Origin of the sequence: Bartonella sp. AP4SXKL (genome assembly GCF_042195845.1) — a bacterium.
Taxonomy (GTDB): domain Bacteria; phylum Pseudomonadota; class Alphaproteobacteria; order Rhizobiales; family Rhizobiaceae; genus Bartonella.
In genome coordinates, this window is sequence record NZ_JBHIPA010000004.1 from 1 (window position 1) to 115,343 (window position 115,343).

The 115,343-nt window shown below is 39.0% G+C and carries 86 protein-coding genes and 5 pseudogenes; 56 read left to right on the top strand and 35 right to left on the bottom strand.

Annotation, left to right across the window (positions count from 1 at the left end):
• The 7 genes from ACFIMI_RS03170 to ACFIMI_RS03200 form a co-directional block, all read right to left on the bottom strand.
• On the bottom strand, positions 1-217 hold a 217-nt coding region (locus tag ACFIMI_RS03170), incomplete at its 3' end, for a TrbC/VirB2 family protein (protein ID WP_375613154.1).
• A 109-nt stretch (positions 218-326) separates the two neighbouring features.
• Positions 327-641: a VirB2 family type IV secretion system major pilin TrwL gene (trwL, locus tag ACFIMI_RS03175; protein ID WP_375613155.1), complete on the bottom strand. Its 315-nt coding sequence runs from the start codon at positions 639-641 to the stop codon at positions 327-329.
• Positions 642-786: 145 nt separating this feature from the next.
• On the bottom strand, positions 787-1,104 hold the full coding sequence (gene trwL / locus ACFIMI_RS03180) for a VirB2 family type IV secretion system major pilin TrwL (protein ID WP_375613156.1): 318 nt from the start codon (positions 1,102-1,104) through the stop codon (positions 787-789).
• Positions 1,105-1,241: 137 nt separating this feature from the next.
• Positions 1,242-1,559 (bottom strand): VirB2 family type IV secretion system major pilin TrwL, encoded by a 318-nt coding sequence (gene trwL, locus ACFIMI_RS03185; protein ID WP_375613157.1) that lies wholly within the window; start codon positions 1,557-1,559, stop codon positions 1,242-1,244.
• Positions 1,522-1,821 (bottom strand): KorA family transcriptional regulator, encoded by a 300-nt coding sequence (gene korA / locus ACFIMI_RS03190; protein ID WP_375613158.1) that lies wholly within the window; start codon positions 1,819-1,821, stop codon positions 1,522-1,524. The genes trwL (ACFIMI_RS03185) and korA overlap by 38 nt, the downstream gene beginning before the upstream one ends.
• 117 nt (positions 1,822-1,938) lie before the next feature.
• Positions 1,939-2,568, bottom strand: coding sequence for a TrwN protein (locus ACFIMI_RS03195; protein ID WP_375613159.1), 630 nt, complete (start codon positions 2,566-2,568; stop codon positions 1,939-1,941).
• A complete protein-coding gene (locus ACFIMI_RS03200) occupies positions 2,568-3,182 on the bottom strand; it encodes a hypothetical protein (RefSeq protein ID WP_375692235.1) in 615 nt (204 codons plus the stop codon). Before ACFIMI_RS03200 ends, ACFIMI_RS03195 begins: the two co-directional genes overlap by 1 nt.
• Before the next feature lie 128 nt (positions 3,183-3,310).
• Here ACFIMI_RS03200 and ACFIMI_RS03205 point away from each other — a divergent pair, with 128 nt between their 5' ends.
• Positions 3,311-3,598 carry an H-NS family nucleoid-associated regulatory protein gene (locus tag ACFIMI_RS03205; protein WP_015857007.1) on the top strand — a complete coding sequence of 96 codons (288 nt, stop codon included), beginning with the start codon at positions 3,311-3,313 and terminating at the stop codon, positions 3,596-3,598.
• Between the two features lie 1,578 nt (positions 3,599-5,176).
• Here the strand turns inward: ACFIMI_RS03205 and ACFIMI_RS03210 are convergent.
• Complete coding sequence (locus ACFIMI_RS03210; protein WP_375681261.1) at positions 5,177-6,454, bottom strand: ubiquinone biosynthesis hydroxylase; 1,278 nt, start codon at positions 6,452-6,454, stop codon at positions 5,177-5,179.
• A gap of 733 nt (positions 6,455-7,187) precedes the next feature.
• Here ACFIMI_RS03210 and ACFIMI_RS03215 point away from each other — a divergent pair.
• From ACFIMI_RS03215 to ACFIMI_RS03250, 8 genes and pseudogenes are all read left to right on the top strand, one after another.
• Positions 7,188-9,629 carry a DNA translocase FtsK 4TM domain-containing protein gene (locus ACFIMI_RS03215; protein WP_375638247.1) on the top strand — a complete coding sequence of 814 codons (2,442 nt, stop codon included), beginning with the start codon at positions 7,188-7,190 and terminating at the stop codon, positions 9,627-9,629.
• 721 nt (positions 9,630-10,350) lie between these two features.
• Positions 10,351-10,611, top strand: a pseudogene (locus tag ACFIMI_RS03220) (DNA translocase FtsK); the annotation flags it as partial.
• A gap of 121 nt (positions 10,612-10,732) precedes the next feature.
• Positions 10,733-11,341, top strand: coding sequence for an outer membrane lipoprotein carrier protein LolA (locus ACFIMI_RS03225; protein ID WP_375645572.1), 609 nt, complete (start codon positions 10,733-10,735; stop codon positions 11,339-11,341).
• A 33-nt stretch (positions 11,342-11,374) separates the two neighbouring features.
• Positions 11,375-12,190 (top strand): exodeoxyribonuclease III, encoded by an 816-nt coding sequence (locus ACFIMI_RS03230; RefSeq protein ID WP_375682657.1) that lies wholly within the window; start codon positions 11,375-11,377, stop codon positions 12,188-12,190.
• A 61-nt stretch (positions 12,191-12,251) separates the two neighbouring features.
• Positions 12,252-13,733: an efflux transporter outer membrane subunit gene (locus tag ACFIMI_RS03235; RefSeq protein WP_375638249.1), complete on the top strand. Its 1,482-nt coding sequence runs from the start codon at positions 12,252-12,254 to the stop codon at positions 13,731-13,733.
• Positions 13,730-14,956 (top strand): efflux RND transporter periplasmic adaptor subunit, encoded by a 1,227-nt coding sequence (locus ACFIMI_RS03240; protein ID WP_375638250.1) that lies wholly within the window; start codon positions 13,730-13,732, stop codon positions 14,954-14,956. Before ACFIMI_RS03235 ends, ACFIMI_RS03240 begins: the two co-directional genes overlap by 4 nt.
• A gap of 3 nt (positions 14,957-14,959) precedes the next feature.
• Positions 14,960-16,948 (top strand): MacB family efflux pump subunit, encoded by a 1,989-nt coding sequence (locus ACFIMI_RS03245; protein WP_375692236.1) that lies wholly within the window; start codon positions 14,960-14,962, stop codon positions 16,946-16,948.
• A 2,097-nt stretch (positions 16,949-19,045) separates the two neighbouring features.
• The gene (locus ACFIMI_RS03250) at positions 19,046-24,001 is read left to right on the top strand and encodes a DEAD/DEAH box helicase (protein ID WP_375692237.1); all 4,956 of its coding nucleotides are present in this window, start codon (positions 19,046-19,048) and stop codon (positions 23,999-24,001) included.
• Positions 24,002-25,370: 1,369 nt separating this feature from the next.
• Here ACFIMI_RS03250 and ACFIMI_RS03255 read toward each other — a convergent pair.
• The 5 genes from ACFIMI_RS03255 to ACFIMI_RS03275 form a co-directional block, all read right to left on the bottom strand.
• Positions 25,371-26,039, bottom strand: a complete 669-nt coding sequence (locus ACFIMI_RS03255; RefSeq protein ID WP_375632077.1) for a YdcF family protein — start codon at positions 26,037-26,039, stop codon at positions 25,371-25,373.
• Positions 26,040-26,043: 4 nt separating this feature from the next.
• Positions 26,044-26,997: a cell division protein FtsX gene (locus ACFIMI_RS03260; protein WP_375611715.1), complete on the bottom strand. Its 954-nt coding sequence runs from the start codon at positions 26,995-26,997 to the stop codon at positions 26,044-26,046.
• Positions 26,990-27,649: a cell division ATP-binding protein FtsE gene (gene ftsE, locus ACFIMI_RS03265; protein WP_273723097.1), complete on the bottom strand. Its 660-nt coding sequence runs from the start codon at positions 27,647-27,649 to the stop codon at positions 26,990-26,992. Before ftsE ends, ACFIMI_RS03260 begins: the two co-directional genes overlap by 8 nt.
• A gap of 536 nt (positions 27,650-28,185) precedes the next feature.
• Positions 28,186-30,129, bottom strand: coding sequence for an acetate--CoA ligase (acs, locus tag ACFIMI_RS03270; protein ID WP_375674783.1), 1,944 nt, complete (start codon positions 30,127-30,129; stop codon positions 28,186-28,188).
• 1,783 nt (positions 30,130-31,912) lie between these two features.
• Positions 31,913-32,602, bottom strand: coding sequence for a YggS family pyridoxal phosphate-dependent enzyme (locus ACFIMI_RS03275; protein WP_375671752.1), 690 nt, complete (start codon positions 32,600-32,602; stop codon positions 31,913-31,915).
• A 165-nt stretch (positions 32,603-32,767) separates the two neighbouring features.
• Between ACFIMI_RS03275 and leuS the strand changes: the two genes are divergently transcribed.
• Positions 32,768-35,410, top strand: a complete 2,643-nt coding sequence (gene leuS, locus ACFIMI_RS03280; RefSeq protein WP_375638313.1) for a leucine--tRNA ligase — start codon at positions 32,768-32,770, stop codon at positions 35,408-35,410.
• Positions 35,397-36,005 (top strand): LPS assembly lipoprotein LptE, encoded by a 609-nt coding sequence (gene lptE / locus ACFIMI_RS03285; RefSeq protein ID WP_375628707.1) that lies wholly within the window; start codon positions 35,397-35,399, stop codon positions 36,003-36,005. The genes leuS and lptE overlap by 14 nt, the downstream gene beginning before the upstream one ends.
• Here the strand turns inward: lptE and fsa are convergent.
• Positions 36,002-36,655 carry a fructose-6-phosphate aldolase gene (gene fsa, locus ACFIMI_RS03290; protein WP_375668291.1) on the bottom strand — a complete coding sequence of 218 codons (654 nt, stop codon included), beginning with the start codon at positions 36,653-36,655 and terminating at the stop codon, positions 36,002-36,004. The genes lptE and fsa overlap by 4 nt on opposite strands.
• 1,149 nt (positions 36,656-37,804) lie before the next feature.
• Here fsa and ACFIMI_RS03295 point away from each other — a divergent pair.
• The 8 genes from ACFIMI_RS03295 (at position 37,805) to ACFIMI_RS03330 (ending at position 48,929) form a co-directional block, all read left to right on the top strand.
• Positions 37,805-40,000, top strand: a complete 2,196-nt coding sequence (locus ACFIMI_RS03295; protein ID WP_375688989.1) for a primosomal protein N' — start codon at positions 37,805-37,807, stop codon at positions 39,998-40,000.
• A gap of 1,020 nt (positions 40,001-41,020) precedes the next feature.
• Positions 41,021-41,602: an ATP synthase F1 subunit delta gene (gene atpH / locus ACFIMI_RS03300; RefSeq protein WP_375671756.1), complete on the top strand. Its 582-nt coding sequence runs from the start codon at positions 41,021-41,023 to the stop codon at positions 41,600-41,602.
• On the top strand, positions 41,602-43,137 hold the full coding sequence (gene atpA / locus ACFIMI_RS03305; protein WP_375611722.1) for a F0F1 ATP synthase subunit alpha: 1,536 nt from the start codon (positions 41,602-41,604) through the stop codon (positions 43,135-43,137). Before atpH ends, atpA begins: the two co-directional genes overlap by 1 nt.
• A 20-nt stretch (positions 43,138-43,157) precedes the next feature.
• Positions 43,158-44,069, top strand: a complete 912-nt coding sequence (locus tag ACFIMI_RS03310) for a F0F1 ATP synthase subunit gamma (protein ID WP_375692238.1) — start codon at positions 43,158-43,160, stop codon at positions 44,067-44,069.
• A gap of 19 nt (positions 44,070-44,088) precedes the next feature.
• Positions 44,089-45,714: a F0F1 ATP synthase subunit beta gene (atpD, locus tag ACFIMI_RS03315; protein WP_375613176.1), complete on the top strand. Its 1,626-nt coding sequence runs from the start codon at positions 44,089-44,091 to the stop codon at positions 45,712-45,714.
• Between the two features lie 108 nt (positions 45,715-45,822).
• Positions 45,823-46,239, top strand: a complete 417-nt coding sequence (atpC, locus tag ACFIMI_RS03320) for an ATP synthase F1 subunit epsilon (RefSeq protein ID WP_375611725.1) — start codon at positions 45,823-45,825, stop codon at positions 46,237-46,239.
• 23 nt (positions 46,240-46,262) lie between these two features.
• Complete coding sequence (locus ACFIMI_RS03325; RefSeq protein ID WP_375638260.1) at positions 46,263-47,891, top strand: MFS transporter; 1,629 nt, start codon at positions 46,263-46,265, stop codon at positions 47,889-47,891.
• A 30-nt stretch (positions 47,892-47,921) separates the two neighbouring features.
• A complete protein-coding gene (locus ACFIMI_RS03330; protein WP_375611727.1) occupies positions 47,922-48,929 on the top strand; it encodes an HlyD family secretion protein in 1,008 nt (335 codons plus the stop codon).
• A 470-nt stretch (positions 48,930-49,399) separates the two neighbouring features.
• On the opposite strand, the gene ACFIMI_RS03335 is transcribed toward ACFIMI_RS03330, so the two are convergent.
• Complete coding sequence (locus tag ACFIMI_RS03335) at positions 49,400-49,684, bottom strand: hypothetical protein (RefSeq protein ID WP_375611728.1); 285 nt, start codon at positions 49,682-49,684, stop codon at positions 49,400-49,402.
• Between the two features lie 850 nt (positions 49,685-50,534).
• Here ACFIMI_RS03335 and ispG point away from each other — a divergent pair.
• The 3 genes from ispG (at position 50,535) to ACFIMI_RS03350 (ending at position 54,832) form a co-directional block, all read left to right on the top strand.
• Entirely contained in the window at positions 50,535-51,776 is a 1,242-nt protein-coding gene (gene ispG, locus ACFIMI_RS03340) for a flavodoxin-dependent (E)-4-hydroxy-3-methylbut-2-enyl-diphosphate synthase (protein WP_375692239.1), read from the top strand.
• Between the two features lie 502 nt (positions 51,777-52,278).
• Positions 52,279-53,430 (top strand): MFS transporter, encoded by a 1,152-nt coding sequence (locus ACFIMI_RS03345; protein WP_375621014.1) that lies wholly within the window; start codon positions 52,279-52,281, stop codon positions 53,428-53,430.
• Between the two features lie 1,078 nt (positions 53,431-54,508).
• Positions 54,509-54,832, top strand: a complete 324-nt coding sequence (locus tag ACFIMI_RS03350) for a hypothetical protein (RefSeq protein ID WP_375611730.1) — start codon at positions 54,509-54,511, stop codon at positions 54,830-54,832.
• Positions 54,833-56,507: 1,675 nt separating this feature from the next.
• On the opposite strand, the gene ACFIMI_RS03355 is transcribed toward ACFIMI_RS03350, so the two are convergent.
• Positions 56,508-57,410, bottom strand: a complete 903-nt coding sequence (locus tag ACFIMI_RS03355) for a polyprenyl synthetase family protein (protein ID WP_375613181.1) — start codon at positions 57,408-57,410, stop codon at positions 56,508-56,510.
• 425 nt (positions 57,411-57,835) lie between these two features.
• On the opposite strand from ACFIMI_RS03355, the gene rpmF reads away from it, so the two are divergent.
• The 5 genes from rpmF (at position 57,836) to ACFIMI_RS03380 (ending at position 59,976) form a co-directional block, all read left to right on the top strand.
• Positions 57,836-58,015, top strand: a complete 180-nt coding sequence (gene rpmF / locus ACFIMI_RS03360; protein ID WP_005774555.1) for a 50S ribosomal protein L32 — start codon at positions 57,836-57,838, stop codon at positions 58,013-58,015.
• A gap of 301 nt (positions 58,016-58,316) precedes the next feature.
• Positions 58,317-58,511 carry a hypothetical protein gene (locus ACFIMI_RS03365; RefSeq protein WP_375686009.1) on the top strand — a complete coding sequence of 65 codons (195 nt, stop codon included), beginning with the start codon at positions 58,317-58,319 and terminating at the stop codon, positions 58,509-58,511.
• Between the two features lie 692 nt (positions 58,512-59,203).
• Positions 59,204-59,506 (top strand): integrase arm-type DNA-binding domain-containing protein, encoded by a 303-nt coding sequence (locus ACFIMI_RS03370; RefSeq protein WP_375692240.1) that lies wholly within the window; start codon positions 59,204-59,206, stop codon positions 59,504-59,506.
• A 60-nt stretch (positions 59,507-59,566) separates the two neighbouring features.
• Positions 59,567-59,680, top strand: a complete 114-nt coding sequence (locus tag ACFIMI_RS03375) for a hypothetical protein (RefSeq protein WP_375645726.1) — start codon at positions 59,567-59,569, stop codon at positions 59,678-59,680.
• A 71-nt stretch (positions 59,681-59,751) separates the two neighbouring features.
• Complete coding sequence (locus tag ACFIMI_RS03380; RefSeq protein ID WP_375645589.1) at positions 59,752-59,976, top strand: hypothetical protein; 225 nt, start codon at positions 59,752-59,754, stop codon at positions 59,974-59,976.
• Between the two features lie 855 nt (positions 59,977-60,831).
• On the opposite strand, the gene ACFIMI_RS03385 is transcribed toward ACFIMI_RS03380, so the two are convergent.
• The 3 genes from ACFIMI_RS03385 to ACFIMI_RS03395 all read right to left on the bottom strand — a co-directional run bounded on the left by ACFIMI_RS03385 (position 60,832) and on the right by ACFIMI_RS03395 (position 63,663).
• A complete protein-coding gene (locus ACFIMI_RS03385) occupies positions 60,832-61,416 on the bottom strand; it encodes a CarD family transcriptional regulator (protein WP_273790499.1) in 585 nt (194 codons plus the stop codon).
• A gap of 303 nt (positions 61,417-61,719) precedes the next feature.
• Positions 61,720-62,061 (bottom strand): ferredoxin FdxA, encoded by a 342-nt coding sequence (fdxA, locus tag ACFIMI_RS03390; RefSeq protein WP_015856977.1) that lies wholly within the window; start codon positions 62,059-62,061, stop codon positions 61,720-61,722.
• A 21-nt stretch (positions 62,062-62,082) separates the two neighbouring features.
• The gene (locus ACFIMI_RS03395) at positions 62,083-63,663 is read right to left on the bottom strand and encodes a hypothetical protein (RefSeq protein WP_375613182.1); all 1,581 of its coding nucleotides are present in this window, start codon (positions 63,661-63,663) and stop codon (positions 62,083-62,085) included.
• A gap of 576 nt (positions 63,664-64,239) precedes the next feature.
• Between ACFIMI_RS03395 and ACFIMI_RS03400 the strand changes: the two genes are divergently transcribed.
• Positions 64,240-65,151 carry an RNA polymerase factor sigma-32 gene (locus ACFIMI_RS03400; RefSeq protein ID WP_015856975.1) on the top strand — a complete coding sequence of 304 codons (912 nt, stop codon included), beginning with the start codon at positions 64,240-64,242 and terminating at the stop codon, positions 65,149-65,151.
• 308 nt (positions 65,152-65,459) lie between these two features.
• Here ACFIMI_RS03400 and ACFIMI_RS03405 read toward each other — a convergent pair whose 3' ends face one another.
• Positions 65,460-67,037, bottom strand: coding sequence for a M48 family metalloprotease (locus ACFIMI_RS03405; RefSeq protein WP_375674804.1), 1,578 nt, complete (start codon positions 67,035-67,037; stop codon positions 65,460-65,462).
• Between the two features lie 147 nt (positions 67,038-67,184).
• Here ACFIMI_RS03405 and ACFIMI_RS03410 point away from each other — a divergent pair, with 147 nt between their 5' ends.
• The 4 genes and pseudogenes from ACFIMI_RS03410 (at position 67,185) to rimJ (ending at position 71,304) form a co-directional block, all read left to right on the top strand.
• A complete protein-coding gene (locus tag ACFIMI_RS03410) occupies positions 67,185-67,820 on the top strand; it encodes a thiamine diphosphokinase (protein ID WP_375692241.1) in 636 nt (211 codons plus the stop codon).
• A gap of 100 nt (positions 67,821-67,920) precedes the next feature.
• Complete coding sequence (locus tag ACFIMI_RS03415; protein WP_375692242.1) at positions 67,921-68,307, top strand: hypothetical protein; 387 nt, start codon at positions 67,921-67,923, stop codon at positions 68,305-68,307.
• Positions 68,307-70,169 (top strand): ABC-F family ATP-binding cassette domain-containing protein, encoded by a 1,863-nt coding sequence (locus tag ACFIMI_RS03420; RefSeq protein WP_375629752.1) that lies wholly within the window; start codon positions 68,307-68,309, stop codon positions 70,167-70,169. Before ACFIMI_RS03415 ends, ACFIMI_RS03420 begins: the two co-directional genes overlap by 1 nt.
• A 571-nt stretch (positions 70,170-70,740) precedes the next feature.
• Positions 70,741-71,304, top strand: a pseudogene (gene rimJ, locus ACFIMI_RS03425) (ribosomal protein S5-alanine N-acetyltransferase).
• Between the two features lie 538 nt (positions 71,305-71,842).
• On the opposite strand, the gene ACFIMI_RS03430 reads toward rimJ, so the two are convergent.
• Positions 71,843-72,103, bottom strand: coding sequence for a DUF2312 domain-containing protein (locus tag ACFIMI_RS03430; protein WP_005774567.1), 261 nt, complete (start codon positions 72,101-72,103; stop codon positions 71,843-71,845).
• A gap of 262 nt (positions 72,104-72,365) precedes the next feature.
• Between ACFIMI_RS03430 and ACFIMI_RS03435 the strand changes: the two genes are divergently transcribed.
• The gene (locus tag ACFIMI_RS03435; protein WP_273790491.1) at positions 72,366-72,854 is read left to right on the top strand and encodes a DUF1036 domain-containing protein; all 489 of its coding nucleotides are present in this window, start codon (positions 72,366-72,368) and stop codon (positions 72,852-72,854) included.
• A complete protein-coding gene (pyk, locus tag ACFIMI_RS03440) occupies positions 72,851-74,287 on the top strand; it encodes a pyruvate kinase (RefSeq protein ID WP_375613187.1) in 1,437 nt (478 codons plus the stop codon). Before ACFIMI_RS03435 ends, pyk begins: the two co-directional genes overlap by 4 nt.
• Positions 74,288-75,767: 1,480 nt before the next feature.
• On the opposite strand, the gene ACFIMI_RS03445 is transcribed toward pyk, so the two are convergent.
• Both ACFIMI_RS03445 and ACFIMI_RS03450 read right to left on the bottom strand, forming a co-directional pair.
• A complete protein-coding gene (locus tag ACFIMI_RS03445; protein ID WP_375613188.1) occupies positions 75,768-76,157 on the bottom strand; it encodes a cell division protein ZapA in 390 nt (129 codons plus the stop codon).
• A 12-nt stretch (positions 76,158-76,169) separates the two neighbouring features.
• Positions 76,170-76,445, bottom strand: a complete 276-nt coding sequence (locus ACFIMI_RS03450) for a DUF4164 domain-containing protein (protein ID WP_005774573.1) — start codon at positions 76,443-76,445, stop codon at positions 76,170-76,172.
• Between the two features lie 334 nt (positions 76,446-76,779).
• Here ACFIMI_RS03450 and tkt point away from each other — a divergent pair, with 334 nt between their 5' ends.
• The 6 genes from tkt to ACFIMI_RS03480 all read left to right on the top strand — a co-directional run bounded on the left by tkt (position 76,780) and on the right by ACFIMI_RS03480 (position 84,716).
• A complete protein-coding gene (tkt, locus tag ACFIMI_RS03455) occupies positions 76,780-78,786 on the top strand; it encodes a transketolase (RefSeq protein ID WP_375638265.1) in 2,007 nt (668 codons plus the stop codon).
• 203 nt (positions 78,787-78,989) lie between these two features.
• Positions 78,990-79,997 carry a type I glyceraldehyde-3-phosphate dehydrogenase gene (gene gap, locus ACFIMI_RS03460; protein WP_375611739.1) on the top strand — a complete coding sequence of 336 codons (1,008 nt, stop codon included), beginning with the start codon at positions 78,990-78,992 and terminating at the stop codon, positions 79,995-79,997.
• Between the two features lie 515 nt (positions 79,998-80,512).
• Positions 80,513-81,706, top strand: a complete 1,194-nt coding sequence (locus ACFIMI_RS03465) for a phosphoglycerate kinase (protein ID WP_375692254.1) — start codon at positions 80,513-80,515, stop codon at positions 81,704-81,706.
• A gap of 109 nt (positions 81,707-81,815) precedes the next feature.
• Complete coding sequence (locus tag ACFIMI_RS03470; RefSeq protein WP_375632062.1) at positions 81,816-82,847, top strand: class I fructose-bisphosphate aldolase; 1,032 nt, start codon at positions 81,816-81,818, stop codon at positions 82,845-82,847.
• Positions 82,848-83,509: 662 nt separating this feature from the next.
• Positions 83,510-83,947: a hypothetical protein gene (locus ACFIMI_RS03475; RefSeq protein WP_375611741.1), complete on the top strand. Its 438-nt coding sequence runs from the start codon at positions 83,510-83,512 to the stop codon at positions 83,945-83,947.
• A 613-nt stretch (positions 83,948-84,560) separates the two neighbouring features.
• Positions 84,561-84,716: a hypothetical protein gene (locus ACFIMI_RS03480; RefSeq protein WP_375613193.1), complete on the top strand. Its 156-nt coding sequence runs from the start codon at positions 84,561-84,563 to the stop codon at positions 84,714-84,716.
• Between the two features lie 1,190 nt (positions 84,717-85,906).
• On the opposite strand, the gene ACFIMI_RS03485 is transcribed toward ACFIMI_RS03480, so the two are convergent.
• Positions 85,907-87,697 (bottom strand): ABC transporter transmembrane domain-containing protein, encoded by a 1,791-nt coding sequence (locus ACFIMI_RS03485; RefSeq protein WP_375686015.1) that lies wholly within the window; start codon positions 87,695-87,697, stop codon positions 85,907-85,909.
• Between the two features lie 187 nt (positions 87,698-87,884).
• Here ACFIMI_RS03485 and rpmE point away from each other — a divergent pair, with 187 nt between their 5' ends.
• The 3 genes and pseudogenes from rpmE to ACFIMI_RS03500 all read left to right on the top strand — a co-directional run bounded on the left by rpmE (position 87,885) and on the right by ACFIMI_RS03500 (position 91,152).
• Complete coding sequence (rpmE, locus tag ACFIMI_RS03490; RefSeq protein ID WP_005774581.1) at positions 87,885-88,106, top strand: 50S ribosomal protein L31; 222 nt, start codon at positions 87,885-87,887, stop codon at positions 88,104-88,106.
• Between the two features lie 682 nt (positions 88,107-88,788).
• Positions 88,789-89,035, top strand: a pseudogene (locus ACFIMI_RS03495) (ABC transporter); the annotation flags it as partial.
• 851 nt (positions 89,036-89,886) lie between these two features.
• On the top strand, positions 89,887-91,152 hold the full coding sequence (locus tag ACFIMI_RS03500) for a hypothetical protein (RefSeq protein ID WP_375692243.1): 1,266 nt from the start codon (positions 89,887-89,889) through the stop codon (positions 91,150-91,152).
• 519 nt (positions 91,153-91,671) lie between these two features.
• On the opposite strand, the pseudogene ACFIMI_RS03505 reads toward ACFIMI_RS03500, so the two are convergent.
• The 9 genes and pseudogenes from ACFIMI_RS03505 to ACFIMI_RS03545 all read right to left on the bottom strand — a co-directional run.
• Positions 91,672-92,334, bottom strand: a pseudogene (locus tag ACFIMI_RS03505) (inositol monophosphatase family protein); the annotation flags it as partial.
• 6 nt (positions 92,335-92,340) lie between these two features.
• A complete protein-coding gene (locus ACFIMI_RS03510) occupies positions 92,341-93,132 on the bottom strand; it encodes an inositol monophosphatase family protein (RefSeq protein WP_375656474.1) in 792 nt (263 codons plus the stop codon).
• Positions 93,133-93,143: 11 nt separating this feature from the next.
• Complete coding sequence (gene efp / locus ACFIMI_RS03515; protein ID WP_015856958.1) at positions 93,144-93,719, bottom strand: elongation factor P; 576 nt, start codon at positions 93,717-93,719, stop codon at positions 93,144-93,146.
• A 489-nt stretch (positions 93,720-94,208) separates the two neighbouring features.
• Positions 94,209-94,559, bottom strand: a pseudogene (locus ACFIMI_RS03520) (helix-turn-helix domain-containing protein).
• Positions 94,560-94,898: 339 nt separating this feature from the next.
• Positions 94,899-95,297: a hypothetical protein gene (locus tag ACFIMI_RS03525; protein ID WP_375620998.1), complete on the bottom strand. Its 399-nt coding sequence runs from the start codon at positions 95,295-95,297 to the stop codon at positions 94,899-94,901.
• A gap of 632 nt (positions 95,298-95,929) precedes the next feature.
• Positions 95,930-96,298: a helix-turn-helix domain-containing protein gene (locus tag ACFIMI_RS03530; RefSeq protein ID WP_273790479.1), complete on the bottom strand. Its 369-nt coding sequence runs from the start codon at positions 96,296-96,298 to the stop codon at positions 95,930-95,932.
• Positions 96,299-96,903: 605 nt separating this feature from the next.
• Positions 96,904-97,947 (bottom strand): tetratricopeptide repeat protein, encoded by a 1,044-nt coding sequence (locus tag ACFIMI_RS03535; RefSeq protein WP_375692244.1) that lies wholly within the window; start codon positions 97,945-97,947, stop codon positions 96,904-96,906.
• Positions 97,948-98,311: 364 nt separating this feature from the next.
• A complete protein-coding gene (locus tag ACFIMI_RS03540; protein WP_375692255.1) occupies positions 98,312-98,713 on the bottom strand; it encodes a helix-turn-helix domain-containing protein in 402 nt (133 codons plus the stop codon).
• Positions 98,714-99,053: 340 nt separating this feature from the next.
• Positions 99,054-99,419 (bottom strand): helix-turn-helix domain-containing protein, encoded by a 366-nt coding sequence (locus tag ACFIMI_RS03545; RefSeq protein ID WP_375668273.1) that lies wholly within the window; start codon positions 99,417-99,419, stop codon positions 99,054-99,056.
• Positions 99,420-99,917: 498 nt separating this feature from the next.
• Here ACFIMI_RS03545 and ACFIMI_RS03550 point away from each other — a divergent pair, with 498 nt between their 5' ends.
• Both ACFIMI_RS03550 and ACFIMI_RS03555 read left to right on the top strand, forming a co-directional pair.
• Positions 99,918-100,106 (top strand): antitoxin, encoded by a 189-nt coding sequence (locus tag ACFIMI_RS03550; RefSeq protein ID WP_375652452.1) that lies wholly within the window; start codon positions 99,918-99,920, stop codon positions 100,104-100,106.
• A gap of 58 nt (positions 100,107-100,164) precedes the next feature.
• Positions 100,165-100,392: a type II toxin-antitoxin system RelE/ParE family toxin gene (locus ACFIMI_RS03555; protein ID WP_375652484.1), complete on the top strand. Its 228-nt coding sequence runs from the start codon at positions 100,165-100,167 to the stop codon at positions 100,390-100,392.
• A 269-nt stretch (positions 100,393-100,661) separates the two neighbouring features.
• On the opposite strand, the gene ACFIMI_RS03560 is transcribed toward ACFIMI_RS03555, so the two are convergent.
• Together ACFIMI_RS03560 and ACFIMI_RS03565 are read right to left on the bottom strand one after the other, a co-directional pair.
• Complete coding sequence (locus tag ACFIMI_RS03560; protein WP_375692245.1) at positions 100,662-101,399, bottom strand: TIR domain-containing protein; 738 nt, start codon at positions 101,397-101,399, stop codon at positions 100,662-100,664.
• 311 nt (positions 101,400-101,710) lie between these two features.
• Positions 101,711-102,373 carry a thiamine phosphate synthase gene (locus ACFIMI_RS03565; RefSeq protein ID WP_375692246.1) on the bottom strand — a complete coding sequence of 221 codons (663 nt, stop codon included), beginning with the start codon at positions 102,371-102,373 and terminating at the stop codon, positions 101,711-101,713.
• Between the two features lie 365 nt (positions 102,374-102,738).
• On the opposite strand from ACFIMI_RS03565, the gene ACFIMI_RS03570 reads away from it, so the two are divergent.
• From ACFIMI_RS03570 to tolB, 11 genes are all read left to right on the top strand, one after another.
• On the top strand, positions 102,739-103,881 hold the full coding sequence (locus ACFIMI_RS03570) for an OpgC family protein (protein ID WP_375692247.1): 1,143 nt from the start codon (positions 102,739-102,741) through the stop codon (positions 103,879-103,881).
• Between the two features lie 180 nt (positions 103,882-104,061).
• Positions 104,062-104,580: a DUF1465 family protein gene (locus ACFIMI_RS03575; protein WP_375652444.1), complete on the top strand. Its 519-nt coding sequence runs from the start codon at positions 104,062-104,064 to the stop codon at positions 104,578-104,580.
• Between the two features lie 16 nt (positions 104,581-104,596).
• Entirely contained in the window at positions 104,597-104,743 is a 147-nt protein-coding gene (locus ACFIMI_RS03580) for a hypothetical protein (protein ID WP_375692248.1), read from the top strand.
• Positions 104,744-106,175: 1,432 nt separating this feature from the next.
• On the top strand, positions 106,176-106,691 hold the full coding sequence (gene ruvC / locus ACFIMI_RS03585) for a crossover junction endodeoxyribonuclease RuvC (RefSeq protein WP_375613206.1): 516 nt from the start codon (positions 106,176-106,178) through the stop codon (positions 106,689-106,691).
• A gap of 13 nt (positions 106,692-106,704) precedes the next feature.
• Positions 106,705-107,319: a Holliday junction branch migration protein RuvA gene (gene ruvA / locus ACFIMI_RS03590; RefSeq protein ID WP_375611757.1), complete on the top strand. Its 615-nt coding sequence runs from the start codon at positions 106,705-106,707 to the stop codon at positions 107,317-107,319.
• 13 nt (positions 107,320-107,332) lie between these two features.
• Positions 107,333-108,427: a Holliday junction branch migration DNA helicase RuvB gene (gene ruvB, locus ACFIMI_RS03595; protein ID WP_375613207.1), complete on the top strand. Its 1,095-nt coding sequence runs from the start codon at positions 107,333-107,335 to the stop codon at positions 108,425-108,427.
• A gap of 211 nt (positions 108,428-108,638) precedes the next feature.
• A complete protein-coding gene (ybgC, locus tag ACFIMI_RS03600) occupies positions 108,639-109,079 on the top strand; it encodes a tol-pal system-associated acyl-CoA thioesterase (RefSeq protein WP_375611759.1) in 441 nt (146 codons plus the stop codon).
• Positions 109,080-110,814: 1,735 nt separating this feature from the next.
• Positions 110,815-111,528 (top strand): protein TolQ, encoded by a 714-nt coding sequence (gene tolQ / locus ACFIMI_RS03605; RefSeq protein ID WP_375606538.1) that lies wholly within the window; start codon positions 110,815-110,817, stop codon positions 111,526-111,528.
• Positions 111,529-111,543: 15 nt separating this feature from the next.
• Complete coding sequence (tolR, locus tag ACFIMI_RS03610; RefSeq protein ID WP_375692249.1) at positions 111,544-111,996, top strand: protein TolR; 453 nt, start codon at positions 111,544-111,546, stop codon at positions 111,994-111,996.
• 107 nt (positions 111,997-112,103) lie between these two features.
• A complete protein-coding gene (locus tag ACFIMI_RS03615; RefSeq protein WP_375692250.1) occupies positions 112,104-113,348 on the top strand; it encodes a cell envelope biogenesis protein TolA in 1,245 nt (414 codons plus the stop codon).
• Between the two features lie 38 nt (positions 113,349-113,386).
• Complete coding sequence (tolB, locus tag ACFIMI_RS03620) at positions 113,387-114,712, top strand: Tol-Pal system beta propeller repeat protein TolB (RefSeq protein ID WP_375681985.1); 1,326 nt, start codon at positions 113,387-113,389, stop codon at positions 114,710-114,712.
• The last annotated feature ends 631 nt before the right edge of the window (positions 114,713-115,343 follow it).

Genomic DNA, 115,343 nt, shown 5'->3' on the forward strand with positions numbered 1-115,343 from the left:
CTGCATAACCAATTGCTAAGCACAAAAGTATCACGGCAGCAGCAATGGGGATAATCGTTTTTAAGTCTGTTTGGAGTGCAGTTAAAGCTTTGTTTGCAGGCTCTAAAACTACTGCTTGGGCTAACACAGGATTAGCGATAAAAAATACAGCTGAAACTGCAAAGTTTTTAATAGTTTTATTATGAATTATTCTTTGAAGGATATTTAATTGTTTCATATTTTTATCTCAATTTATATCACATTGGTATGAGTAATCTCTTTTCTTCAATATGTTTTTTATTGAATACAATGAAAATACTGAAATCTAAATTTTCTTTCATGAAAATTTATGCAGTTTTAAATAATAAACCGGCAAGTTCAGCTGCTGAACCAGCGATAACGACACCAATTGCCCACCGTACGAATGTATCTTTTTCGATGTAGCGCCCTGCATAACCAATTGCTAAGCACAAAAGTATCACGGCAGCAGCAATGGGGATAATCGTTTTTAAGTCTGTTTGGAGTCCCTCTAAAGCAGTTTTTGCATTTGTTAATTTTGCTTGAGCATACGCAGAATTGCTCATAAAAAATACAGTTAAAGCTGCAGAGGCTTTAGTAGCTTTATTCCAAATTATTGTTTGAAGAATTTTTGATTGTTTCATATTGTTCAACCTTATCAAATTGTATTTGGCGCAAGTAGTTTTTCCATGAAATAGGGATAATTTCATTGAATTGATGTGGAATAAAAGTATTAAAGTCTAAAATTCTTTTTTCATGAAAGAAATACTTCGTGTTTAATAGGATTTATCAGGTGTTTTTAAATAACAAATTAGCAAGCTCAGCTGCTGAACCAGCGATAACGACACCAATTGCCCACCGTACAAATGTATCTTTTCCGATATAGCGCCCTGCATAACCAATTGCTAAGCACAAAAGTATAACGGCAGCAGCAATGGGGATAATATCTTTCAAGTCTTTTTGGAGCGCTTTTAAAGCGTTGTCTGCAGGAGTTAAAACTACTGCTTGGGCTAACACAGGATTGGCCATAAAAAATACAGTTAAAGCTGCAGAGGCTTTAGTAGTTTTATTCCAAATTATTGTTTGAAGAGTTTTTAATTGTTTCATATTGCTTATTCCAATTTAGATTACAGTTAGTATAAATAAACTCTTTTTTCGATATAGTTTTTATTGTGCTAAATAAAAATACAGAAATCTAAGTTTCTTATTTCATGAAAGAAACATTTTATGTTTAAATAGATTTATCAGTTGGATTTAAATAATAAATTGGCAAGTTCAGCTGCTGAACCAGCGATAACAACACCGATTGCCCACCGTACAAATGTGTCTTTTCCGATGTAGCGCCCTGCATAACCAATTGCTAAGCACAAAAGTATCACGGCAGCAGCAATGGGGATAATCGTTTTTAAATCTGTTTGGAGTCCCTCTAAAGCTTTTTTTGCAGGAGCTAAACCCGCTGTTTGGGCGGATACAGGATTGGTCATAAAAAATACAGTTAAAGCTGCAGAAAACGCAGCAATTTTATTACGAGCTGTTGTGTGAAGAATATTTAATTGTTTCATGTTCTTTATCCTGATTAAGATTAAAACTCCCACAAATGACCCCTCTTTCATGAAGAAACTTAAAGAGATATTTTGGATCAGCCCAAGTTCTTAGTTTTCCTCTTTGTGTAAGTAATGTATATTTATTTGGCTTTCCGGTAATTGGATCATCAGAAATAAATGTGAAATACCATTCTCTTTCTGAAAGCATCACGACTGTAATCTCACGTGCTGCTTTTTGACTAAATGCCATATCAACGCTGTTTTGTTCTATCATTTTCATTATCGTTGCCCTCAATTAGAAGAGATTTTGTTCAATCTTACTAATTAGAGCTTTAACATTTTCTTATCTACCTTTCATTATAATATCCTATCAAAATTCTAGGTTTTCGTGAAAATATCAGTCATCACTCAGTGATCTTCTCGATGAAGAAAAATCTTCAGCTGAAAAAGCATCTCTGGCGCTACTTTCTTTATGTGTAAATGCATCTTCTTCTCCTTTTGAAGAGAGAGAAAGAGAATCTACTTTAGTTGTCTGTTCTGGTTCTTCTTTTTTAAGCTTTACAGGCTCCTGCAAGTCTTCATTTCCTCGTACAGCAGCTTTTACTCCAATATATGAAGTAACTTTTTGCATACGGGTGTGGCTTGAGTTTTCTGTATTGTAAAAATTCAGCACAGACTGCAAAGTCGCTTTTTCAAAGACGCACTTTGATGTTGTTTGTTCATAGCAGTAAGTTAAAGCGCTTTGTGCAGCTGTAAGATTTCTGCAAAAATCAAATGCATCAAAAAGAGAAAACAATTTCACATTTCCAACACCAATTTGCCCTAAAATTATGTTAAAATTATGTTCACTCTGTTCAGCTGTTGCGATTGTTTCCTTAAGCTGAGATGATTGATAGAAGAAGTTATCTTTATCATCTGTTACATAGACATTGTCCCGCGCTTCTTGTTTGGCGATAACTGAAAATGCTATGGGGGGCGTATTGGATATGTATGCAGCAGCAAAAAATGTGAAATCTGGAACAATCATTAGCAATACACCTTATTACGAAGAATTTTATTAATACAAATGCTAATTCTGTGTTGTGCTTTTTCTCGTTGTCTTTTGATTTTATAAATTTGCAGAATGAGATTGTTTAGCTTAGAATATTCCTTGTGATTATTGCTTTGTTCTCTTCTAAGAAGATTTCTAATATATGCAAATATCCAACCAACAAGATAAAAGTGTTGAATAAAATAGAGCATATTACGCCAACCAATATTATTCGAATCACGAAGAAAGGCGCTGCTTTTAAAAAATAATAATCTTTGATACTGTATTGAAGCTGCTTGTTTTATATAATCCTCTAGTTGCAAAAATCTTTTCAAAAAAAATTTATACGAAGTAAAAAGCCGTTGTGTATGAGGGGAGGTTTTCTTGTCATAATGAACTACACTATCATTATACAGAGAGGGCTTGTTCTTTGTTGCGTATTGCCATAACTTATAGAGTGACGATTTATATTTACTTTTGACTACTGATTCATAAGATTCAGAGAGGTGTGATGGCGCTTGAGCACTGCATTTAGTAGTTTCAGCAATTGAACTGAAAAAAGATGCAGTGGTGGTAACTGATATACCAATAAACAGCTCTTTGTGGTCCAAAGCACATCTCCGTCAAAGTGATATATGTATCGTAATTTTAATTTCGATAATAAATAGACAGAAATTGTCTATAATTGTGTTTAAAATATGGCAAGAAAAGATTCTTTTTTGCAAGGGGAGTAATTAAGGTGAATGATCTCAAAAATATGAATTTTGATGAGCTACAAGAGATGCGTACACAAATCGATGTGGAATTAAAAAAACGGCAAGCAAAGGAAAAGCAAAATGCGCGACGAAAAATTCTTGAAATTGCTAATGCCCATGGAATTGATATCGCTGATCTTGTGAGCAAAGAGCGCCATTATAGAAATCCCAATAACCAATGGGAATTATGGAATGGGCGTGGACGTAGACCTAAGTGGATTAAAGAGTGGTTGGAGAATGGGTATACACTTGATGAACTCGAAGTAACGTAACACGTGTGCGATCTTTACAAGATAAGGGAATACCAAGGAATGTAAATGCAAGAAGTATGCTCTTTTGGGTAATTTAATTGTATAAATATACTGAACGAATATATTAAAGTATTGAGTTACCAAATACAATGATAGGGAGCGTGAACAATTTATTTAAATGCAAAAGGTCTTGTTGTCATAATCTGGCAAGCATAATGATGATGCCAGATTGGAATATTGTAATTGCTTTTGGCATGTGAGAGAGGGGGGATATTTTACTTCTTTTTATCGTTTCATTAACGTTGCTCTTTTTAGTCTATGTAAATAAAGAGTTTTATTGATTATTTACAAAAATGGTCGAAATGAGAATAATTTATTGCATAGGGATTTTAACTCAATATGTAAAATGATAATTTTATCAATTAATATGTTAATAAATTAGTATACTTATATTTTTGAAATACTGTTCTGTAGAACAAGCCTGATGTTATAGATTTTGTTTGGGCTTTTTTCTGTAAGATTATATATGAGGCATTTACTTTATTTATCGTTAGTTGAGATGAGTGAGTGTGTAGAAAATGGAAAATTTCTATGGCTGTTATGGGGTTTATAGAATTTATGACATATTTCTGAGCGTTTGTGATTAAAATTCATTTATGAGCGTTTATGAATAATGAATAAAGAGTGTATTTGAAAATAAAAGGATTGGATCATTTCTATTGCGGTTTATCTTCTTTTATGGTGTGAAATAGGGGGGGTATGCAGGTTTACAATTGTGTGTGATGGTATAGAGTGCGGAATACTTTGTTATATATCGGAATATTTTTTCTAAAATTGTGTGGTATTCCACAATAAGTTAAAGGGTTTGTCTGAGAAACAGAATGCGCCAAACGGAATGCATTTGTGTTTCCAATTTACGCGCTTTTTTAAAAGAAAAATTTTTCAATGCAACTAAGCTTATTTTATGGCGCTTCTCGTGAATAGTATAACGTAAAAGCCCCTATGATCATATAAAATTCATTGTACACCACCATTTTTACTTCAATAAAAAGTATAAGCCGGCGTCCTTATACACTTTACTCGCCTCCAATATTGCTAAAGTCCTTAGTTCTTGAGAGAGGGAGGCTTTTGTCGCTTTGTTTAATTGTTTTTATTTATACGACACTTTCGCTTGTGATGTGCAAGCGAATGATTTTGATTGCTTCAACATGAGAGAGATTTGAAATAAGGGTATTTTATGATCTTTAGATTTCTCACTCAATATGAGAACAATGAACTTATTATTATAAATAAAAGTGTTGTGTGCTAAAAAGTCTTGTTTATTTTATTATGCCGTGAAATGGCTTCTTTTAAGGTGTGGTGATATAAAGCAACAACCTCTCTGAGATATTAAACGTTTTTTCAGTGTATGGTGAATATTCTTAGAATGTAGCTTGCTTGTCGAGTTTAATGTTAAGTGAAATATGGGAGGAGGAAGTCAAGAAAAAATTACTCGACAGGAATCCGGTTTGTAAACAGATTGGATGAGATAGGAATTTTTTGTTCTTTGAAGGAGGAAGGCAAAGGTTGTAAAAAAAGTGAAATAGTATGAATTTTTGCTTAAAGTGGGAAGCCGCGTAGAAGACGTGGGGCATTTGGAGAGAGTCCGGCAGCTTCTTGAATGAAGTATTTTTTTATTTTTGGTGCTTGATTAATGATTCCAAGGCCGGTATCGCGGAGCATCCGTAAAAGAAGGCTATCATTAGAAAAGAGTTTATTAAGCCAATCATTGCTTAAAGCCATACGGACAATTTCAAAACGTCTCCAGCTTTGATAGCGCTCTAAAGCCGTGAGGGAGCCAATGTCAAGACCTAGTCGTGCTGTTTCAATAATCACTTCAGCCAGCGCAGCGCTATCGCGTAATCCTAAATTGAGTCCTTGTCCTGCAATGGGGTGGATGGTATGGGCGGCATCGCCAGCGAGAGCAAAACGTGGTTTAACGCATTGACGTGTTAAAGAAAGACTCAAAGGAAAAGCTTGACGTTCGCCATCCCAAGAGAGTTTGCCTAATCGATGGCCAATGCGTCTTTCGAGTTCTGTTTCAAAAATAAGTGCATCAGCTTTGAGATAATATTGCGCAGTTTTATGATCTTCATTCCACACAATGGCGGATCGGTTGCCTTTGAGAGGGAGAAGAGCAAAAGGACCGGCAGGTAAAAAATGTTGAATTGCTTGACCATTATGGGGTTTTTCATGTTCAACTGTGCAGATGATTGCTGTTTGTTTATAGGGATGAGAAAAGTTTTTAAGATCTGCTTTTTGGCGTAATTTCGAATGGGCTCCATCAGCTGCAATAAGCAATTTTGTTTGCCAAACCTCTTCATTATTTAAAGTGACGGTTGTATGTTGGTCTTCTTGATGAAAATCAATGACACGGGTGTTTGTAATAACAGGGATATTGAGATCTTTGACACGTTTTTTTAAAGTGTTGATGAGTTCTCTATGCTCTACCATAGCAGCAAAGGGCTCGCCGGGATTAATGTCGCCTTCAAAGGTTAAAAGAGTGGGTTTGACAGGATCATTTGTGCTTGTATCTGTGATGATCATTGAATGAATGGGTTGCGCATAGGGTTTTATAGATTCCCAACATTGTAATTGTTTTAACATACGAATAGAAGCAGCAGCAAGGGCAATGGTTCGTATGTTAGAAGCAGGGGTATCTCCTTGTGGAGCAGCATCAACGATTTTTATTTTCAGATTAGGGGCTGTTTGCTTGAGTGCTATCGCTAGGGTTAAACCGACAGCTGCCCCCCCTGCAATGAGCAGATCACATTGTTTAGTTTTATGAGATTTAATTTTTTTATTGGGTTGTACGTTTTTATTGCGATTAGAACACACAATACTTCTTCCATTGTTTATAGTTTGCTTTCTTTTAAAAAGAATATCTTTTTACATTGCTAAAATATCTTAACCTTTACTTTTCTCTCTGCTTTACAAAAACGAGGTTTCTTTTTAGCGCCAATCTGATGACAGATTGGTTTTTCAGAGTTTTTCTGCTTAATCATTTATGTGATTCATCTTACAGATTTATCGGATAAGCTTTTTTAAATATCTTCTTCAATTCTTTTTACACTTGGTTGATAAAAAAGAAAACTAAAAATAAACAAAGATGGTTGTGTATTTTTTTAGTTGTGTGAGTTGCTTCAGTATGCTTGTCCTGAAAGGGGCCATTTCGTTAGTATGATAGATAAAAATTGTGGTCATTCGTGATGGTTAAAACAGTATTCATATTTTGCCGTTATCATGGTGTAGCGTAAAAAATATTATTTGTTTAGGAAGGTGCTTATAGCACCCATGTAACACTTTACACATGAGGTGTTTTTTGGTTGATCGTGTGGATAAATATTCAGGGAGGGCTTTTTGTGCGCCTTATGAACGATTGTCTCTTAGGGTGGTGGGTATATGAATGATATGAAGTGATTAGAAGGTAGAACGCGCTAGATAAGAAGTCGGATTGTTTACAGGCGATTTGTTTACAAATCGGCACAGAGTTTAAGCTTCATTCTTTTTTAAGAGAGAGAGGGAGTTATAACTCTTTAAAATATGAAAGTTTTGTATTTGGAATTGATAGATGCACCGAAGTTCTTCTCCTTATGATTCATTAGAAGTGCGAAATTCTCAAGGTTCGCGTCTTATTGAGATGTTTTTACGTCAGATAGGAGTATTTATTGGGCTTGGGCTTTTGGGCTTTATTATTTTTTGTGTGTTTGCTTTGGCGACGTGGAATGTTGCGGACCCATCTTTAACCCATGCAAGTACAAATGAGGTTACAAACCTTATGGGGTGGATGGGGGCAATTTTTTCAGATTTTATTATGCAGTTTTTTGGCTTGGCAAGTCTTTCTGTTTTGTTGCCACCGTTATTTTGGTCTTTTCTCTTGTTGGCGCAAAAGAATATCTACAATTTGACTTTGCGCTTTTTTTTATGGGTGCTATCAACGATTTGTTTTTTAATTGCTTTTGCTCTTATGTCACCTATTGCTTCTTTTACTTATTGGCCATTGCCAATGGGATTGGGAGGGGTTTTAGGAGATAAAGTTTTAAGTGTTGCTTCTTCAGTCTTTCCTCTTTTTCTTTCTCCTCCTTACACGGTGTTTTTCAGTGTTGTTTTTATTCTTTTAGGTTTTTTCACCGCTGCTTTTGCTGGTAATGTAATATGGCGGCGTCGAACAAAGAAAAGAAAAGAAAAAAGCATTCCAAAAGACGAAATCGTTAATCCAGTCTTTGAGTTGGAAGAAGATACGGAATATGCCGCAGAGGAGGATCGTGAAAATCATGGTTTTTTTGCGACAACTTGTGGCGCTCTTTTGCATCTTTTTTATTTTTTACAAGCGCGTTTTTTTCGTTTATTCTGTTTCAAAAGGCGTTTTCAGAGTAAAGGGCAAGGAAAGCCATTTGATCGGATTGAGCCAACTTTTTTAGGTGAAAAAGTAAAGTGTGAGGAAAATCAAAATAAAGCCTATGTTTCTCCTGTTAAAAATCGAAAGTCTTTAACAGCTTCTTCAAAGGGTGGTTTTGTTCTTCCTCTTGTAGATTATCTTTCGGTTCCACCACCGTCTGTTAAGGATGCAAAACTTTCTCCTGCTGTTTTAAGAGCAAATTCTCAGGAGCTTGAAGGGGTTTTGTTAGATTTTGGAGTCAAAGGAAAAATTATAGATGCTTGTCCTGGACCGGTGGTAACTTTGTACGAATTTGAACCGGCTGCAGGCATTAAGTCCTCCCGTATCATTGGTTTGGCAGATGATATTGCACGCTCGATGCGTGCGATTTCGGCGCGTGTTGCGGTGGTTCCAGGACGTAATGTTATTGGAATAGAATTGCCTAATGCAAAGCGTGAGATGGTTTATTTACGAGAAATGTTGCAGGCGCAAGAATTTATTGACAGCAAAGCAAAGCTAGGACTTGCTTTGGGTAAGACAATCGGGGGGGAAGCTGTTGTTGCAGATTTAGCAAAAATGCCCCATCTTTTGGTTGCTGGTACAACAGGATCGGGAAAGTCTGTTGCTATCAATACAATGATTTTATCATTGCTTTATCGTATGACACCTGAACAATGTCGTCTCATTATGGTGGACCCGAAAATGCTTGAGCTTTCGGTTTATGATGGCATTCCCCATTTATTAACACCCGTGGTGACGGATCCTAAAAAAGCCGTGATTGCTTTAAAGTGGGCTGTTCGTGAAATGGAAGAACGCTATAGTAAAATGTCAAAACTAGGCGTTCGTAATATTGATGGGTTTAATGCACGTCTTAGGGAAGCTGCAAGTCAGGGAGAGACAATGGTTCGGACAATTCAAGTTGGATTTGATCGTGAGACTGGTGAGCCTCTTTATGAAACGGAAACACTTGATTTTAGTCCTATGCCCTATATTGTTGTCATTATTGATGAAATGGCTGATTTGATGATGGTTGCTGGTAAAGATATTGAAGGAGCGGTTCAACGTTTAGCACAAATGGCACGTGCTGCCGGTATCCATGTAATTATGGCGACACAGCGTCCTTCTGTCGATGTTATTACTGGGACGATCAAAGCCAATTTTCCTACACGTATTTCTTTTTCTGTGAGTTCAAAAATTGATAGTCGAACAATTTTAGGCGAACAGGGGGCCGAGCAATTATTGGGACAAGGAGATATGCTCTTTATGATGGGAGGAGGACGTATTCAGCGTGTGCATGGGCCTTTTGTTGCGGATGATGAAGTGGAGCAGGTTGTTGCGCATCTCAAAGCGCAAGCACGACCGGATTATTTAGAAACAATTACGCAAGAAGTTGAAGAGGATGGTGCTGATGTTTCTTTGTCTTCTCCTTCAGAAGATGATCCCTATAGTCAAGCTGTTGCTATTGTGCTTCGTGATCGTAAGGCTTCGACCTCTTATATTCAACGCCGTTTAGGCATTGGTTATAACCGCGCTGCGACATTGATTGAGAGGATGGAAGAAGAAGGTATTATTAGTCCAGCAAATCACGCAGGGAAACGAGAAATTTTAGTGCCTGCTGAAGAAGAGCGCTTTTGAAAAATCTTTATAGTTGTTTTTTATAATACCTTGTAAAACAAGTGTTTATCCTATTGTATCGTAGAAAGTCTGCATTTTCATATACCAGCTCTCAATTTGCGATAGCTCTTTGGTACTTGAGACTCCTTATAAGGGGATTCTTTATCTTATATAACTTTTATCCATACACCAACCTTGTTTGTAACGTGCAAGCAAATGATTTGAATTGATTCAATATGAGAGAGTATGTGATGAGAGAATCTTATTGTCTTTGGCGTTATGATTTAAGTTAAAAAGATAAATTATTATAAATCAATATCTTGGTATAAAATAATGTTATTGCGAGTATAGGGGTGTAAAAGCATGTAAGACTTGATATTTTAGTGTCTTTTTAAGTGCGTTCTAAATATTTAGGGCAAGGCTGATCTGTCGAGTCTTAATATAAATGAATTATATGGGGTGGGAAGCTAAGTGAAATTTGCTAAACTCCAAACTGTTTACAGAGTGGTTCGGATGAAGATTTTTATTCTTTTGGGTGGGAAGGAAGTCAAAAAAGCATTTTTGACACTTAAAAGAGCTTTCAGGTTCGCGAGTAATATGTTTAGTCCTTAATCCATTATGTATTGACTATAATTTATGTTGCTTCATAGATTAGGGGTGGGAAAGAATATATTATGCGTTTAGAAAATCAGCAGAAAATCAGGAAAATTTGATGATTTCGGAAACTTAAACGCAGACTGGTTATTTGGAAACGATACCGCAAGAAATAAAAAAGGATGTTTCTTTAGCTTTTTCTTTAGTAGATGATTCCTATTGTCAAGCTGTTGCTATTATGCTTCGTGATCGTAAGGCTTCAACTTCTTATATTCAATGTTGTTTAGGCATTGGTTATAATCGTGCCGCCACATTGATCGAAAGGATGGAAGAAGAAGGCACCATTAGTCCAGCTAATGATATGGGTAAGCGAAAAGTTTTGGAGACTGTCGAAGAAGAATACTTTTAAAAATCTTTTGATATTTTTTTCAAACAATATCTTTATCTTATAAAGAAGGGTATTTATTCGTCGTTGATCACTTAAGTTATGAATTATAAAGTCAATTAAGTATTGCTTGGGAGCATTTTTTATGAAAACGTCTTTTTTACTGCAAAGAAGAGTCTTTGGGTTGGTGGGAATTATTATCTTTTGGTGTTTAACTGTTCCTGTTTTTTCGCAAGCATCTAATAAAGTGATAAAGGCGCAAAATGTTGTGAATCACTTTGCGGCAATCAAAACAATGACAGGTGATTTTATTCAGTTTAGTCCAAAGGGAAAAATGTCTCAGGGGACATTTTATTTAGAGCGTCCAGGGAAAATTCGTTTCATTTACAAAAAAATGCCTTTACAGATTATTTCAGATGGCCAATTTGTGGGTATTAACAATCGGGCTTTGAATACTTGGAACTTTTCACAACTTTCGCAAACGCCAATGAAATTTTTGTTGGATGATAAAATTGATGTATCTTCTGGGCGCTTGTTCGCATTTCGCGAAGATCCAGGGGCTGTAACGATTGTTCTGCGTGATAAAACGATTGGGGCAGGGCAAATAAGGATGGTTTTTGATTCTAAAGGCTCTGCTTTGCGACAGTGGACAATTGTTGACCAACAAAATTTGGAAACTACTGTGCAGATTATGAATGTGCGGACAGACGTCCGGTTCGCTAATGGGATGTTTGCACTTCCTTCGAATAAATGAAGAAAGAGTGTTACGTCATTGGGATTAAAACAAATGTTCTTTCGTATTGCGACTTGGAATATTAATTCTATTCGTTTGCGTCTTGCACAGGTTTTTCAGTATTTGGAACTCTTTTCCACAGATGTTTTGTGTCTACAGGAAACAAAATGTCCAGATGCTTTATTTCCAGTGGAGGCTTTTGAAGCAGCGGGTTATAAGCATATCGCATTGAGTGGACAAAAATCTTATAACGGGGTGGCTATTGTTTCTCGTTTGCCTTTTAAAAAGGTAGAAAAGCGTTTTTTTTGCCAAAACCAAGATTGCCGTTATATCTCAGTTATTGTGGAAGCCCATGGGAGAAGCTTGCGGATTCATAATTTTTATGTTCCTGCTGGGGGAGATATCCCTGATGCTGATGTGAATGAAAAGTTTCGTCATAAGCTTGATTTTTTAGAAGAAATGTCCTCCATTCGTGCGGATCAAGGCGATGGTCTTTCTTCTCTTTTGGTGGGAGATTTAAATATTGCTCCTTTGGCAGAGGATGTTTGGTCTCATCAGCAATTGTTGAAGGTTGTAAGCCATACTCCCATTGAAACCGAGCGTTTACAGGATTTGTGTTGTCAAGGTGGATGGGTTGATCTGATGCGGTTGCATATTCCTGTTCCTACCAAGCTTTACACATGGTGGAGTTATCGTGCTCGCGATTGGGCATTTACTGATTATGGGCGGCGGCTTGACCATGTTTGGTCTTCTCAAGATTTAGCCCCTTTTGTTGTAGATCTTTCGATTTTTCGTGATGCGCGCGGATGGGAACGTCCTTCAGATCATATTCCTGTGCAAACTGTATTTGATTTTTCACGTCAAGTTTGAAATAAGAGGTAAATAAAGTATTAATATTAAATAATGATTCTGAAAGAATGCGGGAGACTGGATGTATATCAGAAATCTCAAATGGGGCGCTTCTCGTGGATTATTTTTTAGTGTCTTGTTGTGTTTGCTTTTGTCAGGATGTATGGTTGGTCCTAATTACCAGAAAACATCTTTTCGTGTTCCAGCAGTTTGGGGAGAAAAATCTGCACAGACTGCACGGCAGCCCGTTGCGCTTGCCGGATGGTGGCGGCATTTGAATGATCCTGTTCTAGATGCGTTAATGGATTACGCGATTTCTGGAAATAATAATGTTGCTGTTGCCAAAGCTCGGGTACGTGAGGCGCGTGCGGGTTTAGGACAGGTTGTGGGAACTCTTTTGCCAAATGTGTCCAATTCAATTTCAGGAACCCGTAGTCGTTCTGGACAGTCTGATGCATTGTTAAACCAGTATAGTAGTGGTTTTGATGCAAGCTGGGAGCTTGATTTTTTTGGTGGGCATAAACGTGCGGTTGAAGCAGCGCGTTATGGCCTTGATGCGGCTGTGGAAGATATGCGCGCTACCATGGTGACATTACTAGGAGATGTGGCAACAAATTATGTGCAAATGCGTGGCTGGCAACAAAAGTTGTTTATTGTGCGGCAAATTGCTGTATCACAACGTAAAACTTATGAACTGATGCGCGCTAGATTAACAGCTGGTGATGTTTCTGAGCTTGATGTTTCAAATGCGCAAGCACAAATGGCAAATACAGAAGCAGATATATCACAGATGGAAGCGAATTTAGCAATGAGCGTTCATCGCCTTTCTGTCTTAACTGGTCGTGTGCCTACGGCATTGAAGGATCTTTTACAAAAAAATGCTAAGCATGCAAAGATTCCACAACCACGCTGGCCGATACCAGCAGGAATTCCAGCCGATATTTTGTTAACACGTCCAGATTTGCGACGGGCAGAGCGTCAATATGCGCAAGCGACAGCACGGATTGGTCAACGTGAAGCAGATCGTTATCCATCACTTACTTTAACAGGTAATATTTCGACAGCAGCAACGGCAATTGATCAATTATGGAAAAATTCAACGATTGGCTGGTCTTTTGGACCTGGTCTTCGTTTTCCTCTTTTTAATGGAGGTCAGGTCGAGGCTTCTATTGCGGTAGCGCGCGCGCAGCGTGATCAAGCTTTTATTACTTATCGAGCTGCTGTGTTGGAAGCTTTAGAAGATGTAGAAAATGCGCTTGTAAGATTAACGAAGGAACATCAACGCTTAGAAAAGCTAATCGTTGCGAATAAAGCTTCTCTTCATTCCTTAAAACTTTCACGGAACCTTTTTGAGAATGGAAATACTAGTTTTCTTGAATTGTTAAATGCTGATCGCTCTTATTATTCTGCACAAATGGCGCTTAAAGATAGCCGTGTTTCTTTGGTTACGCAATATATCACGTTGATGAAAGCATTGGGGGGGGGCTGGGATGGCGTTGTTGATGTATCGCGTCCAGAAGTCGTTGATAATGCACCTCGTTCGCGTGCAAAGGTAGGGAAATGAAAAAAAACTTACTCAAAAATTTCATTACAAAACACAAAAAACTTTCCTTCTTTTTAACTGCTATATTTCTCATTCTCTTGTTGTTATGGTTACGTTCTGTTTTTTTTGGAACATCTACTCCAACTTATATAACAGCGGTGGTGAAACGTGGGGATATTGAGGAAAGTGTTTTAGCTTCTGGTCTTGTACGTCCTTACCGGTTGGTGGCTGTTGGTGCGCGAGCAACAGGGCGTGTGGTGTCAATGCATGTTTCCCCTGGGAGTGTTGTGAAAGAAGGCGATCTCTTGGCAGAAATTGATCCTACAGATCAGGAAAATGATTTAAAAAGAAAAAAAGCAGCATTATCGCATTATTATGCGAGTTTGATAGAACAAGAAGCCTATCTTTCTCTTGCACAGAAAAATTTAGAGCGTCAGAAAAAAATGATTGAAACACGTGCGGTTTCACGTGCGAACCTCGATGAGGCTACGACACAGGTGAAAATACGCGAGGCGCAAATTGAACAACTTCGTCAGCAGATTGTGCAAGCACAAATTGATGTGGAGAGTGCAGAGGTTAATTTAGGTTATACACGCATCACTGCCCCTTCAGCGGGAACGGTTTTGGCAACAGTTGTGGAAGAAGGGCAGAATGTGAATGCGGTTCAGTCGGCGCCAACGATTGTTATTTTGGGTGATTTATCAAAGATGACGATCAAGGCGCAAATCTCAGAAGCAGATGTTCTTAAAGTCCGAGCTGGACAACCACTTTATTTTACAGTTCTAGGTAATTCACAGCGTCGTTATGAAGGCGTTTTAGAAAAAGTAGAGCCGGCTCCTGAAGCAATTCGTGCTGATGTGAGTATTAATCCTGGTATGGTGAGTGGTTCTAGTGCTTTAATATCATCGGCTATCTATTACAATGGAATTCTACATGTTGATAATGCGGACAATTTTTTGCGAACCTATATGACTGCTCAAGTTCATATTATCTTAGGGCGCGCGCAGAATGTCTTGTTGGTTCCAAGTGATGCTTTACGCGATGAGACAAGAGAGCGTAAAGCATGGGTTTCTGTTTTGGTGGGGGAAAATAAGGTGGTTACTAAACAGGTGAGCGTTGGGTTGAATAATAAGGTTATGGCAGAGATTGTTTCAGGACTTAACGAGGGTGATGTCGTCGTCACTAGTTCGTCTGATGGAGTGATGCCAGAGTCTTCTCACATGCACAGCGAAGACGAGAGTTAAAGCATGAGCACAAATCAAGCAGATGCTGTCTTCGTCTTGGAAAATATTGTGCGCAAATTTCCTGCGGGCGAAGCGTTTGTTACCGTTTTGAAAAACATCAATCTTACCATTAAACGTGGTGAAATGGTGGCAATTGTAGGTGCTTCCGGTTCAGGTAAATCGACCTTGATGAATATTTTAGGCTGTCTTGATCGTCCAACTTCTGGTCGTTATTGGATCTCTGGTAAAGAAACAGCTTCCCTTTCTGCGGATGAATTGTCGGCTTTGCGACGTAATCATTTTGGTTTTATTTTTCAGCGTTACCATTTGTTGAATGAATTGACAGCTCTTGGTAATGTTGAAATTCCGGCTATTTATGCGGGATGTGCCGTGGAAGCAAGGAAACAGCGGGCACAGGATCTTTTAACGCGTTTGGGCATGGGTGATCGGATAAATCATCGTCCAAATCAGCTTTCTGGTGGTCAGCAACAACGTGTTTCTATTGCTCGGGCGCTCATGAATAATGCGGAGGTCATTCTTGCAGATGAACCAACTGGTGCATTGGACAAAAAGAGTGGGCAAGAAGTATTGCATATTTTGGATGAACTTCATCAAGAGGGGCGTACCATTATCATTGTAACCCATGATATGCAGGTGGCTGAAAGAGCAGAGCGTATTATCGAAATCAGTGATGGGGAAATTATTGCTGATAAGCAGTCAAGGGTTGCAAAAACAAAAGTTGGTGGAAAATCTCTTCAGGAACAACAAAATCTAAAAGGCCAACAAAAACTGGGCTTTTTTCGTTCTTTTGTTGAGCGATTCCGTGAGGCGTTTGTGATGGCTCTGTTGGCAATGAATGCACATCGCATGCGGACTTTTCTAACAATGCTTGGGGTGATTATCGGTATTGGGGCGATTATTGCTATGGTGGCTTTAGGGAATGGTACACGAGAGAAAATTCTGGAAAATTTTAAAAGTTTGGGTACTAATACATTAACCATTTTTCCTGGTAAAAGTTTTTCTGATCCACAAGCAGAAAAAATAACCAGTTTGGTTGAAGCTGATGCAGAAGCCTTGTCTGGATTACCTTATGTTTCTGGTGTGACACCACAGATTTCAGCAAGCTCGAAAGTGCGTTTTGGTGCAGTTGAAGTCAATGCCATTATTGCGGGGGTGGGAGAACAATTTTTTCAGACACAGGGGCTCAAAGTTTTCAAAGGACAGTTTTTTGATCAAAAAAGTGTCCATGATCGGGCGGTTGATCTCGTGATCGAGAAAGAAGCATTGTCTGTTCTTTTCCCCCATAGCCATGAAAGCCCCCTTGGAAAGGTGGTGAATGTGGGTAATGTTCCTGCGCGTATTATTGGTGTTGTTGATTCGCAAAATAATGCAAGTGGAGATACATCAAATACTTTACAGCTTTATTTACCCTATACAACAGTGCAGACGCGTTTTCTTGGTACAACAGAAGTTCGTGCAATTATTGTTAGGATTGCTGATGATATTGATTCATATTTAGCGGAGACCATGATAAAACGTTTTCTCATTATGCGGCATGGCGGGGAGGATTTTTTCATTAGAAATTCTGAATTTTTCCGTGAACGTGTTATGGAGAGTACAAATATTTTAACACTTTTAATTTCTTCAATTGCAGCTATTTCCCTGGTTGTGGGGGGTATAGGGGTGATGAATATTATGTTGGTCACTGTTTCTGAGCGGATCAATGAAATCGGCGTGCGTATGGCAGTTGGTGCACGGCAAAGTGATATTTTACAGCAATTTCTCATTGAAGCGATTTTGGTTTGTGTGATTGGTGGTGGTTTGGGAATCTTGCTTGGACTTTCTATAGGTGGCTTGTTTCTTCTGTTTAAGGCACCTATTCATTTGGTTTATACACTTGAATCGATCATTATGTCTCTTACTTTTTCAACCCTCATAGGAATATGTTTTGGCTTTTCTCCAGCGCGGCAAGCTTCACGGCTTGACCCTGTTGTCGCTCTTTCACGCGATTAAGCTTTATCAATTGGGGCATGTTTGTTCGTGATGCTTTCCACTTGGATGAAGCATTTATGAAGCGAAACATGAATGGAAAAAGTTTAGCATTATTTGCTGCTCTATTTTAGAAAACGCTTTGTTCATTAAGTGGAGCGTACCACTAGAGGTGAACGTTTTATAGGGCACCCCATCATGTGAGATATGGTAGGCATATAAGCCTTCTTGAGGCATTAAATGTTTTGAGAATGCATGATGAATATTTTAAATCTTTCTTGTCGAGTCTTATGGAAGTAAATCCTATTAAGGAGAAATTAAATAGAACCCGTTAGAATGAGATTGCTTGCAGACTGAATTTTGTTAAAAATTCTCGTCTTCTGAGATGTGAAGAGGAGGACAAGTGAAATATACTGCGCGGCGATTCTTAAGATTTAACCTAAAAAGAGGCGGGGGAAGTGAATAGTATATCTGCTAACAAACAAAAGAACAAAAAAGAAGGTTGATACCAAAAACAGCTTAAACCTCCGTTCTTCCAAAAAATGAACTGGTATCGAGATAGTTGAGCAGTTTAAGAGGTTTCGTTTAGTCTTTTTAAGATTTTCGGAAAAGAGGTTATGAGGATTTCTCACTTTTAGTTTTGCAGAAGTTGGTGCAAATTATAGGTGTTTAGGTTTATGCAAATAAATTATGATCGTGCTCAAGTTTTAAAATGTGACCTAAGACACAGCCATTTTCTGTTCCTTTATGCGAGTAACTTAGCTTTCTTTAGAATATTTTGTTTAAGGCATCGCTTTTTTCTGCCTTATCTCATGATTTTGGAGCTGAAGGATAAACAAGCCATTTGAGTTTCTAGGGTAAGGATGCCGTCAGATACTCGGTAGGGGGCGTGATCTTAAGAACTAATACCGTGAGATGCGGGTTTGATTTCATGAGTTTGGTGAGGAAGACAAAAAGTTTGAGAGGCGGATAGCTTCTTATTTTGAATGATGTATGAATGAAAGGGGCTTTCATTCATTGAAAAAGAATAAGCTCATATTCAGCAGATGTGAGATGAAGTAAGAGAACATCGTAATACCAAGCTGCAGTTATGTTGCTAAAGAACATAATGGCCGCTAGTGATGAGCACTGGTATGTCTAGTTGGTATGGTATTCTTCCTCCTGCTACAAGTCCGATACAGAGCGCCATTGTGTTGCACATTGACACTCTTGTTTTAAAGAAAGATTTCTCAAGGTATCCAAGCCTATTTTGCGACGCTGTTCATGGTAAATCTATTGAGCACCTCCATCTTTACGCTTATGAAGTAATAAGCTGGGCACCATCATTATATTTGCCAGCTCGTGGGTGTTGCGATAGACCTTGCATTAAGGCGGCGGTTCATAAGAGCCATTTTTAGTCATTTCTTGTACAGTTTTTCTCCACACACTCATCCCGCTTGTGATGTGCAAGCGGGTGGTTTTGATTGATTCAAGATAAACAGATTTGAAATGAGAAAATCTTACGTTATTCAGAGTTCTAATTTAATATGAATGACGCTATATTATCATTATAAATCAATATATTGTACAGATAAAAAAGAATTCTAAAACCACCCGCTATAAAGTATAAGAAGCAAATAATTAGTCTACGAAAGAACAAAAGACAAAGAAATATTTCAAAAATCAATATTTTGAATATCACGACTAATATTTTGCGTATTATAGTGAAATTATATGCATGATCGTTCGTAAAATGCGCTGTTTTGTGTGTGGAGTTTCTTCCTTGGTGTCTTGTGTGTTCGCAGGTGTCGTATCCATTTCCCCCCTCTCATTCTTAAGCTAAATCCTAAAATTATTGTGCACTTTATTTTGTATTCTTACAAAAGGCAAAAAATATTTTCAAAATCATCACGCCTTACCGTTTATTTCCATAGGGATATAGACATCAGTAAATGCATCATATGATTTGGGGGATACTCAAAAGGATCAAAAGATTTTCTCTTGTTGGTTTAATTAAACATAGAAGAAATGTTTTAAAATCAAGCAATTTTAAGCTTTTTTTAAGTTTTTTGGGTAGAACAAGAGGCATTGACGAATTGGTTTAGATTCGATAGTTGAAGGTATTTTTCATTGGGGGGAAGCATGACGCTGCAATCGCTTTTACAGAGCTATCGTGATCAAGCGCGTACCGAACGAGATAAAGGAACGTATTTTGAGCGTTTTGCTCTTGCTTATCTGACACATGATCCTCTTCAGTTTGGGTGTTATGAAAAAGTTCAAACCTTTAAAGATTGGGCGCATGAAAATGGTTGGGATGGTCGGGATACTGGTATTGATCTTGTGGCAAAGATGCGTGATGAAGAGGGGTTTGCAGCAATCCAATGTAAATTTTATGATGCAGCATATCGAATTAGAAAAGCAGATATTGATAGTTTTATTTCGGCATCAGGAAAAGCTCCGTTCAAGCGGCGTGTTATTATAGATAGTACTGAACGTGCTTGGAGTGATAACGCTGAAATAATGATACGGGGGCAAGATATTCCTGTTATACGGATTAATCTTTCCGATATACAACAAAGTCCGATCCGTTGGGAAATTTTTGCAGCCCAGGGCAAAGTTGTTTTGGAGGATAAAAAGAAGCTGCGTCCACATCAGCTGGAGGCATTGCGTGATGTGCGTGCTGGGCTTGCTCAAGCAGATCGGGGTAAGCTCATTATGGCTTGTGGGACTGGTAAGACATTTACCAGTCTTAAAATTGCTGAGGATTTGGCAGGTGAAGGCAAGTTTGTTTTGTTTCTTGTTCCTTCTTTGGCGCTGATGTCACAGACGGTGCGTGAATGGACAACGGATGCAGGAATTGGATTGAGATCCTTTGCTGTCTGTTCTGATACACAAGTGGGAAAGCGTCGTAAAAATAGTGATGATGTTGCTGAAATTGATGTGTTTGATCTTGCTTTTCCGGCGACAACTAATGCGGCTAAACTTGCAGATCAGGTGGGGAAGAGTGTTGCAGATAAGATGACCGTTGTGTTTGCAACCTATCAATCCATTCAGGTGATTGCTGATGCTCAGAAAAACTATGGTTTGCCAACATTTGATCTTATCATTTGTGATGAAGCGCACCGTACAACAGGGGCAACGCTGGTGGGAGAGGATGAATCCAATTTTGTTAAGGTGCATTCCAATGATGTTATTCGCGCCAAGAAGCGCCTTTATATGACAGCGACACCACGTATTTTTGGTGATAACGCAAAAAGTCGCGCGAATGAAGTTAATGCTGTTCTTGCTTCGATGGATGATGAAAAGCTTTTTGGTAAAACACTTTTTTATCGGGGTTTTTCATGGGCAGTACAAAATGATCTTTTAACAGATTATAAGGTTATTGTCTTAGCAATGGACGAAAAATTGGTCAGTTCCGCTGTTCAGAAGCGCCTTAGTGATAGCGATTCTGAGCTTATTCTTGATGATGCAACGAAGATTATTGGCTGTTATAAGGCTTTGACAAAACAAAATATGAAGGCTGATGTTGGTACGGATTCATATCCTATGCATCGTGCTTTAGCGTTTTGTAAAACTATTCAAAGTTCTAAACTCGTTCGTGATGAGTTTTCTGCGGTTGTTAGAGAATATCTTGATTATACGAAAGAGGATACAGAAAATGAACATTTTCTGAAGTGTGAAATTGAGCATGTTGATGGCACTTTCAATGCAAAGGATCGTGGTGCATTACTTGATTGGCTGAAAGCTGATAGTGGGGATGATATTTGTCGTATTTTAACCAATGCAAGGTGTTTGTCTGAGGGGGTGGATGTTCCGGCTCTTGATGCGATCATGTTTTTAAATCCACGCAAGAGCCAGATTGATGTTGTGCAAGCGGTTGGGCGGGTGATGCGTCGCTCTGAGGGTAAAAAGATGGGATATGTCATTTTGCCAATTGGTATTCCTCTTGATACTCCAGCGGAACAGGCTTTGAACAACAATGATAAATATCGGGTTATCTGGCAAATTTTAAATGCTTTGCGTGCACATGATGATCGTTTTGATGCAACGATTAATAAGGCATCCCTCGGGCAAGATATTAGCAATGTGATTGAGATTATTGGTGTCACACAGAGCACTGAATTAAAGGCTATTACGGCTATTGTAGACAATCTTCCACTACGCGCACAACCAGCACGATTGGGTATTGGTACAGCGGAGCGTGATGTCCTTTTTACAGATGAACAAGGGGAGCTTGCTTTCCCTGTGGATGAGATTTCGCGTGCCATCATGGCAAAGATTGTCAAAAAGTGTGGGACACGAGATTATTGGGAGGATTGGGCGAGCAATATTGCGGAAATTGCTAAGAATCATATCACGCGCTTAACAGGCATTCTGGCAGAGCCAAATACTGAGGCGCGTCAAGCCTTTGACAGGTTTGTGGCAGAACTGCGTGATGACTTAAATGATGCTGTTACAGAAGCTGATGCGATTGAGATGTTGGCACAGCATATTATCACGCGTCCTGTCTTTCAGGTGTTGTTTGAAGGCTATCAGTTCACACGTGAGAATCCTGTCTCGCGTGCTATGCAGCGTATGCTTGATGTGCTTGATGAGGCAAATCTTGATAAGGAATCCAAAGATCTGGAAAAATTTTACGCAAGTGTAAAATTACGAGCCAGTGGCATTACGGATCCAAAAGCAAAACAGAGGTTGATTGTAGAGCTTTATGATAAGTTTTTTCGTTATGCTTTTCCACGCACTGTAGAAAAATTAGGCATTGTTTATACCCCCGTCGAGGTTGTGGATTTTATTTTGCACTCTGTCAATGATGTATTAGAGCAAGAATTTGGGCAAACGCTTGGCTCATCGGGTGTGCACATCATGGATCCCTTTACTGGAACGGGGACTTTTATCACACGGCTTTTACAATCGGGTTTGATAAAACCAGAGGAGATGAAACACAAATTTTGTCGTGAAATTCATGCCAATGAAATCGTGCTTTTAGCCTATTATATTGCAGCCATTAATATTGAGACGACCTATCATGGTCTGATGGGGGGCGATTATGTTCCGTTTGAGGGAATTTGTTTGACCGATACATTCCAGCTTTATGAGCAAGAAAAAGACCTGATCAGTGATTTGCTGGTGGATAACAGTACACGTCGGGCGCACCAGAAGGAACTGGATATTCGTGTTATTGTTGGCAACCCCCCTTATTCTTCTGGACAAAAAAGTGAAAACGACAATGCGCAGAATATTGGCTATCCTAAATTGGATCGTCGCATTCGTGAAACTTATGCTGCTCAATCCAAAGCAAGCAATGTTAATGGACTTTATGACAGTTATATTCGTGCCATTCGTTGGGCAAGTGATCGCATAAAAGACTGTGGTGTTATTGGTTTTGTGACAAATTCAGGTTTTATCAATGGATATTCTACGAGTGGATTACGAAAAGAATTGAATGAAGAATTTTCGAGCATTTATGTTTTCAATTTGCGTGGTGATATTCGCAAAAATATGATGAGCAAAGGAGCTGCTCGAGAAGGGCAAAATGTTTTCGGAAGTGGAAGTATGGCAGGAATCGCTGTGACACTATTTATTAAAAATCCAAATGTCACGGAGCATTGCAAAATTCACTATTACAATATTGGTGATAATCTCACGACAAAGGAGAAATTATCTCAACTTCAGCGGTTGGGTAGTGTTGGCGGTATCAAGCGTGAACACGGCTGGCAGATGATTACGCCAGATGAATATGGCGATTGGCTGAATCAGCGCAACAGTGATTTTAAAAAATTTCTGGCCTTAGGAGATAAGAAAGGCAGTGATAAAAAGCTCTTTGAAACGTTTTCTCGTGGGATTATAACTACTCGCGATGCCTGGGCATATAATTCAAGCCGTGAAAATCTAGCGAAGAATATGCGTAACACGATAACTTTCTATAACAATGAAGTGGAACGTTTTAATAATGTTTATGCGCATTCTGACCGCAAAGCACGTGCAAATGCTGTGAACGATTTTGTTGATACAGATACCCAAAAAATCAGTTGGAGCAGTAGTCTTAAAGAGGAATTGGTAAGAGGAAAGTTTTCTGAATTTGAAAGTAATTGCTTAGTTCAAAGTCTTTATCGTCCTTTTACACAACAATGGCTTTATTATAACCGTACTTTTAACGAAAGAGTATATCAAATGCCGCGTATATTCCCTATGAAGCAAGCGGTTGAAAACAGAGTAATACAAGTTACGGGAGTTGGAGCAAGCAGTGGATTTTCTGTTCTGATGACTAAGAATTTATCTAATCTTCATGCAATGGATACTGGTCAATGTTTTCCACGGTATGTTTATGAAGATGTTGCACCCTTAGGAGCTAAAAAAGGGAATCAGGTTCATTTGTTTGCAAATTTTGCAGAGGAAAGCAAAGAAACTGGTTTAGAGCGGCGTGATGCTCTTACGGATGAAGGGTTGGCTTATTTTAAGGCAGCTTATCCTGGTGAAATGATAACAAAGGATGATTTGTTTTATTATGTTTACGGGATTTTGCATTCTGAAGATTATCGTGCTCGTTATGCGCATAATTTATCTAAACAATTGCCGCGTATTCCAACAGTTAAAAAGGTAGAGGATTTTTGGGCTTTTGTTATAGCGGGGCGCAAGCTTGGTGATTTGCATATGAATTATGAAGAGATTGAACCCTATCCCGTTACCTATAAACAGGGAGATCCAAGAACTTGGGTGATTTCTGATGAGAAGAGTTTTTATCGTGTTGAGGCGATGAAATTTGCTGGTAAGCGTGGTGCTATTGATAAAAGCACAGTGATTTATAATGCGCATATCACGATGCAGAATATTCCTCTTGAAGCTTATGAGTATGTGATCAATGGCAGGCCTGCTCTTGAATGGGTTATGGAGCGGCAGGTTGTCAAAACGGATAAAGCGAGTGGGATTGTGAATGATGCCAATCGCTATGCTGTTGAAACGGTGGGTAATCCAGCTTATCCATTGGAATTGTTTCAGCGGGTTATTACTGTAAGCTTGGAAACAATGAAAATTGTGCGCAACCTGCCAAAATTGGAAGTGAGAGAAACTGAAAAGGTTAAATTATCCATTGTGCGGTAAAAAAGTGTTGAGTCGTAACAAACTGGCACTATCATACACCTTGCCAGCTCGTGGGTATTGCGACAGCCCTTGGCACTTGAGACAAGTCCATAAGAGGCATGTCTTTCTTGTACAGTTTTACGCTGCGCAGGCTCTCTTCCTTTGTGATGTGCAAGTCCTATGTGATGTGCAAGAAAATGGTTTTGATTGATTCAATAGAGAACAGATTTGAAATGAGAGAATCTGATGATATTGAGAGCTCTCATTCAAGTTGTAGCGTAATAAATTTTCATTATAAATCAATATATTGTATGTGATAAAGCACCTTAGGCAGTGAGGTCGCTAAAATTATGACGCATGAGCTTTAGCGGCAGTGATGAATATTCTCAGGCAGGGTTTTCTTATCGAGCTTTATGTGAGTAAACCATATAAATGGAGAAGCTGAGTGGAACCTGTCCAGAGAAAGTGGATTGTTTACAAATCGTTGCTAATAAGAATCGTCGCCTTTTGAGATGTTGAGAGGAAATGACAATTCTCATGAAATCTGTCTTTTGAGATGTTCTGATATTGAAGTGAGCAGGTGGAACGCGTTAGACAAGAAGCTGAGTTATTATTGTTTACAGATCAATAGAGTTTAAAAATTTTCGTTCTTTTTGGGAGAGGAAACCAGACAAAAAGTGATCTTAGAGAGCGAAATGATTTCAAAAAAGATTGCGATAAAAAATGTAGGGTATTTGTCGCGGTGTGCGTTTTGAGCTTATTCCTATCTGTGATCTAAAATGCTCTTATGAAGATGCTTTTTAGAATAAGAGATTGTTACTAATATATTGACTTATAATGATAGTTTAATGTTCTCTCTGTTAAATGAGAAATCTAAGTATTATAAATTTTCTTATTTTAAATCTATTAAAATTACTTCTTTGCATGTCATATGAGGTTGGTATGTTCGTGTTTAAGAAAGGCGTAATGCATGCCTCTTACCAATCATCCCAAGAGGTTTAAGAGCTATCGTAATACTTGGGGGGTGGCAAAATATAGGGTGGGGCGGTTTGCATTTTTTATGAAGGGTAAGACAGTGGTGTAAATAGATTTTTATGACAAGTTTGATTTTATAGCTATCTGGGAAGATTTATTTACAAGAGCTGTCTTCTATATTGGGGATGGCATTAGATAGATCACGTGTTGTGAGATCAAGTTTGGGATGTAAGAGATGTTTTTTGGTTAATGTGCAAGACAGTGACACGTGTATCGGGGCGTTGTGCTTTGTATGGGGGGAAGTTCTGGCGGGCTTTTATGGCGGTAATTCGTGTGGAAAGGTATGGAGAGAAGGGTAAAGCAGTCAGAGGGTAGCAAGGTTTAAAGTCACAAGAATAAAGATCAGGGAGAAAGGTCAGAATGCGGTTCTGATATAGACTTGGAGCGTTTTAATATATTGGAATATAAGAATGCGGATTTGATTGATCTGTTGTATTGCGCTTTCAGCATTGTTCTTTTTAACAGGATAGGCAATGAAATGGATATCAGGCATTAAATATTTAAGTTCTCGCATTGAGCGCCACACATGGTAATCATGGGTGACGATATAAAGGGTTTTATAGTGGTGTTTTTTGATCCAATCGGCGCTTTCTTTAGCATTTCCTCTGGTGTTAATCGCTTGATGTCCGATGTCAATACAACAGGAGATAAGCCGTGGGGTAATATGCATGTTGTGCATGAGACTTTTCAGATTGGTTGTGGTATTTACGCCACTGATGAGGAGACGTGAACCAAGCCCCCTTTGTAAGAGATTAAGTCCTGTCTCTATTCGGTTTTCTCCGCCTGTAAGCACGATAATGGCATCCGCTTTGGGGAGAGGTGTTGGGGGAGAGAGTCGTTCAGTTTTTTCAGAAAAAATAATAAAACCGCCCCAGAAAATTAAAACAATGATTGAAAGAGTAAGGGTTGTCGGTGGAAAATAGCGAAATAAAAAGCAGGGAGACCAATTATTATAGTGGGTCCGTTTTGGAAGAGGACGTTCTAAATTGTTTTGCGTCAATGAGTTGAAAGTATTGTAAGTCATAAAATTAAAATAAACCGTTTTCACATTGATCAATTTTTTTCAGTTGCGCTAAAATAGTCATGCGGTTTGTAAGGGTGGTAAGAAAAGAAACGAAAATAATAAGAAAAATGATTTTTCCGTAGGGGATGGAACTTATGGAAAGATGTCCAAACAAAGCTGTTACTTGGCTAGCTTCTACTCTTCCCAAGTTATAATTCGTCCAGAGACAAAAGGCTGAAAATAGAAATATGCTTGTGAGACCACCATATAAAGCACCACGCAGCGCAGTTTTAAAAAAATGCCAGTCAAATTGGCGAGCAATGAAAAGAGTTTCAGTACCAAGGAAATATAAGACATTGATAATATGTGTATTTTCTGCCAATGCATTGCGGGTGGCAAAAATGATGGTGAGGATAAGAGAGCCTAAAACCAATGCTAAAATTGAAAAACCAATGAAAACAGTGGTGTGTGCCATGGTCGCAAAACGATGAACCCAAACACGGTGATCATCAAATTGACCTCCTGGAATTTGGGTTTTAATGGCGTGATTAATGGCTGCAAAATTGATTTTTTCATCTCTCTTCAGGGTCACAATGATGAGGCGGGGAAGGGGTAGTTCATTGACATTGAAGCCTGTTCCAAGCCATGGCTCCAGTAACTTTTCTGTAGCTTTTTGGTCAACAATTTTTGCATCTTGTACACCAGAAAATGTTTTAACCAATTGTACGGCATCACGGAGTGCTTTGTTGATATCAACATTGTCAATGGGGCGTATTTGTATTGTTGCTTCATAGCTAATCTGATTACTCCAATTTTGGGCGGCACGTTGGACCAAATCAACACCGATTAAGGTGAGGCTTGAAAGAAATGTCATAATAGCAATCACGGCAACTAATGCTTTTCCAGAAATATTACCACTGGGAATAATCGCTGTTGTATTTTTTTTATTGCTTGTAAAAATGGGGAAAGACTTATTCATGAATCGTCATCCGTCCGTTATGGAGAAGCATACGCCGTGCTGCAACTTGTTCCATTAAGGCAATATCATGGGTGGCAATGATAACAGCCGTTCCAAAACGGTTTAATTCAATAAACAAACGGAGGAGGCGTTTTGCCAAGGGCGGATCGACATTTCCGGTGGGTTCATCGGCAAGTAGAATTTCAGGTTGATCAATGAGTGCGCGTGCAATGGCTACCCTTTGTTTTTCCCCACCGGAAAGAACCGGTGGTAAAACATGAATATGATCTCCAAGACCTACCCAACAGAGAAGATCTTCCACTTCACTGCGATAGGTTGCTTCTTCTTGTCCTTTAATGCGTAAAGGTAAGGAGACATTTTCATAAGTGGTCATGTGGTCGAGTAAACGAAAATCTTGAAAAACCACCCCAATACGTTGTCGCAGCGCAGGGAGCTCTTGTCGTTTGAGTAATGCTGTGTCTGTTCCAAAGAGATCAATATGACCGCGGGTGGGTTTGAGTGCCAAAAACATAAGACGCATCAGCGACGTTTTCCCTGCTCCAGAGGCACCTGTGAGAAATTGAAATGATCCAGGAGGAATATGAAAGCTAATATCACGAAGGACCTCAGGGCCCATTCCATAGCGTAGGCCGACATTTTCAAAATGAATCACTTTTTATTATTACTCCTGATTTTATATTGCATCATTTATTCTAAAAACTCTTACTTTCATTGCTTTAGATTTTTGTTGTAAGCTTGTTTATTTTAGATTTCATGGTTTTCAATATTTTTTATACACCCTCGTTATAGATAAATATTTTTGCTCAAGAATATTATCACTTATACTTTCTTTTTTTAGCCTTATTTATGATTTTAGCAGGAATTTCAAAGGGATTCTAGCATAAACATCAGAACTATTTTTCCTTCTTACTCAGAGGCTTTTTTTGCATTGAGTGGACATTGGGTGATTTTAAAAAGCTATGTTGCTCTTTTTATCTTACTTTCTTATTCTTGTTCGCATCCCAATCCTGAGGTTTTTGCTTAAATTATTTCTTACCTGTTATGAAAAAAAGCGTTTGTTGTTAGAATGATTGAGCTTCTCGTGAATTGTTTTATTTTTTATTCTCCTCGGTGGTTTTCGTAATAATGCTGAGATAATTTTAGCAAAAAAAAACAAAAACCACCGTATGTTGTATTGCGTCGTGTTTTTTAGTTTTGCCGGTTGGCAATTAGATCTTCAACAACTTGTGGTTCGGCAAGGGTTGAAATATCTCCGAGAGTATCAAAATCGTTTTCAGCAATTTTTCGTAAAATACGTCTCATAATTTTCCCTGATCGCGTTTTGGGAAGCTGTGGAGCAAACTGAATTTTATCCAATATGGCAATAGAACCTATTTCTTGTCTCACATGCTTGATAAGGTCTTTTTGCAATTCTTCACTTGGCGCTGTTCCTTCCATGAGGGTCACAAAACTATAAATTCCTTGCCCTTTAATGGGATGCGGGTAACCCACAATAGCTGCTTCTGATACAGCGGGATGAGAAACAAGAGCCGATTCAATTTCAGCGGTTCCTAATCTGTGCCCCGAGACATTGAGAATGTCATCAACTCGTCCTGTGATCCAATAATAACCGTCGCTATCGCGCCTACAGCTATCGCCTGAAAAATATTTTCCTTTATAGGAGGAAAAATAAGTTTGAATAAAGCGTTCATGATCCTTATAAAGTGTGCGCATTTGTCCTGGCCATGAATCACTGATACAAAGAGTGCCTTCTGCTTCACCTTCTAAAACATTGCCTTGGGCATCAACAATTTGGGGTTGAACACCAAAGAAAGGACGTGTGGCCGATCCTGCTTTGAGGGGGGTTGCACCAGGCAAGGGTGTGATCATATGCCCTCCTGTTTCCGTTTGCCACCATGTATCGAGAATCGGACAACGGTCATTTCCAATTATATGATAAAACCATTCCCATGCTTCTGGGTTAATAGGTTCTCCTACTGTGCCTAAAAGACGCAACGATGTTCTGTCTGAGTGTTCAACAAACGAATTTCCTGCTCCCATTAAGGCGCGGATAGCTGTTGGTGCGGTGTAGAGTGTATTGACTTGATGCTTGTCGACAATTTCCCAGAATCTGCCTTTGTCAGGAAAGGTTGGTGTGCCTTCAAACATTAAAGTGGTCGCACCATTACATAAAGGTCCATAAACCAAGTAAGAATGGCCGGTTATCCAACCAATATCAGCCGTACACCAGTAAACTTCATCGGGGTGGTAATCAAAAACATATTGGTGAGTCATCGAGGCAAAAACAAGATAGCCTGCTGTGGTATGCAAAACACCTTTAGGTTTGCCGGTGGAGCCTGAAGTATAAAGAATAAAAAGTGGATCTTCAGCATTCATTGGTTCTGGTGGACAAGCTGTTTTGGTATGAGCTATCTCTTCGTGGTACCAAAAATCACGCCCCTCTACCCATTGAATGGGTCCACAAGTCCGCCGTATAACCATGACTTGGTCCACATGCACGTTTTGGCGTGCTGCTATCTCAATAGCATGATCAACATTGTCTTTTAAGTTGATCCGTTTGCCGCCACGCAAGCCGTGATCAGCGGTAATCATAAAGGTTGATTCACAATCGACAAGGCGTCCTGCTATTGCTTCAGCAGAAAAGCCTGCAAAAATAACCGAATGAACAGCACCAATGCGAGCACAAGCAAGCATGGCATAGGCTGCTTCGGGAATCATAGGAAGATAAATGGTTACTTTATCGCCTTTCTTAATGCCACGACTTTTCAAAAGATTAGCAAAACGACAAACATGTTCATAAAGCTCGTTATAGGTTATTTTTTTATCATGATAAGGATTATCTCCTTCCCAAATGAGCGCGATTTTGTCTCCATGGGTTTTCAGGTGGCGATCAATGCAATTATAGGTAACATTTGTTATCCCATCTTCGTACCATTGAATGGAGACATCTCCGTTAAAAGAAGTGTTTTTTACTTTTGTAAAAGGTTTAAACCATTCAATGCGTTGACCATGTTTGGCCCAGAAGCTTTCTGGATCATTGATGCTTTCTCGATACCATTGTTGATAAGTTTCCTCATCGAGTAAAGTATTTTTTTTGATCTCTTCTGATATTGGATAAATTTTTTCAGTCATGTTTCCCTCTTTTTATTGTTTGGAAAAATCTGCCTCTGTATTTTTGTATGGTTATATTTGTGGCAGAGTTTTCCCAAAAGCTTTTCATTATAAGGTTAGACTAAATGACAAAGATTAGAATAGTCAATTTTTAAATCTGATACGTTTTTCTTAAAAAGGTATTTTATGCTTTTAGGATATTCAAATATGGCAAAGACTATTGCGGTATAGAGCTTTTTATAAACGCACAAAGGCACTAAAAAATATCATATAAAAAGGGAGATGAAGGTGCTTTATTGATTATCGCTTTAAATGTTTTTTATTTTGTATTCCCTTATTTAAAAAAGAATAAGTTTATTAATAATTAATTAAACCAAAATATCAAAAATAATGAAAAGAATTACTGTATATAAAGTTTATTTTATAGTTACTTTCCAACTGTAACTACCACTTTTAAAAACCAATAGCATATATAGGGATAAAGACAATGAGAATACAAAACATTCTTACGATTTCATAACAAATATTCATTATAAAAAAATCCTGATTATAAGATGTGATCCACAATAGATATCTCTGAAAATTATTTTATGCACAGATGTAGATATTTAATTTTGGTATATTCTTACAAATATACTTACAAAATTATTTAACTTCAGAGATATCTTTGTCGCCATATGACCGAATGTGTTGAATGAACCAAACATATTAATTCTCCTTAATTATCCACATTAAAAGTAGTATCACAATGATACATTTCAAATGGTTATTACGTATTTTAGATCATTGTCAAAGATAAATTTTAAAAATGGAAATAAAAATACTATATAAATCATATATATGTTATGTATATATTAATATTTTTCTTAAAAAGATAATAATATTATTTATAATATTTTAAAATATAAGAAATACCCCATGGTTTTTCTTAATTAAAGTTTAAAATCAGAAAAATTGCGCATATGAAAAGTTGAAGTTTTTCTCTTTGTTTACGAGAAAGATAAAGAAATATCGTTATTGAAATCGGTCTCATTGCCATTGTTTTTCTTGCATGTATTATGCGCACATGCATGGGATTCGTTCTTTTATTTTTCAAGCGGATATTGACTGTATTTACGCTTTGTAGAGCATAGAAAGCCTCTATGCTATCGTTGACCTTATAGATTGCTATTCATGTTGTTTAGCGCGGTTCTTGGCGCTCTATTGGGTATTTGAGATGTTTATTTTGCTCAAGTGACTTACATGAAAGAGTTTTGTTACTGTATTATGCAACCATAAACCTCTTTTTGTCTGCTTTATGCCATTGGTATGTGGGGAAATTGTTTACGCGTGTTGGAGAAGTTTAAGAGAATTCATGATTTTCAATGGAAATCATTGCGATAATCGTATTAAATATTCTTTTGCAATTATTTATTTCGCGACAGTTTTTTCATTCATGCGCAACGCCCCTCTTATCATTTTGCTTTTATATAAGGATTTATTTTTTATGTTGCTTTTGCTGGAGAGGCGGTCAGAGGGGAGTAAAGTAGAAGCAATGTGCGAGAATATGAGAGCAAAATTGTAATGCTATTTTGAAGCTATTGTACGCGTTGTGGATGTGCCGGTGAGAAATTTGAGAAACCGGCTTTTTTACTTATTTTGCTAACAGGATGAAAGAGGGACTGGAATCTTTTTTGCTAGAATTGCTCCTTTATTGAGATTGAAGGAAATATTTTTTCTCATTTCTGCTGTTTTTGGTTTGTTCGTAGAATCTTCAATGGGAATTTATTGAAGGGGGAATAGATTTATATGAGGGAAAATTGTTTTACACGGGGCGTTTTCCAAATAAAGCGGAGCCAATGCGAAGGATATTAGAGCCAAACTGTAGAGCGGTTTTGAAGTCACTGGACATGCCCATGGAAAGCTTTGGAAGACCTGCTTGTTTTGCTAATTTTGCTAAGAGCGCGAAATAGGGGCCGGGGTTTTCGTCGACAGGGGGGATGCCCATAAGTCCGATGATATCGAGTCCATAGTTGTTTTTGCATTGAGAAACAAAAGGGATCAATTCTTGCGGTGCAACACCACTTTTTTGCGGTTCTAATCCAATGTTAACCTGAACGTAGCAGGGGAGATGCCTTTTTTGCTTTTCCATTTCTTCAGCTAAGCTTTTGGCTATTTTTTCACGGTCAACCGTTTGGATGACATCAAAAAGTTTTACTGCCTCTGCCGTTTTATTTGATTGTAGGGGACCGATGAGATGGAGTTTAATATTTTCAAATTGTTGACGTAAAGCAGGCCATTTTTGTGCTGCTTCTTGTACGCGGTTTTCTGCAAACAAAGATTGGCCTGCTTGTAAAATGGGGCGTATATCAGCGGCAGAAACAGTTTTTGAAACAGCGATAAGTTCAATTTCTTCTACAGGGCGTTGTAACTCTTGGCATATTGCTGCAATGTCTTTTTGAAGGTTTTGCCATGCTTCAATGGAAGGGGCATCGAGGGGCGTTTGTGTATTCATGTTTTTGTGCTTTACCTTTTTTGTTCAAGAGTTGGTCGTTTTTTTTAAAGTTTTATAAAATACTTAGGGAAATATTTCACGAAAATGTTGACGATGAGGTTAATCCATGGTCAAGCATAATAAAACAAGTTTTTGGTTCTGTTTTATTAAAAGAGTATAATGGGAATGACAATTGGACATTATAATATAGGCGAACGCTATAATCCACGTGCGAGAGAAAAAAAATGGCAAGAAATTTGGGATGAAAAGAAAATTTTTCAGACTCTTCAAGAAGATGCTCGTGAAAAATATTATGTTTTAGAAATGTTTCCTTATCCTTCTGGGCGCATTCACATGGGGCATGTGCGCAATTATGCCATGGGGGATGTGGTTGCACGCTATAAACGCGCCAAGGGGTTTAATGTGCTTCATCCCATGGGGTGGGATGCTTTTGGGATGCCGGCTGAAAATGCCGCTATGCAAAATAAAGTGCATCCTAAAACTTGGACCTATCAAAATATTGCGGTCATGCGCGGGCAATTAAAACAATTAGGACTCTCATTAGATTGGGCGCGTGAATTTGCAACTTGTGATGTGGAATATTACCACCGCCAACAAATGTTGTTCCTTGATTTCTATCAAAAGGGGTTGGTAGCACGTAAAGTGGCTAAGGTGAATTGGGACCCTGTTGATCATACTGTTTTGGCCAATGAACAGGTTGTTGATGGGCGGGGATGGCGTTCTGGTGCGTTGGTTGAACAACGTGAGTTGACGCAGTGGTTTTTCAAAATTAGCGACTTTAGTGAAGATCTCTTGGCAGGGCTTGAAGAGCTGAACCAATGGCCGGAAAAAGTTCGCACCATGCAAAAAAACTGGATTGGAAAATCACAAGGTTTGCTGATTCGTTGGGCCTTAAAGTCGGCGGGTGATGCTGATGATGTTTGTGAGAAATTTGATGAGGTTGTTTGTTATTCAACGCGTCCTGATACACTGTTTGGCGCTTCCTTTTTGGCTCTGTCTGTTGATCATCCTATTGCACAAGCTTTGGCAAAAAAAGACAAAGCGTTGAGTGCTTTTATTGAAAATTGTCGGTGTGGTGGAACGACAACGGCAGCACTTGAAACAGCTGAAAAACAAGGGTTTCTCACGCCCCTTTTGGCTGTTCATCCTTTCGATTCAACAGTACATATTCCCGTTTATATCGCGAATTTTGTGCTTATGGACTATGGAACAGGGGTTGTTTTTGGTTGTCCAGCTCATGATCAGAGAGATTTCGATTTTGCGCGTAAATATGATCTTCCAATAAAACCCGTGGTTTTGCCAAAAGGAGAGCAAGCAGAAGATTTTGTCACACCTGAAACACCTTATACGGGTGATGGGGTGATGATCAATTCCAGTTTTTTGGATGGTTTGACACCCCGACAAGCTTTTGAAGAAGCTGCTAAAAAGCTTGAAAAACAAATGCTCAATGGGCAACCGCAAGGGAAGAAAACAGTGCAATTTCGTTTGCGTGATTGGGGGATTTCACGTCAACGTTATTGGGGGTGCCCCATTCCGATGATCCATTGTACAACTTGTGGGGTTGTTCCTGTTCCACGTGCCAATTTACCGGTTGTGTTGCCTGATGATGTTACTTTTGATCAACCAGGAAATCCTCTTGCACGACATGAAACATGGCAAAATGTTACTTGTCCTTCCTGTGGTCAACCTGCCAAACGCGAAACCGATACCATGGACACATTTGTTGACTCTTCTTGGTATTATGCACGCTTTACGGCTCCTTTTGCGCAGGGACCTGTTGACAAACAAGCAACAGCTGAATGGTTGCCTGTGCAACAATATATTGGTGGAATTGAGCATGCCATTTTGCATCTTCTTTATGCGCGCTTTTTTATGCGTGCTATGAAATTGGTCGGTCATGTGACGGTAGATGAGCCTTTTAAGGGGCTTTTTACCCAAGGGATGGTGGTGCATGAAACCTATCGGGATGATCAAGGGTGGGTTTCTCCAGCAGAAATTTCGATTGTTGAAAAAGATGGAAAGCGGTGTGCTTATAAATTAACCGATCAAAGTGAAGTGACGATTGGTTTGATTGAGAAAATGTCAAAATCAAAAAAGAATGTCGTTGATCCTGATGATATTATTGCATCTTATGGCGCTGATACTGTGCGTTGGTTTGTGTTGTCAGATTCTCCTCCCGAGCGGGATGTCATTTGGACAGAATCTGGTGTTGAAGGTGCACATCGCTTTGTACAGCGTGTTTGGCGCCATGTGGCTGTGAGTGCTTCTATTTTAAAGGATGTGGCGCCTTGTGCAGGGCATCAGGGAGCGGCTTTGGAACTCTCAAAGGTCGCACATCGCACGCTCCACGCTGTAGAAGATGATTTGGAAAAATTCGCTTTTAATCGGGCTATTGCACGCCTTTATGAATTCTTGAATATTATGGCGCCGTTGTTAAATAGGATAGAAAGTGTTGACGATGAAATGAAAGCTTCTTTACGTCAAGCTATGGATTTTTTTCTTGCTATGATTGCACCCATGATGCCCCATTTAGCAGAAGAATGTCATGCTGCTTTAGGGGGAAAAAATTTAATATCTGCGCTTGCTTGGCCTATTTATGATCCCACGTTAACCGTTGCGGAATGCTATACTTTGCCAGTACAAATTAATGGTAAAAAACGTGGTGAGGTGAGCGTTGCAGCAACTGCTGATGAGGTGATGATTAAAGAAGCGGTTTTGGCGTTAGATTTTGTAAAGGCGCAGCTAATTGAAAAGCCTGTGAAAAAAATCATTGTTGTTCCACAAAGGATTGTGAATGTCGTTTTTTAGAAGTTCTATTCTTGTCATTTTAGCTGGTGTATTCACACTGTTGTGTGGATGCAAAGTTGAACCGCTTTACCGTCAAGAGTTGCAGAGTGCAATGACAATGGATTCTGCTTCTTATGGGAATCCTGCTTCTGGATACCCTTCTGGACAAGCTTCTTTGGGATTAGCGCAAAAGCTTGCTTCTATTGTTGTGGAAGAACCTTCGGATCGTTTTGGACAAATGGTGCGCAACCATCTGCTTTTTCTTTTGTATGGAAATGGTGCTAAACCTTCTCTACCTGCTTATCAATTGGCATTACAGATATCCGTCTTTACAAGAGAATCTATGCAGATAGAGGTTGATTTCGAGAAAAAGAGAAAGGGACGACCTTCTGTTGGAACTGTTATGAGCAGAGCTTCTTACACTTTGCAGGATATGAAAAATACTCTTGTTGCAAAAGGAACAGCAATGATGAATGCATCTTTTGAGCGACTTCGTCAAGAATATGCAACGCTGCAAGCAGAAGAAGATGCAAAAAAACGTGTTGCGGAAGAGTTGGCTGAACAGATCTTTTTGTTACTTTCAAAAGATCTTTCCAATAAAAATTCTAGATATTAAGCAATATTTTGTCCTGTTTTTTTCCAGTCGTCGAGGAATATTTGCAACCCTTTGTCGGTGAGAGGGTGTTTGACCAGTGCTTTTAAGATTGCTGGTGGAACTGTTGCAATGTCAGCACCACTGAGTGCTGCTTCTTTGACATGATTAACGGTGCGGATTGAAGCGGCCAAGATTTGTGTTTCAAAGTTATAGTTATCATAAATTGTGCGAATTTCATGAAGCAGTTCACTTCCATCATTTCCACAATCATCAAGTCTACCAATAAAAGGTGAAACGAATGTTGCGCCTGCTTTGGCGGCTAATAAGGCTTGATTGGCAGAAAAACAAAGGGTGAGATTTGTTTTTAGTCCTGCTGCTGTGAGGGCTTTACAGGCTTTTAATCCATCGAGTGTTAAAGGAAGCTTGATACAAATATTGTCGGCAATCTTTGCTAAAACAGCTGCTTCTTTCATCATGTTTTCAAATTCTGTTGCTGCAACTTCAGCAGAAACAGGTCCGCTAACGAGAGCACAAATTTCTTTTGTAACATCAAGAATATTGCGTCCTGATTTTAGGATAAGAGAGGGATTGGTTGTGACACCATCAACAAGGCTTAAATTCTGTAACTCTTGAATTTCTTCAATATTGGCGCTATCCACAAAAAATTTCATCTCTAACCTCTTCTTTTTAGCTTATCCTATTTTTTGTTATGCGCTATTGTTGACTGCAAAAGCAAGAGAAAGAATTAATATCTGTGTAAAGAACAAGAATGCTATGGTGTTAATCATGTACCCGTTTTCGGTAAAGAAATATGATTTATCGTTTCCACACCCATTTCATAGTGTTACTCGTGATAAGGTATAGAATTCATTGCGTACCAACATTTTTGCGTATTGGCATCTTTGCGTAGCGGTGTTTTTATATTTATGGAAATAAGCTAGCATTATCAAACACTTTGCTCATTTCCTATTTGCGATTGCTCTTGATATTTGAGAGTGCATCATAAGATACCTTCCTTTTTTAGGGGGTATGTTTAACTTTGTTTTTGATGAAAGCGGATGGATTTATTTTGTCGTAAAACACTGTTGAAGAACGCCTGTAAAATTTTACGCATGAAGGGTTTTTTTATGGTCAATTACATTGATTTATTCTGTGTTCTCCATTCTTCAACAATACGCTTTTGTGCTGCTTGTATTGTTGCTTGATTCTCAATCAAGCTGAAAGATGTATACACGTGTTTTCACGTTTTGGCACAAAGCCAAGGTGAATATTGTAACGGCTCCATTTGCAATATTATTCTCCCTATAATTAAAATCATGGGATACTCTTTCATCAATAAGGATTTACAAATGTTCCTCGATGGGGTTGAAATGAGAAAAATTCATCGTATTGAGGGTTTTATTACAATAGGTAAAATGATGATTATATCTTTATAAATCAGTTTGTTGAAGATAAATTGAGATATGAGGCGGTAAAAAAATAAAAGTGTGCGTTGGGAAGAAGTCATACTATGGGATCGCTTTGTTGAAGGATGCACTTAACCGATAGCATGTTGAATGCTTAATAGTGATGCGCTTTATTTGCACAGAAGAATGGCGCTGTTTTTTTTGCTATAGAGTTTTTTATTATAGACGATGAGATTGGTTCTTTTATTGGCACTTTGGTGATGAAATGAGTATTAAAAAGAATTTTTGTTAGAAAAGTGTTGTAATCGGGGGGATTGAATCCTGCAATGAATTTTATAAGAGTGTTTAAAGATTAAGGTTTAGGCCTGTTGGTGTTCAATAGGTCGTAGATTGGTTTAAAAGATGAATTCAAACATGATAGAGGAAAAGATTGTATCCGTATTGGTTCCTCTTCCTGTTGCTCACGCTTATAGTTATAAAGTTCCATCTTCTATGGAGGTGAACGTTGGTTCCTTTGTTCGGGTTCCGTTGATGGGGCGTGAGCTTTGCGGTTTTGTTGTGGACGTTGGAGAGCAGACAGCCGATGGGCAAAAGTCTGCTCCTGTGGCGCGTGAAAAATTACGCTCTCTGCTTCATGTTTTTGATTGTCCCCCATTAAAGGCAGAAATGATCACATTTTTGCGTTTTGTTAGTCGCTATACAATGGCACCTTTTGGTCTTGTAGCACGATTGGTTTTGTCGGTACCGGCTGCTTTAGAGCCGGAAGCGCAGATGCTGGGTTTGCGGTATTGTGGTGGAAATGTAGAACGTCTCACACCAGCGCGATCACGGATTTTGGAATTGGTGCGTAATGAGAAGATATGGACACGTTCTGGTCTGGCACATGCGGCTGGAACTTCGGTTTCTGTTGTTGAAGGTTTAAAAGCGCTAGGAATTTTTGAAGATGTTAAGGTTCCTGCTCCTGATCTTGTGGCAATGCCTGATCCTGATTTTTGTCCCCCTCAGTTGCAGGGAGCGCAAAATGAAGCAGCAACATTATTGCGGGAAGGTGTTTTATCTTCTCAGTTTCAAGTTTTTTTGCTTGATGGTGTTACCGGATCAGGAAAGACGGAAGTTTATTTTGAAGCGGTCGCTCAAGCTTTCAAAGGGGGCAAGCAGGTTTTAATTTTATTGCCGGAAATTGCTTTAACTCAGCAGTTTTTAGATCGTTTTTATGCACGTTTTGGCGCTGCGGCAGCAGAATGGCATTCTGATCTGACGCCACGTCGTAGAGAACGCGTCTGGCGGCAAGTTGCAGAAGGGCGGGTGCGTGTCGTTGCGGGGGCTCGTTCGGCACTTTTTCTTCCCTTTCATGAGCTTGGCTTGATTGTTGTCGATGAAGAGCATGATAGCGCTTATAAACAAGAAGAGCGCATTTTTTATCATGCGCGTGATATGGCTGTTGCACGGGGCTCTTTTGAGCATTTTCCTGTTATTTTATCTTCAGCAACACCGTCGATTGAAAGCCAAGCCAATGTTTTAAAAGGGCGTTATCAAAAGGTGCATTTACCTTCCCGTTTTAAAGAAGTTGCACTTCCACAGTTGCGGGTGATTGATATGCGCCAAGGAGGAGTGCAAAAGGGGCGCTTTATTTCCTTTGCTCTTGAAAGGGCTTTAAAACAAACGCTTGATAAGGGCGAACAAGCTCTTCTTTTTCTTAATCGTCGTGGTTATGCACCTTTGACTTTATGCCGAATTTGCGGACATCGTTTTCATTGTACCGATTGTTCAAGTTGGTTGGTCGAACATCGTGCGCAAGGGCAACTGAAATGTCATCATTGTGGATATCATGAACCACTTCCTGAAGCCTGTCCTGAATGCGGGACATTAGATCATCTTGTGGCTTGCGGACCGGGTGTGGAAAGAATTGCCGAAGAAACACAAATGCTTTTTCCTCAAGCGCGATCATTGATTCTTTCAACAGATCTCAAAGGAGGGATTGGGAAGTTGCGAAGCGAATTACAAGCCATTGCAAATGGCGATGTGGACATTATTATTGGAACACAGTTAGTCGCTAAAGGACATCATTTTCCCAAGCTCTCTCTGGTTGGTGTTATTGATGCTGATCTTGGTCTTGCCAATGGCGATTTACGCGCAAGTGAACGTACCTATCAGCTGCTTTCTCAAGTTACCGGAAGAGCAGGGCGTGTGGGATTGAAAAGTTTAGGATTATTGCAAACTTATCAACCAGATCATCCGGTCATCAAAGCCTTACTTGCATGCCAGCCAGAAGATTTTTACACACGTGAGATTGCAGCACGTCAGCATTATCATTTGCCTCCCTATGGGCGGCTTGCCTCTTTGATCGTGTCTGCACAACAGCGCCAAGCAGCAGAACATTATGCGCGCGCATTGCGTCAGGCAGCGCCACGGGAAAAAAATATCTCGGTTATGGGACCAGCAGAAGCGCCTTTGGCTTTGGTTCGGGGGCGTTATCGTTTTCGGCTTTTGCTGCAAGGACAGCGTTCTTTTGATATACAAGGGTTTATACGTGCAATGCTTAGCGGTACACCCAAAATGCCCAGTTCCGTTCGGGTTCAAATTGATATTGATCCGCAAAGTTTTTTCTAAAACCAGTATCGCATAAGTGAAGATCTCTTTGCTTAAGGTGCTTTACTTGAACTCTTATATTATTCAGAATAAGCATCCAGGCAGCAAAATATGATACATGTCCATTGCATTAAGTAGAGCCACGGGAAAAAATATCTTTGTTATAGAACCAGCAGAATCGCTTCTCTTCTTCGAGGGCACTATCATTTCGGCTTTCACTTCTTTTTTGTATGAGGGACAGTATCTTTTTGATAGGCGATTATAAGGGCTGAAAATGTTTAGCTGTACACCCAAAATACCCAATTCTATTCGAGTTCAAATTGATATTGATCTATGCTTCTTCTAAAATCAGTGCAATATAGTGCCATATAAAGTGAAGCTACGCGGGCTTAATGAAGGGCGTGATTTTGATAAAAAAATTTGAAAAGAGAGAATTTGTCGATATTTGAAGCTTATCCGGTATGAAAAATGATATATTATCATTATAAATCAAAGTTTTGTATATTTAAAGAGTGTGCTTACAAGAAAATATTACTTGGTGAAATTTTTTAAAAGGAGTGGGTATTTGAAGAAAAAAGAGCAATGTTTTCTTTAATTTTTAGGAGGATATTCATTGTTTTTTTCTTTCTTATCAGTTTGAAATAATAGACTTTTTCAATCGCAGCTGCATCTCATTAAAGGTCTTGTGGTGATAAAGGGAGTGTTTTTTAGAGAAGAAGTGTTTTGTTATGGTGGCAAGGGCATTTGAAGAAAAATCAAAGAGAGTGAAAAAATCGCTCAGAGAATGTCAAAAAGAAGCATAAAAAAACTGTGATGCCATCCTGTATATCTAAAAAAATGCTTTTCAAAAATATTTTGAATATTTTATTAAAATTTTTAAAAAGCAGCGATTTGTGGTGTTGCGAGTCGGCTATGTCTATGCTAGAAACCAAGTGATTTTTGTTCTAGGTTTTAAGAAAAAGATTCTTAAGATTGAGAATGTCTGTTTCATTTCATCTGATAACTATCAGAGAGTCGCTCAAGGGAAAGAGGCGGTATTTCGTGTCGGATTCATTTTCTCTCATACCGCTGCCGTTGGTAGATCAACGCTATGCGCAAGCGCTTTTTGATTGCGTTCAAGAAGCCGGAAACGTTGAAAAGGTTGAAAAGGCAGTAGAGGATCTTTTGCTTGTTTTGGAGCATAAGGATTTAAAACGCTTTGTGCTTAGTCCATTCTTTTCAGTTAAAGAGCAAATTAAGGTGATGCAATCTGTTTGTGCAAACATCAAATTTGCTGATAAAAACGCAGGGCAGGTCATTGGTAATTTTTTACGCGTTATTGCAATAAACCGTAGGCTTAGTGCCGTATTTGGTATTTTACGTGCTTTTCAGCATTGTGTTGCACGCGCTCGTAGGCAGGTTACTGCGCAAATTGTTTCTGCGTGCCCTTTAAGTTCTCAACAAAGACAAGAGTTGTGTGAGGCTTTGGAAGGTGTTGTTGGAGGAAAAGTCTTGCTGCACATCATTGTGGATCCAACAATTCTTGGTGGATTAATCGTTCGTGTGGGATCGTCTCAAATTGATACGTCTCTTCTCACAAAATTGTCTTCACTTAAGCTTGCATTGAAAAAAGAGGTCAGCTGATGGATATTAGACCATCTGAAATTTCAAAAATTCTGAAAGAGCAAATCAAAAACTTTGACCAAAAGGCTGAGGTTTCAGAAATTGGTTGGGTTCTCTCTGTAGGGGATGGTATTGCTCGCGTTTATGGTTTGGATAATGTCCAAGCAGGGGAAATGGTCGCCTTTCCAAACGGTGTGCGTGGTATGGCACTCAATTTGGAAGTTGATAATGTTGGTGTGGTCATTTTTGGCTCAGATCGTGATATTCGTGAAGGTGATTGTGTAAAGCGGTTAGGTGCTATCGTCGATGTTCCTGTGGGGCCGGCTTTGCTTGGGCGTGTGGTTGATGCGTTGGGAAACCCTATCGATGGTAAGGGGCCCATTAAAGCAACAGAGCGTCGTCGTGTCGATGTTAAGGCTCCTGGAATTATTCCGCGTCAGTCTGTCCATGAACCGATGTCGACCGGATTGAAAGCGATTGACGCACTCATCCCTATTGGACGGGGGCAGCGTGAATTGGTGATTGGTGATCGCCAAACAGGAAAAACAGCAATTTTGCTCGATACATTTTTAAACCAAAAACCTTTTCATGAGACAGGGGCTGGACGAGAGCAAGACAAAGTTTATTGTATTTATGTGGCTATCGGTCAAAAACGTTCGACGGTGGCACAATTCGTTAAAGTTTTAGAAGAACGTGGAGCGCTGGAATATTCTATTATTGTTGCAGCGACCGCTTCTGATCCAGCACCACTGCAATTTATTGCACCTCTTGCTGGGTGTGCTATGGGTGAGTATTTCCGTGATAATGGGCAACATGCTTTGATTGGTTATGATGACTTATCAAAACAGGCGGTGGCGTATCGTCAAATGTCTCTTTTATTGCGTCGTCCTCCAGGTCGTGAAGCTTATCCGGGAGATGTTTTCTATCTGCATTCGCGTCTTTTAGAGCGGGCTGCGAAGTTGAATGCGGAAAATGGATCTGGGTCGTTGACAGCTTTGCCGGTTATTGAAACGCAAGCAAATGATGTTTCTGCCTATATTCCTACAAATGTGATTTCGATTACTGATGGGCAAATTTTTCTAGAGACTAATTTGTTTTATCAAGGAATTCGTCCTGCTGTAAATGTTGGTCTTTCTGTATCGCGTGTTGGTTCTGCTGCACAAATTAAGGCAATGAAGCAAGTTGCTGGCTCGATTAAAGGTGAATTGGCGCAATATCGTGAAATGGCAGCTTTTGCGCAGTTTGGCTCTGATTTGGATGCGTCAACCCAGCGTCTGTTAAATCGGGGTGCGCGCTTGACAGAGCTGTTGAAGCAGCCGCAATTTTCTCCACTCAAAACAGAAGAACAGGTGGTGGTTATTTTCGCGGGTGTGAATGGCTATCTTGATGCTTTGGCGGTTTCTGATGTTGCGCGGTTTGAGCAGGGACTTTTGGTGCTTTTGCGTAGTGATTATCAAGATCTCTTAAAGGCAATTGCTGAGCAAAAGCAAATAACAGATGAGCTGAAAGATAAGTTGATAACTGTTCTTGATACTTATGCGAAAAATTTCTCGTGATGAATTGATGGAATGCTTGAATGGCTTCACTAAAAGATCTTAGAGACCGTATCGCTTCGGTTAAAGCAACACAAAAGATTACCAAAGCTATGCAAATGGTTGCAGCGGCAAGGTTGCATCGTGCTCAAGAGGCAGCGCAGTCTGCACGTCCTTATGCGAAGAGAATGGCTGATATTTTGACCAGTGTTGCTGCTGATGTAGATGGTGTTGATGCGCCTACTCTTATGCGTGGTATGGGGCGCGATGATGTACATCTTTTGGTGGTGTGTACTGCTGAGCGCGGTTTGTGTGGTGCTTTTAACGTGCAAATTGCTCGTCGTGCACGTGAACAGATTAAGGCATTGTTGGCGACTGATAAAATAGTAAAAATTATCACTGTGGGTAAAAAAGGCGCGGATATTTTATCGCGTGATTACAAAGGCTTGATAATTGATCATATCGATTTGCATGCTGTAAAGCGAATTGGTTTTGCAGAGGCAGTGATGATTAGTCAACGGATTGTTGATTTATTCAATGAAGGCGCTTTCGATGTTTGTACGCTGTTTTATTCTGAATTTGTTTCCGTAATTAATCAGCGTCCAACAGCTTTGGATTTGATTCCAATGGTTGCTCCAAAAGCAGCTGTTGGGGCAATAGATATTGTGGAGCAAATCGATCATAACAAAGGTTCACAATCGATTGTTTATGAATATGAACCTGATGCTGCGTCTCTTTTAGAGGCCCTTGTACCACGTAATCTTTCGGTGCAAATCTTTCGGGCTTTGCTAGAAAATGTTGCTGGTGAAATGGGCGCCAAGATGACAGCTATGGATAATGCATCGCGCAATGCGGGTGAAATGATTAGTAAATTGACGGTGGCTTATAATCGTCAACGTCAAGCACAGATTACGACAGAATTGATCGAAATTATTGCGGGCGCTGAAGCGCTTTAAATGGAGAAGGTAAGGATTGATGGTAAAAGCAGTAACCTCAAGCAAAGGAACAGAAAAAGGTGAAAAAAAGAAACCAGCTGCTCGTTCCAGCGTGAAAAAAGCCGCTTCGAAATCTCAAGTGGATGTAAAGGCTTCCTCTGTACCTGCGCGTGATGCAGCTAAAGATACACCTGTAAAAAAAGATACATCCGCAAAAAAAGAAGAGCATGCAAAAGGCGCTGTTGGTGAAATCAAGCAGATTATTGGTGCTGTCGTTGATGTGCAATTTGAAGGTGAATTGCCAAAAATTCTCAACGCTTTGGAAACAGAGAATTTAGGCAATCGCTTGGTATTAGAAGTTGCGCAGCATTTGGGTGAAAATACCGTACGTACGATTGCTATGGATACGACTGATGGTTTGATGCGGGGCCAAAAGGTTGTGGATACAGGCACACAAATTAGCGTTCCTGTAGGAGAAGCAACGTTGGGACGTATTATGAATGTGATTGGGGAACCGGTGGATAATGTGGGACCAATCGCTTCAACCAAAACACGTTCTATTCACCAAGAGGCACCTGAATATGTTGAACAATCGACTGTTTCGGAAATTCTCGTAACCGGTATTAAAGTCGTGGATTTGTTAGCCCCTTATTCTAAAGGGGGTAAAATTGGATTGTTTGGTGGTGCTGGTGTTGGAAAAACCGTTCTCATTATGGAGCTTATAAACAATATTGCAAAGGCACATGGTGGCTATTCTGTATTTGCTGGTGTGGGAGAACGTACACGTGAAGGAAATGATCTTTATTATGAAATGATCGAAAGCCGCGTGAATGTGAATCCAAAAGAGAATAATGGTTCAACGGAAGGGTCAAAGTGTGCCCTTGTTTACGGGCAAATGAATGAACCACCAGGAGCGCGTGCGCGTGTGGCTCTTTCAGGATTGACAATTGCAGAAAGTTTCCGTGATGAAGGACAAGATGTTCTCTTCTTTGTGGATAATATTTTCCGTTTCACGCAAGCAGGAGCTGAGGTATCTGCTCTTTTAGGGCGTATTCCTTCTGCTGTTGGGTATCAGCCGACTTTGGCAACGGATATGGGGGCGTTGCAAGAACGTATTACCAGTACAAAAACAGGCTCTATTACTTCCGTTCAGGCAATTTATGTTCCGGCAGATGACTTGACGGATCCGGCGCCGGCAGCGTCTTTTGCTCATTTGGATGCAACAACTGTTCTTTCGCGCTCTATTGCGGAAAAGGGGATTTATCCAGCGGTTGATCCGCTTGACTCTTTCTCGCGTATGTTGGATCCATTGATTGTGGGGGAAGAGCATTACACGGTTGCTTGTCAAGTGCAAACCATTTTACAACGTTATAGAGCGCTTCAGGATATTATTGCTATTCTTGGAATGGATGAACTTTCTGAAGATGACAAATTGCTGGTGGGGCGGGCACGTAAAATTGAACGTTTCCTTTCGCAACCTTTCCATGTTGCGGAAGCCTTTACTGGTTCGCCGGGGAAACTCGTTCCTTTGGAAGAGACAATCAAAGGCTTTAAGGGGCTTTGTGCTGGCGATTACGATGATTTACCAGAAGCTGCTTTTTATATGGTTGGTTCGATTGATGAAGCACTTGAAAAAGGAAAGCGTCTCATGGCAGAGGCTTCTTAGTAAGAAGCTTCTTATTCAAGAGAAAACTGTCATGGGTATTTTTCGTTAAAAAGGACGAGTCGTTGGAGAAAACGGAGAGTCCTTATATCGGGTATTGTGGAGACTTTTGTGGAAAACAATAGAGAAGAGCATTTTTTATTTGAGCTTGTATCGCCTGAAAAAATTGTGTTTTCAGAGCAGGTCGTGTCTGTTGTTCTTCCTTCAGCCTCAGGTTATTTGACAGTTATGGCGCATCATGCGCCATTGGTGGCAAGTATTGTGTTGGGCAGTGTTCGTGTTCGCACCTCTGTGGGTGAAAAATTATTTGTTGTATGCGGGGGTGTTGCAAATATTACCTTTTCAGGCTGCTCTTTATTGGTAGAGCACGTTGTGGCTGTAGAGAATCTTTCTTTTGATGTATTAGAACAGCAGATTTTGCAGATTCAAGCGACGTTAGAAGGAGGGACAAGTGATGAGGACAATCATAAAATAGAGGCTTTTTTCCAGCAGTTGTCAGCTGATGGTGCTGTGTTGATAGAAGCGTAGCAGAGTATACAGGAAAAGATGACATGAGCGGAAAAAAGAGTACGGTTGTGTCTGCTAAAAGGAGTGCAAAACCTTTTCCTCATCCTGGTCGTGTCTTTGCGGGACCTTTGCCAAAGTGCTTTGTTTATATTTTTGCTTCTCTTATTTTGCAATGGGCTTATGGTTTAGGGGCTAATATTGTTCAGTCTAACATTGTCCATCTTACGGGTGATTTTCATGCAACTTTGGCCGAGACGACATGGCTGGTAGCGGCTTATATGGCGCCAAATGTGAGTGTAGCGATTATGTTGATCAAAATCCGCTATCAATTTGGGCTGCGCGCTTTTGCTGAATTATCAATTCTTGGCTTTGTTTTGGTTTGCGTGTTGCAGCTCTTTGTTACGGATTTGCGTTCTGCATTGATTATTCGCTTTTTTGCTGGGATTGCTGCTGCTCCTTTGGCTTCGCTTGCGCTGCTTTATATGATGGAGGCTTTTGCTCCAGCAAAGAAGTTTACTGTTGGTCTTAGTTTGAATTATATGAATGCGGCTTTAGCGGCACCTTTATCACGTTTGATTTCTCCTGATTTGCTGGAAAATGGTGGTTTTTCCAGTCTTTCCGCTCTGGAAATGGGGTTGGTTCTTATCAGCTTGGTCTGTATCTATACTTTGCCTCTTACTCCTGTTGTGCGTAGTAAGGTTATTCAAAAATTAGATTGGATAAGCTATGGTTTGATTGCTCTTGGTCTTGGATTAAATGCTGTGATCATGTCTGTTGGCATATTGTATTGGTGGTATGAAGCACCATGGATTGGTTGGGGGCTCGCACTTGCTATTTTCTCGTTGGCTATTGCTATTATTATTGAGCTTAATAGAGAAAAACCGTTGATTGATCTCCGTTGGATTTTCAGTAAAGAAATGGTCCAATCTGTTTTTATTTTATTTATTTTTCATGTTTTTTTATTGGAGCGGTCAAATTTGCCCGTAGGGTTTTTTAATCTTTTTGGTTTGCTCAATCGTGAGATGGCGCCCATGTATCTTGCGGTGACATTAGGGATTCTGTTAGGGGGGGCTGTTTGTGTCTTTTTTTTACGGGCGGGGCGTGAGGATTATTTTTATTTGTTGTCTTTGGGTTGTTTGGCGTTAGGAGCTTATTTAGATAGTCATGTAAACCATTTAACGCGCCCACAAGATATGATGTTGAGCCAAGGGTTGGTGAGTTTTAGTTATGCACTTTTTTTGCCTCCTGCTCTTTTCAAAGGGTTTGTGATCGCTGGTGAGCGAGGACCGCGTTACGTTTTAAGTTTTATTGCTGTTTTTTTGCTAACGCAAGTGACAGGGGGATTGATGGGGTCGGCTTTTTTTGGCAGCCTTCAGTTTTATTTTGCCCATAAGAACTTTGAGTCCTTAACACAAAATATTATTATTACTGATCCGCTTATTTCTGGTGAGATGAATACTTTATTTTCGCCTTCTTATGGTGTTTCTGTTCCCAATGGCTTGAGAAGTGAGCAGGGTACTTCTATGTTGATAGAGAAATTTAAGTTAACAGCAAATATTTTTGCTTATGATGACGTTTTTCGGCTTTATTTTTATATTTCAATGGTTGTATTCGTTATTTTTCTTGTCACAATGATTGTTAAGTCATGCTCTTTGCGTGCATTAGAAAAGTAGAGTAATGTCATAGAAAGAGGGGTGCAAAAAATGATAAAAAAATTACGGTCAAAAGCTACGATTGTTGCATTCCTATCGGGCATTACGGGTGTTTTGCTGATTTTGTGGGCTTGGAGGCTTCCTCCTTTTGTGAGTAACATTCAAATAACGGATAATGCTTCTATTAAGGGCAATGTTACTCTGGTTAGTTCACAGATCTCTGGGGTGATTGCACGGATTTATGTGCAAGATTATCAACGTGTTGAAAAGGGAATGCTGCTTTTTGAGCTCGATGATTCTCTTTTTCGGCAGCAGCTTGCACGGGCACAGGCTGTTCTCGATTCAAAAAATGCAAAACTGGCAAGTATTGAATTACAAGCACAGCTTTTGCAGGGCGAAATTAATACAGCAGAGGTGGAATTGGCGCGTTCACGAGCATTTTCCAATGTTGTTCCAGATAGTAAAAAGTTAGGTTTTGGTGATGCGGCAAGTTCTGTTTCTCGTCCTCTTTCACAACTCTTGACAGCTCTCGAAACAAAACGCCAATTGCAAAAACAATTGGATCTTGAACGGCAAAGTTTACAGTCAGAAATTGCGGGAGCGAAGGTGAGTGTTGAGTTGGCAAAACTTAATCTCGATCACACAAAGATTTTATCTCCTCGAACAGGCTATATTGGATTAGTTGGAGCGCGGGTAGGGCAATATGTTATGCCGGGGACACAATTGGTCTCTGTTATTTCTGATGATATTTGGATTATTGCTAATTATAAGGAAACGCAACTTTCTCAGATGCGTGTGGGACAACCGGTTGTTTTTTCTGTTGATGCATTGAACAACAAAAAGTTAACAGGGCGTGTGGTTCGTTTTGCACCTGCTACAGGCTCAGAATTTTCATTGTTAAAAACGGATACGACAATTGGTAATTTTATCAAAATTGCGCAACGTATTTCAGTACGGATTGCTTTAGATCCTGGGCAGGAAGGGATTGAAAAACTCATTCCTGGCATGTCCGTAGTTACCTATGTAGATACTTCGCAGCGAGTCGATTCTGGAGGATGAAATTTTGGGTTTTTTCAGTTTAATTTTTGCGTCATTTACTTATAGCAAGTGGTTGTTTACATTGGAAGATTTCGTTTGGTTTGCTATACTACATGTTTTAAAGCTCTTAGGCTTCTTATACTTTTATGTCATGATGTAAAATAATGTTCCTTAGAATATTAAAGCGCATGCATCTTTACTCACTTCCATTTCTTTTGAACTAACTCAGTAGGGGGGGGGAGTATTGGAAGCTTTGCCTGTGGTTTTGCACAACACTGTCCTTTGAGGTGTGGTGTCACCGCATGTTTGGAAGATGGGGGTAGGGGGGGATGCCAGATAAAAAACTGGATTATAGACTGGGTCGGATGGGAAACTTATCCTTTTGGGTGAGGGCGTAAAGTTAGGAGGAAGACGTAAAGTTTATATTTTGTAAACCATAAAAATGCCCGTTTTAAGGCGGGCATTAAAAGGGAAGGTTATTGGTTGTGTTATTAATTTTTACGGATCAGTAAGAAGCTTACTAAAACGACTCCTGCTGCTAATGCGAGGGTTTTTTTAGGATTTTCTTTCGCTTTTTTCTTTAATTCTGTAGCATGTTCGTTGAGGTGATAAAGTGCGTGACGGCCTTTTTGTTTCCATGTGTTAAACAGCTCAGAAATATTTTCAAAGCTATCATTTTGAAAACTCCAATGATTTACGGGGACCAGCTCTCTTTTTAATTGTGCTATACGTTTTTTAATTTTAGCATTTTTTCTATGGGGTGAAAATAGACACATTTATTGACTCCTTCATGTGTTAAATTGTTGTGTGACAGTTGGGATGGTGTTTGGGGTTTTGCTATAACGGCTTGAACATTGAAAGGTTGCATTGATAATGCCGCGCGTGGGTGAGATGAGAATTGAAAGTTTGGGTTTAATGAGGCATTTCTTAATGTGCTTGAGTTCATTTCGTGATGGTGTTTGTTAAGGATGTAAGGTAAAAATTTTTACAAAATGGTGTAAGATTCATTCATAAAGATGGTGGGCGATGTCTTCATTTTTTTGTTTGTTTAAAGTGTTGGGATAGCTTTTGGCACTTGAAATAGTTTATAAGGAGTTTTTATCTATCTATTCTCTTGTGGCTGTAGGGAGTGGTATTGATTGATTCAATTAAGAAGATTTAAAATGAGGAAATCTTACGATATTTGGGGTTGCTATTCAAATTTGTAAAAAATAGATTATTATAAATCAATATGTTGGATTAATTTGGCGATGTCTTTCATGCATTTTTAAAAATTGCGCTTTGATAGGCGTTATCTGTTGTGTTGTAAAACATTGTTTTGTGGTGACGTTGATTAAGGTATCGGCATGCAACTTAAAAATACAGTATTGTCTCTGTTTTGTTTCAGTTTCTTTTTGAAGCAACCAAGTGTAGAAGTATAAACTTGAACAGAAGTAGTAGAACTTATCCGGTGCGTCTATAGAATGAATCTACCTATGAATTGTATTGCATCAGTGTTAGTAGGTAGAACCTTTTGAGAGCAATCTGTTAAGATTGGTGGGCGGTGTAATTTTCGTCCTTTGAAGCGCGGAGGAAGTCAATGTAAATAATGATTGATAGCGCAGGTTTTAAAAATTTGAGGACTTGATGAGTACGACCTATTTTTTATCTAAACCACTTGAGCGTCGTCGATCTGTTGGTGTTGTTGTTGGTGATGTGATTATTGGGGGGCAGAGCCCGATAGTTGTACAGTCAATGACTAATACAGATACCGCTGATGTTGATGCAACTGTTTCTCAAGTAGCTGCTCTTTGGCAAGCTGGTTCACAATTGGTTCGAATTACTGTTGATCGCGATGAAGCGGCGGCGGCTGTACCAAAAATACGGGAGCGATTGGAGAGGTTAGGATTTTTTGTACCATTGGTTGGGGATTTTCATTATATTGGTCATAAGCTTTTATCTGAGCATCCTGCGTGTGCTGAGGCGCTTGCAAAATATCGCATCAATCCTGGAAATGTTGGTTTTGGCGCAAAAAAAGATCGTCAATTTGCAGAAATTATAGAGATTGCTTGTCGGTATCATAAACCTATTCGCATTGGCGTGAATTGGGGTTCTCTTGATAATGCGTTGTTAACACGGCTTATGGATGAAAATGCACAGCAAGAAAAACCCTTATCTGTGGCTGAAGTGATGCGGGAAACTGTTGTTCAGTCGGCTTTGCTTTCGGCTGCTTTAGCAGAAGAGTTAGGATTGGGGCGTGATAAAATTATTCTTTCTGCTAAAGTGAGTGATGTCCAAGATCTTATTGCTGTCTATACCACCTTGGCGGCGCGTTGTGATTATGCTCTTCATTTGGGATTAACGGAAGCTGGGATGGGAACAAAGGGCATTGTTGCTTCTTCGGTGGCTTTGGGTATTTTATTACAGCAAGGGATTGGCGATACGATACGAATTTCCTTAACACCAAAACCTGGTGGTGATCGGACACGAGAAGTAAAGGTGGGGCAAGAACTTTTGCAAGTGATGGGGTTTCGCCAATTTTTGCCTGTTGTTGCGGCTTGTCCTGGTTGTGGGCGCACAACTTCTACGGTCTTTCAACAATTGGCGCAAAAAATTGAAGCGGATTTATACAAAAATATGCCTATTTGGCGTGAAAAATACCCTGGCGTTGAAAGTTTGAAGGTTGCCGTGATGGGATGTATCGTCAATGGACCGGGGGAGTCAAAACATGCGGATATTGGAATCTCTTTGCCTGGAGTGGGGGAAAGTCCTGCGGCACCTGTTTTTATTGATGGACAAAAGGTAAAAACTTTGCGGGGTGATCACATTGCTGAAGAATTTGAAGCGCTTTTGAGTGACTATATTCATACACGCTTTGGGCAAGGTTGAGGTAAAAATCGCATAAGGTTGAAGTAAAAAGGGTGTGTCGTTTTTTTTTAAACAAGCTGTCTTCAATGTGAAGATGGTGCTGTTGTATGCTGCTTTAGCTATGGTCAATACTGTTGTTGGTTGCTTATTATTTTAGGTAAAACCAGATGATATGCCTGTTTTAGAATCAGAAGCTTATGAAGGATATTAATGAGTTTGAGTGTGTTAAGACTATTAAGCAAAACGATATGAATACTTTAAATAGATCCGTAAATGTTGTTGCTGGTTTTTTGGCTGCTCTTGAGACAGTAAAATATTTAACGGATTCTTCAAATATCAAATTATAGAAAGAACATTGTTTATTGATTTTTCAGGCATTTTCCCAGCATTTTTTGGGGTATCAAATTGATAGGATTGGAAATCCTTATAGCGATTATAGTCCTATTTGTCGTAAAATGTAAGCTTTTATATTGATATAAAATGATGTATACGGGTGCCTTTTTTGGCGTTATTGGGGGAGTGCATGACAAGTATATTAGCGTTTGGCTTTTTATTTAACGGTATAAGGATTTTAACTGGCGCCTTTATTGTCTTTTATATGCTTGAAAAAGGCTTAACGCTTATTGATATAGGTGTCATTAAGTCGTTTCAGGCTTTTATTATGATGGTTACCGATATTCCTCTGGGATATTTTGCTGATCGAAAAAGTTATAAAATATCGATCGTTTTGGCAGCGGCTTTTGCTGCCACATGGCTCTTTCTCATGGGATTTTCTACAAGCTTTTATGGTTTTCTTTTGGCAGAAACTTTTAATGCCTTATCGCTGACATTAATTGCTGGAGCCTATAATGCTTTACTTGTTCAATATGCAAAAGAAAAATTGACATCCACTAAAAAAGTGCTTGGTTCCAGCTCTCAATATAATTACATCGGCATGTTTATATTCAGTTTAATCGGGGCATATTTTGCTGATTATTCGAGCCAATATATATGGTATATCGCGGCGTTTTTAATGTTGATGACAACACTATTTGGTTTGTTTTTTCTTGATGACTTGAAGGGGGAGAAAAAACCAAATAAAGCGAATTCTCTCATTTGTGAAGCTAAGGAGATGTTATCTATTTTTATTAAAGTTCCTTATATCTCTTTATGCTTTTATTTTTCATTGATTTTTTTCAATATATTCTCGCAGTATTGGCAGTGGATATTTAAAGATCATAATATTAATGTCACTTATTTTGATCTTGGTGTGACATTTTCATTGATATTGCTCTCTCAGCTCTTGGCTAGTTTTCTCTTTACAAAACTAAGTGAAAGAGTGAATTTTATTTTACTGTTGTTTCTTTCGGCTTTACTGATTTCTACAGTCGCTTTCTTTGAACCAAGAAAAGAAATGGCTGTCATTTTAGTCTGTATGATTTTTTATCTCATTAAGTATACATATCTTCGTGTAGAAGTTATCTTGCACGATAGTATTAGTGATCATTTCAGGGCTACATATGAATCTTTCTTGTCAACCGTTGGGAGATTTAGCTTATTGGTATTTTTTTACATGAGTGCGTATATGGTCAATATATTTGGCTTTTTCTCACTCGTTTATATTTTTGCTATTTATTTATTGATTTACTTGTTGGCGGTATTTTTTTTAGAAGGAACTCTCAAAAAAGTTCAGTGAAAATATTAACTTATTACGATACGTATTTTATAGGGTTTCATAGTGGGGCAAGGCTTTTATTTATTAAGGCGCATCGTTGTTTTTGCATGTTGAATGAGAAAGCTGAATAGTCTCAGTTATTCTTATTTAAAATCTATGTATGTTGAAGCAATCAAAGTCATCTGCTTGTACGTTATAAGTGGGCGTGGCATAATAATCGTTAAAAGGGAAATAAAAATGCTGCTCATGAATATTGCACAAAGAGTTGCTGATAAGATTGGACGCTGATAAAGAAAATGATTGTGCCAGATTATATGCTTATTAAGGAATGGTGATGAAGCAGTTTTCCCCATTTTCATTGGTTCCTTGCTGCTAACCCTTTATCTCATTAGAGCTAATTTAAGCAGTCGGACAATTTATAGCCTGTCCTCATAAGAATTCCCGTATGATCGATTTTGATATTTTGATGATCTATTTTATTGTTGGTATATTTAGCGGATTTTACCATTGCCTCCTTTAAAATATCAATCATCTTGTTGAGATAATTTTTTTACGTTGTACATTCTCATTTTTGAGTATTTTCTCTTTGATTGTGGCGTTAGCTCTGTATTTTCTGATGTTAGAAAATACTCTTATCCAGATAATAAACTTATCTATGGAAACTTTGAATGATATCTCCCCTCGTTGAGAGGGAATAAAACCAAGTACAGAAATATTGTTGAGTACAATTTGCTATAAATAAGCCACAAGAAAACAGCATATATTGATATATTTGATAGGAATCTGTTAAGCCGTACAAATTATGGTCATTAAAAGGTAAAGCGATGAAATCGTTATCCATAACGCGTGTTGTAACATTTATAACTCTTTTTTTGTATCTGTGTTGTTGGGATGTACGCGCGTAGATAGTCTAGAGTAGTATAATAAACTTTACGAAGAATATATAAGTGAAAAATACGAGGCTTTTGAACATTTTCAAAAGCAGGAACAAGCAAGAAATTTCGTCTATAGCCGTGGCTATCAGAATATCGTACCAAAGTTTGACATTATACGGCATCGTCACATACTGATTGTTTTATGTGGACGTTTTGTTAATTTATTGCGTGGTGATTATAATGAATGGATATCAGCAGATATGTTACTCAATGTCATAAGCAGTTTGCGTTATGACTATAATTGGAGAGAAAGCGATTTTATCTGGGCTTATAATATGTCTATGAATTCTACCGACCCCATGATTGATTACGCGAAAAAGTTTCTTAATTCTTCAAGTGAAAATGGCATGAGTTTCAAAACACAAATGATTGATCTCGTGTCGAGTATGAGGACCGGTGATGATGAAAATGTTAAACAAATAGCGCGTTTTTGCATAGAGCTAAACACGATATATGACATGATGAAACCAAGAAGAATTTACAAATGACATTGAATGGATAATGAGAAAAATTCTCTCGAAGGATATTCAATGGCTATAATACTCTTGATAATCGCGGCATTTTCTTGGCCATGTTGCATGTTTTTTTATTATGGCTTCAAAAGGTGGACATATTTTCCAGCTTTTACAACAGGCATAGGTTCACTTACAATGATGCTTTTCATCTTAATAAGAAAATTGCACTTAAAGGAGGAAATTTGCACTTGGATTGAAAAAACTACTTATCACAAATTAGATTGCGCTATTATATATAATAATAAGGACTTTTTTTATCTTTCTGTTGCAATGATCATTCTCTGTTTAATCTTATCAATTTTCTTTTTATGTGATGAATTGAATAAACGAGATAAAGAGCGTGATGAATTAAAGTTGTACAGTGATCATGATTATTATTCAATTGAAGTTATTACACACTTTTGTAAATAAAAATGTTTCTGCTTTTGAAGGAGCATGCCGACACAATTATTCACTTTGCTAGCCCCTAATGTTGCGGACTGCCCTTGGCTTTTAAGACGGTTCATAAGAGGCAGTTTTTAGTCTTTTCTTTGATGTTTTGCCCCACACGGCTTTTCCCGCTTGTGACGTGCAAGCAAGTGATTTTGATTGATTTAACATACACAGATTTGAAATGAGAGAATCTTACGGTATTCAGGGTTCTTATTCAAGTTAAAAACCACAAATTATGATTATAAATCAATGTGTTGTATTATTCTTGCTAAGAAAAGAGAGATCGGTAATAATACTGCTTTGGTCTTTCGTTCTATTGAAATTAGTGGTTTTATTTATCCTGTTATGCCGTAACATACTGTCATTTGAGGGGTGGTGAAGGTAGCCTGTTTGATACATTAAGTATTTTAAGAAGTGCATGGTGAATATTCTTAAGTCTGTTTATCGAGTCTTTAGTTTAAGTGAATCGCATGCGTGGAAAGCGAGAGAAACCTACTCGGTAGGAAACTAGACTGTTTACAGAGCAGATTGGATTAAAAGACTTTGTTCTTTGAGGGTGGCATAAAAATCAAAATAGCCATTATGTTCATTTTTTTCTGATATTTTAAATACGAGCTTCAAAAAAATGATGCTTAAACTAAACAACGAGCACTTTTGTAAAAGTGTTTTTAGAGAGCAAGCAATACACGAGTGAATTTACAGAATGTAAGCATATTTGATCTTTTACAACAAGATAGCGTGGAAAGGCATAAAAATTACGACTCTCTACTGAGGGCATTGTACTTCTTTTATTGTTTTTTGCGGGTTTATAAAATGCCTGGTTTTATACTTATTCTGTTTATTTTTTGCCTTATCGTTAGAAGATTAAAGATATAAAGGAGAAAACGAGTTTTCCTCTTTCCGGTTGTTTTTTATTCGGCTTTAAAGCACCCACCACCCACTGTAATATCTTTTAAAACATGGTGATTACGCATTTTCACATTTTGTTTCTTTCAGTCTTTAATGGAAGGCATTTTTCATGCAAAATAGGATACCCAGAATGCATTTGTGTTATAAATTCACGCGGCTTGTTTTAATGAAATTCTTCTTAAGATTTGTCGCACCCATTTCATGATAAGGACTATAATGGAGATTAATGGTAACGTTTCTTTGAAAAGTCTATTATGCATTCAATAAATATGATGGTGTACACTATGTACAATAGGGTGGATGAAGTTTAATTTTGGCGTATTGCACTAAAGTGTGCTGCTTGTTGGAGGGGGAGTGCTTTAGCGCCAAAAGGATGTAAGAATGCTTCTGCTTTACTGATGAGTGTATCTCGCTTTTTTTGGGTTTCTTTAATGCCGTAAAGATGAACAAAAGTGGCTTTTTGTGCCGTTTCATCTTTCCCAGCCGTTTTTCCTAGGGTTTTCGTGTTGGCGGTGACATCAAGAAGGTCATCGGTTAATTGAAAGGCTAAACCAAGATAGGTACCAAAATCAGTAAGCTTTTCAGTTAATTCTTTAGATGCATTGCCAATGATGGCACCTGCTTGGCAAGCAAAGCTTATCAGGGCTGCTGTTTTCATGTGTTGTAGAGTGATAATGTCAGTACTTTCTTGCGGTCTTTTTTCAGCTTCAAGGTCCAGCATTTGTCCACCTAACATACCGCCAAGCCCTGCCGATTGTGCAAGAGACGTGATCAGCTTGATTCTAATATCTGTAGATAAAATACTAGCTTTATGAGCAATAATTTCAAAGGCAAATGTTAAGAGGGCATTGCCTGCTAGAATTGCTGTTGCTTCATCAAATGCTACATGGACAGTGGGTTTTCCACGCCGGAGTATATCGTTATCCATAGCGGGAAGATCATCATGAATGAGCGAATAACAATGGATACATTCTAAGGCACATGCAACATCAAGAGAATGTTCTACAGGGACATCAAAAAGTGCAGCACTTTGAATTACAAGAAAAGGACGCAAGCGTTTTCCACCGTTCAGCACACCATAACGCATGGCTTTGATTAAGTTTTTAGGGCGTGAAATTTCACCATTTTGGATTTGATCACTTAACAGGGTATCAAGCCGCTTTTCAACGGTGTCTCTATGTTTTGCAAGAAGGGTGGTAAATTCGTGCATTCTTGCTTCCTTTGTTTTTACAAAAATGAAATTATGAAGTTTAAAGAGAAAGGTTGTCGCTTTTTCTTGTTTTCATAAATTGGCGTCGTTTTTTATTAAAAATCAACTTCTCTTTTTATCCGTATCTCTACTGTATGCGCAAATCCCTTTTTAAACCAAATAAAAATTGAATGAAGGTCTTATAAAAAAGCTTTCATTGGTGTATAAAATTCTCAAATTTTGCAGTGTTTTTGATATTCCTTTGATTATTGTGACACCATTTTTGATAACAAGAAGGTCATTTTTAGTAAGAGAAGGATCATTTTGACATTGCCTCTTCTTTTTTATCAGTGTATAATATCTTAAAATTTTATGGTGTTTTTAAATGAAGCATTGTCATTTTTGACATTGCTTTTTCTGTTTTAATGGATTTGGAGTGTCTTTTTATGGCTGTACCTAAACGAAAAACCTCTCCAGCGAAGAGGGGCATGCGCCGTTCGGCTGATGCTCTGAAGGCGCCGACTTATATCGAAGATAAAAATTCTGGTGAATTACGTCGTCCTCATCACATTGATTTGAAAACGGGAATGTATCGCGGACGTTCCGTTTTAGTGGTTAAAGACTGAGCGTTTTCTTTTTTTTCCAGTGGTGAACTTCTTTTATTTCATCGATCAATGCACGCTTGGGGCGTGCATTTTCGCTTTAAGATGAATGTTGAGGTTCCCTTGTATCGTCTTCTATCGATGTGGAACAGGGAATATATCGTGGGCGTTCTGTTTTAGTGGTTAAAACTTTAGCGTTTTCTTTCTTTTCCAGAGGTCAACTTCTTTTATTTCATCGATCAATGCACGCTTGGGGCGTGCATTTTCGCTTTAAGATGAATGTTGAGGTTCTCTTGCATCGTCTTCTATCGATGTGGAACAGGGGATGTATCGTGGACGTTCTGTTTTAGTGGTTAAAACTTTAGCGTTTTCTTTCTTTTCCAGTGGTAAACTTCTTTTATTGCATCGATCAATGCACGCTTGGGGCGTGCATTTTCGCTTTAAGATGAATGTTGAGGTTCTCTTGCATCGTCTTCTATCGATGTGGAACAGGGAATGTATCGTGGACGTTCTGTTTTAGTGGTTAAAACTTTAGCGTTTTATCTCTTTCAGTGGTAAGTTTCTCTTGATTCATTAGTGAATGCATTGGGTAAGATGCGTTTTTCGCTTTTTCTTGGGAACATATGTGGGATAAAGTTTTGCCGTAGAGAAATGATTCTATTGTGGGAGATGATTTTCTTGTTTTCTTGAGAGGCTATAAGGGATTGCTTGTATCAGTGTCTTTTATGATGACTTCGTTAAGAGCTTGGGTATTGATATAAGTTAGCTCAGTAATAGAATCATTTTGTATCGCACTTAATCTTTATTGATTATAGAGAGAATCCTATTAGACCGTAAAATATCATCGTTTAAGGCAGTTGATCTATGTAAGGCTTTAAGCATATCGGTGTTTTTTATGAGAATATTTAAGGCAATGGTTGTCTATAGGCTTATATTGTGACATGTGATTCTCCTTAAAAAAATAGAGATCGACATCACATTGATTTATAAAGATCATTTGTTGTTTTGCGCCTTGAATGGAAGGTCTATCGTAGGATTTTCTCATTTCAAATCTCTCTATCTAGAATCAATCAAAACCACTTGCTTGCACGTCACAAGCGGGATGAGTGTGTGGATAAAATTTGTATAAGAAAGGACTCTTATGAATTGTCTTAAGAGCCAAGGGCTGTAGCACAACACCCACGAGCTGACAAATATAACGATGGTGCCGGCTTGCTTCTTCACAAACGTAAGAGATGGGGGTGGTCAATGGATTTACCGTTATACCTTTCCGGGGGCTGCGAAATGGGTTTGGGTGCCTTGAGAGATGTTTCTTTAAAACAAGCCCGTGAATTGGCAACTGGGTGGCGGGCTGTTTTACGTGAGGGGCGTGATCCCATTAAAGAACGTGAGAAACAAAAGCGTGAGGCAATGCGCAATCTCCATTATTTAAAAAATATTGCTTTAGATGCTTTTGAAAGCCGTAAAGCTGAATTAAAAAATGATGGTGAGGCGTGTGATTGGTTTTTACACTGACGCCTTTATATTCTCCCCAAATTAGGTTGTCTGCCCGTTTCAGAGATTACGCAAACTGAGATACGCAATACGCTTTCTCCCATTTGGCATGCAAAAGCTGGAACAGCTCAGACAGCACTGAAGCGTCTTAATCTTTGTCTTAAACATGCGGTTGCATTAGGGTTTGGATGTTGATTTACAAGCAACGATAAAAGCACGCGCGCTCTTAAGGTAAGCAACGTCATAAAACGTAAAATAGACCAGCTATGGATTGGAAAGATGTCCCTGCTTTTTATCAGTTACTCTGTAAAACACAAAACATAACACAACTGGCTTTGCGTTTGCTTATCCTGACAGGCGTTCATACTAATCCTTTGCGTCATATTCGTGAAGATCAGATTGAAGATGATATCTGGACAATTCCTGCTGAGAATATCCAATCTTTAGCGGTTTGTTTGAAACAGAGATTGAGACTTTTAAGAGTTCTATGAATCATTCTAGATTTTATGTGTCCGATTGGAGTAAGAATATTGCGTATATCTCGTAATCTCTGAAATGAGAAACCTCATTTGGGAAAAATATGAAATTGAAAGGGCAATGCTAACGTTCATTTTTATTGTTATTTTTTAAGTTAATTTTACAGCTTTCAAAAGTATTTGGAATGCCTTTTACAGAATGGAGATGATGGTTTTAGTTCATGCTTTTTTTATCGCGTTTTTTAATGGGGGGAATGCTTCTCATGCAAAATAGAGTGCCCAAGACAAAATATGCTTATGTTGTACTGTCACGCTTTTTTTAAAAGGAATATTTTTCAATATTTGTGGCATCCATTTTATGACGGTGTTTTTGAATGTTCCAATGGTTTTGTAGAAGGGGGTAAATGGTAAAGTTTCGGTGTAGTGTATAAACGGCACTATGATCTTTACGCTTAATAAAAAAGCAAGCCTGCAGCCTTACACATCTTGCCAGATTCCAATGTTGGTATATCCTTTGGTGCTTGAGACAGTGTCTCGCTCTTTTTGTACAGTTTTTACCCACAGATCAGCTCCGCTTGTGATTGACAAGCAAGTGATTTGATTAATTCAACATGAGAGCAATTTGAAATGAGTAATCTTACCATATTCAAGATTCTAATTTAATATGAATAATGCTAGATTATGATGATTAATCAGTTTGTTATCTATGAAGAAAGAAAATAAGGAGGAGGAATTTGTCGAAAAGTTAGATTGTTTATAGATTGGCGCTGGTTAAGAAACTTTGTCCTTAAGGGCAGAGAGGATGTTAAAAAATAAAACCAGCTTTTCGCTGGTTTTATCGAAATATCATCATTATGATGAAAGAGTGTATTATGCAGCGTAGACAGCTTTACTGTTTTCATCTGTTTCTTCTCTCTCAGTTTTAAACTCGCGTTCCGGCTTGTTGGAGAGATGCATCTCTATGAGATTGATAGCTTCTGTTTCAGAAAGACTATTGATAACCGCAATTTCACGGGCCATTCTTTCAAGAGCAGCTGTATAAAGTTGGCGCTCAGAGTAAGATTGTTCAGGCTGTAGATTAGAGCGGAAAAGATCACGGACCACTTCGGCGATACAAATAAGATCTCCTGAGTTGATTTTAGCATCATATTCTTGTGCACGACGTGACCACATGGTCCGTTTAACGCGTGCTTTTCCACGTAAAACTTTTAAGGCACGTTCGACAGAATCACTAGCAGATAATTTACGCATTCCAACGGAAAGGGCTTTTGCAATGGGGACTTTGACATCCATCTTATCTTTCGCGAAATGAATGACAAAAAGTTTTAATTTATGTCCTGCAACTTCTTGATCTTCAATCGCTATAATTTGTCCTACTCCATGCGTAGGGTAGACGATATATTCAGAGGTTGCAAATTCTTTGGTCTTGGAAGACGTTCCATGTTGGGATGCCATATTTTAGTTTACTCCCTTATGATCAACAAATGTATCGGAAAACAGGTTATAAACCTGAGGGTTGAGTTTTCTTTAACCAAGTATATTGTACCAATTAAGTGAGCATAAAAGCCGAGTACTTTTAAATCAAAAAAAAATACACCGCTTTACTATAACAAGCAAAGAAAAATACTTAGAAAGATGATCATGTTAAAATAACACTAACATCAAAATTTAAAAGAATCAATCATTTCGCTTAAGGATTTTTTATTTTTACAAGAGAAGTCTTTCAATCGTTGAAGGAGGAGAGTGTACACTTTATCATTACTCTTCGCCACTTCCTGGATTTTCTGAAAAATACTTTTCTAATTTATTTGGAACACCATCCATTTCTTTTGCTTGAGGAAGAGGATCTTTTTTGGTGGTTAGATTAGGCCATTTGTTTGCATAATGAAGATTGAGTTCTAACCACTTTTCTAATCCTGGTTCTGTATCAGGTAAAATCGCTTCTGCTGGGCATTCTGGCACGCAAACACCACAATCGATGCATTCATCGGGGTGAATAACAAGCATATTTTCCCCTTCATAAAAACAATCAACTGGGCAGACTTCAACGCAATCCGTATATTTGCAGTGAATGCAGTTGTCGGTTACTACGTGGGTCAAGATCAAACTCCATTTGTTACTTTAATTCTCTTTAGAGGAAAGTGTGTGCGTGTTTTTATGATTGGTGAGTTGATCGCGTAGTACAGCTAGTTTCGCAAAAGGTGAATCAGGATTAAGGCGCTTTTCTTTTTGAAAGGGCTTATGATTTGCATGTTTCCCTTGGGATTTGTGGAACTTATGAGAGCGTTTTGCTTGTGATGGTGCTTCTTGAGGGGAATTTTCATTTTTGTATTCCGCTTTTTTTACAGCGTTCTTCGATTTATTTTGCCACTTATTTCCTAATTTATCACGTTTTTTTTGTGCATGGTGGGGAAATTGATGCTTATAATGCCATAACAAAATAACTTTATCTTCTTCTGTAGAGCGAGGGGATTTGGCAAAATTCCCAACAGGTTCAGCTGCTGGTAAACGATTGGTTTTATGGAGATGTTTTTCAATACCAGAGGATGAAGTGTTTGGGAATGAGGTATTTTTTTCTTCTCGTGTTGTTTCTAAATCGCTTACTGTTTGCCATTGACTTCCAACGCATTCTGCTGCAGGAACATCTTGCATTGCCCTATTGACAGGGGAAGAGGCTTGGTGTGCAAAGAGATTTTGTTCAAAAACAGTATTGCTTATGCTGTACGATTGATAACCAAGTCCTTTGAGGATTTCTTCCATATCGTTTCCATTGGCCCCAAGAATGGACATCATGGCTGGTGTAACAAAAAAACTTTTGCCATCATAGGCTCCATCGGGTTTAGGATCACTTCCTTGTTTCCAATGAAGTGCGGGACGGATGAGATTGGCAAGACGTTCTAAAATATCAATCCGTACAGCACGTTGTCCTAAGATTCGGTAGCCGGCTAATTGATAAAATTGGCGGTTATAGGTAGGGTCAACAATTAAAGAGGTTCGACCAGCAGATAATGCTGAAAAAACTTCACCCAAACCAGTTTGATCTTGTCCCGCATTTTGAAGATTCCACAGGAGAGTAATGGCTTGAACCGGAGCAGGTTTAAGCATTCCGGCAACATAGATATGAAAAGCGCCAAAACGCACGCCTAGACGCCGAAGAACGGCACGTGATTCTTGCGCAAGGTTTTTGACAATGTCTAAGACTTCGCGGCGTGGTAAAATCCCTAAAGAGTTAAAAAGTTGTAAAGCAAGACTGTTTGTTGAATCCGTTAAATTATCAGCATTGCGCAAATCAAACAGGGGTTTTAAAGTCGTTTCAAAATGAAAGGTGACAAAGCGTTCTAATCGTTTCACAACGTTATTGCGGGATTCTCCCGTGAGTTGTTCATCTGCTAAAACAATCAGTTTTGGTTTAAAAAAATCTTCTGTTGCTACAAGTTGTCCTACGGGTTGACCAATCCAGCGCACAATTCCATCAGAACTGAGGGTAAAATCTCCATTTGCAGAAGCACAAAAACGTGTCGCGCGTTTGGAAAAAGCAAGAATCAAATTCTCATTCTCTGTTGAAATTTGCTTCTCAGCTATTTGATCGGTACTGTTTTTGTTGGCATAAAAACGAAAACCTTCAAATTTACCCCTTCCGTGTTTTTCAATGAGAATATCATCTTGAAGAATCTCATTCTGTTGAACAATCTTGCTATCCATGATCATTTTCTTTCTCAGTGTGACACTGGTCAAAAGCTTTTTGCGACAATTTCATAATGGTGCTCTTTCTTTAACACGTTTGTTGCGTTTGCTTCAATCACTCTTGTCATTTTTTGCTGTTTCTTTGCGCCTTTAAAACTTGAATGATTCTTTTTTCATTCAGTTTTCATTCAGTTTGGATGCTTTATATTTGCAAATTACACTTATTAGTTGTATTGTAAAGCTAAAAGCATAAATAAATTCTTCAATTTAAAAGGAAACGGAACCGGTTATCAAAAAACGGCATTTCTTTTGCATGATCACTTTATTTTTTTGCTGTTTTGTCATGAAAAGTGAAGAGAAAGTTTTTTCAAATATTTCATAGGCTAAAAGGCATATTGTAAAGGCATTTTGCAGGTGAAATTGTGTCTTATGTCAAGAAGTTTTACCATGACAGTAAAAAAAACAATTGCGATTATAAAATTACACGTTAAAGTAGTGGTCACAGAAGTTAACAACTTTTGCGTTCTTTTTAAGCGAAGAACAATGATGTCGTTGCCAAATCAATTTTGATAATTTTAATCGCAAGGGGTTATTATGGGTAATCTTTCAAATGCTGTTTATAAAAGCAGCAAAAATTATAGCGATGCAGACAAAAGCTTAGGACGTAATATGATGCGTTCTGCTATGCAAGCACCTTATCTTGAACGACAAAAAGAGCATGATTTGGCTCTGCGGTGGAAAGACAAACGTGATGATGATGCCATGCATCAAATTGCAGCGGCTCATATGCGTTTAGTGATTGCTATTGCTAATCGCTTTAAACGTTTCAAAATGCCATTGGGGGATTTGGTACAAGAAGGGTATGTGGGACTATTGGAAGCAGCTGCACGTTTTGAACCTGATCGGGAAGTGCGTTTTTCAACATATGCAACGTGGTGGATACGCGCTTCTATTCAAGATTATATTTTGCGAAATTGGTCAATCGTTCGAGGGGGAACGAGTTCTTCGCAAAAAGCACTTTTCTTTAATCTTCGGCGTTTGCGTGCAAAACTGATACAAGATGATAGTGCTTTGTCAAAACAGGATATTTTTCGCACAATCGCTGAAAAACTCGGTGTTTCCGTGCGCGATGTTGAAACGATGGATTTTCGTTTTTCCAGTTCTGATAATTCCTTGAGTGTTTCTGTTTCTGAGAACAGTGATAATCCCATTGCTAAGATGGATGTTTTGGTGGATGATAGTCCTCTTCCTGATGCTTTAATTGAGCAAGTCATTGATGGTCAACGGCGTACACAATGGCTTTACGATGCGTTGCAAATTCTCAACGAACGGGAGTTGGAAATTATTCGCTTTCGTCGCTTAAATGAAGAGGGGGCGACTCTCGAAGTTTTAGGTGAAAAGTTAGGAATCTCGAAAGAGCGCGTGCGTCAAATTGAAGCTAGGGCTTTGCAAAAATTGCGCTCTGCTCTCCTTACGGTTCATTCAGAAGACGCTTACGATATATAAGCAGTGAAAGGCTTTGGGGGGGGGAGGAAAGAGAATGTATTAAGTGGGGGCATATGAGAATATGATAAAGTCAGTTTTAGGGGGTGTTCATATTTGTTTAGGAATATGCCTCCTTGGGGGCGCTACTGATAAACAGAGGAAGATAGGGGGCTGTTAGTTGGAGGAAATATATATATCAAACGGAGACCTATAAAGGCATGATGAAGTTGGATTTTAAAGTGTTCCTCTTTATTTTCGAATATGCTTTAAGGGGGAGGGCGTGATACAGGCAGAAAAGAATCAAAACTGTAACGGATGAGAAGAAAGGCTTATTCTGTAATAATTTTCACTTTTGTACCTGCGGGTAAAGTTTGCGTTGGTGAGAGGGCGTTGAGGATGCGAAAGAGTTTTTCTTTATATGGTGTGTATTGCATTTTATCTGCAAGATTGGCAACGGTTTCTCCTTGTTTAACACGGACAACACGGATTTTTAAGGGCTGCAATTTTTTTAACTGTGAAGATGAAAGAGAATGAAAGCTTTGTAGCGTTTTTTGGGCAACCTCTGCAAAATTTCGAGAATTATATGGAGCGGCCGTCAAAAAACGAAAGATGTGGTTGTTGAATGGAATGACAACCACATCAAATTGCCATTGATCATTGGTAGCATAGGCCCGCGCTCCAAGTAAACTTTGGCTTTGGGATTCTTGGCGCATAAATTCTTGATTGGGGAGCCCTTGAATTGTGATGGGGCGGATAGATGATTGATCTAGACCGATAATCCAGCCGCTTTTCAAATAATCACTCGCAGATATTTCAGCAGGATGTGGAATAGCATCAAAACGAATCGCAATTTTATCTGGTCCACTGGCCCAAACAGTGTGTGCTGAATGTTCTATTGTAAAATTGTTTGGAACAGAAAAAGCTATGCGCAATTGTGGGTGAATAAATTGGTTGCCTCGTACAAAACCTGTATAAAAGCCTCCTCCAAAAATTATGCCATCAATGCTTTTGAGAAAAGAATCATGATCGGATATTTTACTATTCCCTTTACTGATTTTACGCGCTTTTTCTATCGCAAGCCGAATGCGTTGAGGGGTAGTTGGGTGGGAGGCTAAAAAATCTAGAGAGGCATTTTGGGTGCCAGAGATATTACGAAAAGCACTATAGGCTTCCATTGTTTGAAGAAAGCGTGGTGAAGCAAAAGGATCATATCCTGATTGTTGGAGCATTTCGAGCGCAAGGGAGTCAGCTTCCAGCTCTTGATTGCGGGAAAATTGCGCGAGTTGTTGCTTGTTTTGCATAGGGTTATGAAGTTTTTTGCCAATAGAAGAAAGAAGACGTGAAGACATGTGATTGGTCATCTTTAATTGGGCTTCTTTTTGCAGGCGTAAAATGCCATGATTGGCTCTGATATGTGCTATCTCATGGGCTAAAATGGCTGCAACTTCTGAAGAATCATTGGCTAATGCCAGCATACCACGAGTGATGTAGATCGAGCCGTTGGGGAGCGCAAAAGCATTGATAGTTTCTGAGTTTAAAATTGTTACAGAATAGTTTTGATGAGAACTATGGGATGCAACTGCTAGTTTACGGACAATCTTTGCTAAAAGGTGTTCAAGTTTTGCATCATGATAAGCGCCACCATACATTTGCAAAATACGTGGGTGTTGCAGAGCGCTTAATGTGACATAGATATTGTGGTTGTTGGTACGTTTGATCGTTTTAGAAGAAGTGGAAGAAAGCCTATCATTTTGAGAAAGTGGTGTATGACAAGCCGAAAGGAGAAACGTTAGACTTATGAAAGTTGCTTTATACAGGCAAGAGCGAAAAAGAAAATTGCGGTGAAAAATGGGGTGCGTTGGACCATGGTGCACATTATTTCTGCGGAGTAATTTGGCAAATTGCATTTGTATCTTTGTATCGTATGTTTCTTTAAGAAAGGCATTAGGGATAAGGATTCGTTTGGCTATATCATGCTTTTTGTTTATAAAAAATGACTCTCACTTATAAAAAGATGCACTGTAAAGAAAATTTTGTGAAAGGCAAAGTATGGCATGACAACATTTACGATATTATTAAATGGGGATGTTCATATCACTGATCGTTTGCTTAATCAAATTCAAAACAGTCGGGTGATTGCTGCGGATGGTGGTATGCGTCATGCGGCAACGCTTAATGTAACGCCTGAGTTGTGGTTAGGAGATTTTGATTCATCAGATGAGAATTTAATCTGCCAATATAATCATGTTCCGCGTGAAGTTTTTCCCTCTGATAAAGATATGACAGATAGTGCTCTGGCATGTGAAAGAGCGCTGCAAAAGGGTGCTAAAAAGCTTATTTTATGCGGTGCTTTGGGAGGGGAGCGAAGTGATCATAGCCTTTCTCATATGACGCAAGCGTTGATGATGGCTGAAAGGGGTATTTCAGTGTTGTTGACAAGCGGTTTGGAAGAAGGTTGGCCGGTTTTGCCAAAGCCTTGTTCATATGATTTGCCTAAAGGGTGTTTGTTTAGTCTTATCGGTTTTTCTGATTTAAAAGGTTTAACGCTTAAGGGAGTAAAATGGCCAATTTGTGACAAAAATGTGTCATTTGGCTCTTCTTTAACACTTTCTAACCGTATTTGTGGAACCTTTTCTTGCCATTTAGGTTCTGGAAAAGCTATATTGCTAGTGTCTGTACCTATTCCATAAAGCTCTTCCAATATATTTTGAATAAGGCAGGGGGGGGCCTAGTGATGAAGTGCCGACATAAACGATATATGTATTGATCTTGAGAAGGAAAGGTTTTGATATGTTAAAATCAATTTTTAAAGTGGCCGTTGTTGCAGCCATTGGTTTCAGTTCAGTCGCTTGTACTACAAATGATGAACGCGTTGCACGTTACGGCGTAGGAGGAGCAGCAATCGGTGCTTTGGCTGGAACTGCTATTGCTGGAAGTACGCCTGGAGCAGCACTTACCGGTGCAGCATTTGGTGCTTTGGCTGGAACAGTAACAGGTGCAGCTGCAAATCAAAGAAAACAACAAAGACAGGCATCACAATTGTGCACGTATCGTGGTCGTAGAGGGCATGTTTACCAAGCACCTTGTAGACAAAGAGTTCCTATACGGCAATTGTGTGCTTACCGTGATGCAAGAGGGGTGATGTATCAAGCACCTTGTCCGCGCCGCGTTCGTTAATGGCGGTGCCGCTTTTGCGGCTTGACCGCATTTTCTTAAATTTTGGAAAAACGCCTTTGCTCAATCAAGCTTCTTTATCGGTTGAGCAGGGGGCGCGTATTGCGTTGGTTGGCCGTAATGGTTGTGGAAAGTCGACCTTATTAAAAATTGCCGCAGGAATATTAGAACCTCATGGTGGCGAAATTTTTCGCCACCCGCGAGTAACGCTCCGTTATGTCTCACAAAATCCGGATTGTTCAGGATTTGAAGATATTAATGCTTATATGGAAGCGGGGCTGGATGATATATCTGATGTTCAGTGGATTAATACGCTTCGCACAAATTTAGGGTTTTCTGGGACGGAAAAATTGGAAACGCTTTCGGGAGGCGAAAAGCGGCGTGTTTCATTGTTACGGGCCATTGCTGCAAAACCCGATATTTTGTTCTTAGATGAACCAACCAATCATCTTGATTTACCAACTATTGAATGGCTGGAAGCTGTTTTGGCTTCTTTGCGTTCAGCGATTGTGGTGATTTCCCATGATCGACGATTTTTAGAAAATGTTACACGGTCAACGGTATGGCTTGATCGTGGCACAACCAAAAGACTGGAAAAGCGTTTTTCTGAGTTTGAAAATTGGCGTGATAAAGCACTGGAAGAAGAAGCCATCGAACAGCATAAATTGGGGCGCCAAATTGCTCGTGAAGAGCAATGGTTGCGTTATGGCGTGAGCGCACGGCGTAAGCGTAATGTACGGCGCTTAGGCGAATTAAAAGACTTAAGACAGCGTCATCAAACCTATAAAGGGCAGCCAGGAAATGCACTTTTGACAGCAGCAAAAAGTCATGATTCTGGGCAATTGGTGCTTGAAGCAAAGAAAATTTCAAAATCCTATGGTGATCGCATTATCGTGAAAGATTTCTCTTTGCGCATTCAGCGGGGTGATCGAATCGGTTTGGTAGGACCCAATGGAATCGGAAAGACAACGCTCCTTTCTGCATTAATTGGGCAAGAAGCCGTGGATAGTGGAACGGTGAGGCATGGCTATAACCTCTCTATGGCATTGCTTGATCAGCAACGTATTTTAAATGAAGAAGAAACTTTAGCGCATTATTTAACGGGAGGAAGAGGTGATACTCTTGTGATCAATGGGCTGGAGCGGCATGTCGTTTCTTATATGAAAGACTTTTTATTTTTACCGGAACAAGCTCGCACTCCCCTTAAAGAATTTTCAGGGGGAGAAAGAGCACGCCTCATGCTTGCACGACTTCTTTCTCGTCCTGCAAACTTTTTGATTCTTGATGAACCGACCAATGATTTGGATATGGAAACTTTGGATTTGTTGCAAGAATTTATTGCTGATTTTGCGGGGACAGTATTGTTGGTCAGCCATGACAGAGACTTTTTAGATCGTACTGTAACGCATATGTTGGCACCTCAAGGTGATGGTCATTGGGTTTTGTATGCGGGCGGCTATAGTGATATGATGGCGCAGAACCAGCATGCTCTTCGCTTACAACGCAAAAGAACAGAATTATCGCAGCGTAAAGCACCTTCAAAATCTCATGCGGGAGAGCTTTCAAAACAGGATACATCAATAGATCATAGCTTGATAGGGCGAGAGAAAAAAACACGAAGTAAATTGTCTTATAAGCAGGTTTATGCATTGGAAAAATTGCCTGAAGAAATTGCTGTTTTACAGGACGAAATCAAAAAAATTGAGCAAGAACTCTCTGATCCAGCCCTTTATCGCAGTGATAAAGAGCGTTTTGAGCGTTTATCAACAACGTTGGAAAAAAAGAAAAATACTTGCACACAAAAAGAAGAAGAATGGTTAGAACTTGAAATTTTACGCGAAGAAATGGAAGCGTGTTCACGGTAATGTTTCAGATATTAATATCTAAACATTTTAATTCGTATTGCATCATCGCTTTTCTTTAATTTGTTACAAGAGTTTGTGGCTGATTTAGCGGGAACAGTGTTGTTGATGAGTTATGGCAGAGACTTTTTAGATTGCACTGTAACATATAGCATCTCAAGGCGATGGTCATTAGGATTTGTATATGGGGGGACAGTGATATGATAGCGCAAAACAAACATGCTCTGAGCTTACAAGGCAAAGAAACAAAACTACCTTTGCCGTGAGTTTTTTCAAAATTTCGTATATGGAAATATGCCAGTTCCATTGCATATTTTGCTCGCTCTTAGTGTTGCTATAGCGCCCCTTGGAATTTGAGAGCATTCATAAGAAACATGCCCTTGTCTTTACCTTATGCTTTAAACATACCAACCCCGCTTATGATGGAAAAGCAAATGATCCTCATTAATTCTAACGTAAGAAGTGTTGTGATGAGGAAAGCTTACTGTATTTGATGTTATAATTTAAGTTTAAAAATGATGATTTGTTAAGATAAATCAACGTGTTATTGCAACATTTCTAGGAGGAGAAAATGATGGCAATTAAAACAAAGCGAACAATTTCCACATTGATCAGTTTAGAAGATGCAGCTGAACTGTCTTCTTATTTCCTCCGTAATGCGAATCATCTGCGTCCTTTTGAACCTGTTAGATCTGATGGTTACCACAGCCTAACAGCTTGGGAAACACGAGCCAATGCATTTGCTTATGAAAGCGCACAGGGACAAGCATACCGATATGCTGTACGATTAAAAAATGAAAACACAGTCATCGGTGTTGTGAATTTTACAAATGTGGTTCGGGGTGTTTTTCAAGCCTGTCATCTTGGTTTTTCTCTTGATGAAAAATAACAAGGCAAAGGTCTCATGTTTGAGAGTTTATCGGCTCTAATACGCCATATCTTTCATGTTTATCATCTGCATAGAGTGATGGCAAATTATAGACCTGAGAACATAAAAAGCGAACGTTTATTAAAACGCCTTCATTTTGAAAAAGAAGGCTATGCCAAAGACTATTTGATGATTTCTGGAAAATGGAGAGATCACATTCTAACCTCTCGAATCAATGATCTTTATGAGTCCGTTAATAGATTCGAATAAAGTTTTGTTAAGGGTCTTTTTATCAAATGTGTAAATATGCTGCACTTTTCCCTATCCTAAAAGACGAAGATCCTTAACCACCTCTTCTTTTGTAAACAGTTCAGACTCTCGTTTAGCGGATTTCAACGGCTGACCGCTTTCATATGTTTCTTTGCGTAGATAATAAATTGATTTATCATCATAATTCATTTTTTTCAATTTGAAGAGAGTCCTCAATATCGGAAGACTTTCTCATTTCAAATTTATTGATGTTTAATCATAAAAACACCTCTCTTGCACATCACAAACTGAGTTGGCATAGGTTGGCATACAAGTGAGGGTTTATGTGGATAAAAATTATTGAAGAACAAGAATAAAAATTCTCTGTATAAATCCTTTTAAATGTGAGGGCTGTTGCAATATTGTGTATTCTGTGACCGATAGTCTCGTTACAAGTTACACAAACGGCTTATTGTTGGGTGAAATTTTTATACATTCATTTATTTTTTGCCATTTGTATTTTCTTTTCTTAAGAAAATTTCCAATGTTATCAATGGTTTTAATTCATACCAAGCGCATTTTTATAAAGTTCAATGATTGCTTCTTCTTCCATTCTTTCATGCTCTTCTTTTTTACGCAGCCGTATAATGCTTCGAACAGCTTTACTATCAAAACCAGAGCCTTTAAGTTCAGTGTAAACGTCTTTAATATCATCAGAAATGGTTTTTTTCTCTTCTTCTAGTCGTTCAATACGTTCGATAAAAGAGCGTAATTGGTTTACGGATATAGCGTGTGTTTGATCGGTTACTGTATCGTTCATTGTATTTTTCTCCAAGTTATATATTTTAAGTTGTTTTTCGACGACGAATTTATGTTAAAAAAGCTTGAAAACAAAAAGTAAATCAAGCTACACAGCTTTTTTACAAATTGACTTTAAATATTTTGTAAAATTTTTAAGATATATGCATTGATAAAAGGGCTATAAAAAGAAAAATATAAAAATATACGTTTTAGATTTGAAAAGCTTTAAAAAAAGAAATGTGTAATTTGTTTTGAGAATTTGGCATTATAGAGGAAGTTTTGTGATTTTAAAAAAGCGATATTGGGTGTTTCAGAAAGGATTAAAAGTTTTTCTCTTGAGCATTTTGCTCTTGTTTCCCCTTGTTGTTTTTGCAAAAGCTGACTTTAGAGTTTGTAATACAACCCAACAGTCTGTAGGGGTTGCTCTTGGATATCGTACATTTTCAGGGTGGGTGAGCGAAGGCTGGTGGACGGTACCAGTGACGGAATGTAAAACTTTAATTGAGGGGCCCCTTGCTTCACGGTTTTATTATTTTTATGCGGAAGGGGCACAAAAAAAAGGGAACTGGGCAGGCTCTGTGACCATGTGTGTGCAAGATAGCCAATTTACTATTCAAGGGGTTCATGATTGTTTCCCTCGAGGATATCAAAAGGCTGAATTTAAAGAGATCGATACCGGAAATCAAACCAGTTGGATGGTACAGTTGACGGATGAGTCTTTGTTAAACAATTCAGTTATACCTTCTCTTTCAGGAAATTCTCCACCGTGAAACGTGCACGTAAAGTAAAAATTATTGCGACTCTTGGTCCTTCTTCTTTTTCTCGTTTGATGATTGAGAAGCTTTTTAGGGCAGGAGCAGACGTTTTTCGTCTTAATATGAGCCATACTGATCGTGATATGCTGGGTGATTTGGTCGAGTCTATACGAGAAGTTGAAAAAACAGTTCGACGCCCCATTGGTATTTTGGTGGATCTTCAGGGGCCAAAACTGCGTGTGGGGCGTTTTGCTAAGGGGCAAGAAGATTTGCGTGTTGGGCAAAGCTTTACATTAGATAATCGCGATGTTCTTGGCGATGCGCAGCGTGTTTTTTTCCCTCATGAGGATGTATTTTCGGCTGTTAAACCAGGGGACCGGTTGTTGATTGATGATGGAAGGGTGGAACTGCGTGCGCAAGTTTGTGATGATCACTTTGTACAGTGTCGCGTGGTTGCTGGTAGCCGTATTTCTGATCGAAAGGGTGTCAGTTTTCCCGATACAATTTTGCCTTTTGATTCGATGACGTCAAAAGATAAGGAGGATCTTCAGGCTCTTTTACAGCAGCCTGTTGATTGGGTTGCTCTTTCTTTTATTCAACGTCCAGAAGATATTATGGCGGTGCGTCAGTTGACGAAAAGTAAGGTGTCTTTGATGGCTAAAATCGAAAAGCCTCAAGCCTTGGAGCATATAGAGAAGATTATTGAAATTTCCGATGGTATTATGATTGCACGGGGTGATCTCGGTGTGGAAATGCCTCTGGAAAAGGTCCCTGCACTTCAGATGGAGTTGATAAAAGCTTGTCGTTTAGCTGGAAAACCGGTTGTGGTGGCAACACAAATGCTCGAATCAATGATCACATCTCCTGTTCCCACACGCGCAGAAGTGTCGGATGTTGCTACAGCAGTTTATGCAGGAACAGATGCGGTGATGTTGTCTGCTGAATCTGCTTCTGGTCGTTATCCTGAAGAAGCTGTGCTTATGATGGACCGAATCGCGCGACAAATCGAACAGGATCACACTTATGCCGCTCAGGTTGGAGCACAACATCCAGCACCAGAATCAACAGGAACGGATGCGATTTCTCTTGCTGCGCGTCAGATTGCTGAAACACTTGCTCTATCCGCTATCGTTGCCTATACGGCTTCAGGAACAACGGGGGTGCGCGCCTCTCGTGAACGCCCTAATAGACCGATTATTGCTTTATCGCCCATTGTGGAAACAGCAAGGCGTTTGGCTTTAGTTTGGGGGCTTCATTGTGTGGTCACGCAAGATGCTCGCAATTTAGAAGATATGGTTGATCGAGCAGCAGCCATTGCATTTCAGGAAGGCTTTTGCCAAGGAGGGGATCGTTTCCTTGTAACAGCCGGTGTTCCTCTTGGAACGCCCGGTGCGACAAATCTCTTGCGTATTGCTTCTGTCTCTCAAGATGGAACGAAAGGGATTTGAGCCGTTTACGCATGGTGTTTTTTCATGCGCCTTTGAACAGGCTTTAAAAACAACGGGTGTGCGCTTCTTGTGAATGCCTCCATAGACCCATTATTCTTTTATCTCCTATCGTAAGATAGCAAGGTGTTGCATTAGGTCGTCCAGTTTGGGGATGGAAGCAGATGCGGTGATGTTGTCTGTTGATTTTGTTTTAGTTCTGAGGAAACTGCTTTTACGGTAGGCATTTAATGGGAGCCCCCCTTTTATTTCATTGAGACAGATTGGGGATTGCTTTATTGATGTTTATACGAGCGAGATGTTTATTGATAATGAGAGTTCATTCTTTCGCTTTTTGGATAAGAGCCTTGAAATTTTTCCCATTTTAAACTTTTGCAAACAGAATTGAATAAAATTAAAATTATGTGCCTAAAAAATCGTACTGGTATGTTATGAGAAAAAGTGATGGGTGAATGTGTTTTTAAAATATGCTTTGTCGAAGCATTTGCAACATATTGATTTATAATGATAATTTATCGTTATTAAACTTGAATTAGAACCCCGAATTCCGTAAGATTCTCTTAAATTTATTTATGTTTTGTTAATCATAACTCTTTGTTTGTACATCACAAGCGGGTGGGTTTTATGGGAAAAAGCTGTACAAGAAAGGCGTCCCTCTTATGAATCGTTTTACGAGCCAAGGGGGCTATCGCAATATTGAGGGCTGACTATAATGATGATGCCGACTTGCTCTTTCTTTTATTAAGCTTGGAGATTTTGAGGGGTGGGGAGAGAAATATGGATTATTTGTTATAAGGATAAAAATAGCGGTAGAGGATGTTTTCAAGAGCTATTATTGTTGTTTATGATGTTTGAGGTTGTATGAGATTAACATACTCTTCGGGTTTGACTTTTTTCCTGCTCTAAAGGATGAAAATACTTAATTCACGCTGGTTTATAAATGATACGGTTCTTTTCGGTGGGTTTCATCGGATGGACATCTCAGGTGCAAAGACTCCATGGTGCTTATAGTATCAAATAGCGGTGTTTTACGGTATAATAGATAAGGTTATTTTTTAATATATATTGAATCTGCTTGATATTATCTAAGGGGCAAGGATTTTTGGGCATGCATTCATAGGGAACATGAATATAGCTCTTTTTTTCGAAGGGTGCTTTATTTGTTTGTTGCTGTTGTCATTTATATGATTTTTTTACAATGATGTTGATTTTGTTATCTTATTGCGCGGTTAAAAGACATCTCATTTGAAATGTGGTGATATAAGGCAGTCTCCTTGATATAGGAAGCGTTTGTGCGGAGGTGAAATATTCAGGGTAGGGCTTTCTTGTTGAGGTTTAAGTTAATCCCATAAGTCGTGAGTAGCTGGAATCCTTCCTATAAAAAACCAGACTGTTTACACACTGGTGTGGGTTTAAGAATTTTTATCCTGTGAGATGTGGCGGACAAGTCAAATCTCTGGTTTATTACGCGCTGATGTACCTTTTAGAAATCTTCCTGTTCCTGTTCTTGTTCTTGAAGGTTTGTGCGGTTTTGATCATCTTTGAGCAATTGGTTGGTGAGATTTTCAATGCGTTGTGTGGTGTCACGCATAATTTTCCCCATGGTGCGGTCTCTTTCGTTGTGGAGTCGTAAAAGAGTATTGTAGTCTTCTTGTAATTTTTTATTTTCTCGTTTTATTTCTTCCATTTCATCAATAATCATTATGCCAGCCATAACCGATAAACGATGGTCGCCAATTTCACCAAAATTGTTCTTTAAATGTGTGATATATTGATCCAATTGAGCAGCAAGCGCAATAAGACGACGTTCTTGTCCTTTGTCACAAGCCATGCGATAAACTTTACCATCAATGGTAACGGAAACAGTTTCCATACATTCAAACCTTTATCTATCAATGACAACACGAATTGTTTCCATTGCTTTAATAAGACGTTTGGAAACTTCTTTGTTTACGGACTCTAAGCGTTCAATTTGGGCTTCAGCTTTGTCAAGCGCTTGGGCAAGATGGCTGCGGTCAGCATTCATTCGTTGGATTTCTTCTTCCCATTCGTTATTTTTATCAATAACGGCATTGCGGTTTATTATGGTGATCTCTAAAGTTCTAAGTGCCTTTTCTAGGTGCTCTAAAGCATCTTGTAGAACTGTAGTCTCTTGGTTCATTGCTTTTATCCTTTGGGTAATTGTATCCTTTATCAATGTGTTATGCAAAAACGAATCACTTTCACTCTTGTGTTGTGTGCATTTTATTTTTAAGTATGTAGGATATTTTAGCAAGCAAAGCAGGGGATAGATATAAATTAAAAGCTGGATTTTTTGCGCGTATTGGCATAAATGACATGGATATACAGAACGCGTGAGGGGAATGTTATTAATATTATTGAAGTGGTGGCAAAAAGTCTCACGCTAATGGTTAGAAAATAGTATTTCTTGAGAATTTTAAGAGAATACGGAAAAAGCAACAGAATAACGTATTTAACGAAATGGTCGAGTATTCATGACAAACACCCACCAACAGAATCAGATGGCCAATGCTATCCGTTTTCTTGCTATTGATGCGATTGAAAAAGCAAATTCTGGTCATCCGGGCTTGCCAATGGGAGCAGCCGATATTGCTACGGTTCTTTATACAAGATTCCTTGCTCATGACCCCAAAAAACCTCGCTGGCCTAACCGTGATCGTTTTGTGTTATCAGCAGGACATGGGTCTATGTTGCTTTATGCTCTCTTGTATCTTTCTGGTTATGAAGATATTGGCATTGAAGATCTCAAAAATTTTCGCCAATTAGGAGCAAAGCTTGCTGGGCATCCAGAATATGGGCATGTGGCAGGAATCGAAACAACGACTGGTCCTCTTGGACAAGGGTTGGCTAATGCTGTGGGGATGGCTCTTGGAGAGCGTTTGCAAAATGCTCGTTTTGGTGATCTTATCAACCATTACACTTATGCGTTGGTGGGCGATGGATGCCTTATGGAAGGGATATCTCAAGAAGCACTTTCCCTTGCTGGTCATTTGAAACTCAATAAGCTTATTGTGTTGTGGGACGATAATAATATTTCTATCGATGGAGAGATTTCCCTTGCTGACAGTACAGATCAGATTGCGCGTTTTAAGGCATCTGGTTGGGAGACACATAAAGTCAATGGGCATGATCAAGCAGCAATTGCGCGGGCTATTGAGGCGGCACAAAATTCCGATAAACCAACTTTGATCGCTTGTAAAACAACAATTGGCTTTGGAGCACCCAATAAAGCGGGTACCAATAAAGTTCACGGAGCCCCTTTGGGCGCACGAGAAATCACTGAAACCCGTATCGCGTTAGGGTGGGATGCTGAGCCTTTCGTTATTCCAGCCGATATTCTCGATAATTGGCGCTTGGCTAGTCTCAATGCTGCTAAAAAACGCCAAAAATGGGAAGAAAAATTTGCTGATCTTCCTGTCTCAGAGCGTGTGGAGTTTGAAAGATTGATGCGGGGCGATCTCGTGGGCGGATTTGATGGCGCTATTGATACTTATAAACAGAAATTGGTTGAAGAGCGCCCCGTTGTTGCTACGCGTAAAGCTTCGGAAATGGCTCTTGAAGTGATCAATGAAGTCGTTGTTGAGACTATTGGTGGTTCGGCTGATTTAACCGGATCTAATAATACAAAAAGTAGCCAGATGAAAAGTATCTCTGCTGAAGATTTTTCAGGGCGCTATCTGCATTATGGAATTCGCGAACATGCAATGGGAGCTGTGATGAATGGTCTTGCCCTTTATGGCGGCTTTATTCCTTATGGGGGAACCTTTTTATGCTTTTCTGATTATATGCGTCCTGCTATGCGTTTGTCTTCTCTCATGGGGTTGCGGGTGATTTATGTCATGACTCATGATTCTATTGGTCTTGGTGAGGATGGTCCGACCCATCAACCCGTAGAGCATTTGGCTTGCCTGCGTGCAATGCCTAATCATTTTGTGTTCCGTCCTGCCGATGCTATGGAGACAGTCGAGTGTTGGCAATTGGCTTTGAAAGCATGCGGGACGCCTTCTACCTTGGCTTTAAGTCGACAAAATCTACCGCTTTTGCGTCAAGAGTATGAAGAAGAAAATCTCTGTATGCTTGGTGCTTATGAATTTCTAACAGCTAGCGATGATGCACAAGTGACGCTGTTTGCTTCTGGTTCAGAATTGCAAATTGCAGTGGAAGCACATGCGGTGTTAGAAGAAAAAGGCATCCCAACGCGTGTGGTTTCTGTGCCTTGTTTTGAACTTTTTTCTCAACAATCTCTCTCCTATCAGCGTGCTCTCATTGGAGATGCACCGATTAAAGTTGCCATTGAAGCTGCTGTCGCCCAAGGATGGGACCGTTTTATTGGCTGTGATGGTGTGTTTATTGGTATGGAGGGCTTTGGGGCAAGTGGAACAATTGATGCCCTTTATGCGCATTTTGGTATTACTTGGGAAAATGTTGTTGCCACCGTTGAAAAAGGGCTGGAAAAGATCAAAGAGGAAAAGACAAAGTGACAGCTTGTGTTGTCATGAATGGGGTGATTGTAGGGCATCATATTCTGTGCAGTATTGTGGATGATCTTGTGCATTATTGTGGATAAGTGAGTGAGTGATCAAGATATTGACATTGTGGGAATTAATGATTTTGGATTGGTGAAATACCCATTTATTGTGTTTTAAATGTTGTGCTTTTAAAAATTGATGAGGAAACATGTGAAATGACAGTTCGTGTTGCAATTAATGGGTTTGGTCGTATTGGTCGCAATATTTTACGTGCACTTGTGGAAAGTGGACGACAAGATGTTGAAGTGGTTGCAATTAATGATTTGGGATCGGTGGAAACAAATGCCCATTTATTACGCTATGATTCAGTTCATGGGCGTTTTCCTGGGATCGTTAAGGTGGTAGGGGATGCTATTGATGTGGGAGGTGGTTTAATAAAGGTATGCGCAGAGCGTGATCCTGCTCAATTGCCTTGGAAAGATTTGGATATCGATATTGCTTTGGAATGTACGGGTATTTTTACTGCGCGTGATAAAGCAAGTGCTCATTTAGATGCGGGGGCAAAGCGTGTTCTTATTTCTGCGCCTTCTGAAGGAGCAGATCTTACGGTCGTCTATGGGGTTAATCATCAATCTTTAAGCAGCGAGCATCGCGTTGTTTCAAATGCTTCTTGTACAACCAATTGTTTGGCGCCTGTTGCACAAGTTTTACACAACACGGTGGGCATTGAAAAGGGCTTTATGACAACAATCCATTCTTATACGGGTGATCAACCTGTATTGGATACAATGCATCGGGACCTTTATCGTGCACGTGCGGCAGCTCTTTCTATGATTCCTACCTCAACAGGAGCGGCAAAAGCTGTGGGATTGGTTTTGCCAGAATTAAAGGGATTGCTTGATGGTGTATCGATTCGTGTTCCGACCCCTAATGTTTCTGTGGTTGATTTGACATTTATCGCTAAGCGTTCCACAACAATCGAAGAAATTAATACAGCTATTGCTACTGCTGCACAAGGTTCTTTGAAGGGTGTTTTGGACACTACAGAAGAGAAACTCGTGAGTTGTGATTTTAATCATAATCCTCATTCAGCTATTTTCCACAATGATCAAACCAAAGTGATTGATGGTAAGCTCTGTCGCGTTCTGGTTTGGTATGATAATGAATGGGGCTTTTCTAACCGTATGAGTGATACGGCTGTGGCTTTTGCTAAGACAATATAAGAGGACCTCAGGGTCCTCTTTTTATAGGGAAAAGTCTCATTTTTGTGCAATTTTGAGAAAAACAGTTAGAGGCTGTTGTTCTCATGCGCTAGAGAGAAGAGGCTATTGAAAAATTGATGATGTGTTTTGTTTTAATACTGTGTCAATACGTGCTTTTAAAAGATGCATGAAAGAGTAAACTTTGAAAAAGTAAGATCTGAACGAGATACCTTTTGAGAAAACGTTAGAAAACAGGAGATGTAAACTCTTTTTCCTAGAAGTAAAAGGAAGCTTTAATAGAGATCAAGTTGAGCCAATGCATTTGTTTGCCACAATGGAATATGAAGATTAAGAGCAATGGTGGGCTTTTGTACATTTGACGATAAAAGCTTTGGATTTTTATTAAGCAAAGGGTGAGAGATAGGCTGTCGTGGATCTCTTGTAAAAGCAAAGAGGGGGATAAGTGGAAAGAAAAGTGGGCAGGGTTGTTGGATGCGTTTTTATTTGAAACAATGGAAAGTGAAGAGGAAGCAGTGATGGGGTTTCGTACACTTGATGATGTTGATGTTTTGGGTAAACGTGTTCTGGTGCGCGTAGATTTTAATGTTCCTATGGCGCAAGGTAAGGTATGCGATGAGACCCGTCTTGTACGACATAAAGAGACACTCGTTGAGCTGCAAAAGCGTGGTGCTAAACTTATTCTGCTTTCTCATTGTGGTCGCCCTAAAGGAAAGGTAGAGCAAGAGTTTTCACTCCGTCCTGTTGTGCAAGTGCTGGAAAAGATCATTAATCAGCCGGTTGCTTTTGCTCCGGACTGTATCGGTTCGGCGGTGCAGGTTGCAGTTGAGTCATTACAAAATGGTGGTGTTTTACTGCTTGAAAATGTTCGTTTTTATGCTGGTGAAGAAAAGAATGATTGTTCTTTTGCAGAAGCTTTGGCTCATAATGGAGATCTCTATGTTAATGATGCTTTTTCAGTTTCTCATCGTGCCCATGCTTCGGTGGAGGGAATAACGCATTTGTTGCCTTCTTATGCAGGACGCTCTTTGCAAGGTGAATTGCAGGCATTAGAAAAAGGACTTGGCAATCCAGCACGTCCTGTGGTTGCCCTTGTGGGAGGAGCAAAGGTTTCTAGTAAGCTTTTTGTGCTCAATCATTTGGTGGAAAAAGTTGACTCCTTAATTATTGGTGGGGGGATGGCTAACAGTTTTTTAGCAGCGCAAGGTATCCATGTAGGGAAATCACTGTGTGAACATGCATTGATGGAAACGATAAAAAAAATTATTAAAAAAGCGCGAGAGTGTCACTGTACGCTTCTGCTCCCTCAGGATGCTGTTGTGGGATTTCGTTTTGAAAAAGATGCACCGCATCGTCTTTATGACATTGAAGATATTCCACAAGATGGCATGATATTGGATATTGGGACGCGCTCTATTGCGCATATCAATGCTGCGATAGATGAAGCTGCTACTCTTGTGTGGAATGGACCCCTTGGTGTTTTTGAGATGTCTCCTTTTGATAAGGGAACCATTGCCGTTGCACACCATGCAGCAGAACGTAGTTTGACGGGAAAGTTGGTTTCAATTGCCGGAGGGGGCGATACGGTTTTTGCCCTTAATCATGCCGGTGTTGCCAATGATTTTACTTATCTTTCGACTGCTGGAGGAGCTTTTTTGGAATGGATGGAAGGAAAGACTCTTCCTGGTATTCTTGCCCTCATGCAGGCTTAAAGGGCTTCTTTGAAGGGGAAGGTTAAAGAAAAACTATACGGTCGTGTAGAGTGTTTTGATAGTGTTGCGCATTTTTAGAAATTAAGACAAAATAAAGAGGAATTTTTTTATGAATGAACGGCTTGAAGATATTGCACTTGCTTTGGTGCATGCGGGTAAAGGTATTTTGGCGGCAGATGAAAGTACGGCGACCATTGGAAAGCGTTTTGAAAGCATTGGTGTTGAATCCAATGAAGATAAGCGCCGTGCTTATCGTGAAATGCTTTTTAGTACAAAAGAAGCGATGGAAAACGCCATCTCTGGGGTTATTTTATTTGATGAAACCATTCGGCAAAAAGCATCAACTGGGAAAATGTTGACGGATCTTATTCGGGATTCAGGCGCTTTGCCAGGCATTAAAGTTGATACCGGTGCAAAACCCTTGGCTGCTTTTCCCCAAGAGACAATTACCGAAGGGTTGGATGGTCTTCGTGAGCGGCTAAAAGATTATTATGCTTTGGGAGCACGTTTTGCTAAATGGCGTGCGGTAATTGCTATTGATGAATACACTTTGCCAACAAGAGGCGCCATAAGACAAAATGCACAAGCTCTTGCACGCTATGCTGCCTTATGTCAGGAGTTCAATATTGTGCCCATTGTTGAGCCGGAAGTGTTGATGGATGGATCATCGTGTGGGCATTCAATCACACGCTGCTTTGAGGTGACACGCACTGTTTTGCAAGCTGTCTTTAAAGAATTGTTTGAAGCTCGTGTTCTTTTGGAGGGGATGATTTTAAAGCCCAATATGGTGATTGATGGAAAGGATGCTCGCAAGGCTTCTGTTGAAGAAGTTGCTGAAAAGACCGTCCAAGTGCTTAAACAAACTGTTCCTGCTGCTGTTCCAGGAATTGCTTTTCTTTCTGGAGGGCAGTCTGATCAGGAAGCAACGGCGCATTTATCTGCTATGAATTCTTTGGGCGTATTGCCTTGGAAATTGACCTTTTCCTATGGACGCGCATTGCAAGCAGCTGCCTTAAAAGCATGGGCAGGAAAAGATGAGAATATTGCTGTTGCACAGAAGGCATTTCGTCATCGGGCTCGGATGAATCATCTTGCGGCTTTGGGACAATGGACAAAAGAACAAGAAAAAGCGTGCGCTTGAAGCACAAGCTCTGTTTTTAAATGCGGAGAGATTTTTCATATTTCTGCGTGATTTTTTGTGCCCTCATCATGATAAAAATGGCGGGGGCATTTTAGGCTTGAAAGCTTTCTCAGAGAGTTTTTTCCTTGGACCTTTTAAAAGTCTTTAATGGGTGCTATCAAGAGATAAAATTGCGGGAGAGGTGCAATTTCGAGAAGGGGAGACAATGCTAGGAAATTTGTGAATGCACAGCACTTTAGTATGGTGTCGTTCATGGGTGGGTACTTACTTTTTGCGTGAAAATCATAAAGCTCATACTGTATTGAAGAGTTTGATATTATGATATTTTTTCTTTTTCATGTTATCATTACTTGTCATCAGCAGAATTTATTTGATTGCAGTTTCAAAGGTGGATTAAGCGGGTAGATTAGAGAGTTGCGATTTCTGAGCGGATTGGAATACAGCTTATGAAGCTTTTCTGCGTCAGGATAGCTTCCTCTTCAATGGGGGTAGTTTTTCTATTGGCGAACGAATTGAATAACTCTTGCGAAAGAAAATAGATTTGCACCTCAATAAAACACCTATTTTTTCGTTAAAATGGATAAATTTTTCTTGTATTTTTTGATGATATAATTACAAATGTCTAACTTCATAGCATCTTGGCTTAAAACGGGGGGGGAGTTGTGGACGGTATATCTTCTAAAAATAACAGTATATCTTCTAAGAATACAAGCATCAAAAGAAAAAATCGATACGCAGAACAGAGCTTTTCTGCAATTATGATGCGAAAATTGTGCAATATGGTGCGTGGGGTATTCGAAGGGATCTTTGCAGTATTTACTTTCACAATTTTTCTTATCCTGTTCAACATACGTGGACCGGTTCATGCCATACTAAGCTTCTTTTCGGGTGCGAGTGGATTAGCGTGCTTTTTCTTTTTTGTCGGATACTACTTACAACGCCGCGAAGCAACAGCAGATGAAGCCGGTATATCGCTCACATTAATCTTAGCAATTGGTGAAGGCGTTTTTTCTATTTGCTGCATGTATGCTATGTGGGGTTACGACGCTCTCTTGTTCCGTTTAGCACCTCCTGGGTATGTTCTTATTCTCCCTGAATAAATAGAGTGCAATTCGTTTGCATACAAATAAAAATGAGAGGCTGTCTGCCTCTCAAATTCTTAATAATCGCTCTCCAAAATCATAACATCAAACCCGCTTTTAATGAAGGGACTAACAAGCCTTGGGTCCTTAAGCCTCAAGGCAACCCTTTACAAGGGCGGTGCGCCTAACGGCATCCTTGACCTTAAGACACTCAAACGGCTTATTTTGTTTTTCTCATGTATGATATAAGGGGAAAGCTTCTCATCGTGCCTAAATGGTAACTTATCGTGTGTTAAATGGAAAAATGAGAAAAAGCATCTTTATGCAATATAATCCAATTATGATTTTTTGATTTGAAGATAAAGGGTTTAAAGTTCTACAAGACTGATACGATAAAGGGGGGAAGTTGCCTATCTTAGAAACTAAGGCGTATTTTAGGTGCTCTTGATATAGCTATCTCACCAAATGGTTTTGAAGACTTATCCTTTTAGCTCTATTCACTAAAAGGTCATTTTGAGGGGGCTTGGCTAATGAATGTAAAGGAAAATTAGCATGTAATATTTCGCTTTTCTGGTATAGATGCTGAATGAGTTAATTATCTAGAGGATCACTGAAGAGGGAGCGCTAAAAAATGATGGAAAAACCGCTGCATTTTGGTGAATTCGTGGTTGAAGATATAATCGTAAAACTTGGCTTATCTGTTCCTGAAACAGTTGAATGGTTTGAAATGGTTAGGGTGTCAGTTCTGCATATGCTTGGCTCGCTATACAAAAAAATTATGATTTAGTGCAAGCTTTTAAACATAAATACCCTAAAGATGTATCTTCTTTGTATATGTTCTTATCATCGTTAATGTGCCTTCTTAAAGCATGATAGGGGGTGCTATAAAGTTGAGGGCTGTAAAATATATGGGGCTTGGAGGGGGTGAGAAGATGGTGTTCAATCGAAGTACTCTATCCTTATTTTTATGGGCTATGCCTGAAAGAGAGAGCTGGAGAGACAATTTATGAGCAAAGAGAACGGTGTTTTGAGGTTGCGGTGTCTGCAAGAGCAGAACAGTGATCGTGGTGATATTTACAAACAATAAATTTGATAAAATTTTACAATTTTGCCAAAAGCCGGTTTATTATAAAAGCTGTTGCTCATGTGCTCTCACAAAGTTATAAGAAGCCCAAAAGTGCTAAAAAAGTCTTTGCTCTTTTTCAATAATATGAATCTGCAAACAATATTCAAAAAGTGTTCGTGTGTTTGAAAGAGAATAAAAGGATATTCTTGCAATAGAGAGAAGCGTATTTGTGAATTACAATTTGTCATGATTTTCGGTAAACACTATTGTTTAGAGCGGTGAGAGAGGGCATGAAAAAATTTTCATATTCAGTTTTTTTAAAGAGTGTGGTCAGTCTTTAGGGTAGTGCTTGTGTCCCTAGAGCCTATCAAGTGAGCCGCGTAAGGGTTTCAGCAAGCGAGCACCATTATACTCTTTGCCAGCGTATACTCTTTTGTCAGCGCCCCAATGTTTTGACAGCCCTTAGAACGTAAAGGGGCAAGAGAGGTATTTTATTCCTTTCTTGTACCGTTTCACTTCACACGCCAACTCTGCTTGTGATGAGCAAGCCAAGAGATTTTGTTTGACTCACTATGAGGGTTTGACATGAGAAAATCCTATGGTATTCATGATCTGTCATGAAAAACAATGAATTGTCATTATAAATCAACGTGACAGTGCTGTTATGAAGAGAACTCCTTGCACATCTTAATAGCCCATAGAGATTTAACTGGGTATTATTTTATATTCTGTACACAGAAGTGTCTTTATAAAAATACTCCATCTTGCGCAGAAAAAAGAACAGCCCGTTAAAAAAGAAAAACATCTCAATGCTTGCTTTTCTTTTTTCCATGAGAGATTTAAATTGATAAGCCTGTCTGAAAAAAGTGCTGTTTATGCCCTTAAAGATATTGCTCTTGTATCAAGATTACTTATTCGGGTGAAAATTGCAATTTTGCGAGGTAAGCATAAACGCCATTTTTTGCCACAAGTTCGGCATGGGTTCCTTCTTCCACAAGGGCGCCTTTATCCATAACAAGAATGCGATCTGCTTTTAAAATTGTTGCCAAACGATGTGCAATGACCAAGGTTGTGCGGTTTTGCATCAACCCTTCTAAGGCGTCTTGCACCAACTTTTCACTGTTTGCATCTAAAGCAGATGTTGCTTCATCAAGCAGCAACAGGGGTGCATTTCTTAAAATTGCCCGCGCAATACCAATGCGTTGTTTTTGTCCCCCAGAAAGCATGGTACCGCGTTCTCCTACTTGCGTATCCAAGCCATCTGGTAAAGCTTGAATAAATTCAAGTGCATTAGCCGTTTTAGCAGCAGCAAGGATTTCTTCTTCATGGGTATTTTCAGTTCCAAAAATAATATTATCACGCAATGTTCCATCAAAAATAGCAACATCTTGTGGAACATAGGAAATTGCACTGCGTAAATCTTGTAAAGAAAGGCGATTAATTTCTATGCCATCCAACCGAATTGTTCCATTTGTCGGATCATAAAAACGAAGGATCAAAGAAAAAATGCTGCTTTTTCCTGCTCCGGAAGCCCCAACAAAAGCAACCGTTTCGCCTGCTTTTACAGAAAATGAAAGCGAGCGTAAAACCTTCTCTTGTGGTCTAGAAGGATAGGTAAAATCAACCTGATCAAAAACAAGTTCACCTCGAACAGGTTGCTCTAATGATAAAGCATTTTTAGGAGCTACAATAGTAGGTTGTTCTTGTAACAATTCGGCAAGCCGTTCAGCAGCGCCTGCTGCTTGGATTAATTCTGCTCCCAGTTCCGATAATTGCGCAAAAGTAGAAGCTCCAAAAACCGCATAAAGGACAAATTGCCCTAATGTCCCTCCTGTCATCGTTCCATTCAAAACATCACGCGATCCAATCCATAAAACAGCAACCACACTGCTAAAAACCAAAAAAATTGCAAACCCCGTAAAAAAGGAGCGCAAGATTACAGAAGCACGTGCTGTTTGAAAAGCACGTTCTATCAATTGTGAAAAACGTATTGTAACGAGTTTTTCAGCGGTAAAAGCTTGCACAGTGCGAATAGCACTTACCTGCTCTGTAGCAACAGCATTGGCATCTGCGAGACGATCTTGCGCCGCGCGGGTACGAGAGCGAACTTTACGTCCAAAGACTACCAAGGGAATGGCCACAACAGGAATAGCCGCTAAAACCAACAAAGACAATTTAGCATTGGTGATCACCATCATTACGACGGCTCCGATCACGATAATCAGCTGACGCAATGCGGTAGAGGCGGTAGAGCCCACAGCTAATTTTATTTGTGTGGTATCTGTTAGAAGCCTTGAAACAATCTCTCCTGAATGTGATCGATCAAAAAAAGCAGGAGAAAGTTTCATAATATGGACAAACACATCACGCCGTAAATCGGCAACAATCCGTTCTCCTAAGGTGATAACACAGTAATAACGGGCTGCTGAAGCAAATGCGAGAAACAAGGCTAAGATAAACAAAATTCCAAAGTAAAAATTAATATGTCCATGGCTTGAAGTAGAAAACCCATGATCAAACATTTGGCGGATAGCCACAGGCAAAGCTAATGTGACAAGAGCAGCAACAGATAATGCTAGAAAAGCAAAGATAAACAACCAACGATAGCGCAAAATATAGGGAACAAAAATTGCAAGCGAAGAGAATGAAGATTTTTTAGGGGAAGACTTTGTCGATTTTTCTGAACGAGAACGTAATGTCATAAAATTTTGCTCACTGTATTGGATTTGTAACACTTGATACAATGATGTATCTTGAACACTTGTTTTTTGATGCGTGCTCAGTTATAGAAATAAATACTTTAAATCAATGTATCAAAAAGACAAAGGAAGTGCACTTAAAAAAACAAGCAAGTGCTATTTCATTCTATAAACGCAAAAGGTTTGACGCATGAAAGCGAATATTCACCCCAACTATCACAAAATTACCGTTGTTATGACGGATGGAACCCAATATACGACGCGCTCTACTTGGGGGAAAGAAGGCGATACTCTTAATCTAGATATTGATCCAAGAACGCATCCGGCATGGACAGGTGGCTCCCAAACACTCGTAGATCGTGGTGGTCGTCTTTCTAAATTCAAAAATCGTTTTGGTAATATTGGCATGTAAAAGCCTCCTTTTATGGGGTACAAAGGTTTTAAACAAATCGATTGCAAATGGATGGATTTTTATCCTATCAAAGAGTGCACTTTAAATATTAATTCAAAAACGCATCCGACATAAACAGATGGGTCTTAAACACTTATAAATCATTGTGGTTGCGTTTTTATATTCAAAAATCATTTTGAATATATGCATAAATCCTTTCTTCCCTAGAGTATAAAGACTTGAAATAAAATAATTGTAAACTTTTCTTCTTTTTTTGGAACTGAACATACCCATGGAGAGGAAATTTTTGCCGCTTCTAAAGCTGCCAATGTATTTGAATTTATTCAAGCTTTACCAGATGGCTTGGATACGCAAGTAGAAGAACGTGGTACCATGCTTTCTGGGGGGCAAAAACAACGCATTTTTTAAGAAATGCAGCCCTCTTGTTGCAAGCTGGCACCGTCATTATATTTGCCAACTCGTGGATGTTGCTACAGCCCTTGGCACTTGAGATAATTTATTATAGGCATTTTAAGTTCTTTCTTAATAGTTTTTTATTCACGCGGGCTTTCTCCGCTTGGTACGTGCAAAAGACATGGTTTTGATTGGTTCACCATGGAACATGGTTTGAAATGAGAGAATCCTACGGTATTCGGGATTCTCATTCAACATACAAGACAATGAATTATTATTATAAATCAAAATGTTGCCACTTGATGAAGCAAGATTTGCTTTAGATGCAAACAGTGAAAAGTTGGTGCAAGATACCTTAGAAGGATTGATGCAAAATCCTAAATCCTGGTCATTGCACATCGTTTGGCAACAATTTTAAAAGCAGATCGTATTCTCGTGATGGATAAAGGCGCTTTTGTGGAAGAAGGAACACACAACTCATTATAAAAAATAATGTTTATGCGCATTTGGCTCAACTGCAATTTTCATCTGAGTAAGTGATCTTGATACAAGAGCAGTATCTTTAAGGGCATAAACAGTATTCTTTTCAGACAGGCTTATCAATTTAAATCTCTCATGGAAAAAAGAAAAGCAAGCATTGAGGTGTTTTTCTTTTTTAACGGGCTGTTCTTTTTTTGCCTGAGATGAAGTATTTTTATAAAGACACTTCTGTGTATAGAATGTAAAACGATATCCAGTTAAATCGCTATGGACTATTAAGATGAGCGAGGAGTTCTCTTCATAACAGCACTGTCACGTTGATTTATAATGATAACTCATTGTTTTTCATGAAAGATCTTACATGGAATTTCTCGTTTCAAATTTGATTATGTTGCATTAGTCAAAACCATGTCTCTTGCATATACCAAGCAGGGAAGATTGCGTGAAGTAAAAATACTTAAAGAAAGAATAAGTCTTCTTCATGAAGCGTCTCAAGTTTTAGGGGCTGTAGTAATATTGAGGGGATTAGGAAAGTGTATGATGATGTCGCTTTACTAAAAAAGAGCCGATAAATGAGTAGAAAGACGCTTTTTATCAATTTTATAAAACAAGGTGAGCACGCAGCCATGTTTTGCTGTGTTAGGCTTTTGAGTACTTTGAACCAATATTGTGGGAGTGCATTTTAAGAATTATAAAGCTCTTCTTAAAAGTGCATAAATCATTAGAGCAGTACAATTAAATACAAATTGTTTTATTTTACCAATAAAAATATCTATATTTTGTTTATTTTTTTCATAAAAATAGAATATATAGCAAATCCTGAATCAATTATATACATATTGATACAATATCGAGGGATCGATAAAAGAGCTGCGTTAAATACTGGTGAGAATAAAAGAAAGCAAGAATGAGTGATCACGATACTTTCATAGTTATAGTAGGAATAGTTATAATAGGGAGCATAATCTATAGTCTTTGGTTAGCAAATTATCAGAAAAAGCAATTAAGTGAACAACTTGAGCAATATGAGAAATTATGGCAGCTAAAAGATCGAGAGTGCGCGATATACCAAGATATTATTGCACAATGGGAACAAAGGCTTGTTAAAAAAACTCAAAAAATATCGCCAAAATGGATTAAACAATGGGATGAAGAAGTAAAGGAATGGGAAAGGAGTATATTAGAGATAAAAAAAATTGGATACATTTCTGAATCTTATGAATCTAAAAAACAGCAGCATCCAATGGTACAAGATATTTGTGCTCAAGGATATGTAGATATATTTTTTCTCTATGAAAAGGCGCTGGAAGTAGAATTTACTGCTGAGCACATCGAAAGAATAAATGAATTAATGATGCGTCCAATTTTTAAAGAAACTTATCCTAAAGTTGTGCGATTCATGAGACAGAATGGTGTCACATTACGAAAGTTTGTGGACCCTTTGACGAAAAAAAAGCGCTATAAGCCTACAATGCTGTTGTTTCATTGGTGGTTATATATGATTGATGATATGATTACAGCTGAATACGAACAGCAACAAAAAGATAAAGCTTCAGGGTTCTATCGTGACTTAGCATCTCTGGAAATTTACTTTGAAGACATACCTAAATATACTGAATATGAAACGCTAAAAAAACTGGGAGGATTTGGGAGTATGCCTGGTGACAGTAGTGTACTATGCATTTGTAAAAGAGAGCTTCTATCCTTATTGTATGATGTTTCCAGTGATTATAAGGCGGCAAGAGAAACTTTCATTTACTATAAGATGCTTATTGATACGGTGAAAGAAGGATATATTGCCTTTGATAAAAGTTGTTGTTACTCTACGGTTGAAAGGGCAATGGAGGTTTGTAAAGAGAGAGATAAAGAAGAGAAAAAAGACCTAGTCCTTGATGAAAAGATACCAACATTTGAAGAAGCTTACAAATTAGGCGTTAAAGAGTGGATGAAATCATCAAATGAGAAATGCGATAACCGGTTGATTTTTTGGGAGAAGCTTACCACACAAACAAAATTACAAGTTATCTTTGGGGATGAGAAGGTAAAGGTGCTGGAAGAGGCTATTGATAAAAATAAAGAACAGTTTGAGAATGAAATACAGGCAGCGGTTCTCGCAAATAACTATTTGAAGTGCAATAAATCTTATGCCTATTTGATACATACTTTAGAATAATGCTGAAAAGAAGGAGAAGCTGATAACAATTGTATGAATCGGTGAATTTACTGAAACCTCTGTTATCACACGCGGTGGTGAAACATATTGATAAGCAGTGAGAGTAATGTAGAGCAGCTCTTACCAAAAAGGAGAGAGTGGGCTCTTCTAGAGTCAAGTTTTTGCGCGCAGTGTAAGAGTGATCTCTCAAGAGAAGTAGGAGAGGTTTTTGCCTCAGGTTCGATAATTGCTTTTTGGGGCGTTTGTTATGATGGGATTTGTTTTTATTGCCTTTTTCAGTTTGTTTGCAGGGGAATTTGAATAACAGAAACGTCAATAAGGTAAGCTATTGGGGATTGCTTTTGTGGGGGCTTATAGCAAGTACATTTTTTGTTCGTGGTGATGTTTTTTGTCACTATCTAATCAGTTATTTCCTATCGTTATTTGAAAGAAAATTAAAAACTCTTTCTTCATGTGTTTGTTTAAGGTTCTAAGGGTTTTGTAAAAAACTGTAAGAATTAAATGCTTTTTTGAAGTTTTTTATAGTTTGATGCGAATGTGTTCATTTCCGGCAATGATGTTTTTTTGCGGAATATATCGCTACCGCCTTCTTTATTAGTGACAAAAACACCGGCTTCGCGAAGCATCAGTATGCTGGTAGTTTTATCAAAAATGTGCAGGTTATCTTCCCAAAAGCCATCGGTTCTGCCAGAAGCAACATAAGCTAAATCAAGAGCAGCAGCGCCAAAACGGCGCAATCCAGCAACTTCCATCATCACATTACGTAATTCAATAAGATAGGTTCCATGATTTGGTTGACCAAAATGAGGCATGCTTGTAGCAATGACACAATCTTCCAGTCTGCGTCGAGCAGAAACGCGACAGCGTCGGTTATTGAAAAAAGCACCATACCCGCGTTCTGCGGTGAAGAGTTCATCACTCACGGGATTGTAAATGACACCACCAACGATTTTTCCTTGGCTTTCTAAGGCAATGGAAACAGCAAAAAAAGGAATGCCATGGAGAAAATTTGTGGTGCCATCTCAAAGGGTCAACAATAAAACGGTGTTGTGAATCTTCTCCAGTGATTTCTTCTGACTCTTCCATCAGAAAACCAAATTTGGGGTGCGCTTTGCTTAATTCATTTAAAATAATTTTTTCCGCTTTGCGATCTGCTTGGCTGAGGTAATCTGCTGGATTTTTTTAGGCTTAAATGCCTTTTTTGAGGGTTTTTTCTAATTTTAGGCGAATGTGTTCATTGCCGGCAATGATATTTTTTTTGCGGAATATATCGCTACCGCCTTCTTTATCGGTGACAAAACCACCTGCTTCACGAACCATCAGTATTCCAGCAGCCATATCCCAAATTTGCAGGTTATCTTCCCAAAAGCCATCGGTTCTTCCAGCAGCAACATAAGCTAAATCAAGCGCAGCAGCACCAAAACGGCGAAGTCCGGCAACCTCTGCCATCACATTACGTAATTCAATAAGGTAGGTTCCATGATTTGGGCGACCAAAATGAGGCATTCCTGTAGCAATGACACAATCTTCTAGTCTGCGTCGAGCAGAAACGCGACAGCGGCGGTCATTGAAAAAAGCACCACACCCGCGTTCTGCGGTAAAGAGTTCATCACTCACGGGATTGTAAATGACACCACCAACGATTTTTCCTTGGCTTTCTAAGGCAATGGAAACAGCAAAAAAAGGAATGCCATGGAGAAAATTTGTGGTGCCATCTAAAGGGTCAACAATAAAACGGTGTTGTGAATCTTCTCCAATGATTTCTTCTGACTCTTCCATCAGAAAACCAAATTTGGGGCGCGCTTTGCTTAATTCATTGAAAATAATTTTTTCCGCTTTGCGATCTGCTTGGCTGACATAATCTGCTGGTCCTTTCAAAGACACTTGCAAATTTTGCACTTCACCGTAATCACGTACCAACGAGCGTCCTGCTTTCATTGCAGCTTGCACCATGACATTCATGACTGCAGAATGGGCCATTGTTTATTCCTTTATTTATCTTTTTCATTTGCACGACGCAAATAAATCAACTCATTGGTGTCTACAATGATACGTTCACCAGCATTCATAAAGGGGGGAACAAGAATACGAATCCCGTTTTCAAGAATGGCGGGTTTATAAGAGGAGGTAACCGTTTGTCCTTTGATGGCAGGATCGGCTTCTGCAATCGTGACAGCAACTTGATCAGGAAGTGAGATGCCAATAGGCTTTTCTTGATAAAGTTCAACTGTGACAGTCATCCCATCTTGGAGAAACGCAGCACGTTCACCAACAAAATCCTTTTGAAGTTCTAGTTGTTCATAAGATTCTGAATCCATAAAGACCAAAGCATCCCCTTGTTGATAAAGAAATGTGAAATCTTTTTGTTCAAGGCGCACGCGTTCAACTGTCTCAGCAGCACGAAAGCGTTCATTAAGTTTTGTACCATCAATCAAATTTTTCATTTCAACTTGGTTAAATGCACCACCTTTTCCTGGTTTTACAGCGTTGCATTTAACTGCAACCCATAAGCTTCCTTGATGTTCGATCACATTACCAGGGCGAATTTCATTGCCATTAATTTTCATCGTTTCTATCCAATTCTATTCTTGCAAAAAGAACTCTCTTGTTGTCTTTATGGCGCTTTTCTTTGCTGCCTTTAACGGTCAAGCTCTTTTGTTATTTTCGGGCTAAAATCCCTTTGATTAACCTTGCTGCTCTCTCATGGTCCTGTGTGCTCTTTATGGGCTTTCTCCTGCTTTTTGCAAAGAGAAAAGCTTAAGTAAAAAAGGACCTTTATGTATTTTTGCTTTTCAGCTCTTTGCAAGACCATAAAAAGCGCTCAGACGCAAGCTTTTTAAAAATTTGCACAAAAATTTTTTAGAATTTTTGGGGAAATTTATCCCGTTGTGTCGTAAAATATCATCATTGATGGCAATGGTATAATTGATGGCAATGATATAAGTTCCCTAAAACCATGAGGTGTTTTTAATTAAGAATATGTGATGAATATGTGAATACGGAGTTTATTATGAGTGTCTCATGGGATAGAGCGTGGTGTGTGTTATCGCGGGGTGTTAGCTTTCATTTTGATCAGAGAGTAATTGTAAAAAGGCTCTTTGTTTTATCGAGGTTAGGACTCTAAATTTTTTTAAAAGCAGGTATTTTTCTGTACTTGATGCGATTTCATCATGGTGGTATGGGGGCTGTTGTTTTGTTAAGATATCAGCATAGAAAAAGACAAGTGGAGCATTTAGGATATCAGAAATTTCTTTTAAACGCCCTGCGCTGACACGATTTAAGCCGTTTTCATATTTCTGGATTTGTTGGAAAGTGGCACCTAAATGTTAACCTAATGTTTTTTGAGACATTTTAAGCATTTTTCGTCTCAAACGAATTTTTTTGCCAATGAATTTGCCGCTGAAAATGTCGTTATAAGGATTTTTACCAAAACCCTAGAAAATGCTACACGGGATATAGAAAACTCTTCAGCTGCTTCAATCACAGATAGTCCAAGTTTTGCATTTACATCTTCGCGTAACAATTCACTAGGGTGTGGGGCATTTTCATTATTTTTAGTATTCTTCTTTTCTTAAATCTCAAAGCTATAATTTACATTATTTTGTATTGTCACAATCTATAATAAAATTTATCCACTCTGGCTAAAAATGAGGTTTTTTATTGAGGTGCAAATCTCTTTGCCTTTCGCAAGAGCTTTTAAGTCTTTACGTGTAAAATATAGAGTATGTTTACATTAAATAGCGGGTTCATCTGGGCTGAGTATTTATATAAGAACGCGGCTCTCCGTTCACGTTATACTGAAAAAGAGACACTATAGTGCTACTATTTAATCTTATTCTATAACTCAAATTCACACCCATGTTTTGTTGCTTTTGAGGTTGATCTGTATAGATCACATTATATCCATTCCGTCGCAACAGATTGATAAATAAAGGAGTAAAGTTGTCTGCTGTATTATTTTTCTTTATAAGAAGTGTGGTTGTAGCTGGTGGTAAAAACCCTTTGTTACCGCTAATAAATTTGTTAGCAACTAATTGTGCCTGACGCTTTGTAAGACTTTGATCAACATAATTTGATGAATAACTGCCTACAGATGCGCAACCAGCCACCAACACAACCGGTGACAGCAATAAATATTTTAACATCTTTAATTCCCCTTACTTATTGTTGCTCTTTATTTGCGAAGCTCCTCTTCCAGAAATAAGAGCAACTTTACGCATAGCACATTAACAACATATCGGTATCTAATCAATCGGTTAATTAATCAATGAATAATGGTTTCAGCTGTAAAGGCTGCTTGAAGTGCTTCTGGTGGCGTATATTTTAATAAACTGCTGCTTTTAGTGATTATGATAAAAAAGCAATTTTTTGCGTTTGCATGTTAAGATCATGTCCTCGATCACTATTATAAAATGATGTGTTAAGTGTTATTCCAGATTGATCAAAAAATTTTCAAGCATTGCTTTTTGAGGGCTATCTTTTTTTAAATACGTATGAATGCTTATCCTGTTTGCTGTAAAATACTGTCGTTTGAGGTGTGGTGCTTGTAAGGCATCAAATTTTGCACATGTGATGTTTTTATGAGAGTGTGTGGTGAATATTTGAGGGGGAGCTTGTCCGGATAATTTTGTGAAATGAACCACATAAAATGGGAAGCTAAAAGAGTTCTGTTCTGAGAAGACGGATTGTTTCCAAACCGGATAGGGAAGGGGCTTCTGTCCTTTGAGGGGTGGGAGGCAAGTTAAGAACAGAGAGTGTAGTGCTCTATGTCATGATGTTAAAAGCTTTCATTTTGATCAGAGAGTAATTGTAAAATGGCTCTTTGTTTTATCGAGGTTAGAACTCTAAATCTTTTGAGCAGCAGGTATTCTTCTGTACTTGATGCGATTTCATCATGAGGGTATGGGGGCTGTTGTTTTGCTGAGGTGTCCGCATAGAAAAAGACAAGTGGAACATTTAAGATATCGGCAATTTCTTTTAAACGCCCTGCGCTGACACGATTTAAGCCGTTTTCATATTTCTGGATTTGTTGGAAAGTAACACCTAAATGTTGACCTAATGTTTTTTGAGACATTTTTAGCATTTTTCGTCTCAAACGAATTTTTTTGCCAATGAAAATGTCGTTATCAAGATTTTTGGCTCGCATTTTAAAGCCCCCGCCGGTTGCGATCGCCCTCGCGTTGGTATTCCGGGAGTCTAAAAACACTGACCTCGAATCAGCATTTTGCTTTTAGTGCTTAAAGCACCTGGACATAGCAAAATCTCCCGGAATTCCGGGATACCTGCAAAGCGGGGTAAATTTATGTACGAGGTTTCGGGTTTTTAGAGCCCTATTGGTCGTTGCGTATGCGACCAAAACACCTTTCAATATGTAAAGTAATTTCGGAGGCTTGGCAATAAAAAATAGCTTTTTACTGAGAGTCGGCATGTTTTTCATCCAAGCAAAAAGAATGAAAAAATAGAGCTTGCGGAATTTTCAGGATAGCCTAGCTCTTTTGCTTATTGGGTATTGTTTGTTAAGCAAATGATACCAGTGCGTTTTCGTTACCAATGAAAATGTCATTATCAAGATTTTTGGCTCGCATTTTAAAGCCCCCTCCGGTTGCGAGCGCCCTCGCGTTGGTATTCCGAGAGTTTGAAAATACTGAATCCGAATCAGCCTTTTTGCTTTTAGTGCTTAAAGCACCTAGACAGAGCAAAATCTCTCGGAATTTCTATAAATTTTATCTTTTTGATGCAGAGAGGAGTATTTTAAAAAACAGGAAGGAGCTTTATTGCTTCTTTGTGCGCTTTTTCTAGTTGTGCCTTATCCATGCCTTGGAGCATTATTTCAAGATCAGGAGCTTGCATTTTTGCCTCCTTTGCGAGCATATACCATGCCGCTGCCATTATTATATCGCCTTTTGTTCCTGTGCCATCTCGATAAAGCCTTGCAAGGGAAATCTGTGCTGGTGCAATCATGTTGACGGCATTTCTGTGAAGTAAATGAAAAGCACGCTGAAAATCTGTTTCTCCTCCACGCCCCTGTACAAGCCATTGTGCTAAATGAAGTTGAGCTTTTAAGTGGTTGTTTTGAGCCGCTACCTCCATGAGCTTGCGGGCATTGTAATCATCTTTTGGTCGCTTTAACGTGCCTAAGGAAAGAATTTTTGCAGCAGAAAAAGCCGCTTCAGCATCCCCAAGAGCAGCACCTTTTAAGTACCATTTTAAGGCTTGCTCTATTGCTTCATTTTCACGACTTTGGGAAGAAACACCAGGGAGAGCTTGTTTTTCCTGTGAGGCTTTATAAAGAAGCAGTTGTCCATAATAAAAATAGGCTTCCTTGACGCCTGCTTTGACAGCTTTTTGAATGAATTGCGCACCAAGTTCTTGATTTTGTTTTATAAAGTTACCATCAAACAACATAAGTCCATAGCGTAGTTGTGCTTGGGGTTCCCCCTGTTTTGCAGCACGTTCAAACCATAAAGCAGCACGCGCACCGTCAATAGGAACAGCACATCCTTCCATATAAATTCGGGCAAGAAGAGTTTGTGCAAAAGGATCATTTTTTTCAGCACGTCGGAGTGCTTCACGAAAAGCTTTTAAATAATAACCTTGGATGTAATAGTCATAGGCTTGATCATAGTCTCCAGCTTTTAAGGGCTGAAAGGGTTCTTGAGTGTTTGAAGCTTCTTGAATCGTATTGAAAGAGCTTTCAGAATTTGAGATTTCTTCAGTGTTTCCCGCTGAACTTACAGCAGAACTTGCAAGCCCAATCACGCCTAAGATGAGCAGCTTCACGCTTCTCTTGATCATGGTGTTTTCTCCTCATTACCGATCAGAATTTTCACATTTTTTTTTCATCATTACAAGCCGTATAAGAATTTCATTTCTATATTACTTTTTATCTCTCAGTTTTTCGTCTTGGTTCAAGGTAGGGTTGGGTAAGTTAAAAAAGTAGCATAAATGTCGACGAGAGACAGACTGTTTAAAACAGTTCTGTTAAAAATAATACAGTCCTGTTAAAAATAATAATGATGAGGGGTTATCGTATGTAAAGATGCTTATCTTCTATTATATCAATGGCTTATCCCCATAAAATGAAAAAATGCTTACAATGGAGGTTGCTTTTTAAAATACATATGAATGCTTATGAATAGCGCACGCTATCCGTGTGATGTTAGCTTGCATTCTCATCAGAGATCAGCTGTAAAAAGGCTTTCTTTTTTACCGTTGTTAGAACTCTAAATCTTTTGAGCAGCAGGTATTCCTCTGTGCTTGATGCGATTTCATCATGGTGGTATGGGGACTGCTGTTTTGTAATGATATCGGCGTAAAAAAAGGCAATGGGAACATTCAAGATATCAGAAATTTCCATTAAACGCCCTGCGCTGACACGATTTAAGCCGTTTTCATATTTTTGAATTTGTTGGAAGCTTACGCCTAAAGCGTGCCCTAAAGTTGTTTGAGACATTTTTAGCATTTTTCGTCTCAAACGAATTTTTTTGCCAATGAAAATATCATTATCAAGATCTTTGGTTTGCATTTTAAAGCCCCCCGCCGGTTGCGAGCGCCCTCGCATGAGTATTCCGGGAGTCTGAAAACACTGAATCCGAGTCAGCATTTTGCTTTTAGTGCTGAGAAGCACCTGGACATAGCAAAATCTCCCGGAATTCCGGGATACCCACAGGAGTGGGTTTATTTTTACGCTCGGATCTAGGGTTTTCAGTTCCCTTTTGGTCGTTGCGTATGCGACCAAAACATCTTTTAATTCATAAAGTAATTTCAGGAAATTTACAATAAAAATTAAAATAGTGTCTCTTAACGTGTCGTTTCTTAAAATGGAGGGGTGGCATGTTTTGCATTCAAGCAATAAAGTGTTCACAAAGGGGACTTTGAATAGCACACTCTATCGCGTTATGTTAGCTTGCATTCTCATCAGAGATCAGCTGTAAAAAGGCTTTCTTTTTTACCGTTGTTAGAACTCTAAATCTTTTGAGCAGCAGGTATTCCTCTGTGCTTGATGCGATTTCATCATGGTGGTATGGGGACTGCTGTTTTGTAATGATATCGGCGTAAAAAAAGGCAATGGGAACATTCAAGATATCAGAAATTTCCATTAAACGCCCTGCGCTGACACGATTTAAGCCGTTTTCATATTTTTGAATTTGTTGGAAAGTGACACCTAAAGCGTGTCCTAAAGTTGTTTGAGACATTTTTAGCATTTTTCGTCTCAAACGAATTTTTTTGCCAATAAAAAGATCAATATTAAGATTTTGAGATTGCATTTTTCCCCGCCGGTTGCGAGCGCCCTCGCATGAGTATTCCGGGAGCTTGAAAGTACTGAAATCTAATCAGCTTTTTTTGCTTTTAGTGCTTAAAGCACCTGGACATAGCAAAAACTCCCGGAATTCCGGGATACCCACAAAGTGGGTTCATCTTTACGCTAGAACTTAGGGTTTTCAAGGCCCCTTTTGGTCGTTGCGTATGCGACCAAAACATCTTTTAATTCATAAAGTAATTTCAGGAAATTTACAATAAAAATAGTTTTTTACTTACAAAATTTGTTTTTTTATGAGAGGCTATCCGCTTCTTAAATCTCTCTGGAATGATTGTCAAAATCATGACATTAGCCTTCGTGTTTTTTGAGAGGGTTAAAAAGCCTTAAGTTTTAAGATCAAAAGAACTTTGGACGCTTAAAAGTTAAACATTTTCAATTCGCTAATATTGACAACATAGACAAGAGTAATTATCTCCAATATTCAGGAATAGAAAGGACATATATTATGAAGCCCACCCTTTCTCCGCTAATTTCAGAGTTCGAAACCGTTGAACAGGAAAGCAGCTACACTGCATGGCTGCGCGATAAGGTAGCGAGAAGTCTTGCAAATCCATATCATCCTATTCCGCATGATGAGGTTATGGCTGAAATGGAAGTTATAATCAGTCAGCTTGAAGCTGAACAGGACAAGTGATGCTTCCGGTTGTTTGGTTGTCTTCGGCACGTGACGATTTGCGTCAGATGTTACCTATATTGCTCGCGAAAATCCATCTGCTGCGCGCCGAATGAAAAGGTTTTTGGAAGCATCCGTACTGCCATTGGCAGAACATCCATATTTATACAGACAGAGTGAGAAGGTATTAGGATTACGAGAAATTGTAGCGCATCCAAATTACCTTATATTGTATCGAGTAGCTGCACATCAAATCGAAATTGTAGCTGTAGTACATGCCCGACGTGAATTTCCTATTTTTCTTTAATCTAATCAGAGGCTATCTGCCTCTTAAACTTTTCTGGAACAATTACCAAAATCATGACAACAGCCCCGCGTTTATCAAAGAGACTAAAATGATTTCTTCCACGGTAATGAATTGCGGTCTCTTCATTTAAATTTGCACAATCGCTTGCTGTTTGAAGAAGGGGGGTGATCGTTTCTCTGTGCTATAGGATGTGTGTCTGTGGAATGTGGTGGGGTGCCTTGTGGTTTTGGGCGTGCGCTTTAAAAAATAAACATAAGCATTATTCAAATTTACTTTAATGCATGAATTGTATCTGTATTAAAAGAGAAATCAGCTTTTTGTAAGCGCTTAATAAGTTTGGGAAATGTTTCGTTTACGTGTTCTTTAAAAGAAAGGTAGTAAACTCCACCAACATCTGAAAGCATTTCAATGCCTTCTTTTTGTAGAATAGCAATCCTCTCAAGAGGAAGTGTGGCAGCTAACATGCCCATTTCGAAAATAACGTTTTGTCGTGCACGGGGTTGAATTTTTTCTGCACCTTGAGATATAGCATAACCCATGTCATCATGCGTGAGGAGTACAATACCAAAACTTATAGAACTGTCACAAATTTCTTTTTTCAAAGTTTGAATGATGGGTAAACCATTACCACTCGTGTTTTGTAAGATGTATGGTTCGAGACCAAGCTTGAGAAGAACATTTTCAAGCTCCGTTAAGGCATAACAATCATGACCATGAACGATAAAAATTTTTTTATTTGAAGGATTGGAGGCAGTTTTTGAGGAAGGAATCGTTGATGTTTCTTCTATATGCTTTGCTAAATCTTCTATTAACTTTTGTTTTATGTTTTCTTTGCCTTGAACGTTGATTGTTCCTGTGCTTTCATACCAATTAATAACGCCTCCTTCGGAGGTTTTGATCTGATATCCTTTAGAAGAATTAAGTGATAGAGACTTAACTTCCATGATTTTATATCCAGCTGTTTTAACTATATCTTTAAGGTCTTCGACGGTTCCGCTATATTTCACTGTTTATATTCTTTCAATATCGCTGGTTATTAATATAAAATGTTGATTTATTTTTATAACTATTTGAATTTAAATAGCTTTATGATTTCATTTTCTTATACAATGCACAAAAAGAGACGGTCACCTTCCATTCAATTGATTGAAACGTGGGAAAACTTGACTAAATGATGGGAAATTTTACTGCGTGATGAAGCGATCTGATTGAATTGTGAATGAACGAAACGAATTTTTCTCCTATTTGTATATGCCGTTATGTGCTCTATATAAGAAGCACGAAAGTTAACGCTTTATTTATAAATTCTCCTCCTATATTACAAGGGGGTTTTCTCACATTTTTCTTGCATTGTTTTAAGCAGTATTAAGGGGTTGTCGTTCCCCAAAATGACTTCTTCTACAGCAATGAATTCACATCCAGTCTTTAAGACTTCATCAAAGGTTAAAAAATCGCTTCCTGCTTGGATAATGGCGGGGGTTTGCATAATTTCTGCCCACCATGTTGCTAACTGGAGATTGCGGGGGTGCGCTTGGGGTTTTTTATCAGCACCGAGTTTTCCAAAGAACAGGTAATCAACACCTGTTTCCGCTGCAAGCATAGCACTATGGCGATTGCGTAAATTGCCAAAGCCTATAATTTTTTGTTCCTTTTGCTGATTTTTGAAGCTTTCAAGAGCGTTAAGATCATTTTCTATGTGCAATCCATCAGCCTTTATGCGCCCAGCAATGCGGCTGTCATCAGCAATGAGAAGGGCTGCGTCATGATGTTGAATATCTTCTGCGTAAGTTTGCGCTTGTTGTTGTAAAAAAGAGCTATCATCTTTCAATTTTTCAGAATCATAGAGGATGACGCATGCAAAAGACTTTGTTTGTAAAATTTGCTGCAAAAATGTGTGTGGGGTGTTGCGCCGAACATCAAGTGTTAAAATCAACTGAGGGAAAAGAGGTGGATCAATTGGTTTATTTTTTTGTTGTGTCATGTCAAATCCCTGTTTCTTAGAAAAAATAACGCTTAAAAATTAAAGTTTCATTCTATTATGCTTATTTGCAATGAAAGTGACCACCATTTTCACGTAATTTAAAGGATTTGTGGGTGTGTGGAAGCCTGTTTATGAGAAATGAGAGTGTTTTTAAGCATAATATGTTACCTTTTCGCTGTGATACACGTATGGACGCTTTTCGTTCTTTTGCCTTTAAAAAACTTTTGCTTTTAAAAAAATAAACGCTTAAAATGAAACTTGACTCTTAAAAATTAAAATTTCATCCTGTTCATGCTTGTTGGCAATAAGGGTAAGCACCATTTTTATGGGACTTCAAGGGGGGTGCAACGTGTGGGAGTCCACTGATGAAGTACCAAGGTATTCTTGAGCATAATACTCAACCTTCTCATCGTGATACACGCATTGACGTTTTTCGTTCTTTGGCCTTATTGACGATTTTCATCAACCATATTCCCAGAACGATCTATGAGTCTTTTACTCATAGAAATTTCGGTTTTTCTGATTGTGCAGAAGTGTTTGTTTTGCTTTCAGGGATTGCTCTTGGGTTAAGCTTTCATGGACGGTTACAGCAAAAATCCTTTGCTTTTATTATCCGAAAACTTTGGTACAGAGCTCTGCAGCTCTATGGGGCATATCTTTTTACGACTTTTGTCACGTTAAGTCTTTTTTTTGCTGCCTTTTTATTATGGCGAACAGAAAAACTTTTATCGATGAACAACGTGGGACTCTTTTTTAAAGAGCCTGGTATCGCATTTTTGAGTACCTTAAGCTTTGGGCATCAATTGGGATATAATAATATTCTTCCTCTTTATATCGTTTTGATGTTTTTTGCGCCTTTTATCCTTTATTTGAGTTGTAAGCAGACAAAATGGCTGCTTTTGGGCTCCTTTACACTGTATCTTATCTGCGGATTTTACAAAATTGCTCCTCCTTCTTATCCTTTAAAGGGAAAGTGGTTTTTAAATCCTTTGTCTTGGCAATTCTTATTTGTCATAGGATTGACCAGTACTTTAGCGCTTAAACAAGGAAAAAAAATCGCTTTTCAGTCTTTTTGGATTGTTTGTGCGGCAGCGTATCTCTTGTTGGCGCTGTTATGGGTTCGCTTAAACTGGTGGGGCATTTTGGGGTGGCTTGGCTGGTCTTCCCCATTGGTGAACTTTAATAAAACCTTTTTAAGCTTGCCACGTTTACTCCATGTTCTTGCATTAGCCTTTCTCATTCTTTCTTTGCCGCGCATCAATAAATGGTTTTATGTCTCTCAGAAACATCCTTTAGCAATTTTAGGAAAACATAGTTTACCGGTCTTTGTAACGGGAACCATTTTTGCGATGTTTGGACAAATTATAAAAACAGTGATGACAGAAACGTTTTTTTCCGATACCCTCTTAATAATAACGGGTATTGCTTTGCAATTTGGAGTCGCTTATTATTGTGAAAAACGGCAATCTTGGCAGTGGTCCTTTTCAAGGAAAATGATCCGTTTATAAAAAATATTCCTGTAGTGTTTGTTGGGCACGTTAACCTTAGTATAAAAAGTGCGTTGCGCAAAAAAATTAAAAGAGGTAGCAGTTTTAAAAAAAAGCGTTCTATACAGCAACAAAAGAAACTTTTTAATACTCTATTCGTTAAGGGGTATGATTTTGTGCTGATACTTGGAGTATAAAAGCGTGAGTGTACATAAACGTCCATATGATGAACCTATTATCATGATTGAGCATAATGCTTTTGAAAATGCTTTTAATCGTCTCTATGAAGAAACAATGGCGCTGATTGAAGAAACCGCAGCGTATATTGACTCAGAAGGGAAATTAGTGGCACGCTCTCTTTCGGCAGAGGTTTCTGCAGTCTATGCGAAAGAGGCTATGTATTTAAGTACACGACTTATGCAAATCGCTTCTCAACTCCTTCTTCTTCGCGCAGAGCGTGAAGGGGAAATGTCATCAGAACAAATAAAAAAAGAAATTGTAAAAGTGTCACTTCATACACCGACATTGGAACTTGAAACCCCTCATTGGCATGAATTGCCAGAAGTTTTTCGCCAATTTGTTTCTCATTCATTGCGTTTAGAAGCGCGGATAACCTATATGCGTGCTGGGTGGGAAACTGCGGCCTCCTGTGCTCTAGAAGATGATAATCCAGTGGGAAAACAAATCGAATTGCTCAAAACAGCCTTTGGGCGTTCTTAGAGGGACTCCCCTTGCTTTGTGCGAAGGAGAAATATCATCAGAACAAATAAAAAAAGAAATTGTAAAAGTGTCACTTCATACACCGACATTGGAACTTGAAACCCCTCATTGGCATGAATTGCCAGAAACTTTCCGTCAATTTGTTCTCATTCATTACGTTTAGAAGCGTGCATTTTGTTTCATTTAGAGATGCGGCTGTAGTTTAAGCGCTTTGGTCAATAAGCGGCGGCTGTACGTTTAAGCGATGATAATCCAGTGGGAAAATAAATTGAATTACTGAAAACAGCTTTTGGGCGTTCTGAGAAGAATAGCTCCTTGCTTCTTTCTTACGATATTTAGAGCAGTATACCCATTTTTTTTTACAACCGAAATTTCACAATTAAAACTAATCTAGAGTGTTTTTTTCTGCCTAATTTCTATTTGGCGTAGAAATATCTTGAGCTTATAGCTTAGAGGGGGTGTATAAGTATTGATTTCGAATATGGCATGGGATGGAGTATGGTTGGTTTTGTGGGAAATCGGCTTTGGTTGATTGCAGCTGGAATACTTTCTGTTGATCTATCGTGTGATTTTGTTTTGGCTCTGATAATGATCTGGCTCTAAGATAGAGTAGGGGCTTGTACATCAATTTATTTGTGCTCTATAATTTATGCCTATAAAGCTGCTGTAAAGTGTGTGTTAATGAGGATGATACACATTGTTGCAGTTTTGGGGCTTCTTTTGTTTTGAATGGAAGTTATTTTTCCTCGCGTAAAGTAAAATATCCAAAATAAAGTGCCATATAATGAATGCCCCATGGGTTCCCTGTGCCCCTATGCAATGTCCCTCTCTATGAAATGTTATTGTGGTGTGATGGGTATATTCAAAAACACCTCTCAGTTCTTATTCACATTCGTTGAGCCTCTCTCATTTTTACGCTTGCAAAGGAAAAAGCCGGCACTATCATCATATTTTCCAGTTCTCAATGTTGCGACAAGCTCTTGGCACTTGAGTCAATTTATTAGAGGCATTTTTAGTCCTGTCTTGTACAGTTTCACTCTATACGGCAATCCCACGTTTCATATGTAAGAGAATGGTTTTGATTGCTTCAATATAAACAGATTTGTAATGAGAAAATCTTAGGATATTCGGGATTCTTATGCAACATACAAAATAATTAATTATCTTTGTAAATCAATGTGTTGAGTTATTGTGGTAGCGTCATGCTATAATGTAAAAAGTTTCCGTAAAGTGTATACTATCCATTGCATAGCCTCTTTATACTTATGAATGTGCAATCCAGCACTGATCTATTTGCTCGTTTGCGATGTTTAACCATTATGGCATTGGAAATGATACAGAAAGGGAATTTTTATGCTTTAGAGGGTGCTTGATAAGGTGCTTGCTTGTGATGTGTGAATGGTTTTGATTGATTTCAGTTATGCTTCATGAAGTGTGTTCCATAAAGATGCTGTTCGTTGTGTGTTATAATTGTATAAATTTGGGGGATATGATTATCTTTTTACTGGTTTTGTCTTGGGTTGCTGGTTTCTTTGTGGTCTTGTCTTTATTCACATCTTTATTCACAGGGGGGAAAAGTGTATAGACTGTAGTTTATGGCAGAGACGATTCGTATTATAGGCATTGATCCCGGATTACGGCGTACAGGGTGGGGCGTTATCGATGTTGCGGGTAATCGTCTTCAGTTTATTGCAGCAGGGACGGTTTCTTCTGATGTACAGTGTGAGCTGGCTTCCAGACTATGTCAGATCCACAAAGGTCTTTCAGAGGTTGTGCATCAATTTATGCCCCATGAAGCTGCTGTAGAACATGTATTTGTCAACAAAGATGCTACAGCAACTTTAAAACTTGGGCAAGCGCGTGCAATTGCACTGCTGGTTCCTGCGCAAGCAAATCTTCCTGTTTTTGAATATGCGCCCAACAAAGTGAAAAAATCAGTTATTGGGGTTGGACATGGGGCTAAAGAACAAATCCATATGATGGTCAAAGTTCTCCTCCCACGGGCTGAATTTGATAGCAGTGATGCGGCTGATGCTCTTGCTCTTGCTCTTTGTCATAGTATGCACCGTAACAGTATTGACCGATCTTATCAGGCAAGGATGGCGATATGAGTGGGGTGGAAGCATGATTGGCAAATTAAAGGGCACTCTTGAACATATCTTTGATGATCATATCCTTCTTGATGTTCACGGTGTGGGGTATGTTGTTTTTGTGTCAAATCGGCTGCGTCCTTCTTTACCCTCTGTTGGGGAGGCGTTAAGCCTTTTTATTGAAACGCATGTTCGGGAAGACGCAATCCGCCTTTTTGGTTTTGCTACAAGAGCTGAACAGGAGTGGTTTTGTCTTCTACAAAATGTTCCTGGAGTAGGGGCAAAGGTTGCTTTGGCAATCTTGGGTACTTTATCGCCAGATGAACTTGCACAGGCTATTGCTTTAAACGATGTTGCGATGATTAGTCGAGCGCCAGGCGTTGGTAAAAAAGTCAGTGAAAGAATTGTGGGTGAACTGAAAAGTAAAACACTCCCCTTTGAACAAGCTGTCAAGACTGTTTCGGTTTCTCAGCGTGAGATGACCAATCAACCTGCGCATGATGCGCTTTCCGCGTTGATGAAGCTAGGGTTTGAACGGGAGCATGCATCTCGTGCTCTTGCTCTTGCGATGAATGCTCTTGAGGGGGAAACTGTTTCTTCTGCCCTGCTGATCCGCCATAGTCTCAAATTGCTTTCTTCTCCTACTTAAAATCAAGGTAACAATGCATAAAGATGAAGATAAACGCCTTCTGGGTTCCGCCCCCCTTCCTAACGATCCAGATCGTTCCTTGAGGCCACAAGTTCTCGATGACTTTATTGGTCAAGAAGCGGCGCGGGCTAATTTAAAAATATTTATTGAAGCAGCAAAAACGCGGCAAGAAGCGCTGGATCACGTTTTGTTTGTAGGGCCACCGGGGTTGGGAAAAACAACGCTTTCACAGATTATGGCAAAAGAATTAGGCGTTAATTTTCGCTCTACTTCAGGGCCGGTCATCGCTAAAGCAGGAGATTTAGCCGCTCTCTTGACCAATCTTGAAGAACGTGATGTCTTGTTTATTGATGAAATTCATCGCTTAAATCCGGCGATTGAGGAAATTCTTTATCCAGCCATGGAAGATTATCAACTTGATTTGATCATTGGGGAGGGGCCGGCCGCACGCTCGGTGAAAATTGATCTGGCTAAATTTACTTTGGTGGCAGCAACCACACGTTTGGGGCTTTTAACCACACCTCTACGAGACCGTTTTGGCATCCCAATTCGTCTCAATTTTTATACGATAGAAGAATTGGAATATATTGTGCAGCGTAATGCACGACTTTTTGCCGTTAAGATCAGTGATGATGGTGCTCATGAAATTGCACGCCGAGCACGCGGGACGCCTCGTATTGCCGGACGGCTTTTACGGCGCGTTTGTGATTTTGCTCTGGTTAAACAGGCAAAACAAATTGACCAAAAAATCGCCGATGAAGCCCTTTCGCGCCTTGAGGTTGATCATCTTGGGCTTGATCCGCTTGACCGCCGCTACTTGCTCCTGATTGCGGAAACTTTTTTAGGGGGACCGGTGGGGATTGAAACGATTGCTGCTGCTTTATCAGAACCACGCGATGCCATTGAAGATATTGTTGAACCGTATTTGCTCCAACAAGGTTTTATTCAAAGAACCGCTCGTGGACGCATTCTAACTGAAAAGGCTTGGAGCCATTTAGGGCTTTCTGCTCCAGCCTCTACAACGTCTATACAAAGGCGTTCTCAACTTTCTGATGCTCAAGACAATTCATCACTTCAGACATCTTTATGGGATGGGGAAGATGACTAAGGCATTCTCTTTGTTAAAAGAAACTATGTGAATATTTTATAGCAAGGTCATAAAATACAAGAGACGTGCCTTCTTTTAGCATATTCTGGCTAAAAAGGTTTGGCACTATTAAAGATTTTTTGCTTTTCACAACTTCAACACAAAAATGTGTTCAATCTTTTGATTGATAGATAATTTGCTATATTAGATGATTTTATGGGATATGAAGTCGATGACAGAAATAACACCTTTTAAGAGCAATCATACAAACGCTTTTCATAATTTTCAGGTCCGCGTTTATGTTGCGGATACAGATTTTTCCGGTGTAGTTTATCATGCGCGTTATCTTGAGTTTTTTGAACGAGGACGTTCAGAGTTTTTACGCGATACCGGTTTTAATAATAAGATGTTAGCAGCAGGGGGTGAGGGGGAAAAACTGTTTTTTGTTGTTCGTCATATGGAAATTAATTTTTCAAGACCCGCTAAAATTGATCATCTTTTAGTCGTTAAAACACGTGTTACTCATATCCAAGGGGCCCGCTTTTTTATGGAGCAATCTATTTTGCATGAGATGACTACGTTGGTAACAGCCAAAGTTGAAATTGCTCTGATTAATGAGGAGGCAAAACCGCGACGTTTACCCAAAGAACTTTTTGCAAAAATGCTTGGTTAAAAGTGTTATTCATTGAAACAGCCGCTTCAGGAGAGATCAGCAGATATAAAGTAATCTATAATCTAAGACTATACATTTATCATAGCCTAGATGTTTTCTAACAAGGTTACACGATACAGCAAAAGAAAGCACCTCTGCTACAATAACTACAATAAATTGAAGATGATATCCCACAAAATTAAACACGCCCTATCCATGTTATGATTCAAAAACAATGTCATATCATCCATTTTCTTCTATAAACTCAAGATATTTTCTTTTTTTTGAAGAAAGGTTTGTTGGCATCGGAAAGCAGCGAAAAAGTACAAAATATAAAAAGAAATAAAAATGGATTAAGATTTATTTTTATAAAAATGCACATACCCAGCGCAATATTGCAATAAAGTGATAATAAGCCATTAGGTCGAAAATTGCTTAAAAACACCCAAAGGGTGTTTTTAAGCAATTTGATTTGTTTTTTTTACTGGATTGTCATTTGGCATCACAAGAGCGCGTGTTTCATCCATTTCTATCTATAATGCATCACTTTATGTGCGCTTCTAAGCGTAGTAAATGAGTGAGAGATCAATGTATACAAAGCAGAAATGCATTCTTGATTTAAAGTTTCAAAAGCATATTATTCTATATAATATATTGACTTAGAAAGATAAATTATCACTTCTCACGGGTACAAACCCTAATAGAGGAATAGAATAAAATACTTTACATTTCAAATCTGTTCATGTTGAAACAATTAAAATCATTTGCTTACGCATCATAAGAGAGCAATAAAAATCATTGAAAAAATTGTAAAAATGTTCCTTATGTATCATTTTCAATGCAATAATGATCAAATATCGCAAGTGAGCAAAGAGAGCGAAGAAGCTGGTTTTCATGAAGTAAAGACGTGAAAAGGCTTTTTTCATGTCACGGAAGCTTGTACGTTATACCATGGTGCCAGAGAGATGATAGGCATTGAAAGGGGCTAATTCACAACACAATGAGATTACATGAGACTTACACTAGATTATATAGGACTTATAATAGGGGGGGTGCATGGGGGAGGCGCATTGTTGTGAGGTGTGGTAGGGTGGTTTAGTATCGTTTTTTGTGCCCGATGGTGTACCCCGTATTCAATTCGATGGAAAATGAGAGAAATAATAGCCTGAGGCAAAGCGTCATCTTTTATGATGATAACATATTTATTTACAATGATAATTCATTGCGTTGTCACTTTCAGATAATTCTGAAACTTGTAAAATTTTTTCTTTTCAAGCTCTATTGCCGCGAATTAATCAAAAACATTTTCTTACATGTCACAAGCGGAGTTGGTGAGTGGATACAAAAATACTTAAGAAAGGAATAAAATGCTTCTTATGAATCTTTTCAAGTGCTAAGACTTATCGCTGTATTTTAAGCTTAAAACGCGTATGATGATTTAGCGTTCTTTTCATAAGCGTAAAGATGGTGGTGCATAATAGATTTTATATCATGCATTTTTATGTCTTTTATTTTTATAGCATTTATGGAGAAATCCTTATCGTTATATTTTTCATAAATGCTGTTGTGAAATGAGGGGGGTGTGCATTGAGGGATGTCTCTCGTCATCACTTTTTAAGGAAATTTAAGAAACAAGTCTTGTTTTAGCGCATGGATTTATGTGAAACTAAAGTCTTTACTTAAATTTAGAAACTATAAAATAATCTGTTTTATAAAACTTTTAAAAATACACCTTTCATTTAGAGGGATAAAAATTATGCCGCATGGTGAACTAACAAATCCGGAAACAATTGGAATGTTGCATTTGTTTATGCAAGCGAGTTGGATCGTGAAAGGTGTTATGATTGGGTTGCTGCTCGCTTCCATCTGGAGTTGGGCAATTATTTTTGATAAAATTTTTACGTATCGGAGAATACGGCGTGAAATAAAGCAGTTTGAACGTACATTTTGGTCTGGCAAAGCGCTAGAAGATCTTTATGCATCATGCAAAAGTCAACGTACCAATAGTATATCCGCAGTTTTTATGGCAGCAATGGTTGAATGGAAAAAATCTCTTGAAAAAGGGACCCATACATCGAAAAGTTTGCAGAGCAGAATTGATAAGGCTATGGATTTGACGCTGGGACGTGAAAGTGAAAAAATAGAATCAAAATTAAGTTTTCTTGCGACACTGGGATCTGCGGGACCTTTTATCGGACTTTTTGGAACAGTTATTGGTATTATGGAGTCTTTTCTTTCTATTTCAGCTTCTCAAAATACATCACTTGCCATTGTCGCACCAGGGATTGCAGAAGCGCTTTTGGCAACCGCGATTGGTTTGTTTGCAGCAATTCCAGCTGTTATTGCTTATAACAAGTTGACCCATGAAAGTGCGCGCATCATTGCACAAATAGAAAATTTTGCCGATGAATTTTCAACAATTGTATCGCGGCGTATTGATGAAACACGCACAGCACCTTCCTCTTTATAAAAAGGATCTTATCCCATGGGCTTTTCTGTTGCTTCTTCTTCTCGCAAAAATACACGTAGGCGGCATCATTCACGAAGCCAACTGATGAGTGAGATCAATGTCACTCCTTTTGTGGATGTCATGCTGGTCTTGTTGATTATTTTTATGGTCTCTGCCCCCCTTTTAGTGAACGGTGTTCCTCTAGATTTGCCTCGTAGTCAAGCGGGTCCCATACGAGCTCAAAAAACACCTCTTACGGTTTCACTTGACGCGCAAGGGCGCTTTGCCATTAATCAAGATTACTATGAAACGTCACAGGCCCTGATTGCACACCTGAAAACTCTTCTGGAAGCAGATGCTACACAAAAAGATCAACGGGTTTTTGTGCGGGTTGCTAAAACTGTTGAATATCAGCAAGTATTAAAACTGCTGGCAGATATTCAAAAAGCGGGGTTTTCTCAAGTTGCGTTAGCAAGTTTAGCACAATAAATAATAAGTAATAAAATTGTGCATAACCGGTTGTTTTTAAGATGTTTTTAAAAGAGCATAGAGTGATTAAAAATGAAAAAATGTAAGGCATAAGTAAGGCATAAAGAATGAACAAAGACTCCTATCATAGTATGAAACGAGGCTTGGTTTTATCCCTTGTGGTCCATGTCATTTTTCTCAGTTGGGGAGCTATTCAGTTTACAAGCTCTGTCTCTTTACCACAACCGTTGGAAGCAATTCCCATCACTCTTGCTCCTTTGGTGGACGAGTTTTCTTCTCAACAAGGAGCCGTGAAGGCTCCTATACGTGCAATCCCTGCCGTCAAACCAACTATGCAACCACAAGAGAAAGAAGATGCACGCCATATTGGAGAGGGACAAATAGATAGTCTTGCACCGTTTCAACCAGAGGAAAAGCTGCGTCCCGTTGAAACAGCATCGCCACCATCAAGCGAGAACACGTCAGAAACATTTGCACCAGAACTTACAAAACCAGAATTATTAGAAGCAAAAACAGAGGATGCACCCAAGGTTGCGCCTGAGATGCCTTTGGAGGCACCACCGGAAGATGAGCCTAAGGTTGCGCCTGAGATGCCTTTGGAGGCACTACCGGAGGATGCCCCCAAGGTTGCACCTGAGACGCCTTTGGAGGCACCGGAGGATGCCTCTAAGGTTGCGCTCAAGCCTGCGCACAAAAATGAAGAAATGATATCGCCAAAAGAATTGGCTCCAACGGTCCCAAAAGTACCAGCAGAGCAGATTGTTCATCAAGCGCCCAAAATTGTACTTCCAGAAAAATCTCTTCTTCCACAGTTTAAACCAAAGTTTGACGGAGAATTTCCAAAGAAGAATGAGGCTGCATTGAATCAAAAGACGCCAAAGCTTAACAAGAAAAACCAAGAGAAACAGACCATTGAAGATATTTTAGCTCTGGAGGAAAATAATTTGCTCAATCGTGCGCGGTCACAAGGAGGGGGAGCAAAACGTTCTCATACACCAGAAGCTTTGGGTGCAAGAAAAAATATTAATGATACCACAAAAATGGCACAAACATTGGTCAATATTGCGGGGGGATGTATTCAACAGAAGCTTAAACTTGTGGCGCTTGGCGGCGATTTAAAAAATCGTCCGGTCGTGCGGTTGCGATTTTATTTAGACCGTGAAGGGATGGTTGTGGGCGATCCTATCATTGATCCCGTAAGCGGCCTTGAGAGTCAACAAGCTATTATGATAAGGCAGGTGTATGCTGCTGTCTTTTCATGCCAACCTTATGCAGATCTCCCACGTGATCAATATGATCTATGGGGGCAAGGTTTTGACTTTAATGTTGATCCCCTCCAAGAAATAAGATGATAAACGAGAAAAAAGCGCTTAACGAAAGGACACATTCCATGATGACTATAACGAGACATAAAGTTTTTGCTTGGTTTATTGTCACTTGTGGGTTGTGGCTTTCAAGTATTTCATCGGGTTATGCGCAATTGAAAGGAACTATTTCGAGCGCTGATTTTAATCCCATTCCCATTGCAATTACAGACTTTATTTCCAATGATTCGATTGGGTTGAAAATATCTGCTGTGGTGACAGCCGATCTCGAACGGTCGGGGCTGTTTTTACCGCTTGATAAAGCAAATTTTTTTGAAAACATTTCTAATCCTAATAAACAACCACATTTTGCTTCTTGGCAGAAAATAAAAGCGCAAGGTTTAGTTACTGGGCAAGTCATGAGAGAAATCGATGGACGTTTGAGGGTCGATTTTCGTTTATGGGATGTGTTTGGACAAAGACAATTGAAAGGACGGCGTTTTTATACTGCGACAGAACGTTGGCGGCGTGTGGCACATATGATCGCAGATGAGATCTATAGTGAGATGACAGGAGAAAGTGGTTATTTTGATACAAGGATTGTTTTTATCGATGAAACAGGTCCTCAAAATGCACGCATTAAACGTTTAGCAATGATGGATCAAGATGGAGCAAATTTGATTTATATGTCTGATGGAAGTGAATTGGTGCTTACACCGCGGTTTTCACCAAAAAGACAAGAATTGACCTATATGGCTTACGAGGACAATCAAGTACCTCATGTTTATCTCCAACAAATTGAAATGGGGCAAAGAGAGTTGATCGGAACGTTTAATAACATGACAATTGCTCCACGTTTTTCTTCTGATGGACAAAAAGTTATCATGAGTTTGTTACAAAATGATGGGAGTGCCAATCTTTACACTATGGATTTACGAACCCGTACGATGACGCGACTTACAACAACTTCTGCTATTGATACTTCTGCTTCTTATTCACCGGATGGAAAACAAATTGTCTTTTCTTCAGATCGTAGTGGAAAGCCGCAAATCTATAAAATGAATGCGGATGGGAGTGATATTCAACGTATTTCTTTAAACGAGGGGAGTTATTCAACACCTATTTGGTCTCCACGGGGTGACTATATCGCCTTTACAAAACAATTAAGCGGACAATTTTCTATCGGTGTTATGCGCCCTGATGGACAAGGAGAACGAATTTTAACCACAGGGTTTCACAATGAAGGACCAACGTGGGCCCCTAATGGTCGTGTGCTGATGTTCTTTCGCAAAAATCCCGGTATGGGACCAAAAATTTATACGATTGATATTACGGGTCGCAATGAACGTCAATTACCCACCCCCAATGATGCTTCAGATCCAGCATGGTCGCCTTTGCTCAATATACAGTAAAACAAAATGCTTAAAAACAGAAGATAGAAGGAATATAGTCTACACAGTCTCAAGTTTAAACAATCTCAATAGTTTTTAATTATTTAAAAGAAGGAATTGATTATAGTGGGTATGGGGAGTTATGTAGATTTCATCTATCATCTATGGTTGTTGATCGATAATGGAATTTCCTTGGGGGAAAATGCTTAAAAAAATTCAAAACAAGACCTTGAAAAAATAGAGCCGAAAATTCTAAGATCTCTAGAGTTCAACTTTTTATTCAAAGTGTCGCTGTATATATTTTTTTAAACTTCTTCTTCAATTTTGTTTGTGAAGAGTTTGGTCTTGTCAGGGGGGCTGTTGCTCTTTGATGTGTTTTATTCAAGTACGCGGTTGTTTTAGATCTGAATCTTGATTGATTGGTAAGAGCAAAAGGACAGATTTTTAAGATAAATGACGTTATTTTAGAAATATACGATGCCATAAAGTTAATGCCATAAAGTCAAAAATTTATCCGCAACGGATTAGAGAGATGTACCGGCTTTTTGTACAATACTTTGCTAAACAATCAGCTCTGGCTTTCCATTTGCTTATTTTTATTCTGTGATGTTGTAAAAACACTGCCCTTTGAGGTGTGGGGATATAGGGCGTA

Coding starts and splice junctions, on each gene's coding strand:
- ACFIMI_RS03235 (WP_375638249.1), top strand. CDS start 12,252: ATGTATATCAGAAATCTCAAATGGGGCGCTTCTCGTGGATTATTTTTT.
- ACFIMI_RS03410 (WP_375692241.1), top strand. CDS start 67,185: ATGACAACATTTACGATATTATTAAATGGGGATGTTCATATCACTGAT.
- ACFIMI_RS03485 (WP_375686015.1), bottom strand. CDS start 87,697: ATGACATTACGTTCTCGTTCAGAAAAATCGACAAAGTCTTCCCCTAAA.
- ACFIMI_RS03260 (WP_375611715.1), bottom strand. CDS start 26,997: ATGAATAAGTCTTTCCCCATTTTTACAAGCAATAAAAAAAATACAACA.
- ruvC (WP_375613206.1), top strand. CDS start 106,176: ATGGCAGAGACGATTCGTATTATAGGCATTGATCCCGGATTACGGCGT.
- tolR (WP_375692249.1), top strand. CDS start 111,544: ATGGGCTTTTCTGTTGCTTCTTCTTCTCGCAAAAATACACGTAGGCGG.
- ACFIMI_RS03430 (WP_005774567.1), bottom strand. CDS start 72,103: ATGAACGATACAGTAACCGATCAAACACACGCTATATCCGTAAACCAA.
- ACFIMI_RS03330 (WP_375611727.1), top strand. CDS start 47,922: ATGATAAAAAAATTACGGTCAAAAGCTACGATTGTTGCATTCCTATCG.
- ACFIMI_RS03365 (WP_375686009.1), top strand. CDS start 58,317: ATGTATCGTGGACGTTCTGTTTTAGTGGTTAAAACTTTAGCGTTTTCT.
- ruvA (WP_375611757.1), top strand. CDS start 106,705: ATGATTGGCAAATTAAAGGGCACTCTTGAACATATCTTTGATGATCAT.
- ACFIMI_RS03310 (WP_375692238.1), top strand. CDS start 43,158: ATGGCTTCACTAAAAGATCTTAGAGACCGTATCGCTTCGGTTAAAGCA.
- tolQ (WP_375606538.1), top strand. CDS start 110,815: ATGCCGCATGGTGAACTAACAAATCCGGAAACAATTGGAATGTTGCAT.
- ACFIMI_RS03570 (WP_375692247.1), top strand. CDS start 102,739: ATGAAGTACCAAGGTATTCTTGAGCATAATACTCAACCTTCTCATCGT.
- ACFIMI_RS03540 (WP_375692255.1), bottom strand. CDS start 98,713: ATGCGAGGGCGCTCGCAACCGGCGGGGGGCTTTAAAATGCAAACCAAA.
- rpmF (WP_005774555.1), top strand. CDS start 57,836: ATGGCTGTACCTAAACGAAAAACCTCTCCAGCGAAGAGGGGCATGCGC.
- ACFIMI_RS03420 (WP_375629752.1), top strand. CDS start 68,307: ATGGCGGTGCCGCTTTTGCGGCTTGACCGCATTTTCTTAAATTTTGGA.
- ACFIMI_RS03400 (WP_015856975.1), top strand. CDS start 64,240: ATGGGTAATCTTTCAAATGCTGTTTATAAAAGCAGCAAAAATTATAGC.
- efp (WP_015856958.1), bottom strand. CDS start 93,719: ATGAAAATTAATGGCAATGAAATTCGCCCTGGTAATGTGATCGAACAT.
- korA (WP_375613158.1), bottom strand. CDS start 1,821: ATGAAAATGATAGAACAAAACAGCGTTGATATGGCATTTAGTCAAAAA.
- ACFIMI_RS03230 (WP_375682657.1), top strand. CDS start 11,375: ATGTTCTTTCGTATTGCGACTTGGAATATTAATTCTATTCGTTTGCGT.
- trwL (WP_375613156.1), bottom strand. CDS start 1,104: ATGAAACAATTAAAAACTCTTCAAACAATAATTTGGAATAAAACTACT.
- ACFIMI_RS03380 (WP_375645589.1), top strand. CDS start 59,752: ATGGATTGGAAAGATGTCCCTGCTTTTTATCAGTTACTCTGTAAAACA.
- ACFIMI_RS03530 (WP_273790479.1), bottom strand. CDS start 96,298: ATGCGAGCCAAAAATCTTGATAACGACATTTTCATTGGCAAAAAAATT.
- ACFIMI_RS03525 (WP_375620998.1), bottom strand. CDS start 95,297: ATGTTAAAATATTTATTGCTGTCACCGGTTGTGTTGGTGGCTGGTTGC.
- trwL (WP_375613155.1), bottom strand. CDS start 641: ATGAAACAATCAAAAATTCTTCAAACAATAATTTGGAATAAAGCTACT.
- lptE (WP_375628707.1), top strand. CDS start 35,397: ATGTCGTTTTTTAGAAGTTCTATTCTTGTCATTTTAGCTGGTGTATTC.
- ACFIMI_RS03215 (WP_375638247.1), top strand. CDS start 7,188: ATGCACCGAAGTTCTTCTCCTTATGATTCATTAGAAGTGCGAAATTCT.
- ACFIMI_RS03325 (WP_375638260.1), top strand. CDS start 46,263: ATGAGCGGAAAAAAGAGTACGGTTGTGTCTGCTAAAAGGAGTGCAAAA.
- atpA (WP_375611722.1), top strand. CDS start 41,602: ATGGATATTAGACCATCTGAAATTTCAAAAATTCTGAAAGAGCAAATC.
- ACFIMI_RS03545 (WP_375668273.1), bottom strand. CDS start 99,419: ATGCAATCTCAAAATCTTAATATTGATCTTTTTATTGGCAAAAAAATT.
- ACFIMI_RS03335 (WP_375611728.1), bottom strand. CDS start 49,684: ATGTGTCTATTTTCACCCCATAGAAAAAATGCTAAAATTAAAAAACGT.
- ispG (WP_375692239.1), top strand. CDS start 50,535: ATGAGTACGACCTATTTTTTATCTAAACCACTTGAGCGTCGTCGATCT.
- ACFIMI_RS03405 (WP_375674804.1), bottom strand. CDS start 67,037: ATGCAATTTGCCAAATTACTCCGCAGAAATAATGTGCACCATGGTCCA.
- rpmE (WP_005774581.1), top strand. CDS start 87,885: ATGAAAGCGAATATTCACCCCAACTATCACAAAATTACCGTTGTTATG.
- ACFIMI_RS03615 (WP_375692250.1), top strand. CDS start 112,104: ATGAACAAAGACTCCTATCATAGTATGAAACGAGGCTTGGTTTTATCC.
- ACFIMI_RS03275 (WP_375671752.1), bottom strand. CDS start 32,602: ATGAATACACAAACGCCCCTCGATGCCCCTTCCATTGAAGCATGGCAA.
- ACFIMI_RS03385 (WP_273790499.1), bottom strand. CDS start 61,416: ATGGCATCCCAACATGGAACGTCTTCCAAGACCAAAGAATTTGCAACC.
- ACFIMI_RS03345 (WP_375621014.1), top strand. CDS start 52,279: ATGACAAGTATATTAGCGTTTGGCTTTTTATTTAACGGTATAAGGATT.
- ACFIMI_RS03450 (WP_005774573.1), bottom strand. CDS start 76,445: ATGAACCAAGAGACTACAGTTCTACAAGATGCTTTAGAGCACCTAGAA.
- trwL (WP_375613157.1), bottom strand. CDS start 1,559: ATGAAACAATTAAATATTCTTCACACAACAGCTCGTAATAAAATTGCT.
- ACFIMI_RS03355 (WP_375613181.1), bottom strand. CDS start 57,410: ATGCACGAATTTACCACCCTTCTTGCAAAACATAGAGACACCGTTGAA.
- ACFIMI_RS03250 (WP_375692237.1), top strand. CDS start 19,046: ATGACGCTGCAATCGCTTTTACAGAGCTATCGTGATCAAGCGCGTACC.
- ACFIMI_RS03465 (WP_375692254.1), top strand. CDS start 80,513: ATGGGGTTTCGTACACTTGATGATGTTGATGTTTTGGGTAAACGTGTT.
- ybgC (WP_375611759.1), top strand. CDS start 108,639: ATGACAGAAATAACACCTTTTAAGAGCAATCATACAAACGCTTTTCAT.
- leuS (WP_375638313.1), top strand. CDS start 32,768: ATGACAATTGGACATTATAATATAGGCGAACGCTATAATCCACGTGCG.
- tkt (WP_375638265.1), top strand. CDS start 76,780: ATGACAAACACCCACCAACAGAATCAGATGGCCAATGCTATCCGTTTT.
- ACFIMI_RS03245 (WP_375692236.1), top strand. CDS start 14,960: ATGAGCACAAATCAAGCAGATGCTGTCTTCGTCTTGGAAAATATTGTG.
- ACFIMI_RS03550 (WP_375652452.1), top strand. CDS start 99,918: ATGAAGCCCACCCTTTCTCCGCTAATTTCAGAGTTCGAAACCGTTGAA.
- ACFIMI_RS03510 (WP_375656474.1), bottom strand. CDS start 93,132: ATGGCCCATTCTGCAGTCATGAATGTCATGGTGCAAGCTGCAATGAAA.
- ACFIMI_RS03480 (WP_375613193.1), top strand. CDS start 84,561: ATGATGGAAAAACCGCTGCATTTTGGTGAATTCGTGGTTGAAGATATA.
- ruvB (WP_375613207.1), top strand. CDS start 107,333: ATGCATAAAGATGAAGATAAACGCCTTCTGGGTTCCGCCCCCCTTCCT.
- ACFIMI_RS03240 (WP_375638250.1), top strand. CDS start 13,730: ATGAAAAAAAACTTACTCAAAAATTTCATTACAAAACACAAAAAACTT.
- ACFIMI_RS03565 (WP_375692246.1), bottom strand. CDS start 102,373: ATGACACAACAAAAAAATAAACCAATTGATCCACCTCTTTTCCCTCAG.
- ACFIMI_RS03195 (WP_375613159.1), bottom strand. CDS start 2,568: ATGATTGTTCCAGATTTCACATTTTTTGCTGCTGCATACATATCCAAT.
- ACFIMI_RS03535 (WP_375692244.1), bottom strand. CDS start 97,947: ATGATCAAGAGAAGCGTGAAGCTGCTCATCTTAGGCGTGATTGGGCTT.
- ACFIMI_RS03500 (WP_375692243.1), top strand. CDS start 89,887: ATGAGTGATCACGATACTTTCATAGTTATAGTAGGAATAGTTATAATA.
- gap (WP_375611739.1), top strand. CDS start 78,990: ATGACAGTTCGTGTTGCAATTAATGGGTTTGGTCGTATTGGTCGCAAT.
- ACFIMI_RS03225 (WP_375645572.1), top strand. CDS start 10,733: ATGAAAACGTCTTTTTTACTGCAAAGAAGAGTCTTTGGGTTGGTGGGA.
- ACFIMI_RS03470 (WP_375632062.1), top strand. CDS start 81,816: ATGAATGAACGGCTTGAAGATATTGCACTTGCTTTGGTGCATGCGGGT.
- ACFIMI_RS03255 (WP_375632077.1), bottom strand. CDS start 26,039: ATGACTTACAATACTTTCAACTCATTGACGCAAAACAATTTAGAACGT.
- ACFIMI_RS03445 (WP_375613188.1), bottom strand. CDS start 76,157: ATGGAAACTGTTTCCGTTACCATTGATGGTAAAGTTTATCGCATGGCT.
- fsa (WP_375668291.1), bottom strand. CDS start 36,655: ATGAAATTTTTTGTGGATAGCGCCAATATTGAAGAAATTCAAGAGTTA.
- acs (WP_375674783.1), bottom strand. CDS start 30,129: ATGACTGAAAAAATTTATCCAATATCAGAAGAGATCAAAAAAAATACT.
- atpD (WP_375613176.1), top strand. CDS start 44,089: ATGGTAAAAGCAGTAACCTCAAGCAAAGGAACAGAAAAAGGTGAAAAA.
- tolB (WP_375681985.1), top strand. CDS start 113,387: ATGATGACTATAACGAGACATAAAGTTTTTGCTTGGTTTATTGTCACT.
- ACFIMI_RS03395 (WP_375613182.1), bottom strand. CDS start 63,663: ATGGATAGCAAGATTGTTCAACAGAATGAGATTCTTCAAGATGATATT.
- ACFIMI_RS03415 (WP_375692242.1), top strand. CDS start 67,921: ATGTTAAAATCAATTTTTAAAGTGGCCGTTGTTGCAGCCATTGGTTTC.
- ACFIMI_RS03295 (WP_375688989.1), top strand. CDS start 37,805: ATGATAGAGGAAAAGATTGTATCCGTATTGGTTCCTCTTCCTGTTGCT.